Origin of the sequence: Janibacter limosus NBRC 16128 (assembly GCF_001570985.1) — a bacterium.
In the GTDB taxonomy this organism is placed as follows: Bacteria; Actinomycetota; Actinomycetes; order Actinomycetales; family Dermatophilaceae; genus Janibacter; species Janibacter limosus.
This window is the reverse complement of record NZ_BCSS01000008.1, coordinates 1-103,815: the sequence shown is the minus strand read 5'-3', so window position 1 is coordinate 103,815 and position 103,815 is coordinate 1. Positions and strand designations below refer to the sequence as shown.

Annotated in this window: 109 protein-coding genes and 4 tRNA genes; 24 read left to right on the top strand and 89 right to left on the bottom strand. The window is 69.4% G+C overall.

The features are described from left to right. Positions 1 to 1,202, top strand: a 1,202-nt coding sequence (locus tag JLI01S_RS04770) for a CPBP family intramembrane glutamic endopeptidase (protein WP_068260765.1), incomplete at its 5' end; no start/stop codon positions are given. A 143-nt stretch (positions 1,203 to 1,345) separates the two neighbouring features. Next, positions 1,346 to 2,299: a hypothetical protein gene (locus JLI01S_RS04765; RefSeq protein WP_068260763.1), complete on the top strand. Its 954-nt coding sequence runs from the start codon at positions 1,346 to 1,348 to the stop codon at positions 2,297 to 2,299. A 104-nt stretch (positions 2,300 to 2,403) separates the two neighbouring features. Here JLI01S_RS04765 and meaB read toward each other — a convergent pair whose 3' ends face one another. The 28 genes from meaB to JLI01S_RS04625 all read right to left on the bottom strand — a co-directional run bounded on the left by meaB (position 2,404) and on the right by JLI01S_RS04625 (position 21,604). After that, positions 2,404 to 3,405, bottom strand: coding sequence for a methylmalonyl Co-A mutase-associated GTPase MeaB (gene meaB, locus JLI01S_RS04760; protein WP_068260760.1), 1,002 nt, complete (start codon positions 3,403 to 3,405; stop codon positions 2,404 to 2,406). Beyond that, the gene (scpA, locus tag JLI01S_RS04755) at positions 3,398 to 5,608 is read right to left on the bottom strand and encodes a methylmalonyl-CoA mutase (RefSeq protein WP_068260759.1); all 2,211 of its coding nucleotides are present in this window, start codon (positions 5,606 to 5,608) and stop codon (positions 3,398 to 3,400) included. Before scpA ends, meaB begins: the two co-directional genes overlap by 8 nt. Beyond that, positions 5,605 to 7,458 carry a methylmalonyl-CoA mutase family protein gene (locus tag JLI01S_RS04750; RefSeq protein WP_245634525.1) on the bottom strand — a complete coding sequence of 618 codons (1,854 nt, stop codon included), beginning with the start codon at positions 7,456 to 7,458 and terminating at the stop codon, positions 5,605 to 5,607. Before JLI01S_RS04750 ends, scpA begins: the two co-directional genes overlap by 4 nt. 145 nt (positions 7,459 to 7,603) lie before the next feature. Then, on the bottom strand, positions 7,604 to 8,452 hold the full coding sequence (map, locus tag JLI01S_RS04745; protein WP_084349202.1) for a type I methionyl aminopeptidase: 849 nt from the start codon (positions 8,450 to 8,452) through the stop codon (positions 7,604 to 7,606). Positions 8,453 to 8,455: 3 nt separating this feature from the next. Next, a complete protein-coding gene (locus JLI01S_RS04740) occupies positions 8,456 to 9,019 on the bottom strand; it encodes an adenylate kinase (protein WP_068260758.1) in 564 nt (187 codons plus the stop codon). Beyond that, positions 9,019 to 10,341, bottom strand: a complete 1,323-nt coding sequence (secY, locus tag JLI01S_RS04735) for a preprotein translocase subunit SecY (RefSeq protein WP_068260753.1) — start codon at positions 10,339 to 10,341, stop codon at positions 9,019 to 9,021. Before secY ends, JLI01S_RS04740 begins: the two co-directional genes overlap by 1 nt. 200 nt (positions 10,342 to 10,541) lie before the next feature. Continuing rightward, a complete protein-coding gene (rplO, locus tag JLI01S_RS04730; RefSeq protein WP_068260750.1) occupies positions 10,542 to 11,021 on the bottom strand; it encodes a 50S ribosomal protein L15 in 480 nt (159 codons plus the stop codon). Continuing rightward, positions 11,014 to 11,205, bottom strand: a complete 192-nt coding sequence (rpmD, locus tag JLI01S_RS04725; protein WP_068260746.1) for a 50S ribosomal protein L30 — start codon at positions 11,203 to 11,205, stop codon at positions 11,014 to 11,016. Before rpmD ends, rplO begins: the two co-directional genes overlap by 8 nt. Continuing rightward, on the bottom strand, positions 11,205 to 11,873 hold the full coding sequence (gene rpsE, locus JLI01S_RS04720; RefSeq protein WP_068260742.1) for a 30S ribosomal protein S5: 669 nt from the start codon (positions 11,871 to 11,873) through the stop codon (positions 11,205 to 11,207). Before rpsE ends, rpmD begins: the two co-directional genes overlap by 1 nt. 34 nt (positions 11,874 to 11,907) lie before the next feature. Further along, positions 11,908 to 12,282 carry a 50S ribosomal protein L18 gene (rplR, locus tag JLI01S_RS04715; RefSeq protein ID WP_068260736.1) on the bottom strand — a complete coding sequence of 125 codons (375 nt, stop codon included), beginning with the start codon at positions 12,280 to 12,282 and terminating at the stop codon, positions 11,908 to 11,910. Positions 12,283 to 12,285: 3 nt separating this feature from the next. Then, on the bottom strand, positions 12,286 to 12,822 hold the full coding sequence (gene rplF / locus JLI01S_RS04710) for a 50S ribosomal protein L6 (RefSeq protein WP_068260734.1): 537 nt from the start codon (positions 12,820 to 12,822) through the stop codon (positions 12,286 to 12,288). Positions 12,823 to 12,834: 12 nt separating this feature from the next. Then, on the bottom strand, positions 12,835 to 13,233 hold the full coding sequence (gene rpsH, locus JLI01S_RS04705; protein ID WP_055996576.1) for a 30S ribosomal protein S8: 399 nt from the start codon (positions 13,231 to 13,233) through the stop codon (positions 12,835 to 12,837). 70 nt (positions 13,234 to 13,303) lie between these two features. Next, positions 13,304 to 13,489 (bottom strand): type Z 30S ribosomal protein S14, encoded by a 186-nt coding sequence (locus tag JLI01S_RS04700; protein WP_007924699.1) that lies wholly within the window; start codon positions 13,487 to 13,489, stop codon positions 13,304 to 13,306. Between the two features lies 1 nt (position 13,490). Further along, positions 13,491 to 14,066, bottom strand: a complete 576-nt coding sequence (rplE, locus tag JLI01S_RS04695) for a 50S ribosomal protein L5 (RefSeq protein ID WP_068260731.1) — start codon at positions 14,064 to 14,066, stop codon at positions 13,491 to 13,493. Between the two features lies 1 nt (position 14,067). After that, positions 14,068 to 14,406: a 50S ribosomal protein L24 gene (gene rplX, locus JLI01S_RS04690; protein ID WP_068260728.1), complete on the bottom strand. Its 339-nt coding sequence runs from the start codon at positions 14,404 to 14,406 to the stop codon at positions 14,068 to 14,070. 2 nt (positions 14,407 to 14,408) lie between these two features. Beyond that, positions 14,409 to 14,777 (bottom strand): 50S ribosomal protein L14, encoded by a 369-nt coding sequence (gene rplN, locus JLI01S_RS04685; protein ID WP_055996586.1) that lies wholly within the window; start codon positions 14,775 to 14,777, stop codon positions 14,409 to 14,411. 108 nt (positions 14,778 to 14,885) lie between these two features. After that, on the bottom strand, positions 14,886 to 15,170 hold the full coding sequence (gene rpsQ, locus JLI01S_RS04680) for a 30S ribosomal protein S17 (RefSeq protein ID WP_068260725.1): 285 nt from the start codon (positions 15,168 to 15,170) through the stop codon (positions 14,886 to 14,888). After that, positions 15,167 to 15,394 carry a 50S ribosomal protein L29 gene (rpmC, locus tag JLI01S_RS04675; RefSeq protein ID WP_068260722.1) on the bottom strand — a complete coding sequence of 76 codons (228 nt, stop codon included), beginning with the start codon at positions 15,392 to 15,394 and terminating at the stop codon, positions 15,167 to 15,169. Before rpmC ends, rpsQ begins: the two co-directional genes overlap by 4 nt. Continuing rightward, positions 15,394 to 15,813, bottom strand: a complete 420-nt coding sequence (gene rplP, locus JLI01S_RS04670) for a 50S ribosomal protein L16 (protein WP_068260719.1) — start codon at positions 15,811 to 15,813, stop codon at positions 15,394 to 15,396. Before rplP ends, rpmC begins: the two co-directional genes overlap by 1 nt. A 1-nt stretch (position 15,814) precedes the next feature. After that, the gene (gene rpsC, locus JLI01S_RS04665; RefSeq protein WP_068260715.1) at positions 15,815 to 16,639 is read right to left on the bottom strand and encodes a 30S ribosomal protein S3; all 825 of its coding nucleotides are present in this window, start codon (positions 16,637 to 16,639) and stop codon (positions 15,815 to 15,817) included. Then, positions 16,639 to 17,016 (bottom strand): 50S ribosomal protein L22, encoded by a 378-nt coding sequence (gene rplV / locus JLI01S_RS04660; protein ID WP_068260809.1) that lies wholly within the window; start codon positions 17,014 to 17,016, stop codon positions 16,639 to 16,641. Before rplV ends, rpsC begins: the two co-directional genes overlap by 1 nt. Before the next feature lie 32 nt (positions 17,017 to 17,048). Continuing rightward, positions 17,049 to 17,330: a 30S ribosomal protein S19 gene (gene rpsS / locus JLI01S_RS04655; protein WP_055996601.1), complete on the bottom strand. Its 282-nt coding sequence runs from the start codon at positions 17,328 to 17,330 to the stop codon at positions 17,049 to 17,051. A 14-nt stretch (positions 17,331 to 17,344) separates the two neighbouring features. Further along, positions 17,345 to 18,181 carry a 50S ribosomal protein L2 gene (gene rplB / locus JLI01S_RS04650; RefSeq protein WP_068260706.1) on the bottom strand — a complete coding sequence of 279 codons (837 nt, stop codon included), beginning with the start codon at positions 18,179 to 18,181 and terminating at the stop codon, positions 17,345 to 17,347. 22 nt (positions 18,182 to 18,203) lie between these two features. Further along, positions 18,204 to 18,506, bottom strand: a complete 303-nt coding sequence (gene rplW, locus JLI01S_RS04645) for a 50S ribosomal protein L23 (RefSeq protein ID WP_068260701.1) — start codon at positions 18,504 to 18,506, stop codon at positions 18,204 to 18,206. Beyond that, positions 18,503 to 19,153 (bottom strand): 50S ribosomal protein L4, encoded by a 651-nt coding sequence (gene rplD, locus JLI01S_RS04640; RefSeq protein ID WP_068260697.1) that lies wholly within the window; start codon positions 19,151 to 19,153, stop codon positions 18,503 to 18,505. The genes rplW and rplD overlap by 4 nt, the downstream gene beginning before the upstream one ends. 1 nt (position 19,154) lies before the next feature. Next, the gene (rplC, locus tag JLI01S_RS04635) at positions 19,155 to 19,811 is read right to left on the bottom strand and encodes a 50S ribosomal protein L3 (RefSeq protein WP_068260689.1); all 657 of its coding nucleotides are present in this window, start codon (positions 19,809 to 19,811) and stop codon (positions 19,155 to 19,157) included. Positions 19,812 to 19,822: 11 nt separating this feature from the next. After that, the gene (gene rpsJ, locus JLI01S_RS04630; protein ID WP_007924661.1) at positions 19,823 to 20,131 is read right to left on the bottom strand and encodes a 30S ribosomal protein S10; all 309 of its coding nucleotides are present in this window, start codon (positions 20,129 to 20,131) and stop codon (positions 19,823 to 19,825) included. 375 nt (positions 20,132 to 20,506) lie between these two features. Then, a complete protein-coding gene (locus JLI01S_RS04625; RefSeq protein WP_068260685.1) occupies positions 20,507 to 21,604 on the bottom strand; it encodes a YihY/virulence factor BrkB family protein in 1,098 nt (365 codons plus the stop codon). 102 nt (positions 21,605 to 21,706) lie between these two features. On the opposite strand from JLI01S_RS04625, the gene JLI01S_RS04620 reads away from it, so the two are divergent. From JLI01S_RS04620 to JLI01S_RS04605, 4 genes are read left to right on the top strand one after another with little or no spacing between them, the layout of a single operon-like run. Continuing rightward, entirely contained in the window at positions 21,707 to 22,669 is a 963-nt protein-coding gene (locus JLI01S_RS04620) for an ABC transporter ATP-binding protein (protein WP_084349200.1), read from the top strand. Next, on the top strand, positions 22,669 to 23,565 hold the full coding sequence (locus tag JLI01S_RS04615) for an ABC transporter permease (RefSeq protein ID WP_068260682.1): 897 nt from the start codon (positions 22,669 to 22,671) through the stop codon (positions 23,563 to 23,565). Before JLI01S_RS04620 ends, JLI01S_RS04615 begins: the two co-directional genes overlap by 1 nt. Continuing rightward, positions 23,562 to 24,476, top strand: coding sequence for an ABC transporter ATP-binding protein (locus tag JLI01S_RS04610; RefSeq protein WP_068260679.1), 915 nt, complete (start codon positions 23,562 to 23,564; stop codon positions 24,474 to 24,476). The genes JLI01S_RS04615 and JLI01S_RS04610 overlap by 4 nt, the downstream gene beginning before the upstream one ends. Continuing rightward, entirely contained in the window at positions 24,473 to 25,186 is a 714-nt protein-coding gene (locus JLI01S_RS04605) for an ABC transporter permease (protein WP_068260674.1), read from the top strand. The genes JLI01S_RS04610 and JLI01S_RS04605 overlap by 4 nt, the downstream gene beginning before the upstream one ends. Positions 25,187 to 25,248: 62 nt before the next feature. Here JLI01S_RS04605 and JLI01S_RS04600 read toward each other — a convergent pair whose 3' ends face one another. Together JLI01S_RS04600 and JLI01S_RS04590 are read right to left on the bottom strand one after the other, a co-directional pair. Further along, positions 25,249 to 25,494 (bottom strand): hypothetical protein, encoded by a 246-nt coding sequence (locus JLI01S_RS04600; protein ID WP_068260671.1) that lies wholly within the window; start codon positions 25,492 to 25,494, stop codon positions 25,249 to 25,251. A gap of 571 nt (positions 25,495 to 26,065) precedes the next feature. Next, complete coding sequence (locus JLI01S_RS04590; RefSeq protein ID WP_157074827.1) at positions 26,066 to 26,533, bottom strand: hypothetical protein; 468 nt, start codon at positions 26,531 to 26,533, stop codon at positions 26,066 to 26,068. A 16-nt stretch (positions 26,534 to 26,549) separates the two neighbouring features. On the opposite strand from JLI01S_RS04590, the gene JLI01S_RS04585 reads away from it, so the two are divergent. Then, positions 26,550 to 27,212 carry a helix-turn-helix transcriptional regulator gene (locus tag JLI01S_RS04585; RefSeq protein WP_068260662.1) on the top strand — a complete coding sequence of 221 codons (663 nt, stop codon included), beginning with the start codon at positions 26,550 to 26,552 and terminating at the stop codon, positions 27,210 to 27,212. A 153-nt stretch (positions 27,213 to 27,365) separates the two neighbouring features. Here the strand turns inward: JLI01S_RS04585 and tuf are convergent, their stop codons facing one another. From tuf to rpoB, 9 genes are all read right to left on the bottom strand, one after another. Beyond that, a complete protein-coding gene (gene tuf, locus JLI01S_RS04580; RefSeq protein WP_068260659.1) occupies positions 27,366 to 28,562 on the bottom strand; it encodes an elongation factor Tu in 1,197 nt (398 codons plus the stop codon). A gap of 110 nt (positions 28,563 to 28,672) precedes the next feature. Beyond that, a complete protein-coding gene (gene fusA / locus JLI01S_RS04575; RefSeq protein WP_068260656.1) occupies positions 28,673 to 30,796 on the bottom strand; it encodes an elongation factor G in 2,124 nt (707 codons plus the stop codon). A gap of 89 nt (positions 30,797 to 30,885) precedes the next feature. Further along, a complete protein-coding gene (gene rpsG, locus JLI01S_RS04570; protein ID WP_055996635.1) occupies positions 30,886 to 31,356 on the bottom strand; it encodes a 30S ribosomal protein S7 in 471 nt (156 codons plus the stop codon). After that, entirely contained in the window at positions 31,356 to 31,730 is a 375-nt protein-coding gene (gene rpsL / locus JLI01S_RS04565; protein WP_007930014.1) for a 30S ribosomal protein S12, read from the bottom strand. Before rpsL ends, rpsG begins: the two co-directional genes overlap by 1 nt. Before the next feature lie 289 nt (positions 31,731 to 32,019). After that, positions 32,020 to 32,550, bottom strand: a complete 531-nt coding sequence (locus tag JLI01S_RS04560; protein ID WP_068260653.1) for a GNAT family N-acetyltransferase — start codon at positions 32,548 to 32,550, stop codon at positions 32,020 to 32,022. Then, positions 32,550 to 32,831 (bottom strand): hypothetical protein, encoded by a 282-nt coding sequence (locus JLI01S_RS04555; RefSeq protein WP_068260647.1) that lies wholly within the window; start codon positions 32,829 to 32,831, stop codon positions 32,550 to 32,552. The genes JLI01S_RS04560 and JLI01S_RS04555 overlap by 1 nt, the downstream gene beginning before the upstream one ends. Before the next feature lie 94 nt (positions 32,832 to 32,925). After that, entirely contained in the window at positions 32,926 to 33,201 is a 276-nt protein-coding gene (locus tag JLI01S_RS04550; protein ID WP_055996642.1) for an HU family DNA-binding protein, read from the bottom strand. A gap of 277 nt (positions 33,202 to 33,478) precedes the next feature. After that, on the bottom strand, positions 33,479 to 37,357 hold the full coding sequence (locus JLI01S_RS04545; protein WP_068260644.1) for a DNA-directed RNA polymerase subunit beta': 3,879 nt from the start codon (positions 37,355 to 37,357) through the stop codon (positions 33,479 to 33,481). Positions 37,358 to 37,499: 142 nt separating this feature from the next. Beyond that, on the bottom strand, positions 37,500 to 40,982 hold the full coding sequence (gene rpoB, locus JLI01S_RS04540) for a DNA-directed RNA polymerase subunit beta (protein ID WP_068260642.1): 3,483 nt from the start codon (positions 40,980 to 40,982) through the stop codon (positions 37,500 to 37,502). A 358-nt stretch (positions 40,983 to 41,340) separates the two neighbouring features. On the opposite strand from rpoB, the gene JLI01S_RS04535 reads away from it, so the two are divergent. After that, positions 41,341 to 42,597: a phospholipase D-like domain-containing protein gene (locus JLI01S_RS04535; protein ID WP_068260640.1), complete on the top strand. Its 1,257-nt coding sequence runs from the start codon at positions 41,341 to 41,343 to the stop codon at positions 42,595 to 42,597. A gap of 124 nt (positions 42,598 to 42,721) precedes the next feature. On the opposite strand, the gene rplL is transcribed toward JLI01S_RS04535, so the two are convergent. The 7 genes from rplL to JLI01S_RS04500 all read right to left on the bottom strand — a co-directional run bounded on the left by rplL (position 42,722) and on the right by JLI01S_RS04500 (position 46,756). Beyond that, positions 42,722 to 43,108, bottom strand: a complete 387-nt coding sequence (gene rplL / locus JLI01S_RS04530; RefSeq protein WP_068260638.1) for a 50S ribosomal protein L7/L12 — start codon at positions 43,106 to 43,108, stop codon at positions 42,722 to 42,724. A gap of 71 nt (positions 43,109 to 43,179) precedes the next feature. Further along, the gene (rplJ, locus tag JLI01S_RS04525) at positions 43,180 to 43,791 is read right to left on the bottom strand and encodes a 50S ribosomal protein L10 (protein WP_068260635.1); all 612 of its coding nucleotides are present in this window, start codon (positions 43,789 to 43,791) and stop codon (positions 43,180 to 43,182) included. Between the two features lie 292 nt (positions 43,792 to 44,083). Further along, complete coding sequence (gene rplA / locus JLI01S_RS04520) at positions 44,084 to 44,827, bottom strand: 50S ribosomal protein L1 (RefSeq protein ID WP_068260633.1); 744 nt, start codon at positions 44,825 to 44,827, stop codon at positions 44,084 to 44,086. Positions 44,828 to 44,900: 73 nt separating this feature from the next. Next, the gene (gene rplK / locus JLI01S_RS04515; RefSeq protein WP_068260630.1) at positions 44,901 to 45,338 is read right to left on the bottom strand and encodes a 50S ribosomal protein L11; all 438 of its coding nucleotides are present in this window, start codon (positions 45,336 to 45,338) and stop codon (positions 44,901 to 44,903) included. An 88-nt stretch (positions 45,339 to 45,426) separates the two neighbouring features. Beyond that, a complete protein-coding gene (gene nusG / locus JLI01S_RS04510) occupies positions 45,427 to 46,302 on the bottom strand; it encodes a transcription termination/antitermination protein NusG (RefSeq protein WP_068260627.1) in 876 nt (291 codons plus the stop codon). A 70-nt stretch (positions 46,303 to 46,372) separates the two neighbouring features. Further along, entirely contained in the window at positions 46,373 to 46,630 is a 258-nt protein-coding gene (gene secE, locus JLI01S_RS04505) for a preprotein translocase subunit SecE (RefSeq protein WP_084349199.1), read from the bottom strand. 53 nt (positions 46,631 to 46,683) lie between these two features. Beyond that, positions 46,684 to 46,756: transfer RNA gene (locus JLI01S_RS04500), tRNA-Trp, on the bottom strand. Positions 46,757 to 46,912: 156 nt separating this feature from the next. Between JLI01S_RS04500 and JLI01S_RS04495 the strand changes: the two genes are divergently transcribed. From JLI01S_RS04495 to JLI01S_RS04480, 4 genes are all read left to right on the top strand, one after another. After that, the gene (locus tag JLI01S_RS04495; protein WP_068260625.1) at positions 46,913 to 48,217 is read left to right on the top strand and encodes an aspartate aminotransferase type Ic; all 1,305 of its coding nucleotides are present in this window, start codon (positions 46,913 to 46,915) and stop codon (positions 48,215 to 48,217) included. Positions 48,218 to 48,219: 2 nt separating this feature from the next. After that, positions 48,220 to 48,732, top strand: coding sequence for a DUF5709 domain-containing protein (locus tag JLI01S_RS04490; protein WP_157074826.1), 513 nt, complete (start codon positions 48,220 to 48,222; stop codon positions 48,730 to 48,732). Further along, the gene (locus JLI01S_RS04485; RefSeq protein WP_084349197.1) at positions 48,729 to 49,772 is read left to right on the top strand and encodes an adenosine deaminase; all 1,044 of its coding nucleotides are present in this window, start codon (positions 48,729 to 48,731) and stop codon (positions 49,770 to 49,772) included. Before JLI01S_RS04490 ends, JLI01S_RS04485 begins: the two co-directional genes overlap by 4 nt. A gap of 144 nt (positions 49,773 to 49,916) precedes the next feature. Then, a complete protein-coding gene (locus JLI01S_RS04480; RefSeq protein ID WP_245634524.1) occupies positions 49,917 to 51,413 on the top strand; it encodes a S8 family peptidase in 1,497 nt (498 codons plus the stop codon). Positions 51,414 to 51,484: 71 nt separating this feature from the next. Here JLI01S_RS04480 and JLI01S_RS04475 read toward each other — a convergent pair whose 3' ends face one another. The 8 genes from JLI01S_RS04475 to JLI01S_RS04440 all read right to left on the bottom strand — a co-directional run bounded on the left by JLI01S_RS04475 (position 51,485) and on the right by JLI01S_RS04440 (position 55,174). Continuing rightward, the gene (locus tag JLI01S_RS04475) at positions 51,485 to 52,558 is read right to left on the bottom strand and encodes a UDP-N-acetylmuramate dehydrogenase (protein ID WP_068260612.1); all 1,074 of its coding nucleotides are present in this window, start codon (positions 52,556 to 52,558) and stop codon (positions 51,485 to 51,487) included. Next, complete coding sequence (locus tag JLI01S_RS04470) at positions 52,558 to 52,992, bottom strand: MaoC family dehydratase (RefSeq protein ID WP_068260610.1); 435 nt, start codon at positions 52,990 to 52,992, stop codon at positions 52,558 to 52,560. The genes JLI01S_RS04475 and JLI01S_RS04470 overlap by 1 nt, the downstream gene beginning before the upstream one ends. Before the next feature lie 2 nt (positions 52,993 to 52,994). Further along, complete coding sequence (locus JLI01S_RS04465; RefSeq protein ID WP_068260607.1) at positions 52,995 to 53,441, bottom strand: FAS1-like dehydratase domain-containing protein; 447 nt, start codon at positions 53,439 to 53,441, stop codon at positions 52,995 to 52,997. Between the two features lie 85 nt (positions 53,442 to 53,526). Next, positions 53,527 to 53,697, bottom strand: coding sequence for a 50S ribosomal protein L33 (gene rpmG, locus JLI01S_RS04460; RefSeq protein ID WP_055996690.1), 171 nt, complete (start codon positions 53,695 to 53,697; stop codon positions 53,527 to 53,529). A 171-nt stretch (positions 53,698 to 53,868) separates the two neighbouring features. Then, positions 53,869 to 53,942, bottom strand: a tRNA-Met gene (locus tag JLI01S_RS04455). Between the two features lie 37 nt (positions 53,943 to 53,979). Further along, positions 53,980 to 54,052 (bottom strand) — tRNA-Thr (locus tag JLI01S_RS04450). A gap of 68 nt (positions 54,053 to 54,120) precedes the next feature. After that, positions 54,121 to 54,558: an acyl-CoA thioesterase gene (locus JLI01S_RS04445; RefSeq protein ID WP_068260606.1), complete on the bottom strand. Its 438-nt coding sequence runs from the start codon at positions 54,556 to 54,558 to the stop codon at positions 54,121 to 54,123. 1 nt (position 54,559) lies between these two features. Next, the gene (locus JLI01S_RS04440) at positions 54,560 to 55,174 is read right to left on the bottom strand and encodes a DNA-3-methyladenine glycosylase I (protein ID WP_068260795.1); all 615 of its coding nucleotides are present in this window, start codon (positions 55,172 to 55,174) and stop codon (positions 54,560 to 54,562) included. A gap of 39 nt (positions 55,175 to 55,213) precedes the next feature. Here JLI01S_RS04440 and JLI01S_RS04435 point away from each other — a divergent pair, with 39 nt between their 5' ends. Next, on the top strand, positions 55,214 to 55,966 hold the full coding sequence (locus JLI01S_RS04435; RefSeq protein ID WP_218005460.1) for a ParA family protein: 753 nt from the start codon (positions 55,214 to 55,216) through the stop codon (positions 55,964 to 55,966). Here the strand turns inward: JLI01S_RS04435 and JLI01S_RS04430 are convergent, their stop codons facing one another. After that, the gene (locus JLI01S_RS04430; RefSeq protein WP_068260603.1) at positions 55,967 to 56,437 is read right to left on the bottom strand and encodes a hypothetical protein; all 471 of its coding nucleotides are present in this window, start codon (positions 56,435 to 56,437) and stop codon (positions 55,967 to 55,969) included. Between the two features lie 86 nt (positions 56,438 to 56,523). Beyond that, positions 56,524 to 56,609 (bottom strand) — tRNA-Tyr (locus JLI01S_RS04425). 80 nt (positions 56,610 to 56,689) lie between these two features. Between JLI01S_RS04425 and JLI01S_RS04420 the strand changes: the two genes are divergently transcribed. Continuing rightward, positions 56,690 to 57,184, top strand: coding sequence for a YajQ family cyclic di-GMP-binding protein (locus JLI01S_RS04420; RefSeq protein WP_068260600.1), 495 nt, complete (start codon positions 56,690 to 56,692; stop codon positions 57,182 to 57,184). Between the two features lie 65 nt (positions 57,185 to 57,249). Here JLI01S_RS04420 and JLI01S_RS04415 read toward each other — a convergent pair whose 3' ends face one another. The 10 genes from JLI01S_RS04415 to fabG all read right to left on the bottom strand — a co-directional run bounded on the left by JLI01S_RS04415 (position 57,250) and on the right by fabG (position 71,417). Next, a complete protein-coding gene (locus JLI01S_RS04415; RefSeq protein ID WP_068260598.1) occupies positions 57,250 to 58,596 on the bottom strand; it encodes an MFS transporter in 1,347 nt (448 codons plus the stop codon). Positions 58,597 to 58,686: 90 nt separating this feature from the next. Beyond that, entirely contained in the window at positions 58,687 to 60,363 is a 1,677-nt protein-coding gene (locus JLI01S_RS04410; RefSeq protein ID WP_068260595.1) for an AMP-binding protein, read from the bottom strand. Positions 60,364 to 60,380: 17 nt separating this feature from the next. Next, complete coding sequence (locus JLI01S_RS04405) at positions 60,381 to 63,566, bottom strand: carboxyl transferase domain-containing protein (protein ID WP_218005459.1); 3,186 nt, start codon at positions 63,564 to 63,566, stop codon at positions 60,381 to 60,383. A gap of 33 nt (positions 63,567 to 63,599) precedes the next feature. Further along, positions 63,600 to 64,796 carry an acetyl-CoA C-acyltransferase gene (locus JLI01S_RS04400; RefSeq protein WP_068260587.1) on the bottom strand — a complete coding sequence of 399 codons (1,197 nt, stop codon included), beginning with the start codon at positions 64,794 to 64,796 and terminating at the stop codon, positions 63,600 to 63,602. 55 nt (positions 64,797 to 64,851) lie between these two features. Continuing rightward, positions 64,852 to 65,922, bottom strand: a complete 1,071-nt coding sequence (locus JLI01S_RS04395; protein WP_068260584.1) for an acyl-CoA dehydrogenase family protein — start codon at positions 65,920 to 65,922, stop codon at positions 64,852 to 64,854. Next, complete coding sequence (locus JLI01S_RS04390; RefSeq protein WP_068260582.1) at positions 65,919 to 67,088, bottom strand: acyl-CoA dehydrogenase family protein; 1,170 nt, start codon at positions 67,086 to 67,088, stop codon at positions 65,919 to 65,921. Before JLI01S_RS04390 ends, JLI01S_RS04395 begins: the two co-directional genes overlap by 4 nt. Further along, positions 67,081 to 68,298: an acyl-CoA dehydrogenase family protein gene (locus JLI01S_RS04385; protein WP_068260580.1), complete on the bottom strand. Its 1,218-nt coding sequence runs from the start codon at positions 68,296 to 68,298 to the stop codon at positions 67,081 to 67,083. The genes JLI01S_RS04390 and JLI01S_RS04385 overlap by 8 nt, the downstream gene beginning before the upstream one ends. Positions 68,299 to 68,314: 16 nt before the next feature. Then, a complete protein-coding gene (locus tag JLI01S_RS04380; protein ID WP_068260576.1) occupies positions 68,315 to 69,841 on the bottom strand; it encodes a class I adenylate-forming enzyme family protein in 1,527 nt (508 codons plus the stop codon). Beyond that, on the bottom strand, positions 69,841 to 70,656 hold the full coding sequence (locus tag JLI01S_RS04375) for an SDR family oxidoreductase (protein ID WP_245634523.1): 816 nt from the start codon (positions 70,654 to 70,656) through the stop codon (positions 69,841 to 69,843). Before JLI01S_RS04375 ends, JLI01S_RS04380 begins: the two co-directional genes overlap by 1 nt. Beyond that, positions 70,656 to 71,417 carry a 3-oxoacyl-ACP reductase FabG gene (gene fabG, locus JLI01S_RS04370; RefSeq protein WP_068260573.1) on the bottom strand — a complete coding sequence of 254 codons (762 nt, stop codon included), beginning with the start codon at positions 71,415 to 71,417 and terminating at the stop codon, positions 70,656 to 70,658. Before fabG ends, JLI01S_RS04375 begins: the two co-directional genes overlap by 1 nt. A gap of 108 nt (positions 71,418 to 71,525) precedes the next feature. On the opposite strand from fabG, the gene JLI01S_RS04365 reads away from it, so the two are divergent. After that, entirely contained in the window at positions 71,526 to 71,996 is a 471-nt protein-coding gene (locus JLI01S_RS04365) for a MaoC family dehydratase (RefSeq protein WP_068260570.1), read from the top strand. 68 nt (positions 71,997 to 72,064) lie between these two features. On the opposite strand, the gene JLI01S_RS04360 is transcribed toward JLI01S_RS04365, so the two are convergent. Genes JLI01S_RS04360 through JLI01S_RS04350 form a run of 3 tightly spaced genes read right to left on the bottom strand, consistent with a single transcriptional unit; the run spans position 72,065 to position 74,539 of the window. Next, positions 72,065 to 72,568, bottom strand: a complete 504-nt coding sequence (locus tag JLI01S_RS04360) for a thioesterase family protein (RefSeq protein WP_068260567.1) — start codon at positions 72,566 to 72,568, stop codon at positions 72,065 to 72,067. Then, positions 72,565 to 73,518, bottom strand: a complete 954-nt coding sequence (locus tag JLI01S_RS04355) for an NADPH:quinone oxidoreductase family protein (RefSeq protein ID WP_068260564.1) — start codon at positions 73,516 to 73,518, stop codon at positions 72,565 to 72,567. Before JLI01S_RS04355 ends, JLI01S_RS04360 begins: the two co-directional genes overlap by 4 nt. A 19-nt stretch (positions 73,519 to 73,537) precedes the next feature. Next, positions 73,538 to 74,539, bottom strand: coding sequence for an NADP-dependent oxidoreductase (locus tag JLI01S_RS04350; protein WP_068260561.1), 1,002 nt, complete (start codon positions 74,537 to 74,539; stop codon positions 73,538 to 73,540). Between the two features lie 130 nt (positions 74,540 to 74,669). On the opposite strand from JLI01S_RS04350, the gene JLI01S_RS04345 reads away from it, so the two are divergent. Further along, positions 74,670 to 75,455: an SDR family oxidoreductase gene (locus JLI01S_RS04345; protein WP_068260558.1), complete on the top strand. Its 786-nt coding sequence runs from the start codon at positions 74,670 to 74,672 to the stop codon at positions 75,453 to 75,455. A 76-nt stretch (positions 75,456 to 75,531) separates the two neighbouring features. On the opposite strand, the gene JLI01S_RS04340 is transcribed toward JLI01S_RS04345, so the two are convergent. The 4 genes from JLI01S_RS04340 to JLI01S_RS04325 are packed head-to-tail and all read right to left on the bottom strand — an operon-like array spanning position 75,532 to position 79,173. Then, on the bottom strand, positions 75,532 to 76,212 hold the full coding sequence (locus JLI01S_RS04340) for a TetR/AcrR family transcriptional regulator (RefSeq protein WP_245634522.1): 681 nt from the start codon (positions 76,210 to 76,212) through the stop codon (positions 75,532 to 75,534). 10 nt (positions 76,213 to 76,222) lie between these two features. Next, positions 76,223 to 77,239 (bottom strand): phosphotransferase family protein, encoded by a 1,017-nt coding sequence (locus JLI01S_RS04335; RefSeq protein ID WP_218005458.1) that lies wholly within the window; start codon positions 77,237 to 77,239, stop codon positions 76,223 to 76,225. Beyond that, positions 77,236 to 78,456: an acyl-CoA dehydrogenase family protein gene (locus tag JLI01S_RS04330; RefSeq protein WP_068260552.1), complete on the bottom strand. Its 1,221-nt coding sequence runs from the start codon at positions 78,454 to 78,456 to the stop codon at positions 77,236 to 77,238. The genes JLI01S_RS04335 and JLI01S_RS04330 overlap by 4 nt, the downstream gene beginning before the upstream one ends. Before the next feature lie 39 nt (positions 78,457 to 78,495). Beyond that, positions 78,496 to 79,173: an HAD family hydrolase gene (locus JLI01S_RS04325; RefSeq protein WP_068260550.1), complete on the bottom strand. Its 678-nt coding sequence runs from the start codon at positions 79,171 to 79,173 to the stop codon at positions 78,496 to 78,498. Positions 79,174 to 79,281: 108 nt separating this feature from the next. Here JLI01S_RS04325 and JLI01S_RS04320 point away from each other — a divergent pair, with 108 nt between their 5' ends. From JLI01S_RS04320 to JLI01S_RS04310, 3 genes are read left to right on the top strand one after another with little or no spacing between them, the layout of a single operon-like run. Beyond that, complete coding sequence (locus JLI01S_RS04320) at positions 79,282 to 80,625, top strand: MFS transporter (protein WP_245634521.1); 1,344 nt, start codon at positions 79,282 to 79,284, stop codon at positions 80,623 to 80,625. Further along, a complete protein-coding gene (locus JLI01S_RS04315) occupies positions 80,622 to 81,431 on the top strand; it encodes an enoyl-CoA hydratase-related protein (RefSeq protein ID WP_068260543.1) in 810 nt (269 codons plus the stop codon). The genes JLI01S_RS04320 and JLI01S_RS04315 overlap by 4 nt, the downstream gene beginning before the upstream one ends. Positions 81,432 to 81,463: 32 nt before the next feature. Further along, the gene (locus tag JLI01S_RS04310; RefSeq protein ID WP_068260540.1) at positions 81,464 to 82,054 is read left to right on the top strand and encodes a dienelactone hydrolase family protein; all 591 of its coding nucleotides are present in this window, start codon (positions 81,464 to 81,466) and stop codon (positions 82,052 to 82,054) included. A gap of 19 nt (positions 82,055 to 82,073) precedes the next feature. On the opposite strand, the gene JLI01S_RS04305 is transcribed toward JLI01S_RS04310, so the two are convergent. From JLI01S_RS04305 to JLI01S_RS04290, 4 genes are all read right to left on the bottom strand, one after another. Further along, positions 82,074 to 83,036, bottom strand: coding sequence for a phosphotriesterase family protein (locus JLI01S_RS04305; RefSeq protein WP_157074824.1), 963 nt, complete (start codon positions 83,034 to 83,036; stop codon positions 82,074 to 82,076). Between the two features lie 160 nt (positions 83,037 to 83,196). Then, positions 83,197 to 83,790, bottom strand: coding sequence for a methylated-DNA--[protein]-cysteine S-methyltransferase (locus JLI01S_RS04300; RefSeq protein ID WP_068260534.1), 594 nt, complete (start codon positions 83,788 to 83,790; stop codon positions 83,197 to 83,199). Then, entirely contained in the window at positions 83,787 to 84,293 is a 507-nt protein-coding gene (locus JLI01S_RS04295) for an RNA polymerase sigma factor (RefSeq protein ID WP_157074823.1), read from the bottom strand. Before JLI01S_RS04295 ends, JLI01S_RS04300 begins: the two co-directional genes overlap by 4 nt. Beyond that, positions 84,265 to 84,789, bottom strand: a complete 525-nt coding sequence (locus tag JLI01S_RS04290; protein WP_068260772.1) for a methylated-DNA--[protein]-cysteine S-methyltransferase — start codon at positions 84,787 to 84,789, stop codon at positions 84,265 to 84,267. Before JLI01S_RS04290 ends, JLI01S_RS04295 begins: the two co-directional genes overlap by 29 nt. 65 nt (positions 84,790 to 84,854) lie before the next feature. Here JLI01S_RS04290 and JLI01S_RS04285 point away from each other — a divergent pair, with 65 nt between their 5' ends. Further along, a complete protein-coding gene (locus tag JLI01S_RS04285) occupies positions 84,855 to 85,850 on the top strand; it encodes an NADPH:quinone oxidoreductase family protein (RefSeq protein WP_157074822.1) in 996 nt (331 codons plus the stop codon). A gap of 18 nt (positions 85,851 to 85,868) precedes the next feature. Here JLI01S_RS04285 and pepN read toward each other — a convergent pair whose 3' ends face one another. Next, complete coding sequence (gene pepN, locus JLI01S_RS04280) at positions 85,869 to 88,346, bottom strand: aminopeptidase N (protein ID WP_245634520.1); 2,478 nt, start codon at positions 88,344 to 88,346, stop codon at positions 85,869 to 85,871. A gap of 98 nt (positions 88,347 to 88,444) precedes the next feature. Here pepN and JLI01S_RS04275 point away from each other — a divergent pair, with 98 nt between their 5' ends. The 3 genes from JLI01S_RS04275 to JLI01S_RS04265 all read left to right on the top strand — a co-directional run bounded on the left by JLI01S_RS04275 (position 88,445) and on the right by JLI01S_RS04265 (position 92,642). Next, entirely contained in the window at positions 88,445 to 89,692 is a 1,248-nt protein-coding gene (locus tag JLI01S_RS04275) for a PucR family transcriptional regulator (protein ID WP_068260525.1), read from the top strand. A 138-nt stretch (positions 89,693 to 89,830) separates the two neighbouring features. Next, the gene (locus JLI01S_RS04270) at positions 89,831 to 92,155 is read left to right on the top strand and encodes a molybdopterin cofactor-binding domain-containing protein (RefSeq protein ID WP_068260523.1); all 2,325 of its coding nucleotides are present in this window, start codon (positions 89,831 to 89,833) and stop codon (positions 92,153 to 92,155) included. Between the two features lie 10 nt (positions 92,156 to 92,165). Then, the gene (locus JLI01S_RS04265) at positions 92,166 to 92,642 is read left to right on the top strand and encodes a (2Fe-2S)-binding protein (RefSeq protein ID WP_068260521.1); all 477 of its coding nucleotides are present in this window, start codon (positions 92,166 to 92,168) and stop codon (positions 92,640 to 92,642) included. 19 nt (positions 92,643 to 92,661) lie between these two features. Here the strand turns inward: JLI01S_RS04265 and htpX are convergent, their stop codons facing one another. From htpX to JLI01S_RS04210, 11 genes are read right to left on the bottom strand one after another with little or no spacing between them, the layout of a single operon-like run. Continuing rightward, the gene (gene htpX, locus JLI01S_RS04260) at positions 92,662 to 93,513 is read right to left on the bottom strand and encodes a zinc metalloprotease HtpX (protein ID WP_068260518.1); all 852 of its coding nucleotides are present in this window, start codon (positions 93,511 to 93,513) and stop codon (positions 92,662 to 92,664) included. Between the two features lie 23 nt (positions 93,514 to 93,536). After that, positions 93,537 to 95,045 carry a proton-conducting transporter transmembrane domain-containing protein gene (locus JLI01S_RS04255; protein ID WP_068260515.1) on the bottom strand — a complete coding sequence of 503 codons (1,509 nt, stop codon included), beginning with the start codon at positions 95,043 to 95,045 and terminating at the stop codon, positions 93,537 to 93,539. Further along, positions 95,042 to 96,520, bottom strand: coding sequence for a complex I subunit 4 family protein (locus JLI01S_RS04250; RefSeq protein WP_068260512.1), 1,479 nt, complete (start codon positions 96,518 to 96,520; stop codon positions 95,042 to 95,044). The genes JLI01S_RS04255 and JLI01S_RS04250 overlap by 4 nt, the downstream gene beginning before the upstream one ends. Then, positions 96,517 to 98,361, bottom strand: coding sequence for an NADH-quinone oxidoreductase subunit 5 family protein (locus JLI01S_RS04245; RefSeq protein ID WP_068260509.1), 1,845 nt, complete (start codon positions 98,359 to 98,361; stop codon positions 96,517 to 96,519). Before JLI01S_RS04245 ends, JLI01S_RS04250 begins: the two co-directional genes overlap by 4 nt. Next, positions 98,361 to 98,660, bottom strand: a complete 300-nt coding sequence (nuoK, locus tag JLI01S_RS04240) for an NADH-quinone oxidoreductase subunit NuoK (protein ID WP_068260504.1) — start codon at positions 98,658 to 98,660, stop codon at positions 98,361 to 98,363. The genes JLI01S_RS04245 and nuoK overlap by 1 nt, the downstream gene beginning before the upstream one ends. Further along, the gene (locus JLI01S_RS04235; protein WP_068260501.1) at positions 98,657 to 99,166 is read right to left on the bottom strand and encodes an NADH-quinone oxidoreductase subunit J family protein; all 510 of its coding nucleotides are present in this window, start codon (positions 99,164 to 99,166) and stop codon (positions 98,657 to 98,659) included. The genes nuoK and JLI01S_RS04235 overlap by 4 nt, the downstream gene beginning before the upstream one ends. After that, positions 99,163 to 99,696: a 4Fe-4S binding protein gene (locus JLI01S_RS04230; protein ID WP_068260498.1), complete on the bottom strand. Its 534-nt coding sequence runs from the start codon at positions 99,694 to 99,696 to the stop codon at positions 99,163 to 99,165. The genes JLI01S_RS04235 and JLI01S_RS04230 overlap by 4 nt, the downstream gene beginning before the upstream one ends. Then, positions 99,693 to 100,649 (bottom strand): NADH-quinone oxidoreductase subunit NuoH, encoded by a 957-nt coding sequence (gene nuoH / locus JLI01S_RS04225; protein WP_068260495.1) that lies wholly within the window; start codon positions 100,647 to 100,649, stop codon positions 99,693 to 99,695. Before nuoH ends, JLI01S_RS04230 begins: the two co-directional genes overlap by 4 nt. Further along, on the bottom strand, positions 100,646 to 101,176 hold the full coding sequence (locus tag JLI01S_RS04220) for an NADH-quinone oxidoreductase subunit C (RefSeq protein ID WP_068260493.1): 531 nt from the start codon (positions 101,174 to 101,176) through the stop codon (positions 100,646 to 100,648). The genes nuoH and JLI01S_RS04220 overlap by 4 nt, the downstream gene beginning before the upstream one ends. Before the next feature lies 1 nt (position 101,177). Continuing rightward, positions 101,178 to 101,759 carry an NADH-quinone oxidoreductase subunit B gene (locus JLI01S_RS04215; protein WP_068260490.1) on the bottom strand — a complete coding sequence of 194 codons (582 nt, stop codon included), beginning with the start codon at positions 101,757 to 101,759 and terminating at the stop codon, positions 101,178 to 101,180. A gap of 13 nt (positions 101,760 to 101,772) precedes the next feature. Beyond that, positions 101,773 to 102,129: an NADH-quinone oxidoreductase subunit A gene (locus JLI01S_RS04210; protein ID WP_068260487.1), complete on the bottom strand. Its 357-nt coding sequence runs from the start codon at positions 102,127 to 102,129 to the stop codon at positions 101,773 to 101,775. 130 nt (positions 102,130 to 102,259) lie between these two features. On the opposite strand from JLI01S_RS04210, the gene JLI01S_RS04205 reads away from it, so the two are divergent. Next, positions 102,260 to 103,765: a M20/M25/M40 family metallo-hydrolase gene (locus tag JLI01S_RS04205; RefSeq protein WP_068260767.1), complete on the top strand. Its 1,506-nt coding sequence runs from the start codon at positions 102,260 to 102,262 to the stop codon at positions 103,763 to 103,765. Positions 103,766 to 103,815: the final 50 nt, after the last annotated feature.

The window sequence follows — 103,815 nt, the reverse complement described above, 5'->3', positions numbered from 1 at the left end:
ACGACGCCGGAGGCGCCCGCCCCGCCGCCGACTTCCTCAGCGCGCCCGGCACCACCTGGACGACGCAGGACCCGACCGGCGCGGGCGGTGCCACCACGATCCGGTCGGGGGGCTCCCCCTTCGCCGTCCTGTCGGTGCTGCCGCTGGCCGCCGAGGCCGGCATCCACCCGGTGGCCGTGGGTCTCGTCGAAGCGGCCCGCCGCCACGCGCAGGCCCGGCATGCCCCGGCCGGTGTGATGACGACGGCGGGGACGACGACGTTTGCCCCCTTCGCCGACGACGTGCCGCGGAGCTACCTGCACCAGATGCGCACCACGCACTACCGCTGGTGGCGACCGCTGCTGGCGCTGGCGGCAGGGCTCGGCACCTTCCTGGCCATCTCGATCGTCCTCAGCATCCTGTGGCTCGTGCTCGACCCGTCGATGCTCGAGACCACCGACGCCGCCGAGGTCGATCCGGTCGCACCGGTGACGATGCTCATCGGCAACCTCATGCTCGCCGGCCTCATCCCCGCCGCTCTCGTGGCCACCCGGGTCGGGCACTGGCGACCGATGGGCAAGATCTGGTCCGTCGCGGGGCGCATCCGATGGCGCTGGCTCGGGCGGGCCACGCTCGTGACGACCGTCCTCTGGGGCGCCTACCTCGCGGCTGCCTGGGTCCTCTCCGGCGAGCAGCCCTCGGCCCGGCCGGACCACTGGGGCTGGCTGCTCCTCATCACCGTGCTCACCACTCCCCTGCAGGCCGCCGGCGAGGAGGTCGCCTTCCGTGGCGGGCTCATGCAGGGAGTCGGTGCGTGGATCAAGCGTCCCGTCCTCGCGCTCGTCGTGAGCACCGTGCTGTCGGCCGCCACCTTCGCCCTGGCACACACCTCGCTCGACCCCTGGGTGCTGTTCGACCTCGCGGGCATGGCCGCCGCCTGCTGCTACCTCACCTGGCGCACCGGCGGGCTCGAGGCAGCGATCGTCCTGCACGTCGTCAACAACATGGTCATCGTCATCGGGCTGACCGTGCTCGGCGGGATCCAGGACGCCTACGTCACCGAGCAGACGACGAGCACCGCTGACACGGCCGGCCTGAGCGTCGTCGCCACGGCGATCATGACGGCGATCCTGCTGTGGCTCGCCCGCCGCAGCGGCATCGCACCAAAGAAGTTCGGGGCGCCCGCCACCAACGAGATCGCGTCGTCCCCGACGCATCCGTGAGCAGGTCTGGTCACCGTCGCGCGATGGCTCTATGATCCGATCGACCGGCACCGAGGTCTGACCCCAGACGCTCCTCTCGAGACCCGGCATCTCACTCAGCCCGGCGCGGCACCAGCCCGCCCTGCATCCTCGGAGTCATCACCGTGCGTCGTATCCTCAGCGCCCTCTGCCTGTCCACGGCCCTCGGCCTGACCGCGGCACTCCCCGCACACGCCGCCGACGCGCCCGTCACCCCGAGCGCTCCCACCGTCGTCGACGAGTGCGGGCTCGGCCAGGACCGGGTGACCATCCCCGACATCGCCGGAGTGCAGTACCTCGTCGAGATCGACGGCACCGTCGTGCAGCTGACCGCCGGCGACTACGCCGGCGTCGCCTTCTGGCCGGAGGACGCGATGAGCGAGGAGGAGCTCGACGAACTCGTCTTCGGCGACGCGCAGGGCGTGACGCTGCCCGACGCCTCTGCCACGATCACCGCCGAGGCGGTCGATGGCGCCGTCCTCGCCGAAGGGGCCACCACGAGCTTCGACGTCGCGCTCTCGTCGACCCCGTGCGCCCCCGAGCACGCGGCCGTCACGGCCGTGGCCGACTGCGGCACCGTGACCTTCAGCAACCCGGCCGGCAACCCCGAGGTGCTCGTCCTGTGGGGCGACGCCGACAGCGACGAGGACTACAGCGAGTTGGTGCTGGCACCCGGCGCCTCGCGCACGGTGCGCACCGACGCTGAGGAGGTCGACTGGTTCGCCGTCGAGGAGGAGGCCTGGACCGAGGAGGACTGGGAGGACGAGGAGTGGGCCACCTCGCTCGGCTCCGCGGCCACGCCGGACTACGTCGCCACCGAGGACGACCGTCTGGTGCTGCAGGAGGTCGCCGAGTTCTTCGACGTACTGCTCGCCGCGGACCTGGGTGGCGGGCTCCTCGAGCTGCCCGCCGACTGCCCCGCACCCGAGGACACGACGCCCGACGAGGACACCCCCGAGATCCCCGCGGTCGTCCAGACGGACGGCGTCGCGCAGCACTCCCCCGCCGCTCCCCTGGCGCTCGGTGGGCTCACCGCCCTCGCGGCGCTGATGATGCTGCGCCCCCGCCGCCAGCACTGACACGCGCCCCCTTCGCCCGGTCTGCACCTGGGTGACGACATGCCCGCCTGGGTGACCCCTGACGGTCATCCGGGCGGGCATGTCATGACTCAGGCGACGGGTGGTCAGTCGACCGATCGCTCGGCGAGGTCCGCGGAGAAGGCCTCGATGATCCGTGCGGCGCCGTCGACGGCGCTGACCTCACCCGAACGCACGCCGGGCGTCAGCCCACCGAGCAGCTCCCGCACACGCGGCGAGCGCCGCACGGCGTCGCGCAGCTCGGCGTCGACCATCGCCCACATCCACTCACGCTGCTGCTCGGCCCGGCGGCCGTGCAGCGAGCCCTGTTCCTCGAGCCACGCGCGGTGCTCGAGGACCGCGGCCCACACGTCGTCCAGGCCGTCACCGGTGTAGGCGCTGCAGGTGAGGACCGGGGGACGTCGGGCGTCGGGGTCGGAGTTCATCAGCCGCATCGCGCCCGAGAGCTCCCGTGCTGCCACGCGAGCGTCGCCCGCGTGCTCACCATCAGCCTTGTTGACCGCGATGACATCGGCCATCTCGAGGATGCCGCGCTTGATCCCCTGCAGCTGGTCGCCACCACGGGCGAGCGCGAGCAGCAGGAAGGTGTCGACCATCTCGGCGACGGCGACCTCGGACTGACCGACACCGACCGTCTCGACGAGCACGACGTCGTAGCCGGCAGCCTCCAGGACGAGCATGCCCTCACGGGTCGCGCGGGCGACCCCGCCGAGGTGCGCGCCCGACGGCGAGGGACGCACGAAGGCATCCTCGCTGGCCGTCAGCGCTGCCATGCGGGTGCGGTCACCGAGGACCGACCCGCCGGTGCGTGAGCTGCTCGGGTCCACCGCGACGACGGCCACCCGGTGACCGCGCTCGATCAGCCGCGTGCCGAGGGCGTCGATGAAGGTCGACTTGCCGGCCCCCGGGATGCCCGAGATGCCGACGCGCAGCCCGTGGCCGGTGTCCGGCGCGATGAGCGCGAGCAGCTCGCGAGCCCGCTCCCGGTGGTCCGGGCGCGAGGACTCGACGAGCGTGATCGCGCGGGCGATGTGTGCCCGCGAGCGATCACGGATCCCCTGTGCGAGGTCGGCGACCGACTCAGCCATCGGAGCCGGCAGCCCGCTCCCGCAGGCGGTCGACGAGGCCCCCGGCCGCCGTGGCGATGACGGTGCCGGGCGGGTAGATGTCGTCCGCACCCGCGGCGCGCAGCTCCTCGAAGTCCTGGTCCGGGATGACCCCGCCCACGACGATCATGAGGTCCTCGCGCCCGAGGGCGTCGAGCTCGGCCCGCAGCGCCGGCACGAGGCTCAGGTGACCCGCGGCGAGGGAGGAGACGCCCACGACGTGGACATCGCCCTCGACGGCCTGTCGGGCGACCTCGCCGGGGGTCTGGAAGAGCGGACCCACGTCGACGTCGAAGCCGAGGTCGGCAAAGGCGGTCGCGATGACCTTTTGCCCACGGTCGTGCCCGTCCTGGCCCATCTTGGCCACGAGGATGCGCGGTCGGCGCCCCTCGGCCTGCTCGAAGTCCTCGACCTTGGCCAGGACCTCGTCCACGGCCCCGCCCTTGCCTGCCTCGTCCCGGTACACACCAGAGATCGTACGGATCTGTGCGGTGTAGCGGCCGTAGACCTCCTCGAGCGCCGAGGAGATCTCACCGACCGTCGCCTTGGCCCGGCCGGCGTCGATCGCGAGCGCGAGGAGGTTGGTCTCCATGGAGCCACCCTCGGCCCGGGCCGCCTCGGTGAGGGCTGCGAGGGCCGCGCGGACCTCCCCTTCGTCCCGCTCGGACCGCAGTCGCTCCAGCTGGGCGATCTGCGAGGCGCGGACTGCGGCATTGTCGACCTTGAGGATCTCGATGGCCTCGTCGACCGTGCTCTCGGTGACCGGGTAGGTGTTGACCCCGATGACGGGCTGCTGACCGGAGTCGATGCGCGCTTGGGTACGCGCGGCCGCCTCCTCGATGCGCATCTTGGGGATGCCGGCCTCGATGGCCTTGGCCATGCCGCCGGCCTTCTCGACCTCGTCGATGTGGGCCCAAGCGCGCTGCGCGAGGTCGTGGGTCAGTCGCTCGACATAGGCGCTGCCGCCCCACGGGTCGATGACGCGCGTCGTGCCCGACTCCTGCTGCAGCACCAGCTGGGTGTTGCGGGCGATGCGGGCGGAGAAGTCGGTCGGCAGCGCGATGGCCTCGTCGAGGGCATTGGTGTGCAGGCTCTGCGTGTGCCCCTGGGTCGAGGCCATCGCCTCGATGCAGGTGCGCGAGACGTTGTTGTAGACGTCCTGCGCGGTCAGCGACCAGCCCGAGGTCTGCGAGTGCGTCCGCAGGGAGAGCGACTTGGGGTTCTCCGGCTCGAAGTTTTCCTTCACCAGGCGGGCCCACAGCAGGCGCGCGGCGCGCAGCTTGGCGACCTCCATGTAGAAGTTCATGCCGATCGCCCAGAAGAAGGACAGGCGCGGCGCGAAGGAGTCGACGTCCATGCCGGCCTCCTTGCCGGCCCGGATGTACTCGATGCCATCGGCGAGGGTGTACGCGAGCTCGAGGTCCTGCGTCGCCCCGGCCTCCTGCATGTGATAGCCGGAGATCGAGATGGAGTTGAAGCGCGGCATCCGCTGGCTGGTGAAGGCGAAGATATCGGAGATGATCCGCATCGACGGGGTCGGCGGATAGATGTAGGTGTTGCGGACCATGAACTCCTTGAGGATGTCGTTCTGGATGGTTCCGCTCAGCTGCTCCGGGCTCACCCCCTGCTCCTCGGCCGCGACGACGTAGAGGGCGAGGATCGGCAGGACCGCGCCGTTCATGGTCATCGACACGCTCATGCGGTCCAGCGGGATGCCCCCGAAGAGCGTGCGCATGTCGTAGATCGAGTCGATGGCGACACCGGCCATGCCGACGTCGCCGGAGACGCGCGGGTGGTCACTGTCGTAGCCACGGTGGGTCGCCAGGTCGAAGGCGACCGAGAGGCCCTTCTGCCCGGCCGCGAGGTTGCGCCGGTAGAAGGCGTTGGACTCCTCTGCGGTGGAGAAGCCCGCGTACTGACGGATCGTCCACGGCTGGTTGACGTACATGGTCGGGTACGGACCACGCAGGAAGGGAGCCGTCCCGGGGGCCGTCTCGAGGAAGTCCAGGCCCGAGGTGTCGGCCTCGGTGTAGACCGGCGCGACATCGATGCCTTCGGGCGTCTGCCACCCGTCGGCCGCGCCGGGGGTGGCCTCGAGGGCCTCCTGCCAGAGGTCGGCCCCGTCGGCGGAGGGAGCGCCCTCGCCGAGGTCGACCGTGTCGAAGGTGGGGATCTGCGTGCTCATGCCCGGGCTCCTGCCTGCTGTGCACCAAGGGTGGTGAGGAGGTCGTCGAGGAAGGTGACGATGTCCATGCCGTCGCGGACCTCTCCGTCGACAGCGGTGTCGCCGAGCTCCTTACCGGAGCCGGCGACGAGGATGCGCTCCACGCCCGCTGCACGAAGGGAGGAGACGCTCGCCTCGGCGAGGGCCTCGTACCCCTTGGGCGAGGAGGCGATGATCGCGACCGGGCCGCTCTGCGCGGGGATCGAGTCGGCATCCGTGACCTCGACGACGTCGGGCCGGATGCCAGCGACACCCAGGAGGTTGATGACGAAGCCCAACCGGGCAGTGTGCTCGCGGGCCGGGCCGAGGGCCAGGACGGGGACGCTGATGTCCCCGGCAGCGGTCCGCTCGCGCAGCGCCTCGAAGACCTCAGAGTCACGACGACGCGGGAGCCCCTCGCCGGGTAGCTCCACCCGTGCGGTCCGCTCCAGCAGCTCCTCCCCCGCGAGCGGGAAGGTCGACGTGCCGGTGATGGGCTGGACGCGAGTGGCCAGGGCGGCGTCGCGCTCGGCGCGAGTTGCCGCCAAGCGCTCGGCGATCACACCGGACGCCAGCCCGGCGGCGGCTCCGCCGGCAGCGTCGAGCTCGCCGAACCAGGCCCAAGCGGCACGCGCCAGCTGGTCGGTGAGCGACTCGACATAGGCCGACCCGCCGGCCGGGTCCGCGACCCGGGCGACATTCGACTCGGAGGCGAGCAACGACTGGGTGTTGCGGGCGACCCTGCGGGAGAACGCAGTCGGCAGGCCCAGCGCGTGGTCGTAGGGCAGCACGGTGATCGCGTCGGCGCCACCGGCGGCCGCGGCGAAGCAGGCGATCGTGTCGCGCAGCAGGTTGACCCACGGGTCGGTGCGCGTCTGCATGCGAGCCGAGGTCACGGCGTGGATCCACGCACCCCGGTCGGCCTCGGGCACGTCGAGCACCTCGCCGACCCGGGCCCAGGTGCGGCGCAGCGCACGCAGCTTGGCGATCGTGGCGAACTGGTCCGCCGTCGCAGCGACACGGAAGTCGATCCGGCGGAAGGACTCGGCCGGCTCGATGCCCGCCTGCGACAGGTGGCGCACGTAGTCCAGCGCGGTGGCCAGGGCCAGCGCGATCTCGTCCTGGTCACTCGCCCCGGCATCGTGGTGCACTCGCGCGTCGACGGTGATCGCCCGCACGCCGGTGAAGCGGTCACGACAGGTGGCGACGGCATCGGCGAGTGCGGTGAGGTCCGGCGTCCCGCCGCGCACGGCGACCTGGCCGATGGGGTCGTGCCCGAGGCTGCCGCGGACGACGCCCGCGTCGACCCCCTTCGCCTCCCACGCAGCGACGAGCGCCGCCGCGGCTGCGGGCTGGTCGTCGAGGGAGCTGACGACGACCGGAGCCAGGTCGACCTGGACATCGGTGAGGACGTCGGCGATGTCTGCTGCGGCGATGCCGTCGGCGCCGACGTGCAGCCAGACCGAGCTGACGCCACGCTCGAGGTCGTCGAGGACCGCCTTGCGGCTGACGGCCGCGTCCGGGTCGTCGTGGAGCTGACGCAGATCCCACGGCAGGTCCGGGTTGCGCGGGCCGCGGCCACGGGTGAAGGGCATCGCGCCCGGCAGACCGAGCGCCGTGCCCGGCTGCGGCCAGTAGATCGGGTCGATGTCGACGCCCCCGGGCAGGTGGCTGGTCAGGGCCTCACGAGCACCCTCCGCGTCGACCTTGCGGCCCTCGGGCCGGGACTTGTTGACCACACCAGCGGCCAGCTCGGCCCACTCGTCCGGGCTCGTCCGCGGGAATCCCGCGGCCAGCCCCATGGTCTCGTGCTCTGCAGGGGGAAGGGTCATCCTCGTAGCGCTCCTCATCGACCCGGACGTCGACGCGCGGCCGACGGCATGACTGACTTCGCACCCTACCGATCAGGGTCGCCGCAGCGAGGGGCTGTCCAACGTCGCGTGCACCACAGTGGGCGGACGATGCCGTACGGGCGGCTCAGTCCAGGGGGCCGAAGGTGGCGCCGCGGGCCGTGAGCTCGGCCTCGCCGCCGTCCAGCGCGGTCAGCACCCAGATGCCCCGCTCGGTGATGGCGACCGAGTGCTCCCAGTGCGCCGCCGGCCGGCCGTCGTCGGTGACGACGGTCCAGTCGTCCTCGAGGACGTGGTTGGCCTGGTCACCAAGTGTCACCATCGGCTCGATCGCGAGGGTCGCACCGACCGGGGTCTGCGGCACGCGCCCGCGGACGCGGTAGTTGGGGACATTGGGCGGCAGGTGCATGTGCTCGCCGATGCCGTGGCCGGTGTAGTCCTCGACGATGCCGTAGGCCACCCCGTCCGCACGGCCGTCGGCGCGGATCGAGTCCTCGACCGCGCCACCGATGTCGTTGAGGTCGCCTCCGGGACGAAGGGCGGCCAGACCGGCCCAGAGCGAACGGCGGGTGATCTCCGACAGTCGGGCGGCAGCCGGGTCACCGGCAGCGTCGCCACCGACGACGAGGGTGATGGCGGCATCGCCGTTCCACCCGTCGACCTCGGCGCCGCAGTCGATGCTCAGCAGGTCACCCTCGCGCAGCACCCGCTCCCCCGGGATCCCGTGGACGATCTCGTCGTCGACGGAGGTGCACAGGGTGTGGCTGTATCCGGGCACGAGCTGGAAGTTGGGGATGCCTCCGCCGCTGCGGATGAAGTCCTCCGCCAGGGCATCCAGCTGCCCGGTCGTCATGCCCGCACGCACCTGCGTGCGCAGCATGTCGAGAGTGCGGCCGACGAGCAGGCCCGCCACGCGCATCGCCCGGAGCTGGTCCGGGGTGCGCGCGCGGACCCGCTCGCGACCGAAGAGCGACACGGGTCAGGCGCCCAGCGCGGCGACGATCCGCTCGGCGACCTCGTCGACCTCGCCCTCGCCGTCCACCGTGACGAGCAGGTTGCGCTCGGCGTAGGCATCCGACAGCGGCTTGGTCTCGCGGTGGTAGATGGCCATCCGCTCGCGGATGACCTCCTCGGTGTCATCGGCGCGACCCTCGAGCTCGGCGCGCTTGAGCAGACGCTGCACGACGACCTCGTCGTCGACGACGAGCTCCAGCACCTTGTCGATCGAGTGGTCGCTCTTGGCGAGCATCGCGTCCAGCGCGGTGACCTGCGCGGTCGTGCGCGGGTACCCGTCGAGCAGGAAGCCGGGAGCGGCGTCGTCCTCGTCGAGCCGGGACTCGACGATCGCGTTGGTGATGTCGTCGGAGACGTACCCGCCGGAGGCGAGGATCTCCTTGACCTGGAGCCCGAGCTCCGTCTCATTTTTGATGTTGGCGCGGAAGATGTCGCCGGTGGAGACCGCAGGGATGCCGTAGTGGTCGGCGATCCGGGTGGCCTGGGTGCCCTTGCCGGCCCCGGGGGGGCCCAAGATGATGAGACGCATCAGCGGAGGAATCCTTCGTAGTGGCGTTGCTGGAGCTGGGACTCGATCTGCTTCACCGTCTCCAGACCGACGCCCACCATGATGAGGATAGACGCACCGCCGAAGGGGAAGTCCTGGTTGGCCCCGATCCACACAAAAGCGATGAGCGGGATCAACGAGATCAGAGCGAGGTAGATGGCTCCCGGCACGGTGATGCGGGTGAGCACGTACTGGAGGTACTCGGCCGTGGGTCGCCCGGCGCGGATACCGGGGATGAATCCCCCGTACTTCTTCATGTTGTCAGCGACCTCCGTGGGGTTGAAGGTGATCGAGACGTAGAAGAAGGTGAAGAAGAGGATCATCGCGGTGAAGACCGCCATGTAGATGGGGTGGTCACCCCGCACGAGATAGGTGTTGATCCAGTCCACCCAGGCCGGGTTGTTGCCCGCGGGGTCGGACTGGAACTGCGCCAGCATCTGCGGAAGAGCGAGCATCGAGCTGGCGAAGATGATCGGGATCACGTTGGCCATGTTGACCTTGATCGGGATGTACGTCGACGTCCCGCCGTACATCTGCCGGCCGACCATCTTCTTGGCATATTGCACCGGGATGCGGCGCTGGCTCTGCTCGACGAAGACGACCGCCGCGATGATGACGAAGCCGATCGCGATGACGAGGAAGAAGAGGTCCCAGCGTCCGTCGCGCTGCTGGATGGCCCACAACGAGCTGGGGAAGGTGGCGGTGATCGAGGTGAAGATCAACAGCGACATGCCGTTGCCGACGCCCTTGTCCGTCACGAGCTCACCGAGCCACATGATCAGGCCGGTACCGGCCGTCATGGTCAGGACCATCAGGACGATGGAGAACATCGACTCGCGGTAGAGGATCGGCCCGCACTCGGCGTTGTTGAACAGCGCCGCGGGGTTGCGGGCGAAGGTGATGAAGGTGGCGGACTGGAGGACGGCCAGGGCGATCGTCAGGTAGCGCGTGTACTGCGTCATCTTGGCCTGGCCGGTCTGCCCCTCCTTCTTCAATGCCTCGAAGCGAGGGATGACGACCGTGAGGAGCTGCACGATGATGCTCGCCGTGATGTACGGCATGATCCCGAGCGCAAAGATCGACAGCTGCAGGAGGGCGCCACCACTGAAGAGGTTGGCCATCCCGAGGAAGTTGTTACCGCCGTCCTGGCGTGCCCCCGCGATGCAGTCCTGGACCGCGCTGTAGTTCACATTCGGCGTCGGCACGTGGGAGCCGAGGCGGAAGAGCACGATGATGCCCAGCGTGAAGAGCAGCTTGCGCCGCAGATCGGGCGTCTTGAACGCCCGGATGAAGACGGAGAGCACGTGGGTTCCTCCAGGACGGTGCCGGGGTGCAGATGTGAGCTGCGGGCAGGAGCCGCCGACTGGCGGCACAACCTGACCGACGATACCTGCCGCAACCATGAAGTCGCGACGTGACCCGCGTCCCCCTCACGGACAACGGGTCCGAAGACGCCTCGAGGCCGCCCCGCGAACGGGGCGGCCTCGAGGAGATGACCGAAGGGTCAGCGAGCAGAGATGCTGCCGCCAGCCGCTTCGACCTTGTCCTTGGCGCTCGCGGAGAAGGCATCGACCGTGAGGTCGACCTTCACCGTGATCTCGCCGGAACCGAGGACCTTGACCGGGTGACCGTCACGGACGGCACCCTTGGCCACGAGCTCCTCGACACCCACAGCGCCACCCTCGGGGAAGAGGGAGGAGATGCGGTCGAGGTTCACGACCTGGTACTGGGTCTTGAACGGGTTCTTGAAGCCGCGGAGCTTGGGCAGACGCATGTGCAGCGGCGTCTGACCACCCTCGAAGCGCTCCGGCACCTGGTACCGGGCCTTGGTGCCCTTGGTACCGCGACCAGCGGTCTTGCCCTTGGAGCCCTCACCGCGACCCACACGGGTCTTCGCGGTCTTGGCACCCGGGGCGGGACGCAGGTGGTGCACCTTCAGAGCGTGGGTCTGCTCCTCGTTGGTGTTGGCCTTGGAGTCAGCCATGATCAGTAACCTCCTCGACGGTCACCAGGTGGCGAACCGTCTGGACCATGCCGCGGATCTCCGGGCGGTCCTCCTTGACGACAACGTCGCCGATGCGCTTCAGACCGAGGCTGCGCAGCGTGTCCCGCTGGTTCTGCTTGCCGCCGATCTCGGAACGGGTCTGGGTGACCTTGAGTCGAGCCATCACGCACCCGCCTTTGCCTTCTCGGCGGCCTCGGCGCGACCAGCAGCCTGGGCGCGCAGCATGGCTGCCGGAGCGACCTGGTCCAGAGGCAGACCGCGGCGAGCCGCAACCTGCTCCGGACGCTCGAGACCCTGGAGGGCCGCGACTGCCGCGTGGACGATGTTGATCGCGTTGTCCGAGCCGAGGCTCTTGGACAGCACGTCGTGGATACCGGCGCACTCGAGCACGGCGCGGACCGGACCACCGGCGATGACACCGGTACCCGGGGATGCCGGACGGAGCATGACGACGCCAGCAGCGGCCTCACCCTGGATGGGGTGCGGGATCGTGCCCTGGATGCGTGGGACGACGAAGAAGTTCTTCTTCGCCTCCTCGACACCCTTGGCGATCGCCGCGGGCACCTCCTTGGCCTTGCCGTAACCGACACCCACGGTGCCGTCCCCGTCACCGACGACGACCAGGGCGGTGAAGCTGAAGCGACGACCACCCTTGACGACCTTGGAGACGCGGTTGATGGTCACGACGCGCTCGACGAACTGAGTCTCGTTGCGGTCGCGGCCACCGTCACGACGGTCGCGGCCACCGCCACGGTTGTCACGACGGTCGTTGCTGGAGCGCTCGTTGGTGCCTGCGGCGGCACCGGCGCCTCGACGCTGGGGTCCGGGCATCAGATGTTCCTCTTCTCGACGTTCTGGGCCTGCATCACAGGGTCAGACCCCCTTCGCGAGCGCCGTCCGCGATGGCGGCGACGCGACCGTGGTACCGGTTGCCTCCACGGTCGAAGACGACCGCCTCGACACCGCTGGCCTTGGCTCGCTCGGCGACGAGCTCACCGACCTTCTTGGCCCGGTCAGTCTTGTCGCCCTCGAGGGCACGCACGTCGGCCTCCATGGTCGACGCCGACGCGACAGTCTTGCCGACGGTGTCGTCGACGACCTGGACGAAGACGTGGCGGCTGCTCCGGCTCACGACCAGACGGGGCCGCACCGCGGTCCCGCTGACCTTCTTGCGAAGACGCAGGTGGCGACGGCCGCGAGCGGCGCTCTTGCCCTTGGCACGCTTGATGATCTTGGCCATGGCTTACTTACCAGCCTTTCCGACCTTGCGACGGATCTGCTCGCCCTCGTACCGGACACCCTTGCCCTTGTACGGGTCGGGCCGGCGGAGCTTGCGGATGTTGGCAGCGGTCTCGCCGACGAGCTGCTTGTCGATGCCGGACACGCTCAGGCGGGTCGGGTTCTCGACGTTGAAGCTGATCCCCTCGGGGGCCTCCACCACGACGGGGTGGCTGTACCCGAGAGCGAACTCCAGGGAGCCGCCCTTGTTCTGCACGCGGTAACCGGTGCCGTGGATCTCGAGCTTCTTTTCGTAGCCCTCGGTGACACCGACGACCATGTTGTTGATCAGGCTGCGGGTCAGGCCGTGGAGCGAGCGCGACTCACGCGCGTCGTCCTGGCGCGAGACCTCGACGCCGTCCTCGGTCTTGGCGACCGAGATCGCGTCGGTCACGATGACCTGCAGCTCGCCCTTGGGGCCCTTGACCTTGACGGTCTGGCCCTCGATGGCGATGTCGACACCGCTGGGGATGGCGACCGGGAGTCGTCCAATACGCGACATGTCTGCTTCCCCTTACCAGACGTAGGCGAGGACTTCCCCACCCACACCCTTGGTTGCGGCCTGCCGGTCGGTCAGGAGGCCAGAGGACGTGGAGATGATCGCCACGCCGAGGCCGCCGAGAACCTTCGGAAGGTTGGTGGACTTCGCGTACACGCGCAGACCGGGCTTGGACACCCGGCGCACGCCCGCGATGGAACGCTCACGGTTGGGGCCGTACTTGAGGTTGATCGTCAGCGTCTGGCCAACGGTCGCCTCTGCGACCTCCCACCCCGCGATGAAACCCTCCGCCTGGAGGATGTCCGCGATGTGCGACTTGAGCTTGGAGTACGGCATGGAGACCTCGTCGTGGTGCGCCGAGTTGGCGTTCCGGACGCGGGTCAGCATGTCCGCAATCGGGTCGGTCATGGTCATGGGCTCTGCCTGCCCCTTCTCACCGCGGTTTCCATCAGGACCTTCGGTGTCGTGGTGTTGAAAAAGGTGGTTACCAGCTGGACTTGGTCACGCCGGGGAGCTCGCCACGGTGGGCCATCTCGCGAAGGCACACACGGCACAGGCCGAACTTGCGGTAGACCGAGTGCGGCCGGCCGCAGCGCTGGCACCGCGTGTAACCGCGGACCTTGAACTTCGGCTTCTTGTTCGCCTTGTTGATCAGGGCGGTCTTCGCCATGTCAGTTCTCCTTGAAGGGGAAGCCCAGCTGCTTGAGCAGCGCGCGGCCCTCGTCGTCGTTCGTCGCGGTCGTGACCACGGTGATGTCCATGCCTCGGACGCGATCGATCTTGTCCTGGTCGATCTCGTGGAACATCGACTGCTCGTTCAGACCGAAGGTGTAGTTGCCGTTGCCGTCGAACTGCTTCGGGCTCAGGCCGCGGAAGTCACGGATGCGGGGCAGCGCGACCGACGTGAGCCGGTCGAGGAACTCCCACATCCGCGCGTTGCGCAGGGTGACGTGGCAGCCGATCGGCATGCCCTCACGCAGCTTGAACTGCGCGATGGACTTACGAGCCTTGGTCACCTGCGGCTTCTGACCCGTGATGGCGGTCAGGTCGCGGATGGCGCCTTCGATCAGCTTGCTGTCCTTGGCGGCGTCACCGACGCCCATGTTGACGACGACCTTGACGACGCGGGGAACCTGCATCGTGTTGGCGAAGGCGAACTGCTCCTGGAGAGCGGGGACGACCTCGTCGGCGTACTTGGCCTTGAGGCGCGGGGCCTCGACGGCGGGGGTCTCGATGGTCTCAGTCACTTCAGAGGTCCTTGCCCGAGCGGCCCGCGACGCGGGTGCGGCTCGCCTTGGTGCGACCGTCACGCTCGACGGTCTCGACACGGGTCCGGATGCGGGTCGGCTTGTTGTCCTCCGGGTCGACGACGGCCACGTTGCTCACGTGGATCGGCGCCTCGGAGACGACCAGGCCACCGGCCTGACCGCCGAAACCGGCCTTGGTGTGGCGGGTGACCCGCTGGACACCCTCGACCACGACGCGCTGAGTCTCGGTGTTGACAGAGATGACCTTGCCCTGCAGGCCCTTGTCCTTGCCGGACAGGACCTGGACGAGGTCGCCCTTCTTGATCTTGAGCTTTGCCATGATCAGATCACCTCCGGTGCGAGCGAGACGATCTTCATGAACTTCTTGTCGCGAAGCTCGCGACCGACCGGGCCGAAGATGCGGGTCCCGCGAGGCTCGCCGTCAGCCTTGAGGATGACGGCAGCGTTCTCGTCGAACTTGATGTAGGAACCGTCGTTGCGACGGCGCTCCTTCTTGGTGCGAACGATGACTGCCTTGACGACGTCACCCTTCTTGACATTGCCACCGGGGATGGCGTCCTTGACGGTGGCGACGATCGTGTCGCCGACGCCGGCGTACCGGCGGCCGGAGCCGCCGAGCACACGGATGCACAGGATCTCCTTGGCACCGGTGTTGTCGGCGACGCGCAGTCGCGACTCCTGCTGGATCACTTCTCACTCCTGTCGTCGTGCTGGTTCTCGCTCAGGGCGAGCCTGGCCGAACTGATGTGGTCTACGCGGGCGAAGGGGGCATGCGCCCCCTTCGCTCCGGGGTGGGCCTTACTTGGCCTTTTCGAGGATCTCGACGATGCGCCAGCGCTTGCTGGCAGACAACGGTCGGGTCTCCATGATGAGGACGTGGTCACCGATACCGGCGGCGTTGTCCTCGTCGTGCGCCTTGACCTTGGAGGTCTTGCGGATGACCTTGCCGTACAGCGCGTGCTTGACGCGGTCCTCGACCTCGACGACAACAGTCTTGTCCATCTTGTCGCTGACGACGTAGCCGCGGCGCGACTTGCGGTCGTTACGGGTGGTCACGGTGTCTTCCTTCACGTTCTCGCTCACTTGGACTCCCCGATCCCGAGCTCGCGCTCGCGCATCTCGGTGTAGATCCGGGCGATGTCCTTGCGGACCGCACGGAGGCGGCCGTGGTTCTCGAGCTGACCGGTGGCCGACTGGAACCGGAGGTTGAACAGCTCCTCCTTGCCCTTGCGCAGCTCGTCGACCAGACGCTCGTCGGTCAACTCACGCAGCTCGACCGGAGTCAGGTCCTTGGATCCGACTGCCATCAGTTGCCACCACCCTCACGCACGACGAAGCGGCACTTCATCGGCAGCTTGTGCATCGCCAGGCGCATGGCCTCGCGAGCGGTCTCCTCGTCCACGCCGGAGATCTCGAACATGATCCGGCCGGGCTTGACGTTGGCGACCCACCACTCGGGCGAGCCCTTACCGGAACCCATGCGGGTCTCAGCCGGCTTCTTGGTGAGCGGACGGTCCGGGTAGATGTTGATCCAGACCTTTCCGCCACGCTTCATGAAGCGCGTCATCGCGATACGAGCGGCCTCGATCTGGCGGTTGGTGACGTAGGCCGGCGAGAGTGCCTGGAGGCCGTAGTCACCGAAGGAGACGGCGGTGCCGCCCTTGGCCATGCCGGAACGCTTCGGGTGGTGCTGCTTGCGGTGCTTGACCCGTCGGGGGATCAACATCTCAGGACTCTCCCTCGGTCTTGGCCGGCGCCTCGACAGCAGGAGCCTCCGCAGCGGGGGCCCCGGCCTGAGCCGGAGCCTCGCTGCGGTCGCCACCACGACGGGCGCGGGCGGGACGGTCGTCGCGGTCGCGACGGGGGCCACGGCCGCGGGGGGCTGCGGTCGCCTGCTGGGCCGCGAACTCCTTCTCGGTCATGTCGCCCTTGTAGATCCAGACCTTGACGCCGATGCGGCCGAAGGTCGTGCGGGCCTCGTAGAAGCCGTAGTCGATGTTCGCCCGGAGGGTGTGCAGCGGCACGCGACCCTCGCGGTAGAACTCGGAGCGGGACATCTCGGCACCACCGAGGCGCCCGGAGCACTGGATCCGGATGCCCTTGGCACCGGCGCGAAGGGAGGACTGCATCCCCTTGCGCATGGCGCGACGGAAGGTGACACGAGCAGCGAGCTGCTCGGCGATGCCCTGGGCGACCAGCTGAGCCTCGATCTCGGGGTTCTTGACCTCGAGGATGTTCAGCTGCACCTGCTTGCCCGTGAGCTTCTCGAGCTCGCCGCGGATGCGGTCGGCCTCGGCGCCACGGCGACCGATGACGATCCCGGGACGTGCGGTGTGGATGTCCACACGCACGCGGTCACGGGTCCGCTCGATCTCGACGCGTGCGATACCGGCGCGCTCCATGCCCGTGGACATGAGCTTGCGGATCGCGACGTCTTCCTTGACGTAGTCGCGGTAGCGCTGACCCTCCTTGTTGGAGTCGGCGAACCAGCGGCTCTTGTGGTCGGTGGTGATGCCCAGACGGAAGCCGTGCGGGTTGATTTTCTGACCCATCAGCGGGTCCCTCCCTTCGCGGCCTTCTCAGGCTTGCTCGTCACGAGGACGGTGATGTGGCTGGTGCGCTTGTTGATCCGGCCGGCGCGGCCCTGGGCCCGCGGACGGAAACGCTTCATCGTCGGACCCTCGTCGACGAATGCCGTGGAGATGACGAGATTGCGCTCGTCAAAGGGCTCCCCGGCCTCATCGGCCTTGACCCGCAGGTTGGCGATGGCGCTCTGCACGACCTTCAGGACCGGCTCAGCCGCCCCCTGGGGTGCGAACTGCAGAGTCGCGATCGCGGTCTGCGTGTCCTTGCCACGAACCATGTTGACGACACGACGCGCCTTCTGCGGCGTGACGCGCAGGTTGCGCGCCGAGGCGCGAGCCGACAGCGTCTCCTGCTCGGTGATCTCGGTTGCAGGCATCAGCGACGACGTCCCTTCTTGTCGTCCTTCACGTGACCGCGGAAGGTGCGGGTCGGTGCGAACTCGCCGAACTTGTGGCCGACCATCGCCTCGGTGACGAACACCGGGACGTGCTTGCGACCGTCGTGGACGGCGAAGGTGTGGCCGAGCATGTCCGGTGAAACCACCGAACGACGCGACCAGGTCTTGATGACGTTCTTGGTGCCCGCTTCGTTCTGGACGTCGACCTTCTTCTGAAGGTGGTCGTCGATGAAGGGGCCCTTCTTCAAACTACGAGGCATGTCAAAGGCTCCTATCAGCGCTTCTTGCCGGTGCGGCGGCGACGGACGATGAGCTTGTCGCTCGCCTTACCGGGACGCCGGGTACGACCCTCGGGCTGGCCCCAGGGCGAGACGGGGTGACGGCCACCGGAAGTCCGGCCCTCGCCACCACCGTGCGGGTGGTCGACCGGGTTCATGACGACACCACGGACGGTCGGGCGCTTGCCCTTCCAGCGCATACGGCCGGCCTTACCCCAGTTGATGTTCGACTGCTCGGCGTTGCCGACCTCACCGACGGTGGCGCGGCAGCGCACGTCGACGCGACGGACCTCACCGGAGGGCATGCGCAGCGTGGCGTAGGGACCCTCCTTGGCGAGCAGCTGGATGCTGGCACCCGCGGAACGGGCCATCTTGGCGCCTCCACCCGGACGAAGCTCCACAGCGTGGATCGTCGTGCCGTTGGGGATGTTGCGCAGCGGCAGGTTGTTACCCACCTTGATGTCAGCGGACGGGCCGTTCTCGATCACGGTGCCCTGCGCCAGCTTGTTCGGCGCCAGGATGTAGCGCTTCTCGCCGTCGGCGTAGTGCAGGAGTGCGATGCGGGCGGTGCGGTTGGGGTCGTACTCGATGTGAGCGACCTTGGCCGGGATGCCGTCCTTGTCGTGGCGACGGAAGTCGATGACGCGGTAGGCACGCTTGTGGCCACCACCGATGTGACGGGTGGTGATGCGACCGGTGGAGTTGCGGCCACCGGACTTGCTCAGCGGGCGGACCAGCGACTTCTCAGGCGTGGAGCGCGTGACCTCGACGAAGTCGGCGACAGAACTGCCGCGACGACCCGGGGTTGTCGGCTTGTACTTACGGATACCCATTGGTTCTTCCTTGTCCTCTCCGTCAGCCCTGGCCGCCGAAGATGTCGATCGTGCCCTCGCGGAGAGAGACGATCGCGCGCTTCGTGTCCTTGCGCTTACCGGTGCCGAACCGCGTGCGTCGGGTCTTGCCGACACGGTTCATGGTGTGCACGGAGTCAACCTTGACGCCGAAGACCTGCTCGACCGCGATCTTGATCTCGGTCTTGTTGGCGCGCGGGTCGACGATGAAGGTGTACTTGCCCTCGTCGAGAAGGCCGTAGGACTTCTCCGACACGACGGGACGGATCAGGATGTCGCGCGGGTCCTTGAGCTCGGACGCAGTCACTTGCTGGCCTCCTCGGTCTTGGGCGCGGGCCCGGCGAGGAATGCCTCGAGAGCCGCCTGGGTGAAGACGATGTCGTCTGAGCACAGAACGTCGTACGTGTTGAGCTGGTCGGCAGCGAGCACGTGCACGTCGGCGAGGTTACGCACCGACTTCCACGCGGACTCGTTGTCACGCTCGATCACGACGAGCACGTTCTTGCGCTCGCTGATCCCACCGAGGACGGTGGCGACGTTCTTGGTCGAGGGGGTGTCGCCCTCGACGAGTGCGGTCAGCACGTGGATGCGGCCGTGGCGCGCCCGGTCGGAGAGAGCACCGCGCAGGGCGGCTGCCTTCATCTTCTTGGGGGTGCGCTGGGCGTAGTCGCGCGGCTGCGGGCCGTGGACGATGCCACCGCCAGCGAACTGCGGCGCACGGGTCGAGCCCTGACGGGCGCGGCCGGTGCCCTTCTGGCGGTACGGCTTGCGGCCACCGCCACGCACGTCGGCGCGGGTCTTGGTCGAGTGCGTGCCCTGCCGCGCTGCGGCGAGCTGGGCGACGACGACCTGGTGGATCAGCGGAACGTTGACTGCCACGTCGAAGATCTCGGCGGGCAGCTCCACGCTGCCGGAGGCAGTTCCTGCAGGGCTGAGGATGTCGATGGTCGGCACGTCAGGCTCCCTTCACCGCGGAGCGGACGAGGACGACGCCGCCGCGGGGGCCGGGAACGGCACCCTTGACGAGCAGAAGGCCCCTGTCAGCGTCGACCGCGTGGATCGTGAGGTTCTGGGTGGTCTGGCGCACGCCGCCCATGCGGCCGGCCATGCGCATCCCCTTGAAGACGCGACCCGGGGTGGCGCAGCCACCGATCGAGCCGGGCTTGCGGTGGTTGCGGTGGGCACCGTGGGAGGCGCTCACGCCATGGAAGCCGTGACGCTTCATGACGCCGGCGAAGCCCTTGCCCTTGGTGGTGCCGGTGACGTCGATCTCCTGTCCGCCTTCGAACAGGTCGACCGTCACCTCCTGGCCCAAGGAGTACTCGGAGGCGTCCGCGGTGCGGAGCTCGACGAGGTGGCGACGCGGGGTGGCACCGGCCTTGGCGAAGTGGCCGCCCGTGGGCTGGTTCACCTTGCGGGGGTCGATGGCGCCGTAGGCGATCTGCACGGCGGCGTACCCATCGGTCTCGACATTGCGGACCTGGGTGACGACGCACGGGCCAGCCTGGATGACGGTGACCGGGACGAGGCGGTTCTCCGCGTCCCAGACCTGCGTCATGCCGAGCTTTTCGCCGAGAACGCCCTTGACGGTCTTGGTGGCAGTTGTAGTCATCTCGATGCGCCTCAGAGCTTGATCTCGATGTTGACGTCAGCCGGGAGGTCGAGACGCATCAGCGAGTCGACGGCCTTGGGCGTCGGGTCGATGATGTCGATGAGGCGCTTGTGGGTGCGCATCTCGAAGTGCTCGCGGCTGTCCTTGTACTTGTGCGGCGACCGGATGACGCAGAACACGTTCTTCTCCGTAGGCAGCGGCACTGGGCCGACCACCGTCGCGCCGGCACGGGTCACGGTGTCGACGATCTTTCGCGCCGAGTTGTCGATGACCTCATGGTCATACGACTTCAACCGGATGCGGATCTTCTGTCCCGCCATCTGTGTGTCCGTCTCTCTCTCGCCGTCTTGCCTGGTCTGTGTCGAGTGCCTGGCCTCCGACCCACGCGGTCGGGTGTGTCGCACCCGCTCCGCGGCCCAACGGCACGCCATATGGCTAGCCGTCGGTCTGGTCGTCAACCCGGATCAACCGGATCGTGCTCTTGGTTCCGATGTGTCGCCCCGCTCGAAGCGGTTCGGTGCGTTGTCATCGGGAAGGCAGAAACGCGAGCAACCGGGGCAAAACCGATCGTCGCGTCACCGCTCAACAAGCAACCTGGATAGTGTGCCAGAGGCCAGCGCCCCAGGCCAAATCGGGGCGGGCGGTGCGTGACACTGCGCGCGAAGGGGGGCTCCCCCTTCGTCCTCGGCCTGCCGTCAGTCGTCGCGGTCGGCGAGCTCTGCCGTGGACCTGCCCTGGTCCTGCAGCCCCTTGATCCGCAGGGAGCGGGCCTCTTCCCGGACCTCTTCCTGCGCCTCGGCGGCGGCATCGGACTTCGTCGTGTCGCGCAGCGGGAGCAGCAGCTCCTCCTCTGCGGCCATACCGGCCTGCAGCTGACGCGAGCGCTCGATCTCGGAGTCGACCTCCGCGCCCAGCAGCAGCACGTTGTTGAGGATCCACAGCCACAGGAGGAAGACGATGACGCCGGCGAGCGAGCCGTAGGTCTTGTTGTACGAGCTGAAGTTGGAGACGTAGAAGCCGAAGGCCACCGAGGCGAGGATCGCCACGAGGATCGCCACGGCAGCGCCGGGCGTCAGCCACCGGAACTTCGGTTGGCGCACATTGGGTGTCGCCCAGTAGAGCAGGCCGACCATGAAGATGACGACGACCAGGATGACCGGCCACTTGGCGAGGTTCCACGTCATCACGGCGGCGTCGCCGAGCCCGATCGCATCACCGATGGCACGCGCCAGCTCGCCGCTGACGGCGACCGACAAGATGATGGCCGCGGCCAGGACCAGCAGGACCGCGGTGACGATCAGCTGCATCGGGCGCAGCTTGATGAAGCCGCGCCCCTCGGGCACCTCGTAGATCTTGTTGAGGGCCCGCCCGAAGGCACCGACGTAGCCGGACGCGGACCACAGGGCACCCGCCAGACCGACGACGAGACCCAACCCCGCGGCCGGCGAGTTGACCATCTGGTCGAGCGGGCCCTCCAGGGTCGAGCCGACACTGCCCGTGCCGAGCTGGTCGAGCACATCGAGGATCGTCGACTTGGTCGTCTCGGGCTCCCCCACCAGCCCGAGGATGGAGACGAGGGCCAGCATCGCGGGGAAGATCGACAGTACGGAGAAGTAGGTGAGCGCCGCTGCGAGGTCCGTGCAGCCGTCCGCGCTGAACTCCTTGATCGCCCGCTTGAAGGCGAAGGTCCAGTTGCGCTTCTTCAGCTCACGAAGGGAGGGCTTGGCGCTCTCGTCGAGCCCCTCGGAGTCCTCGGGGAGTGCGTCCGTCTCGGTCGTCTCGTCGATGGCCATGTGTCGTGGCGTCTCCGTGGTCGGGTGCGGCGGGCAGCTCAACACTATGACAGCGCGCCTAGGGTGTGGCGCAGGAACGTCTGCACAACGCGAGGAGGGGACATGACCGGGGACCACAGCGTGGTCGAGACCAACCGCCTGACCAAGCAGTACCCGGGGGTGACCGCCTTGGACGCTCTCTCGCTGGAGATCCGTCCGGGCATCACCGGCGTGGTCGGCGTCAACGGCGCCGGCAAGTCGACGCTCATCAAGATCCTCCTCGGGCTGCTGCCTCCCACCTCCGGGTCGGTGCGCGTCCTCGGGATGGACCCCCAGGAGTCAGCGCGGGACATCCGCGCCCTCGTCGGGTACATGCCCGAGCACGACTGCCTGCCGGCCGATGTCACGGCCGCCGACTTCGTCCTGCACATGGCGACGATGTCCGGCCTGCCGCGCCAAGCCAGTCGCGAGCGCGCCTCCGACGTCCTGCGCCATGTCGGCCTCGACGAGGAGCGCCACCGGGCCATGGGCGGGTACTCGACCGGCATGAAGCAGCGCGCCAAGCTGGCCCAGGCGCTCGTGCACGACCCGGCGCTCGTCTTCCTCGACGAGCCGACGAGCGGGCTGGACCCGCGCGCCCGGGACGACATGCTGGAGCTCATCGCCCGCGTGCACGCGGACTTCGGGATCTCGGTGATCGTGACGAGCCACCTGCTGGGCGAGCTCGAGCGGACGGCCGACCGCATCGTGGTCCTGGACAGCGGACGTCTCCTGCGCGCCTCGTCCACCTCAGACCTGACCCAGACCACGGGCACCGTCCTCGTCGAGGTGCTCGGCCCGGCCGGCAGCGACCGCCTCCTCGGGCAGGCGCTGCTCGACCGGGGCATCAGCGCCTGGCCGGTCGGCAGCGACACCGAGGTGCAGGTGGACGGACCCGAGGTCCTGGACGTCATCCGCGATGTCGCTGTCGACCTCGACCTCGGGCTGGTGCGGCTGCAGGAGCGTCGCCACACCCTCGACGAGGTCTTCCTCCCGCCCCCTTCGTCATCCCCTGCGCTCGCCGCCCACCCAGGAGGCCACCCCTGATGACCACGCCACCTCGTGGTGTCATCCACGACCTGGGCTACCGGCGCTTCGGCGGGCGGCGCCTCGACGACGGCGCGATCACGCGCGAGCTCTACCGCAACTCCGTGGCTCAGGCCTTCGGCATCGGCCGCTCGGGCAAGGCCAAGATCATGCCGTGGCTGATCATCACCTTCATGGCCGTGCCAGCCATCGTCATGGGGGCGCTCAGCATCCAGGCCGCCCAGGTACCCGCGATGGACGCTCCGTCCAACTACTTCAGTTACCCGTACTGGACCCAGTTGCTCATCACGATCTTCGTCGCGACCCAGGCTCCTGTCCTCTTCGCGCGGGACCTGCGATACCGCACGATCGTCCTCTACTTCGCCCGGCCGGTCTCGCGCACGAGGTTCGTGCTCACGCGGCTCGCCGCGCTGGCGACAGCGATCTTCCTGGTGATCATCGTGCCGATGCTCGTGTGGTTCGCCTGCGCGCTCTCGACGGGTGTCGACAGCGGCATGCACGCCCAACGCTTCGGAGCGGCACTCGTCGGCGTCGCCGTCCTCTCCCTCGTGCTCGCGGCGCTGGGCGGGCTCGTCTCCACCCTGGCCACCAAGTCCGGTCTCGCCCTCGCGGCGATCATCGTCGTGCTCATGGTCCCCTCCGCGATGATCACCATGGCGCTGGCGATCACGACCGAGCTCGCGCGCGACGGTCTCGGCGCGCTGGTCGCCTCGGCACATCCCTTCACCGCCGTCGCCCAGCTCGTCTCCGGGGTCTTCGGTGGTCCTGCGGTCAACCCCACGATCCCCGAGCCCGAGGGATGGCTCATCGGCCTCGCCGTCGCCGTCTGCATCGCGTGGGTGGTCCTGCCCACTCTGGCTCTCGTGGCCCGGATGCGATCGGTGGCCTCGCTGTGAGCACGCTGCGTCTGGACTCGGTCTCCCGCTGGTACGGCAATGTCGTCGCGGTCAACGACGTGACGATGGAGATCGGGCAGGGCATCACCGGCCTCCTCGGCCCCAACGGCGCCGGCAAGTCGACCGTCCTGTCGATCATGGCGGGCCTGCTCTCGCCGTCGGCGGGCACCGCGACACTGGACGGGCACCCCCTTCGGCAGGACACCGCGGTGTACCGGCAGATCGGCCTCGTCCCCGTGCAGGAGTCGGTCTACGACTTCCTCACCGCGCGGCAGTTCGTCCGGCTCAACGCCGACCTGCACAAGCTCCCGTCCGCGCGCGCCGCGACCGACCACGCACTCCAGCTCGTCGATCTCGTCGACGCCGCCGACCGCCGGGTCTCGACCTTCAGCAAGGGCATGCGGCAGCGGGTCAAGATGGCCTCGGCGCTGGTGCACGACCCGCAGGTGCTGCTGCTCGACGAGCCCTTCAACGGCATGGACCCCATCCAGCGGCACTCGATGGCCACCCTCCTGGCGGACTACGGCGCGCAGGGTCGCACCATCGTCTTCAGCTCGCACATCCTCGAGGAGGTCGAGTCCTTGGCGGGACAGATCGAGGTCATCGTCTCCGGCCGCCATGCGGCCTCCGGTGACCGGACGGCCATCCGCCGATTGATGACCGACCGACCCAACCAGTACCGCATCCGCAGCAGCGACAACCGACGTCTGGCATCGGCCCTCATGGCCCGGGCCTCGGTCCGGGGCGTGCGGCTGCACGGCGACCGGTTCCTCGAGCTCGAGGCCGACGACTTCGGCTCCTTCGTCCGTGTCGTGCCCCGAGTGGCCAAGGAACACGACATCCGCATCCTCGAGCTGACCCCGACGGACGAGTCGCTCGAGAGCATCTTTGGATACCTGGTGAACCGATGAACTCCGCGATCATCCGACTGGCCATGCGCTCGCTGCTCGGGCGCTCCCGGGTCCTCGTCCTCCTCGCCATGGCCGCCGCGCTGCTGGCGCTGGCGCTGCTCCTCCGTCTGGCGCCCACGGGTCCCCTCGACCCGGCTGGCGGGCCGTTGAACCTCGTGCGCACCTTTGGTATCGGCGTCGTCATCCCGGTCGTCACCCTCATCGGGACCACGACACTGATCACCTCGGAGATCGACGACGGGTCGATCATCTATCTGCTGAGCAAGCCGGTCCCCCGCTGGGTGATCGTCGCGAGCAAGATGCTCGTCATCCTCGCGAGCTCGATGGTCTTCGCGGTACTGCCCATGGCGCTGGCCGCGCTGATCATGGTCGGCACCGACGGCGGTCTGTGGTGGGGCGCGCTGCTCGGTGGCACGGTCTCCGCGGCGGCGTACACGGGGGCCTTCACGCTGCTGGCGATCATGGTCAAGCGCAGCGTCACCGGCTGCCTGCTCTACTGGCTGGTCTGGGAGGCCCTGCTCACGAGCGTCCTCAAGCCGGCGCAGTACCTGTCGGCCCGAGCCTTCGGCGGGAGTGTCACGCACGAGGCGATGGGCCTGGATGCGCATCCCGCTGCGTGGTTCGCGGTGGTCGCAGCGGTGCTGGTGCTCGTCGCAGGCGCTGTGGTTGCCGGTCGGCGGTTGGCACGGACGACGATCTCGGAGGTGTGAGGCGGGACGACGAACGCGCCCACCGTCCGCGAGGGACGATGGGCGCGTGGTCGATTACAGGATCAGCTAGGTCGGCAAACGGAGAGGACCCCGCCAATAAGGTTGGCTGTGAGGTTCATGGTTGCGCTCTTGTCGTCCACCCCGAGCGTGATCGAGCCGAGGACGGTCACGTTGATGCCGGGAGGGAAGGCATTGATCACGACGGACTTGCCGGGTGCGATCGGGTTCTGCAGAGCCACTGTGCCACCGGTGCTGTACAGCACACCAACGTTGGCCAGATCCGGGCCCAACAGGTTGATGCTCGCCAAGCCCGTCCGTCGTCACGGTCACCGGAGTGTCGGCCGGCACGGTGCAGGTCGCGTTCGTGGGGTTTGTGAGCCGGAATTTCGGCGGCTGACCAAGGAGCGTAATCCCCGAGCAGTTGTCGACCGTGACCACAAGGGTCGAAGCCCCAGGCGCACAGGCGTCTCCCGGCGAGGCGGCGAGGCTCGGAGCGGCGGCGGCGACCGAGACGGCGGGGACGGCCCAGGCAGCGCCCTTCGCGATGGAGCGGCGGGACGGGCCCGAGGTGGTGAGGTCCTTCGACACGAGGCAGTTCCTTCTGCGGACAGGCGCTGAGTCTGAGCACCGAGCTCTGTCGCGTCGGCGCGATGGTCGGGTCCTCCCCGGTGGCGGGTTCCCTGTCGACCCCCGCCACGAGCGACCTTAGAGTTCGCTGAACAGATCCAGACCAAATGCCTGCAAAAGGACTAGGCGATGGTGACCATCTCAGTCGATCCACCCGCGCACGGTGAGCGCCCGCAGCAGGCCGTCCCGCGTCGCCGTCCCTCGGTGGCCGGCCTTGGCCCGGATGTTGGCGATGTGCACCTTGAGTGTCCGCTAGCTGATCCCGAGCTGCGCCGCGACCTTGGCCCGTGTCCGGTCCGCCCAGAGCACGAGGTAGGCCTGCGCCACCTGTCGCTCCCGCGGTGTCAGCGTGACCGTCGGCGCCGCTCCCGCCGACCACGTGGGCCGTTGGCCCTCCTGCACGCGACGGACCACCGCCGCCAGCTCCTGCGGCGAGTCGAGACCGGTGACGTAGGCCGAGGCCCCCGCATCCCGCAGTGCCGCGACCCGGGGAACCGGCAGGGTCCCGCCCCACACCACGGTCGGCCGGCCCTCCCTTCGCCTCCCGGTGAGCAGCCGCAGGTCCTCGCCCGCCACCAGCTCCGCGACGAGGACGCCGGGCACTCCCCACGGGTCCCCGGCGACCTCGGCGGCGATCTCGTGATCCGTCAGCACGGACACCACCGCGTCGGCGTGCAGACGCCACCGTGACCACACGGAGACCACGGACGGCAGGGGCATGGGACCATCGTGCCCGATGCTCACTCAACCGCGTCTGGACCTCGTGCACACCTCCCCCGTGGTGGCCACGGCGCTGGGGCGCGCGCTAAGGGAAGGGCCCTGGCCGGTACACGTCACGACGAGCGTCCACTCGTGGACCGACTTCCAGCGGGAGTGGGACTTCGCCGGGGACATCGTCGTCCTCGACGCCCTGCTGGACGACCACGTGCCGCTCCCCCTCAAGGTCCGTGCGCTCACGCGCCTCGGCTCCCACACCGTCGTCCTCGGGCCCGGGCGCGCCACCCCGGCCGCACGCCGCTCGGGGACCGAGGGCGCCGTGGCCTGGATCGAGCCGACGACGGGCCTCGTCGACACCGCGGAGGCCATCCGCCAGATCGTCCTGAGGAACCCACCACCGGACACACGCATCGAGCCCGCCCACCCACCTGTCGCCCGCCTGACCGACCGTGAGCTGCAGGTCCTGGCTCTGTACGTGAGCGCCCGCGGCCACTCACCTGCCCACCTGGGCCGCGTCCTCGCGCTGCGCACCGAGACCATCCGCAGCCACCTCGAGCGGGGCCGCGCCCACTACCGGGCGGCAGGTGTCCCCACCAACAACCGGGCTGCCCTGCGCAATGCCCTCGTCGCGGACGGCTGGGCGCCGGACCCGCAGATGTGGATTGACGCCGGGCGCCCCTGACCCTCCCTTCGAGACGCTTGCTGCCCTTCGAGACGGCGCTGGCGCGCCTCCTCAGGGAACGGGTGACGCAGGCGCGCCGGGCACGACGCAGGGCCCGCCTCCCCTGATGGGGAGACGGGCCCTGCGTGGATGCTGACCGAGGTCAGCCCAGGATCACTTGATGATCTTGGTGACGCGACCGGCGCCGACGGTGCGGCCACCCTCGCGGATGTTGAACTTCAGGCCCTCTTCCATGGCGATCGGCTGGATGAGCTCGACCTTCATGTCGGTGTTGTCGCCGGGCATGACCATCTCGGTGCCCTCGGGCAGCGTGACGACGCCGGTGACGTCCGTGGTGCGGAAGTAGAACTGCGGACGGTAGGAGTCGTAGAACGGCGTGTGACGGCCACCCTCCTCCTTCGACAGGATGTAGACCTGCGCGTCGAACTCGGTGTGCGGGGTGATCGAGCCCGGCTTGCAGATGACCTGCCCGCGCTCGACGTCCTCGCGCTTGGTGCCACGCAGGAGCAGGCCGACGTTTTCGCCAGCGCGACCCTCGTCGAGCAGCTTGCGGAACATCTCGATGCCGGTGACGGTGGTCTTGGTCGCCGGACCCTCGTGGATGCCGACGATCTCGACGTCCTCGTTGACGTTCAGGATGCCGCGCTCGATACGACCGGTGACGACGGTTCCACGACCGGTGATCGTGAAGACGTCCTCAACGGGCATCATGAACGGCTTGTCCAGGTCGCGCTCGGGCTCGGGGATGTAGGAGTCCACAGCCGTCATGAGCTCCATGATCGACTCGCCCCACGTGGCGTCGCCCTCGAGCGCCTTGAGCGCCGAGACCTTGACGACCGGGACGTCGTCGCCCGGGAACTCGTAGGAGGACAGCAGCTCGCGGACCTCCATCTCGACGAGCTCCAGGATCTCCTCGTCGTCCACCATGTCGGCCTTGTTGAGGGCAACGACGATGTAGGGGACGCCGACCTGGCGGGCCAGGAGCACGTGCTCCTTGGTCTGCGGCATCGGGCCGTCGGTGGCGGCGACCACGAGGATCGCGCCGTCCATCTGGGCCGCACCGGTGATCATGTTCTTCACGTAGTCAGCGTGACCGGGGCAGTCGACGTGCGCGTAGTGACGCGACTCCGTCTGGTACTCGATGTGCGAGATCGAGATCGTGATCCCGCGCTGCTTCTCCTCGGGAGCCTTGTCGATCGTGTCGAACGCCGAAGCCTCGTTGAGGTCGGGGAGCTTGTCGTGCAGTACGCGGGAGATCGCGGCCGTCAGCGTCGTCTTGCCATGGTCGATGTGACCGATGGTGCCGATGTTGACGTGCGGCTTGCTCCGCTCGAACTTTGCCTTCGCCACTGTGTGTCCTCCTCAGGACGTCTTCTCGAATACGCCTTATCCCGGCAGGGTGGCGTCGATTTTGGGGTTGTTGGGATGTTCCGTGTCGGGACCGACGGTAATGCTACCGGTCACTCGCCCCGGGTCTTCTTGATGATCTCCTCGGCGACTGCCTTGGGGACCTCTGCGTAGGAGTCGAACTCCATGGAGTAGTTGGCACGACCCTGGGTCTTCGACCGCAGGTCGCCGACGTAGCCGAACATCTCGGACAGCGGGACGAGGCCGGTGACGACCTTGGCTCCGCTGACGTCCTCCATGGACTGGATCTGGCCACGGCGCGAGTTGATGTCGCCGATGACGTCACCCATGTAGTCCTCAGGGGTGCGCACCTCGACCTTCATCATCGGCTCCATGAGCACCGGGTCAGCCTTGCGGGCGGCCTCCTTGAAGGCCATCGACCCAGCGATCTTGAATGCCATCTCCGAGGAGTCGACATCGTGGTAGGCACCATCGATGAGGGTCGCCTTGACACCCACGACGGGGTAGCCAGCGAGGACGCCGAACTGCATGGCGTCCTGGATGCCGGTGTCGACACTCGGGATGTACTCACGCGGGATGCGACCACCGGTGACGGCGTTCTTGAACTCGTAGAGCTCGCCATCGCTGTCCTCGGTCGTCTCCAGGGGCTCGAAGGTGATCTGCACCTTGGCGAACTGACCCGAACCACCGGTCTGCTTCTTGTGCGTGTAGTCGTGCTTGACGACGGCCTTGCGGATCGTCTCGCGGTAGGCCACCTGCGGCTTGCCGATGTTGGCCTCGACCTTGAACTCGCGCTTCATCCGGTCGACGAAGACATCGAGGTGCAGCTCGCCCATGCCGGCGATGATGGTCTGACCGGTCTCCTCGTCGAGGGAGACCTGGAAGGTCGGGTCCTCGGCGACGAGACGCTGGATGGCGCCACCCAACTTTTCCTGGTCACCCTTGGTCTTGGGCTCGATGGCCACCTGGATGACCGGGGCGGGGAAGGACATCGACTCGAGGATGACCTGGTTGTTGATGTCGCACAGGGTGTCACCCGTGGTGGTCTCCTTGAGACCGATCACCGCGTAGATGTGGCCGGCCATGGCCTCACCGACGGGGTTCTCCTTGTTGGCGTGCATCTGGAAGAGCTTGCCGATGCGCTCCTTCTTGCCCTTGGTCGAGTTCATGACCTGCGTGCCCGGGTCGAGACGACCCGAGTAGACGCGGATGAAGGTCAGCGTCCCGAAGAAGGGGTGCGATGCGATCTTGAACGCCAGCGCCGAGAAGGGCTCCTCGGTGCTCGGCTTGCGCAGCACGACCTCGTCCTCCTTGCCCGGGGCGTGGCCCTCCATGGCAGCGACGTCGAGGGGGCTGGGCAGGTAGTCGCGCACCGCGTCGAGCACGGGCTGGACGCCACGGTTCTTGAAGGCAGAACCACAGAAGATCGGGTAGAGCTCCGAGTTGACCGTGAGCTTGCGGATGCCCGCCTTGATCTCGTCGTTGGTCAGCTCCTCGCCACCGAGGTACTTCTCCATGAGCTCGTCGTCGGACTCGGCGACGCGCTCGATGATGGCGTTGCGGTACTCGACCGCCTTGGCCTGCAGGTCCTCGGGGATCTCGTGGGTCTCGTAGGAGGCGCCCAGGGTGACGTCACCCTTGGAGTCGCCGGGCCACACGAGCGCCTTCATCTGGATGAGGTCGACGACCCCGACGAAGTCGTTCTCGGCACCGATGGGCAGCTGCATGACGAGCGGCTCCGCACCGAGGCGGTCCTTGATCGTCTGCACGGTGAAGTAGAAGTCGGCACCGAGCTTGTCCATCTTGTTGACGAAGGCGATGCGGGGGACGTCGTACTTGTCCGCCTGGCGCCAGACCGTCTCGGACTGGGGCTCGACGCCCTCCTTGCCGTCGAAGACGGCGACGGCACCGTCGAGGACGCGCAGGGAGCGCTCGACCTCGACCGTGAAGTCGACGTGGCCAGGGGTGTCGATGATGTTGATCTGGGTGTCATCCCAGAAGGAGGTGACCGCGGCGGACGTGATCGTGATGCCGCGCTCCTTCTCCTGCTCCATCCAGTCGGTGGTGGAGGCGCCGTCGTGCGTCTCCCCCAGCTTGTGGTTGACGCCGGTGTAGAAAAGGATGCGCTCAGTCGTCGTCGTCTTGCCGGCGTCGATGTGCGCCATGATGCCGATGTTGCGGACCTTGGTCAGGTCCGTCAGGACGTCCTGTGCCACTCGTTATCTCATCTCGCTCGTTGCGGTCGTGTCTGCCCGGATGGGGCGATGGTGGTCGGGGCCGACATGGAGCCGGCCCCGACCTGCTGTCACCAGCGGTAGTGCGCGAAGGCCTTGTTGGACTCGGCCATCTTGTGCGTGTCCTCGCGACGCTTGACCGCGGCACCCAGGCCGTTGCTCGCGTCGAGGATCTCGTTCATCAGGCGCTCGGTCATCGTCTTTTCGCGACGCTGACGCGAGTAGCCCACGAGCCAGCGCAACGACAGGGTCGTGGCGCGGCCGGGCTTGACCTCGATCGGGACCTGGTAGGTCGCACCACCGACGCGGCGGGACTTGACCTCCAGGGACGGACGGACATTGTCCAGGGCGCGCTTGAGCGTCTGGACGGGGTCGGTGCCGGTCTTCTCGCGGACGCCCTCGAGGGCGTCGTACACGATGGCCTCGGCGATGGACTTCTTGCCATCGAGGAGGATCTTGTTGACCAGCTGGGTCACCAGCGGGGACTGGTAGACCGGGTCGATGACGAGAGGCCGCTTCGGGGCGGGACCCTTGCGAGGCATTACTTCTTCTCCTTCTTGGCGCCGTAACGGCTGCGGGCCTGCTGACGACCCTTGACACCCTGGGTGTCGAGGGACCCGCGGACGATCTTGTAACGGACGCCGGGGAGGTCCTTCACACGGCCACCGCGCACGAGCACGATCGAGTGCTCCTGCAGGTTGTGACCGACGCCCGGGATGTAGGCGGTGACCTCGATGCCGCTCGTCAGGCGCACGCGGGCGACCTTACGAAGGGCGGAGTTCGGCTTCTTGGGGGTGGTGGTGTACACACGCGTGCACACTCCACGGCGCTGCGGCGAGCCCTTGAGGGCAGGCGTGGCGGCCTTGGACGGCTTGTCCTGCCGGCCCTTGCGCACCAGCTGGTTGATGGTAGGCAACCTGTGTCTCCGTACGTAGGTGATGTTGTCTGCACCCGACGGGCGAACCCGTCCGATACTCCTTGGATGCCACCTGCGACCCCCGCACTCGGGCGTGTCGCTGATGGTGCTCTCCCCTGCACTCCCCTACGCGGTCCATGTGGACCACGCCAGGGCGCCCGGCGAGAGGTACGAGGCAGATCATCACTGACCCTCCTCGATGCGCGTCACGGCACAGCCGTGCCACGCACGCTGATCAACGATACCGGCGCGCCCCGCGGCGTCACAAATCGAAACCCCCATGCCCCCGTCAGGCGAGGCGGTCGAAGGCCGCGGCGTAGCGGAATGCGCCGGCCATCTCGGGCCGCCAGGCCCGCAGCGTCAGCGCCTGGAAGTGCGTGTCCTCCCACGCCCCCGGGGAGCCGATGCCGAGGCCGGACGCCGGGACGAACCCGAAGAACCCGTAGTACTCCGGATCACCGAGGAGCACGATGGCCGGCTCGGCGATGCGGTCTGCGCTGGCGACGACAGCCATGACCAAGGCCGCCCCGATCCCCTGCTGCTGGTGGTCCGGCCGCACCCCGATCGGTCCGAGCCCGACCGAGGACGCGTCATCGATGCTCGCGCGGCTGCAGACGACGTGACCGACGATCTCGTTCTCCAGCTCGGCGACGAAGGTCAGCTCGTCGATGATCGATCCATCGGCACGCAGGCCGCGCAGCAGCTCGCGCTCCACGGACTCCCGCCGTCCCTGCGGGACCCCGAAGGCCGCGTCGTGCAGCATCTCGGTCGCAGCCGAGTCCGCAGCGCTCTCGCGCCGGATGATGAGGTCGTCGCGCATCAGTACCTGTCCGTGATCCAGTGGCTGTTGCCAGTGAGGAATGCCAAGAGGTAGAAGCCCGCAAAGAGCAGCAGGACGACCGTCACGATCGTCGCGTCACTGCGCGAGCGCCGGGTGAAGACCACGACAGCCGCCCCCGCGAGCACCAGGCCGAGCAGCTTGGTGATCCCGCCCGGCTTGAGGATCAGCACCAGCGCGCCGACGGCGAGCACCGCGCCCAGCCCCCAACGAGCCGCGGTGGCGCGCACCGACATCGGCTGGTCCTGCTGCTCCCCGGTCATGGCTGCATCCTCTCTCATCATCACCACCCGGGCACACACGAAGGGGGCCGGTCACCATGACGGTGAACCGGCCCCCTTCGAACGATGTGGGCGATCAGCCCTTGGCGGCGGCCTTGAGGGCGCTACCGGCAGAGAGCTTGGCGGCGTAGCCACCGGGGATCGTCATCTCGGCACCGGTCTGCGGGTTGCGGCCCTTGCGCTCGGCACGCTCGACGCGCTCGAGGCTGAAGAAACCGGGGACGGTGACCTTTTCGCCCTTCGCGACGTTCTCGGACAGGACCGCCTGGAGGGCGGTGATGACCTCGGAAGCCGCAGACGCGGACACGCCGGCCTTCTCGGCGACGGCGCTGGCGAGCTCAGACTTGTTCATGTGGGATCTCCATCTGTGAAGTTCGTAGGTCGAACAAGGCCAATCAACCACGAACACCGGGCTGTCGTCGACTTGAACACCGGCGTGTTTCCCTTGATTTTCCGGCGATCTTGAGGAATACACCCTCAGATCGACCACATCCGTCACGTTGGCACCACCCATCAGAGCCGCGACATGACGAAGGGGGGTTCCACCGCGATCGCGGTGGAACCCCCCTTCGAGACGCTTGCTGCACAAGCTCCTCAGGACAGCGCCCTTCGCTCGTGAGCGAGTCGGCTCAGACGTCCAGGTCGAGGTCGTCGAGGCGGATGGCCTCGCCGGACCCCGGACCGAAGACCGGGTACGCGTACTCGTCGTAGTTGGGCAGCGAGTACATCGCGGCCTTGGCTTCCTCGGTGGGCTCGACATCCACGTTGTTGTAGCGGGGCAGGCCCGTACCAGCGGGGATGAGCTTTCCGAGGATGACGTTTTCCTTCAGACCCAGCAGCGGGTCCGAGCGACCCTCCATCGCGGCCTCGGTGAGGACGCGAGTCGTCTCCTGGAAGGAGGCGGCGGAGAGCCAGGAGTCCGTGGCCAGCGAGGCCTTGGTGATCCCCATCAGCTCCGGACGACCCGAGGCCGGGCGACCGCCCTCGGACACGACGCGACGGTTCTCGATCTCGAAGCGGGCGCGCTCAGCGAGCATGCCCGGCAGGAGACCGGTGTCGCCGGCCTCGAGGATCGTGATCCGGCGCAACATCTGCCGGACGATGATCTCGATGTGCTTGTCGTGGATCGACACACCCTGCTGGCGGTAGACCTTCTGCACCTCGTCCACGAGGTGCTTCTGGGCGTGACGCGGGCCGAGGATGCGCAGGACCTGCTTGGGGTCGATGGCGCCCTGGACCAGCTGGGTACCGACGGTGACGCGCTCGCCGTCCTCGATGAGCAGGCGCGAACGCTTGCTCACGGGGTAGGCGTGCTCCTCGCCGTCGCGGTCAGCGACGAGCAGGAGGCGGCGACCCTTGTCGGTCTCCTCGATCGTGACGCGGCCATCGGCCTCGGCGATCGGAGCGACACCCTTGGGGGTACGCGCCTCGAAGAGCTCGACGACACGCGGCAGCCCCTGCGTGATGTCGTCACCGGCCACACCACCGGTGTGGAAGGTACGCATGGTCAGCTGGGTACCGGGCTCACCGATCGACTGGGCCGCGACGATGCCGACGGCCTCGCCGATGTCGACGAGCTGACCGGTGGCCAGGCTGCGCCCGTAGCACTTGGCGCAGGTGCCGACCTTGGACTCACAGGTGAGCACCGAGCGGATCTTCACCTCGTCGACACCGGCCTGGTACAGCCGGTCGATGACGACGTCACCGAGGTCGGAGCCGGCCTCGGCCAGGACCACGCCCTCGTGCTCGACCGCGGCCGCGACGCACCGGGCGTAGACGGTGAACTCGACCTCGTCGTGGAGACGACGGGTCCCCGTCAGCTCGTCGTGCTGCGCGATCGGCATGGTCAGGCCACGCTCGGTCCCGCAGTCCTCCTCGCGGACGATGACGTCCTGGGAAACGTCGACGAGACGACGGGTCAGGTAGCCCGAGTCAGCGGTACGCAGAGCGGTGTCGGCCAGACCCTTGCGCGCACCGTGCGTCGAGATGAAGAACTCGACGACGGAGAGACCCTCACGGAAGTTCGTACGGATCGGGCGGGGGATGATCTCGCCCTTCGGGTTGGCCATGAGGCCACGCATACCGGCGATCTGACGCAGCTGGAACCAGTTACCACGAGCACCCGAGCTGACCATCCGGTAGATGGGGTTGTCCTTCGGGAAGTTCTCCTGCATCTCTGCAGAGACCTCGTTGGTGGCCTGGGTCCAGATCTCGATCTGCTCCTGACGACGCTCGTCGTCAGTGATCAGACCGCGCTCGTACTGCTTCTGGACCTTGGTCGCCTTCTCCTCGTAGATCGCGAGGATCTCCGGCTTGCGGGGAGGCGTGACGACATCGGACAGCGCGACCGTGGTGCCGGAGCGGGAGGCCCAGTGGAAGCCGGCCTCCTTGAGCGCATCCAGGGACGCCGCGACCTGCACCTTGGTGTACCGCTCGGCGAGGTCGTTGACGATCGTCGACAGACGCTTGCGGTCGACCGACTCGTTGACGAAGGGGTAGTCCTCCGGCAGCGTCTCGTTGAAGAGCGCGCGACCGAGGGTGGTGTCCGCCGTCCAGGCGGCGACCCGGCCCTGCTCGTCGGTCTCGGCACCCTCGGGCAGCTGGCCACCCGTGGGGACGACATCGTGCAGGCGGACCTTGATCGGCGTACCGATCTTGATCGCGCCGGCGTCGTAGGCCATGCGGGCCTCGTCGGACGACGAGAAGGCACGTGGGTGCTCGGTCTCCAGAGCCACCTCGGAGGTGAGGTGGAAGAGCCCGATGATCATGTCCTGGGTCGGCATGGTGACGGGGCGACCGTCGGCCGGCTTCAGGATGTTGTTGCTCGAGAGCATCAGGATCCGGGCCTCGGCCTGGGCCTCCGCGCTCAGCGGGAGGTGCACGGCCATCTGGTCACCGTCGAAGTCCGCGTTGAAGGCGGTGCACACGAGCGGGTGGATCTGGATGGCCTTGCCCTCGATGAGCTGCGGCTCGAAGGCCTGGATGCCCAGTCGGTGCAGCGTGGGCGCACGGTTGAGCAGGACCGGGTGCTCGGTGATGACCTCTTCGAGGACATCCCAGACCACGGAACGGTGCCGCTCGACCATGCGCTTGGCCGACTTGATGTTCTGGGCGTGGTCGAGGTCGACGAGCCGCTTCATGACGAAGGGCTTGAAGAGCTCGAGCGCCATGGCCTTGGGCAGACCACACTGGTGCAGCTTCAGCTGCGGGCCGACGACGATGACCGAACGGCCGGAGTAGTCGACGCGCTTGCCGAGGAGGTTCTGACGGAACCGACCCTGCTTGCCCTTGAGCATGTCGGACAGGGACTTCAGCGGACGGTTGCCCGGTCCGGTGACCGCACGACCACGACGACCGTTGTCGAAGAGGTTGTCGACGGCCTCCTGCAGCATCCGCTTCTCGTTGTTGACGATGATCTCGGGGGCGCCGAGGTCGAGCAGTCGCTTGAGACGGTTGTTGCGGTTGATGACCCGGCGGTACAGGTCGTTCAGGTCGGAGGTGGCGAAACGGCCACCGTCGAGTTGAACCATCGGGCGCAGGTCCGGCGGGATGACCGGGACAGCGTCCAGGACCATGCCCGCGGGCTTGTTGTCCGTGGTGAGGAAGGCAGTGACGACCTTGAGGCGCTTGAGCGCACGGGTCTTCTTCTGACCCTTGCCGGTCGCGATGATCTCGCGCAGCTTCTCGGACTCGGCCTGCAGGTCGAAGGTCTCCAGACGCTTCTGGATCGCCGCGGCACCCATGCCACCCTCGAAGTACAGACCGAAGCGGTCACGCATCTCGCGGTAGAGGACCTCGTCGCCCTCGAGGTCCTGGACCTTGAGGTTCTTGAAGCGGTCCCAGACCTGCGACAGCCGCTCGACCTGCTGGTCGGCACGCTTGCGGATCTGGTTCATCTCGCGCTCGGCAGAGTCACGCACCTTGCGCTTGGCGTCGGACTTGGCGCCCTCGGCCTCCAGCTCGGCGATGTCCTTCTCGAGCTTCTGCGCCCGGGTCTCGACATCCGCGTCGCGGCGGTTCTCGAGCTCCTTCTTCTCGGCATCGATCTGGGCCTCGAGCGAGGGCAGGTCGGTGTGACGCTGGTCCACGTCGACGCTCGTGATCATGTAGGCCGCGAAGTAGATGACCTTCTCGAGGTCCTTCGGTGCCAGGTCGAGCAGGTACCCCAGGCGTGACGGGACGCCCTTGAAGTACCAGATGTGGGTGACGGGAGCGGCGAGCTCGATGTGGCCCATGCGCTCACGGCGCACACCGGCGCGAGTGACCTCGACGCCGCAGCGCTCGCAGATGATGCCCTTGAAGCGGACCCGCTTGTACTTGCCGCAGGAGCACTCCCAGTCCCGGGTCGGGCCGAAGATCCGCTCGCAGAAGAGGCCCTCCTTCTCGGGCTTCAGAGTGCGGTAGTTGATGGTTTCGGGCTTCTTTACCTCGCCGTGGCTCCAATTGCGGATGTCTTCCGCGGAGGCCAGGCCGATGCGCAACTCGTCGAAGAAGTTGACGTCCAGCACGATGTGCTTCCTTCTCTCGTTCTCGAGGATGACTCGATAAGTTCTGTTGCCCTTGCGGTGGCGGTGTGCCAGCCACGCGGGCTATGGGGAGGAGCGGACCGGGGTCCCGCGGATGGAGTGCGTCCGCGGGACCCCCGGACCGTTAGACCTCCTCGACGCTGCTCGGCTCCCGCCGGGACAGGTCGATGCCGAGCTCTTCTGCCGCGCGGAAGACATCGTCCTCGCTGTCGCGCATCTCGATGGTGCCGCCCTCGGAGTTGAGGACCTCCACGTTGAGGCAGAGGGACTGCATCTCCTTGATGAGCACCTTGAAGGACTCCGGGATCCCGGGCTCCGGGATGTTGTCACCCTTGACGATGGCCTCGTAGACCTTGACGCGACCGGTCACGTCGTCGGACTTGATCGTCAGCAGCTCCTGGAGCGCGTAGGAGGCGCCGTAGGCCTCGAGGGCCCACACCTCCATCTCGCCGAAGCGCTGACCACCGAACTGGGCCTTACCACCGAGCGGCTGCTGGGTGATCATCGAGTACGGACCCGTGCTGCGCGCGTGGATCTTGTCGTCCACGAGGTGGTGCAGCTTCAGGATGTACATGTAGCCGACGGACACCGGGGCCGGGTACGGGTCACCGGTGCGGCCGTCGAACAGGTTGGCCTTGCCGGAACGGTCGATCAGGCGGACGCCGTCACGAGTGGGGGTCGTCGAGTCCAGCAGACCGGCGATCTCGTGCTCGTCGGCACCGTCGAAGACGGGGCTGGCGACACGGGTGTCGGCCGGAGCCTCACGCGCATCCTGCGGGATCATCGACGCCCAGTCCGGGTTGCCGTCGATCTTCCAGCCTCGGCTGGCGGCCCACCCCAGGTGCAGCTCCATGATCTGACCGATGTTCATACGGCCGGGGACACCGAGCGGGTTGAGCACGACGTCGACCGGCGTGCCGTCCTCGAGGAAGGGCATGTCCTCGACCGGGAGGATCTTGGAGATGACGCCCTTGTTGCCGTGGCGGCCAGCGAGCTTGTCACCGTCGGTGATCTTGCGCTTGTTGGCCACGTAGACGCGGACGAGCTGGTTGACGCCCGGGGGCAGCTCATCGCCCTCGTCCTTGTCGAAGACCTTGACGCCGATGACCGTGCCGGTCTCGCCGTGGGGGACCTTCATGGACGTGTCGCGGACCTCGCGCGCCTTTTCGCCGAAGATGGCGCGCAGCAGGCGCTCCTCCGGGGTCAGCTCGGTCTCACCCTTGGGCGTGACCTTGCCGACGAGCAGGTCGCCGTCGCGGACCTCGGCACCGATGCGGATGATGCCCCGCTCGTCGAGGTCGGCGAGGACCTCCTCGGAGACGTTGGGGATGTCCCGCGTGATCTCCTCCGGGCCGAGCTTGGTGTCGCGGGCGTCGACCTCGTGCTCCTCGATGTGGATCGAGGAGAGGACGTCGTCCTGCACCAGACGCTGGCTGAGGATGATCGCGTCCTCGTAGTTGTAGCCCTCCCAGGGCATGAACGCGACGAGCAGGTTGCGACCCAGCGCCATCTCGCCACCGTCGGTGGCGGGACCATCGGCAATGAGCTGACCGACCTCGACACGGTCTCCCTCGGAGACCATGACGCGCTGGTTGTAGCTGTTGCCCTGGTTGGACCGGGAGAACTTCATCATCTTGTAGGTCTTGCTGCCGCCCTCGTCCTGGGTGACGGTGACCAGCTCAGCAGAGACCTCGGTGACGACGCCGGCCTTTTCGGCGCGAACCACGTCACCGGAATCGAGCGCGGCGCGGTGCTCCATGCCGGTGCCCACGTAGGGCGCCTCGGCCTGGACCAGCGGGACGGCCTGACGCTGCATGTTGGCGCCCATGAGCGCACGGTTTGCGTCGTCGTGCTCGAGGAAGGGGATCATCGCGGTCGCGGCGGAGACCATCTGGCGCGGCGACACGTCCATGAAGTCGACGTCCTCAGCGGGGATCTGGTCGACCTCGCCACCCTTGGTGCGGGCGAGGACGCGCTCCTCGGCGAAGTTGCCGTCGTCGAGCAGGACGGCGTTGGCCTGGGCGACCACGACCTTGTCCTCCTCGTCCGCGGAGATGTAGACGATGTCGTCAGTGACGCGACCGTCGACCACCTTGCGGTACGGGGTCTCGATGAAGCCGAAGGGGTTGATCCGCCCGTAGGACGCCAGCGAACCGATCAGACCGATGTTGGGACCCTCAGGGGTCTCGATCGGACACATGCGGCCGTAGTGCGACGGGTGGACGTCACGGACCTCCATCTGCGCGCGGTCACGGGAGATACCACCCGGGCCCAGCGCGTTGAGGCGACGCTTGTGCGTCAGCCCCGACAGGGGGTTGTTCTGGTCCATGAACTGCGACAGCTGGCTGGTGCCGAAGAACTCCTTGATGGAGGCGACGACCGGCCGGATGTTGATCAGGGTCTGCGGCGTGATGGCCTCGACGTCCTGGGTCGTCATCCGCTCGCGGACGACGCGCTCCATGCGCGAGAGGCCGGTGCGGACCTGGTTCTGGATGAGCTCGCCGACACTGCGCACCCGGCGGTTGCCGAAGTGGTCGATGTCGTCGGTCTCGACCGGCACCTCGAAGGGCTCGCCGTCACGCACACCCGGCAGGGTGGCCTGGTCGGCGTGCAGCGCCACGAGGTACTTGAGGGTGGCGACGATGTCCTCGAGCGTGAGCACGGAGGAGCTGAGCTCGGCCTCGAGGCCCAGCTTGCGGTTGATCTTGTACCGACCGACCTTGGCCAGGTCGTACCGCTTGGGGTTGAAGTAGAGGTTGTCGAGCAGGTTCTGCGCGGCCTCACGGGTCGGCGGCTCGCCGGGGCGCAGCTTGCGGTAGATGTCCAGCAGCGCAGCGTCCTGGTCCTCGACCGTGTCCTTCTCGAGGGTGGCGCGCATGGAGTCGAACTCGCCGAACTCCTCGAGGATCTCGGCGGTCGTCATGCCCAGCGCCTTGAGCAGCACGGTGACCGACTGCTTGCGCTTGCGGTCGACGCGCACGCCGACGAGGTCACGCTTGTCGACCTCGAACTCGAGCCATGCACCACGGCTGGGGATGATCTTGGTCGAGTAGATGTCCTTGTCGGACGTCTTGTCCGCGGAGCGCTCGAAGTACACGCCCGGGCTGCGGACGAGCTGCGAGACGACGACGCGCTCGGTGCCGTTGATGATGAAGGTGCCGCGCTCGGTCATGAGCGGGAAGTCACCCATGAAGACCGTCTGGCTCTTGATCTCGCCGGTCTCGGCGTTCATGAACTCGGCCGTGACGAACAAGGGTGCGGAGTAGGTCTGGTCCCGCTCCTTGCACTCGTCGACGGAGTACTTGGGCTCTTCGAAGCGGCTCTCCCTGAAGGAGAGGCTCATCGAGCCGGAGAAGTCCTCGATCGGGGAGATCTCCTCGAAGATCTCCTCCAGTCCAGGACGCTCGGGGACGTCACGTCGACCGGCATCCAGAGCAGCGGCAACGCGCTCCTGCCACTTCTCGTTTCCGAGGAGCCAGTCAAAGCTCTCGGTCTGCAAGGCCAGGAGGTCGGGGACCTCCAGAGGCTCGCGGATCTTCGCGAAGGACAGACGGCCAGAAGCCGTCCGTGCGGTGGACATCGGGGAAGCGGTGCGCGAGGCAGCCAAGGATGGATCCTTCCACGGGCCTTGAGGGTCGGGCGGCGCTGCGGGGCTCCCGGTCGCACTCCGTCAGGCACTCAACACACCTCGGCACTGAGGGGATTCGAGCGGTCAGACGGAGTCACGGCAGGACTAAGGCAGCGCAAAGCGACAGCATAGTGGCAGAGACACACGCGTGTCCAACCCGGTCGGGCCAGCGGCGCGACGGTGGTCAACAGCGCTGCGTCCACGGAGGTGGCGGCGCCGGATCATTCGACGCCATGAGGATGGATCACGAGAGGAGCGACGTCAAGGTGCTGACTCGGCGGGTCGCAACACGGTCCCGCATCTGTGCGCCCCCTTCGCCCGCCTCTAGGGTGGGCCCATGGAGATCCGTGCCGCCCGTCGCCGCCGTCGCCGTCGCGGTGCCCGTCGCGTGGTGCGTCGGGCCGCAGCAGGCGTCCTGGCCACCCAGCTGGCCACTGTCGCAGGGCTGCTCATCTTCGACAGCGCGAGGCGCAAGGACCGTCCGGACCGGGAGTTCCCGCACCGCCACGGCGACCCCGTCACGGTCGACGGCGGTGAGGTGCGCATCTACACCTTCGGCGAGCACCTCTTCGAGGACATGATCGCCGACATCGAGTCGGCGCAGAATCGCATCTTCTTCGAGACCTACATCTGGAAGGACGATGCCGTCGGACGACGCTTCCGGCAGGCTCTGATCGATGCCCACGAGCGCGGCGTGGAGGTGTACATCGTCTTCGACACCTTCGCCAACCTCGTCGTCCCCAAGGACTTCTACGCGGGTCTCCCGACGGGCATCCACGTCAAGCGCCATCCGCTCATCACCGGTGGGACGAAGTTCCTCTTCCCGAGCCACTGGGGTCGCAACCACCGCAAGCTGCTCGTCACCGACCGCACGGCCGCCTACCTGGGCGGGTACAACATCGGCCAGGACTACGCCAACCGCTGGCGAGACACCCACGCGCGCTACAGCGGCGACATGGTCGTCGAGCTGGAAAACACCTTTGTCGACTACTGGAACCACTACGGGGGCAGCCCAGCACTCCCCCAGCCACCCCGGCGCACGTGGAGCCACAACATGCGAGTGCACCGCAACCTGCCGGCCGACATGGTCTACCCGATCCGCAACATGTACCTCGAGGCGATCGACCGCGCGGACACCCGGGTCTGGCTGACCACCGCCTACCTCATCCCCGACGATGCCTTCGTCCGCGGCCTCGTGCAGGCCGCCGAGCGTGGGGTCGACGTGCGCCTGATCGTCCCCCACTTCAGCAACCACATCATCGCCGACTGGCTCAGCCGCACCCTCTACGAGCGCCTGCTCAAGGGCGGCGTGCGCCTCCTGCGCTTCGAGAACGCGATGGTCCACGCCAAGACCGCCACCATCGACGGCGTCTGGTCGACGATCGGCACGGCCAACATCGACCGGCTGAGCCTCGCGGGCAACTACGAGGTCAACATGGAGATCCTCGATCCCGACGTGGCACGGCGGATGGAGGAGATCTTCAACCTCGACTCCGGCAACTGCACCGAGCTGACCCTCGACGAGTGGACGCGTCGGCCACTGGTTGCGCGAGTGTCCGAGGGCGTCCTCTCCCCCTGGCGGCCGCTGCTGTAGTCGTCTCGAGACGATCGCTGCGCGACCTCCTCGACGAGCGATGGCAGACAGACCAAGGGCGGGTCGCACCGTGAGGTGCGACCCGCCCTTCGGCAGATCAGTGCCCGTCAGAGACGGGCGAAGATCACTTGAGCTCGACGGAGGCGCCGGCGCCCTCGAGGGCCTCCTTGGCCTTCGTGGCAGCGTCCTTGTCGACCTTCTCGAGGACGGGCTTGGGGGCGCCGTCAACGAGGTCCTTGGCCTCCTTGAGACCGAGGCTCGTGAGCGCGCGGACCTCCTTGATGACCTGGATCTTCTTGTCGCCAGCGGCGGTCAGGATGACGTCGAACTCGTCCTGCTCCTCCTCGGCGGCGGCCTCGCCACCAGCGGCGGCGGGGGCACCCGCGACGGCGACCGGGGCCGCGGCGGTGACCTCGAAGGTCTCCTCGAACTGCTTCACGAACTCGGAGAGCTCGATGAGGGTCATTTCCTTGAAGGCCTCAAGGAGCTCGTCGGTGCTGAGCTTCGCCATGATGGGCGTCCTTTCTGCGAACGTTTGTGCCGTGAGTGGCGTGTGTGTACTGCGGTCCGAGGCGGGTTGCCTCAGGCCTCGTCGCCACCCTCGGGGGTGGACTCGGTCGACTCGGTCTCCGCAGCAGCGGGGGCCTCGTCGGGGGCGTCGGTCGCAACCGGGCCCTGCTCCTCGACCTTCGCGCGCAGTGCGTCGATGACCCGAGCGGTCTGCGACAACGGCGCGTTGAAGAGGTATGCGGCCTGGGTGAGCTGAGCCTTCATGGCCCCAGCAAGCTTGCCCAGGAGAACCTCGCGCGACTCAAGCTTCGCGAGCTTCTCGATGTCCTCCGGCGTGAGCGGGTTCCCGTCCAGGATCCCGCCCTTGATCACCAGGAGGGGGTGGTCCTTGGCGAAGTCACGCAGACCCTTCGCAGCCTCGACGGGGTCGCCCTCGACGAAGGCGATCGCGTTGGGGCCGACGAGCTGGCCCTCGAAGGCGGACTCGACGCCCGCCTCCTTGGCAGCGCGCTCGGTCAGCGTGTTCTTCACCACGGAGTAGGTGGCGTTGCCACGGAGCTTGCTTCGCAGCTCTCCGAGCTGCGCCACGGTCAGACCGCGGTACTCCGTGATGACGGCCGCGGTCGACGTGCGGAACTTGTCCGCCATGTCGGCAATAGCGGCGTCCTTCTCGGCGTTCGCCATGCGGGCCTCCCTTCTCGTGTGGTGCCACCGGGGCCCGAGACGAAAAAAGGAGCCCCGCGCAGGCACGGAACTCCAAGAGGCACTCCACGAGGGAGGCATCGGTGTCAGTGTCCTGCGCTGGTCGCCCGCTTCGCGGAACCTTCAGTCACCTCTGCGAGCAGCGATGACAACCGGCGGTCAATGGTCGTTGGTCAGCGTACGGCAGCAGTGCCGTGCCCACCAAATCGTGGATGACGAAGGGGGCTGCCTCCCTGTGCGGGAAGCAGCCCCCTGCGTTCAGGCGATCGTCAGATCACGCGCCGGAGGGAACCTCGTCGACGGCCACCGGAGCGGTCTCCTCGAGCAGGTTCTTCACCCGCGAGCTGTCGAGCTGGATACCCGGGCCCATGGTCGTGCTCAGCACGGCCTTGGTGATGTAGCGCCCCTTGGAGGCGGAGGGCTTGAGGCGGAGGATCTCCTCGAGCGCGCTCTGGTAGTTCTCGACCAGCTTGGTCTCGTCGAAGCTCGCCTTGCCGATGATGAAGTGCAGGTTGGCGTGCTTGTCGTTGCGGAACTCGATCTTGCCGCCCTTGATGTCCGTGACGGCCTTGGCCGTGTCCATCGTGACGGTGCCGGTCTTGGGGTTGGGCATGAGACCACGCGGGCCGAGGACCTTGCCGAGACGACCGACCTTGCCCATGAGGTCCGGGGTGGCGACGACGGCGTCGAAGTCCATCCAGCCGCCCTGGATCTTCTCGAGCATGTCGTCCGAGCCCACGTAGTCGGCACCGGCCTCACGGGCAGCGTCGGCCTTGTCGCCGTTGGCGAAGACAAGGACACGGGCGGTCTTGCCCGTGCCGTGCGGCAGGTTGACCGTGCCGCGGACCATCTGGTCGGCCTTGCGGGGGTCGATGCCGAGACGGAAGACGACCTCGACGGTCTCGTCGTAGGACTTCTTGGCGCTGTCCTTGGCGAGGCGGATCGCCTCGAGGGGGGCGTAGGCCAGGTCCTGGTCGATCTTCTCTGCCGCGGCGCGGTAGCTCTTGCTGCGCTTCATGTGCTGCTCCTTGGTGGTGGTGGAGATGTGGTGCGGGCCAGCGCTGGCCCTCCCACGGGTGGTGCGTCGGGTATCAGATACCCGGGGTCTCGATACCCATCTGACGGGCGGTGCCGGCGATGATCTTCATCGCGGCATCGATGTCGTGGGCGTTGAGGTCAGGCATCTTGGTCTCGGCGATCTCGCGGACCTGGTCCTTGGTCAGCGAGGCGACCTTGACCTTGTGCGGCTCGCCCGAGGCCTTCTTGACTCCGGCGGCCTTCTTGATGAGCTCAGCGGCCGGCGGGGTCTTGGTGATGAAGGTGAACGAGCGGTCTTCGTAGACCGTGATCTCGACCGGCACGACGTTGCCGCGCATGTCCGCCGTGGCGTCGTTGTACGCCTTGACGAACTCCATGATGTTGACGCCGTGCTGACCGAGGGCCGGGCCGACGGGCGGGGCCGGGGTGGCGGCACCTGCCTGGATCTGGAGCTTGATGTAGCCGGAGATCTTCTTGCTCTTGGGGGGCATGCGGTGTTCCTACTTCCTTGTTGGTGGGCCGACGCCGTGGGCGATGACCCGGTTGCATGAGGTGCCGCCGATCGGCGGCACCGGACCATCAGATCTTGGCGACCTGGTGGAAGCCGAGCTCGACCGGGGTCTCCCGGCCGAAGATGGAGACGAGGACCTTGAGCTTCTGGCTCTCCGGGATGATCTCGGAGATCGAGGCGGGCATCGTCTCGAAGGGGCCCTCCATGACCGTGACGGACTCGCCGATCTCGAAGTCGACGTCCATCGTGGCGGCGGACGAGCCGCCACCCTGGGCGGGGGCGCCGGAGGCAGTGGTGGCGGCCGGCTTGTCGAGGTCGGCCGGCTTGATCATCGTGAAGACCTCGTCGAGGCTCAGCGGCACCGGGTCGTGGGCGTTGCCGACGAAGCCGGTGACACCCGGCGTGTGGCGCACCGCGCCCCAGGACTCGTCCGTGAGGTCCATGCGCACGAGGACATATCCGGGCATGCGCGGCTGCTTGCGCACCTTCTTCTGACCGGCCTTGATCTCGGTGACCTCGTCGATCGTGACGGCCACCTCGAAGATGTAGTCCTCCATGTCGAGGTTGGCGACACGGGTCTCGAGGTTGTGCTTCACACGGTTTTCGTACCCCGCGTAGGTGTGGATGACGTACCAGTCGCCGAACTTGGAGGCGAGGTCGTCCTTGAAGGCCTGGACCGGGTCCTCGGCCTCCTCTGGCACGACATCGCCGTCCTCGTCGGTGCCGGCGTCGACATCGGCATCCGCTGCGAGGACCTCTTCGTCGGCGGCCTGCTCAGCAGCAGCCTCCTCGAGGGCCTCGTCGGCGGCGCGCGCGTCGTCGACCTCCTGGGCGGAAGGGAGGTCGGCCGGCGGCTGTGCCGCGCGCTCGGCCTGCTCGGCGGCGACGACGCTCGAGGTGCCCTCATTTTCCTGGGGCTCGGGGGTCTGGGCCTGCTCGGACATGACCTGGTTCCTCACTTCGACTACTACGACGGCGCAGGTGCGCGCCCGGACTGCGGTTGTGGTGGCGGCGTCAGCCGCCGAACACCCAGAGCACGACGCGGGTGAACACGGCGTCCAAGCCAGACACGATGAGCATCATCACGGCCACGAAGACGATGACGACGAGCGTGTAGTTGATCAGCTCGGACCGCGTCGGCCGGACGACCTTGCGGAGCTCGTCCAGCACCTGGGCCAGGAAGAGACCGATCGACCCGAAGAAACGAGAGATCGGATTGCCGCCCTTGGGGCCGCGCCGCGCGTTGGTCGGCTGCGCTCCGAGCTGGCTCACGTCATCTCTTCTCATCCGGGATCACCTAGCTGCGCAACGGATGTCGTGCAACGCAGGGCAGGAGGGACTCGAACCCCCAACCGCCGGTTTTGGAGACCGGTGCTCTACCAATTGAGCCACTGCCCTTCGGGAAGCCCTGGTTGGGGCGACTTCCCGAGTCAACTTCGTCCTTCATCTCTGCATGCGGGCATGACGGAGAGTCTGGTCGAAGTCAACCGAGGAACAACTCTACGTCACGGAGGGCACACACCGCGAACCAGGCGAAGGTGGAAGACTGACCCCGTGACTTCGACGAACGCCGCTCGCCCTCTGTCCGACCTCAGCACGCAGGAGCTCGCTGCTCTTGCGACGTCCCAGCGCGAGGCCCACGCGGCCCAGGCCGCCAAGGGCATCACGCTCGATGTCACGCGTGGCAAGCCCAGCGCCGCCCAGCTCGACCTGGCTGACGAGATGCTCTCACTGCCCTCCGCGACCACGGACCGCGCCGGCACCGATGTCCGCAACTACGGCGGACTCTCCGGGTTGGCCGAGCTGCGCGAGATCTTCGCCGAGCTGCTCTGGGTCGAGCCCGACCAGATCGTCGCGGGCGGCAACTCCTCGCTGACGATGATGCGCGATGTCCTCGTCGACCTGCTGCTCTTCGGCGCGATCGACTCCCCCCGCCCGTGGGCGAAGGAGGACAAGGTCACCTTCATCTGCCCGGTCCCCGGGTACGACCGTCACTTCGGGCTCCTGGAGGACCTCGGGATCCAGATGATCACCGTCCCCATGACCGATGAGGGCCCTGACGCCGAGGAGATCGCCCACCTCGCCGCGTCCGACCCGTCGATCAAGGGCATGTGGGTCGTCCCGACCTACGCCAACCCGACCGGCTCCGTCGTCACCCAGGAGGTCGCCAGCCGTCTGGCCGCGATGGAGACTGCGGCTCCCGACTTCAAGATCTTCTGGGACAACGCCTACGCGGTCCACCACCTCACCGAGGACGAGACCAAGAGCGCGGACATCATCAGCCTCGCCTCCGGCGCCGGCCACCCGCACCGCGCGATCATGTTCGCCTCGACCTCCAAGATCACCTGGGCGGGCGCCGGCGTCGCCTTCCTGGCCTCCTCCGTCGAGCAGGTCGCCTGGTACCTGGAGCACCTCGGCAAGGGCTCGATCGGCCCGGACAAGGTCAACCAGCTGCGTCACGTGGAGTTCTTCGGCGACGCCGAGGGCGTGCGTGCCCACATGCGCCGCCACGCGGAGATCATCGCCCCCAAGTTCGCCGAGGTGGACCGGGTGCTCACCGAGCGCCTGGGCGGTCTCGGCGTCGCGACGTGGAACCGCCCGACAGGCGGCTACTTCGTCAACCTCGATGTCCTGCCCGGCACCGCCTCGCGCGTCGTCGCCCTGGCCAAGGAGGCCGGCCTGTCCCTCACCCCGGCCGGCGCCTCCTTCCCGCACGGCGATGACCCGCAGGACACCAACATCCGACTGGCCCCGACCATGCCGCCGATGTCCGAGCTCACCGAGGCCATGGAGACGGTCGCCACGTGCGTCCTGATCGCCGCGGCCGAGCAGCTGGGCGCAAACCCCACCAAGGAGTGACCATGACCGAGCGCGAAGACCTCGACACCGACCTGACCAGCTACAGCCTCGACGACGAGGACCAGCTGCAACCCGGAGACAGCCTCATGGGCGACGGGCGCGGGGACGAGGACGCGCTCGACGCGGGGTACTCCCCACCGGACTCCGCCAGGGGGTCCTACGCGCATGGCGTCACCGCTGCCGAGCAGCAGGTCAACGAGACCATCGACGAGCGCCTCAAGCAGGAGGAGCCGGACACCTCCTGGGAGGAGGAGCAGGGCCGCCGCGGTGCCGACCAGGTCGGCGGGGACGACCCTGACGCGATCTCCGCAGAAGACGACTGGCTCGGTGACAGCGAGGTCGGCGATGCTCGAGCCGGCCGGCTCGTGAGCCCCGACGAGGGCAGCCACGAGGACCGCGACGACCAGGCCTGGGGCCGCGATGTCGGCGTCGACGGAGGCGCGGCGTCCGCCGAGGAGGCCGCCGTGCACATCATCGGCAGCGAGCGGGACGATGAGGCAGGAGACTCCGCCTGAGCACCACCGGCCGGGACCTGCGGGACCTCCCCAAGGCCCACCTCCACCTGCACTTCACGGGGTCCATGCGGGTGGAGACCGTACGAGACATGGCCGCCGGCCACGGGATGCGGCTGCCCGACTCCCTTCGCTCCGGGTATCCCCCGCAGCTGTCCGCTGCGGACGAGCGGGGGTGGTTTCGCTTCCAACGCCTCTACGACGCCGCACGGCACTGCGTGCGCGGAGAGGCCGACATGCGCCGGATCGTGCGCGAGGCCGCGCTGGACGACGGCGCCGAGGGGTCGCGCTGGCTGGAGATCCAGGTCGACCCGACGTCGTACGCCCCCTTCGTCGGTGGGATCACGCCCGCCATGGAGATCGTCCTCGACGAGGCGCGCTCGGTGAACTCGACCGCCGACGAGACGGGCTCGGCGCGGGTCGGCGTCCTGATGGCGGCCAGCCGCATCCGCCACCCCCTGGAGGCACGCACCCTCGCCCGGCTCGCGGCGCAGTACGCGGTCCCCGACGGCGTGGTGGGCTTCGGGCTGTCCAACGACGAGCGAAGGGGGGACACCCCGGACTTCGCACCCGCCTTCCGCATCGCGGAGCGGGCCGGACTGGCCCTCGTGCCCCACGCCGGAGAGCTCCTCGGCCCCGAGTCCGTGGCCGAGACCCTCGCGACGCTCCGTCCCGACCGCCTCGGGCACGGGGTGCGCAGCACCGAGGACCCACGCGTGCTCGCTGCCATCGTCGAGGCCGGCGTGGCCCTCGAGGTGTGTCCGGGCTCCAATGTCTCGCTCGGCGTCTACCACGAGGCACCGGAGGTTCCCCTGCGAGCCCTCGTCTCGGCCGGCGCGACGATCGCGCTCGGCGCCGACGACCCCCTGCTCTTCGACTCACGCCTGCTCGACCAGTACGAGACCGCGCGCACCGTCCACGGCCTGGACGACCAGGAGATCGCCGAGCTGGCCCGCGGCTCCTTCCGGGCGAGCCGGGCACCGCGCGAGGTCATCGACGCGGCGATGACTGACATCGACACGTGGTTGGCCGCCCCCGCCTGACCGGACCATCCGGCATGTGAGGGGCAAGACCGCAGGATGTGTGGCGTTCGCACTGCAGGTCGACGATCCTTCTGCCATCATCGGGCCAACGCGCGCGGAACACCCGCTCTCGCGTCACCCTGACACAGGCACGAAGGAGTGCACATGACCACCCGCATGAGGCCACGCACAGCCCGTCTCGCGGCCACCGCCGCGATCCTCGGACTCGGCGTGATGGGCGCCCAGTCAGCCACCGGAGCAACCCAGGACGAGCCGGCGTCGACCCCGGTGCCGATCTCGACCCCCGACGGACAGATCTCCAGCTATGTCATCAACACCAAGGCCGCCAACCCGGGTCAGGTCCGCAAGGCCGAAAAGGCGGTGACGTCCGCCGGCGGCGTCGTCATCCAGTCCTGGCCGCAGATCGGGGTCGTCGTCGCCCACTCGACGCAGGCCGACTTCCGCACCGCCGTGGTCTCGTCCGCCAACAACGCCATCGAGTCCGTCGGCCCGACCCGCTCCGTCGCGGTCAGCGAGGGCACGCCCGAGGGCGTCCAGGCTCCCTGGGGTCCGGGCAAGGGCCAGCTGAAGGCCTCCGCCACCAAGAAGGGCGACATCTCCGAGGGCACCGCGGCCACCACGACCGACCCGCGCGAGGGCGAGCAGTGGGACATGCAGATGATCAACGTGCCGCAGGCGCACGCGATCACCACCGGCTCCCCTGATGTCACGGTCGGCGTGCTCGACTCCGGCATCGACCCCGACCACCCGGACCTGGCCAACCAGATCGACCGGTCCACGTCGGTCGGCTGCACCAACGCCGGACGACCCGCAACCGGCGAGGACGCGTGGGCCCCGACGACGAGCGACCACGGCACCCACGTCGCCGGCACGATCGGCGCCGAACGCAATGGCGTCGGCATCGTCGGCATCGCGCCCGGGGTCAAGATGGCCTCGGTCAAGGTGGTCAACGACGACGGGTTCATCTACCCCGAGTACGCGGTCTGCGGCTTCATGGAGGCCGGCCTCAAGGGCATGGACGTCACCAACAACAGCTACTACGTCGACCCCTTCGAGTTCTGGTGCGGCGACCAGCCGGAGCAGGCTCCCGCCATGGAGGCCGTGCGTCGTGCCGTCGAGTGGTCGACCGACCAGGGCGCCGTGCACGTCGCCGCGGCTGGCAACAGCTCCTACGACCTGTCGGACAAGACGACCAACGACTCCAGTCCCAATGACGCCGCGGTGCAGACCGACCGGGTCATCAACAGCTCGTGCAAGGACATCCCGACGGAGCTCGACGGCGTCGTGACCGTGTCCTCGATCGACCGCCAGGGCAAGCTGTCGTACTTCTCCAACCGCGGTCTCGGCTCGATCGACGTCGCTGCCCCCGGCAGCTCGATCCTGTCGACCATCACCCGCGACAACGGGTGGGGCACCAAGAGCGGAACCTCGATGGCGTCCCCGCACGTCGCCGGCGTCGCGGCCCTGATGAAGTCGGCGCACCCGACGTGGGGTCCGGACAAGATCGTCAGCGAGCTGCGGGCGCAGGCCACGGACACCCCGTGCTCGACGACCCTCATGGGCGCACCGTGCGTCGGCAGCCCTCAGGAGAACTCCTACTACGGCGACGGCATCGTCGACGCCTACGCGGCGGTCCGCTGACCGGCGCACACACATGACGAGGGCCACGGTCGATGTCGACCGTGGCCCTCGTCATGTCAGCAGGACGCCAGCTACAGGGAGTGCCCGACGAAGACGGGCTCGTTGACGAGGGTGACGCCGAAGGCCTCACGCACCCCGTCACGCACCTCCCGGGCGAGCTCGGCGACATCGGCGGCCGTGGCACCGCCACGGTTGGTGATCGCGAGCGTGTGCTTGGTCGACAGTGCGACCGGACCGGGCATGCGGTGCCCCTTGCCGAAGCCTGCCTTGTCGATGAGCCAGGCGGCACTCGTCTTGGACTGCCCCTCGCCCGCAGCGAAGACCGGCGGCACGGGCCCGTCCGGCCCGAGACGCTGGGTGGCCCGCTCCACGAGTGCATCCATCTGCGACGTGGGCAGGATCGGGTTGGTGAAGAAGGAGCCGCAGCTCCACGTGTCGTGGTCGCTCGCGTCGAGCACCATGCCGCGGTTGCCGCGCTGCACGAGGACGGCCTCGCGCGCCGCGGCGAGCGGGACCCGCTCCCCCTGCTCGACGTCCAGCTGCCGCGCGAGGTCCGCGTAGGCCACGGGGGCGGACAGCCCGCCGAGACCCAGCTCGAAGGTCACCTCGAGCACGACGTACCGGTCGCTCTGCTTGAAGACCGAGTGCCGATAGGTGAACCCGCACTGCGCGTTGTCGAAGGTGACCTGCCGCTGCTCCTGGCGGTCCCAGGCGAGCACCCGGGTGATGGTCTGCGCGACCTCCTGCCCGTAGGCGCCCACGTTCTGCACCGGGGTGGCCCCGGCCAGCCCGGGGATCCCGGACAGCGCCTCGATGCCCGACCAGCCCTCGGCGACGGCTCGGGCCACGACCTCGTCCCAGACCTCGCCCGCAGCGACGGTCACGACGACGTGCTCGTCGTCCCGGGACTCGACGCGCAGACCCTGCGTCGCGATGCGCACGACCGTGCCGCGGAACCCGTCATCAGCGATGACCAGGTTGGACCCGCCGGACACGAGCAGAAGGGGGGTCCCCGCCTCGTCCGCCGCACGGACCGCGGCCACGACCTCGTCCGTCGTCACGGCCGTCACGAGCGTGTCGGCGGGGCCTCCGACGCGCATGGTCGTGAGCGGCGCCAGAGGGGCGCCGTGCTCGCTCAGCGCCATCAGTCGAGCTGGACGACGGCGCGGCAGCGGCCCAGGACCTTGTCGCCACCGCAGGTCACAGTCAGCTCCACGGTCGCCTGTCTGGTCTCGGGGTCGGTCTTGGTGACCTTGCCCGCGACGTCGAGCACGGCGCCTCCGTCGTGCGGGACGACGACCGGCTTGGTGAAGCGGGTCCCGTAGTCGATGACCCGGCCTGCGTCACCGACCCAGTCGGTGACGACCTGGACGGCGGAGCCCATCGTCCACATGCCGTGGGCGATGACGTCCGGCAGGCCGACGGCCTGCGCGGTGCGCTCGTCCCAGTGGATGACATTGCGGTCGCCGGAGGCGCCCGCGTAGTGCACGAGGTGGGCCCGGGTGACCGGGATCGAGCGCTCGGGGAGGGACTCCCCTTCGCTCACCTGCGAAAACTGACGCACGGTCTGATCGCTCATGCTCACTCCCCTCCTCGGACGACGATCGTCGACAGGCTCGTCGCCACCGGCTGGTCCTGGGCGTCGATGATCTCGCTGCGCATGGTCACCATCTGGTGGCCGCCGGCCGCGCGGATCGTGTCGATGTGCAGGACACCCCGCAGCTCGTCCCCGGCCACGATCGGCCGGTGGTGGGCGAAGCGCTGCTCCCCATGGACCACACGGGTGTAGTCGACGCCGGCATCGGGGTCAGCGACGAACTGTGCGTCGGTGCGCTGGCCCGGGATCACCGCAAAGGTCGGCGGTGCGACCAGGTCGGCGTATCCAGCGGTGCGGGCTGCCTCGACGTCGTGGTGGATCGGGTCGGTGGCGCCCACCGCGGCGGCGAAGTCGCGGATGTGCTCACGCCCGACATCGAAGGGAGGGGTCGGGTCATAGCTGCGCCCCTGGAAGTCCTCGTTCACGGCCATGGGGCCAGTGTAGGCAGGCGCGACGACGACGCGGCCGCCGAGCAGGTGCTCGGCGGCCGCGTCGGGGTGGTACGGGGTGCTGGACTCAGCGGGTCTCGCGGTGCGGGGTGTGCGCGCGGCACCGGTTGCAGAACTTCGCGAGCTCGATGCGGTCCGGGGTGTTGCGGCGGTTCTTCTTGGTGATGTAGTTCCGCTCCTTGCACTCCGTGCACGCCAGGGTGATCTTGGGGCGGACGTCGGCGCTCTTGGATGCCACGGTAAGAACCTGCTCTCAGACACTTCGGGTGGTACTCGCCTGCGCCGGTCTGCGCTGGGCGGGAGGTGCGTGTGGTGCTGCAGCCCTGTGGGCACAACACGGCGACGCACAAGAATAGTCCACGGGGCGCCTCCACCGGAAATCGGCGGCTCGACACTCCGAGGCACTGCGTAGCGGGAGCGGGACTCGATCCCGCGACCTCACGATTATGAGTCGTGCGCTCTAACCAGCTGAGCTACCCCGCCATGACGGACGACCCACGCCAGGCGCCGGTCGAACGAGAGCCCCCTGTCGGAATCGAACCGACGACCTTTTCCTTACCATGGAAACGCTCTGCCGACTGAGCTAAGGGGGCGGGTCTGCCGGGCGCCTTGCGGCGGTCCGGTGAACACCTCGGGAGAGATTACACGGCAGATGGCCCGGTCATGAAATCGGGGTGGTGACGAGCGCTTCGAGACTGCCCCGGAGGCTCTCCGGGACCGCCGACGGTCGCCGCGTCACGGCGTCGACGAAGACATGCGCCGAGGTCGCGAGCGCCACCAGCGCACCGTCGCTGGCGCGCACGAGGGCGCACTCCCAGCGCACGCTCGACCGGCCGACGGACAGGGCGCGCAGTCCGACCTCGAAGGTGTCCGGGTAGGACATCTCGGCCAGGTAGCGGCACCCGGTCTCGGGGATGAGGTTGATCGTGTCGCCGCCCTGGGCGACGTCGAAGCCGTGCACCTTGAACCAGTTGTTGATCGTCGTGTCCATCACCGAGTAGTGCACGGCGTTGTTGACGTGACCGAACTGGTCGTTGTCGCTCCATCGGGTGGGGACGGTGACCCAGTGCGGGTACAGGTCGCGGTCGAGGGTGCTCATGTCAGACATCCTCCACCGGCAGACCGTCGCCGCGCCACACGCCCGATGAGCCGCGGCGGTGGCTGTCGAGCAGATGGGTGTCGACGATGCCCACCGCCTCCATGAGCGCGAAGGCCGTGGTGGGACCGACGAAGGCGAAGCCGCGCCGCTTGAGCTCCTTGGCCAGCGCCCTGGACTCGTCGGAGGTCGTGGGCACCTCGGCGAAGGTCCGCGGCATCGGCGTGCGCGCCGGACGGAAGGACCAGATGAGGTCCGGTAGGCCCCCTTCGGCGCGAAGGGAGATCGTGGCGCCGGCGTTGCGGATCGTCGCCTCGACCTTGGCCCGGTTGCGCACGATCCCGACGTCGTCCATGAGGCGGGCCACGTCCTGCTCCCCGTAGGCCGCGACCCGGTCGGGGTCGAATCCGTCGAAGGCCGCCCGGAAGTTCTCCCGCTTGCGCAAGATGGTCGCCCACGAGAGCCCCGACTGGAAGGCCTCGAGGCTGAGCCGCTCGAAGAGCCCACGCTCGTCGCGTACGGGCAGGCCCCACTCGGTGTCGTAGTACTCCTGCATCAACGGGTCGCTGGCGGCCCACTGCGGCCGGGCCAACCCGTCGTCTCCCACGATGACGTCCATGCCCGCATCGTGCCCCACTGCGACGGGACAGGTGAAAGCATGGCGGTCATGAAGATCATCGCCTCGTACAGCATCAAGGGTGGCGTCGGCAAGACCACCGCCGCAGCCAACCTCGCCTGGCTCGCCGCGAACGAGGGACGACGCGTCCTGCTGTGGGATCTCGATCCGCAGGGCGGCGCCACGTGGCTCTTCAAGGTCAAGCCCAAGGTGAAGGGGGGCGGCGAGGCGCTGGTGGCCGGCAAGCTCGACATGGCTGATGCGATCCGGTCGAGCGACTTCGACAACCTCGACGTGCTGCCCTCCGACTTCTCCTACCGCAACCTCGACCTGCTGCTCGACGCGGAGAAGAAGCCCACCCGCACGCTCAGCCAGCTGCTCGACGGACTGTCCAAGAAGTACGACCTCGTGATCCTCGACTGCGCCCCGAGCGTGTCCCTCGTGTCCGAGAGCATCGTCCGCGCGGCCGACCTCGTGCTCGCCCCGGTCATGCCCTCTCCCCTGTCGATCCGCACCCTTGACCAGCTGCGCGAGTTCATCAAGGACACCAAGGGCAAGTCGCCGAAGCTGCTCGCCTTCCTGTCGATGGTCGACCGCCGGCGGCGCCTCCACAAGGAGCTCCTCGAGGAACTTCCGGGCTCGCGGGCCGATGTCGCCACGACGGCCATCCCGGCGGCGAGCGCGGTCGAGCAGATGGGCGTGCACCGCGCCCCGATCGTCCAGTGGCAACCGCGCAGTGCGGCTGCCCAGGCCTACGAGGAGCTGTGGCGAGAGGCGCTCAAGCGGCTGAAGTGATCACAGCCCGTGGGCTCGGGGAGCACTGCGGATCGCCTCGTCGGGACCAATCCGGTCATCGGCCAGGTCGAGCACGATCGAGATCGCCCCGTTGGCCAACCCCACCGCGAGCCGCGGACGGCCGAAGGCCGCATCCGCCCACCTCTCGAACCGTCGTTGGGTGCGCAGCCCGACCTCGCTCACCCCAGCGGTGAGCGCGAAGGTCGCCACGCCGAGCGCAGCGGCAGCGATCGGGGATCGCTCGCCCTCGGCCTGGTCCAGGCGCTGCCCGTCCTCCCGATCCGTCAGGGGCACGATGCCCGCGGCGGCCAGGCCGGCAACAGCCCCGAGGCCGGCAGCCACGACCAGTCCCATCCGGCGCATGGCCACCGGGTGACGCTCGGCGCTCATCGCCGCCCCGATGAGACCCGTTGCCGTCGCACGGGCGAGGACCCCGGCGATGTGGACGGGTGAGGTGCCCTGGTCACTCATGACTTCCCCTTCGTCGTGGTCCTGTCAGGGTGGACAACGCAGCGAGCCCCGGGCCGGGTTCCCGGCTCGGGGCTCGCTGTGCACTGTGGTGGCAGGTGAAGGATTCGAACCTTCGTAGGGATAACCCGACGGATTTACAGTCCGTTTCCATTGGCCGCTCGGACAACCTGCCGTGTGCGTCTGGAAGGATAGCAAGTTGATCCCCCTCCAACGCAATTCCGGCACCAACTTCCACGAAGGAGCCCGCAGGACATGGCCAACAGCAGCTTCGACATCGTCAGCAAGGTCGACCGTCAGGAGGTCGACAACGCGCTCAACCAGACCTCCAAGGAGGTCTCCCAGCGCTACGACTTCAAGGGCGTGGGCGCCTCCATCGAGTGGAGCGGCGACAACGTCGTCATCAAGGCCAACAGCGCCGACCGCGTCCTGGCGGTCGTCGACGTCTTCGAGTCCAAGCTGATCCGTCGTGGCGTGTCGCTGAAGAGCATCGACTTCGGCGACAAGGAGCCGCAGGCCTCCGGCAAGGAGTACGTCCTCTCCGGCCCCACCAAGGAGGGCATCGACCAGGACAACGCGAAGAAGATCTCCAAGATCATCCGCGACGAGGGCCCCAAGGGGATCAAGCCGCAGATCCAGGGCGACGAGCTGCGCGTCACCGGCAAGTCGCGCGACGAGCTCCAGGAGATCATCGCGCTGCTCAAGGGCAAGGATCTGGACGTGGCGCTGCAGTTCACCAACTATCGCTGAGGCACCCCGAAGCCGGCCGTGACGACCCTGTGGTCGTCACGGCCGGCTTCTTCGTCGGTCCTGCCTCAGCGGGCGCCGACGGATGCGGCCTCGGGCTCCTCGGCCGGCAGCTCACTGTCGTGACGCGCCAGCAGGCGTCCCAGCAGCGGGACGAGGACCAGACCGAGCGCTGTGGCGGCCACGAGGACCCACAGGCCGGACGAGGGCGAGCCGGTGGCCTTCTCCGTGAGGCCGAAGGCGTAGGGCCCGACAAAAGCGCCCGTGAGGCCGATCGTGTTGACGAAGGCGAGGCCGGCGGCGGCCGCGACCCCACCGAGCCGGGCCATGAGGACCGACCAGTAGAGCGGCTGCACCCCGACGACGAAGAGCATCGTGGCGCTGAGGATGATCATCTTGGCCACCGGGTTGCCGACGGAGATGAAGGCCAGGGCGAAGACGATCGCCGCAGCGGTCGTGATGCCGATGAGGCGGACCTCGGAGCCGGGGCTGCGCTTGAGCAGGCGCGGGAAGAGCAGCACACCGATGACGGCACCGATGCCGACGACACCGGAGATCAGTCCGATCATGAAGCTGTCCGTCACGTCCATCGCCTCGACGATCGACGGGACGAAGAAGATGACGCCGTAGGTCGCGATCTGGTTCATGAAGTAGATCGCGGCGATGGTCAGCAGGAAGGGCTTGGACATCGCGTTGCGGATGATCGCGCCGGGCCGCGCCTCCTCGGGCTCCTCACCCACGGCGCGCAGCATCAGCTCTCGTGCTTCCTCCGGCTCGAGCCACGACGCCTTGGCCGGCGAGTTGGGCAGCGCGAAGAAGATGAAGATGCCGAGCAGGACCGTGGGGATGCCCTCGATGACGAAGAGCCACTGCCAGCCGTGGAGTCCGCCGATCCCGTCCATCTTCATCAGGGCGCCACCGATGGGGTTGGCGACGATGAAGGCGACCGAGGACGCGGTGAGGATGAGGCCCACGGCGGTGGCCCGGTCCTTCTGCGCGAACCAGGTGGTGATGAGGTACATGATCCCCGGGTACAGGCCCGCCTCGGCAGCACCGAGCAGGAGGCGCAGGACGTAGAAGATCGCAGGGCTGGAGATGAACATCATCGCCATGGTGATCAGGCCCCAGGTGACCGCGATGCGGCTGATCCACACCTTGGCCCCGATCCGGTGGAGCAGCAGGTTGCTCGGCACCTCGAGGACGGCGTAGGTGATGAAGAACAGCCCCGCCCCCAGCCCGTAGGCCGCGGCGTCGATGCCCGCGTCCACCTCGAGGGAGTTCTTGGCCAGCCCGACATTGGTCCGGTCGACGAAGGCCATGAAGTAGGCCGCCATGAGGATGGGCATCAGGCGCAGGAAGGCCTTTTTGGTGGCCCTCGCATGCACCTGGTCCGACGTCGTTGTCGGTGAAGTCATCTGTGATCTCCTGTACTTGAAGGCTAATTCGGGTTCATGTTGTGGGGGTGTGGTTTCCCCTGTCAAGGACCACCCGGTGCTACTGGACGGTCACTCGCGGGAGACGACGACCTGCTGTGCGCGCTCGAGCAGCTCCGGCTTGCGGATCTTGCCCGTGTCGGTGAGCGGGAAGGCCGCGACCACCTCGACGAGCGGGACCTTGTAGCCGGCCATCTGACCGCGTGCCCACTCCTCGAGCTCTCCCGCGGTGGGGGTGGCGTGCGCCACCAGGCTGACGAAGGCGACCGGCCGCTGGCCCGCGGCCTCGTCGTCGGCGGGCACCACGGCGACCGACTCGACCTCGGGGTGCGCGGCGAGCATCATCTCCACCTCTGCGGGGAAGACGCTCATGCCCTTGACCTTGATCATGTCCTTGCTGCGGGCCAGGTAGTGCAGGCACCCGTCCTCGTCGAGGTAGCCGGTGTCGCCGGTGTGCAACCACCCGTCACGCAGCTGCTGTGCCGACGCCTGCGGGTTGCCCCAGTAGCCGGTCATGATCGACGGGCTGCGCAGGAGGATCTCCCCCGCGTCGCCCAGGGCCATCGGCTCCGCGGTGACGGGGTCGACGACGATCACGTCCGTGCCGGGGACGGGCAGCCCGCAGAAGACCGGCTCGGTCAGCAGGTCATGGTCTCCCTCGTGGAAGCCGTACGGGACGACGTCGACCGTATGACTCTCGGTCATGCCGTAGGAGCCCTCACGCAGGACGGAGCCCGCCCCGACCGTGTCCGACCACTGCCGGCGCACCTGCGGCGTGAGCTTGCGGATGAAGGACATCGTCATGGGCGCGGTGAAGCAGGAGAGGTCGCGATCGGCCACGCCCGGCACCTGCAGGATGTCGAGATAGCTCTCCACCGTGGCCGCGGTCGTCGTCACGCGATGACGCTCGACGAGGTCGACGACGGTGGCCGCATCCCACCGCTCGAGCAGCACCGTGGTCCCGCCCATCACGAGCGGGATGAGGATGCCCAGGTCCTCCCCCGCGATCCAGAACACCGGGATGAAGCACAGCGAGACGATCCGCGTCCCGTCGAAGCCGTTGGCCCCGGCCGCACTCACCGCCGTGTAGACCATGTGCCGCTGGGTGTGCTCGCAGCCCTTGGGCAGGCCCGTCGTGCCGCCGGTGTAGTTCAGCGCCGCAAGCGCATCGAGGTCGGCGGCGGCCTCGAGCAGCGGTGGCGCGCCCTCCGTGTCGGACCAGCGCACGATGTCGATGCCGGCCACTGAGGGAAGGGGGTCACCCTCACCTGCGAGGACGACGACGGTACGCACCCCGGTCTCGACAGCGGCCTCGCAGAGGCGTTGCGCCAGAGCCGCGCTCGTGACGACGATGCTCGCGCCGGAGTCACCCAGCTCGTGGACCAGCTCGGCGTGCTGGAACATCGGGTTGACCGGGACGTGCACGCACCCGGCCCGCAGGGTGCCGAGGAAGGCGATGACGAACTCGGGGACATTGCCCAGGTGGACGCCGACGCACTCGCCGGGGGCCACCCCCTTCGCGCGGAGCCACCCGGCCCACCGGGCGTGGCGGTCGGCCAGCTCCCGGTAGTCGGTGACGATGTCGTCGTGGACCACGGCCGGCCGGTCGGGCTGCCGCTGCGCCCAGGCGTCGACGTACTCGGGGACGGTGAGGTCACCCAGGGGGTGGACGACGTCACGGGGCGTGCCGGCGGGCCGGACCCGCTCCTGCCGCTCCCGGAGGTCCTGCAGGTGCTGCGTGTAGTCCATGCGCGCGCTCCTTTGCGTCACCAGGTGTCGATGTAGCGGGCAGTGCCCACGGTCGGGATGGCGCTCGCCATCGCCGTGAGGATCCACCGGCGCGTGTCGACCGGGTCGATCACGTCGTCGAGCTCGACGACCGCCGCGGCGTTGACCGCACGGCCGCGCTCGTACAGGTCGTCCAGCAGCCGCCGTTCCAGCTCACGTCGCTCGCTCGGGTCGGCGACCGCCTCGAGCTCGCGGCGGAAGCCGAGACGGACCGCGCCCTCGAGCCCCATGCCGCCGACCTCGCCCGTCGGCCAGGCCAGCGTCGCCGCCGGGCGGTGGAAGCTGCCGGCGGCCATCGCCTGTGCGCCCAGCCCGTAGGCCTTGCGCAGGACGACGGTCACCATCGGCACCCGCAGGTGCGCCCCGATGACGAAGAGCCGCGCGAAGTGACGCACGGTCGCCGTGCGCTCGTGCTCCGGACCGACCATGAAGCCCGGTGTGTCGCACAGGGACACGACCGGTAGACCGTGCGCGTCGCAGAGCTGGAGGAAACGCGCCAACTTGTCGGCAGCAGGGGTGTCGATGGCTCCGCCGAGGTGTCGCGGGTTGTTGGCGACCAGCCCCATCGGACGGCCTTCGATGCGCACCAGCGCGGTGACGACTCCCGGAGCGAAGCCGGCCCGCAGCTCCAGGACCGAGCCCTCGTCGGCGAGGGTGTCGATCGCGGCGTGGATGTCATAGGCGCGCACCCGGTTCTCCGGGACGACGTGGCGCAGTGCCCGCTGGTCGGGCTGCGTCCACTCCTCGTGCGCACCCTGGAAGTAGCCGAGGTAGCGCTTGGCCACCGCGACCGCCTCGGCCTCGTCCTCGACGACCACGTCGACGACGCCGTTGGCGCCCTGCACCTCGATGGGGCCGACCTCCTCGGGAGCGAAGACCCCCAGTCCACCGCCTTCGATCATCGCCGGGCCGCCCATGCCGATCGTCGAGTCGCGGGTGGCGATGATGACATCGCAGCAGCCCAGCAGCGCGGCATTGCCGGCGAAGCAGCGCCCGGCCGCGATGCCGACGGTCGGGACGAGCCCGCTCAGTCGCCCCATCGTCGCGAAGGTCGGCACGTCCAGGCCGCTGGCGACCGTCGTGTCGGTGTCGCCGGGGCGACCTCCGCCCCCTTCGGCGAAGAGGACGACGGGCAGACGTTGCCTCTCGGCGATCTCGAGGAGGCGGTCGGTCTTCTTGTGGTTGAGATAGCCCTGGGTCCCGGCGAGGACGGTGTAGTCGTAGGACAGCACTGCGCAGCGGGAGTCCTGCGTGGGTGCGGAGCTGATCCGGCCGATGCCCGTGACGATGCCGTCGGCCGGGGTGTTGGCGATGAGGTCCTCCTCGCTGCGGCGGGCGCGCTGGGCCGCGACCGCGAAGCCGCCGTACTCGACGAAGCTGTCCGCGTCCACGAGGTCGGCGATGTTTTCCCGCGCGGTCCGCTGACCGCGAGCGTGGCGCTTGGCCACGGCCTCGGTGCGCGCTGCGTCCATGCGCCGGTCGCGTCGCTCGAGCACCCGGGTGAGATCGGGTCGATCGGCATCGAGGTCCGGTCCGTCGTCGAGCGTGCCGGCACTCGACTGGTCGGACGAAGGGAGCACCCGCACCAGCAGGTCTCCGGGCGCGGTCGTCGCACCCGCACGAGCACGGACGTCGCTGATGACGCCCGTGACCGGCGCGGGCACGAGGTGCTCCATCTTCATCGCCTCGACGACGACCACGGGCGTCCCGGCCGTGACCTCCTGGCCCTGCTCGACGAGGACGGAGATGACCGTGCCGGCCATCTCCGCGACGACCTCGCCATCGAGGCCCTCACCGGTGTCGGCTCCCCGGGCGATGTCCGCTCTCCCGAGCCACTGGGTGGTGACGTCCCACGCGGCGACGTCCTCGTGCTCGAGCAGCGCTCGCAGGATCGGGAGGTTGGTCTCGACTCCCGCGATGGTGCACTCGGCGGCCGCTTGCCGCGCCTTGCCGAGGGCAGCGGTCAGGCCGCTGTGGCTGTGGGTGATCACCTTGGCCACGAGCGAGTCGAAGGCGCCGTCGACGCGGGCGCCCTCGACGAGGTGGGTGTCGACCCGCACGCCCGGCCCCGTGGGCAGGGACAGGCCGGAGACGACGCCGTGGGCCGGAAGGGACTCGCCGGTGCTCCCGATGCGCTCGGCAGCCACCCGCAGCTCGACCGCGGCGCCGGTGACACGTGGCGGCACGGCCAGACCGAGGTCGGCGAGGCTCCCGCCGGCCGCCAGCTGCAGCTGCGCGAGGACGAGGTCGACGCCGGTGACCATCTCGGTCACCGGGTGCTCGACCTGCAGGCGCGGGTTGACCTCGATGAACCACCACCGGGTCGGGTCGTCTGCGTCGACCAGGAACTCGACGGTGGCCAGGCCGCGGTAGCCGCGACCGGCGATCAGTCGCACCGCTGCAGCGTGCAGGTCCGCGCGCACCTCCTCGGGCAGGTCGGGCGCGGGGGCGACCTCGACGACCTTTTGGAAGCGGCGCTGGAGGGTGCAGTCGCGCTCCCCCAGGTGGGTGACCTCCCCTGCGCCGTCGGCAGCGATCTGGACCTCGATGTGGCGGGCGCGCTCCACGTAGAGCTCGGCGAAGAGTTCGCCGGAGCCGAAGCTGCGCTCGGCCTCGGAGCGGGCACGCTCCCAGGCCTCGGCGAGCGACTCACCGGCCGACACGGCACGCATGCCGCGGCCACCACCGCCGGCGGCGGCCTTGATCATCACGCCCGCCGGGTGCTGCTCCCGGGCGAAGGCCTCGGCCCGGTCCCGGGTGACGCCGACCGGGGTGGCGGGCAGGACCGGGACACCGGCCTGCTCCGCCACCTCGCGGGCGCTGCCCTTGTCGCCGAAGAGCTCGAGCAGCGAGGCGTCCGGCCCGACGAAGGTCACGCCGGCCTCGGCGCAGGCCCGGGCGAGTACCGGGCTCTCGCTGAGGAACCCGTACCCCGGGTGCAGCATCGTGCACCCGTGGTCCCTCGCGCCCTCGACGAGGGAGGCGGCGTCGAGGTAGGCCGCCGCCCCCTCACCGGGGAGCACATGGACGCCGGTCGCCAGTCGGGCGGCCAACGAGTCGACCTCGGCCCGGGTCACGGCCACGACGACCTCGAGACCTGCCTCCTTCGCCGCCCGGACGATCCGGACAGCGATCTCTCCACGGTTGGCGACGAAGACGCTCACGTGCAGCTCCTTGAGGATGGTGGGTGGTGACGGTCAGAAGATCTCGAAGAGACCTGCAGCGCCCATGCCACCACCGACGCACATCGTCACGACGCCGTAGCGCGCGCCACGACGCTTGCCCTCGATGAGGACGTGGCCGGCCATGCGTGCACCGCTCATGCCGTACGGGTGGCCGATGGAGATCGCGCCACCGTTGACGTTGAACTTCTCCGGGTCGATGCCGAGGGTGTCGCGGCAGTAGAGGGCCTGGACGGCGAAGGCCTCGTTGAGCTCCCACAGACCGATGTCGTCGACGCTCAACCCGTGCTGCGCGAGCAGCTTCGGGACGGCGAAGACCGGGCCGATGCCCATCTCGTCCGGCTCGCAGCCGGCGACGGCCATCCCGCGGAAGGCACCCAGCGGGGTGAGCCCGCGGCGGGACGCCTCGGAGGCCTCCATGACGACGGCGGCGGAGGCGGCGTCGGACAGCTGTGAGGCATTGCCCGCGGTGATCGAGAAGCCCTCGGTGCCGTCCTTGGCGAGGACCGGGTTGAGTCGCTGCAGGTCCGCGAGCACGGTGCCGGGACGGTTGCCCTCGTCCTTGGTCAGCGTCACCTCCTGCGAGCCGACCTCACCGGTCGCCTTGTCCTTGGTGAGCATGGTCGTGGTGAGCGGGACGATCTCGTCGTCGAAGGCTCCAGCCTCCTGGGCGGCCGCCGTGCGACGCTGCGACTCGAGTGCGTACTCGTCCTGGCGCTCGCGGGAGATGCCGTACCGCTGCGCCACGACCTCGGCGGTCTCGAGCATCGACATGTACGTCGCGGGGACGTGCTCGACGAGCCACGGGTCCTGCGAGCGGTAGGTGTTCATGTGCTCGTTCTGCACCAACGAGATCGAGTCGACGCCACCACCGACGGCGACGTCCTGGCCGTCGAAGATCACCTGCTTGGAGGCGGTGGCGATGGCCATCAGACCGCTCGCGCACTGACGGTCGACGGACATCCCGGCGACGGTGACGGGCAGCCCGGCCCGCAGCGCGGCCTGGCGACCGATGTTCATCGCGGTCGAGCCCTGCTGCATGGCGGCGCCGATGACGACGTCCTCGATCTGGCCGCCCTCGACGCCGGAGCGCTCGACGGCGTGCCGCACGGCGTGGCCGATGAGCTCCTGGGCCTGGGTGTCGTTGAAGGCGCCGCGGTAGGCGCGGCCGATCGGGGTGCGAGCGGTGGAGACGATGACTGCTTCACGCATGGTCACTCCTGTGGGTGAGAGAGGTCGGACGAAGGGGGTGGATCGAGTCGATCACTCAGCTGGCCGGGAGGTCCACCAGCACGGCGAGGTCGCTGCGGTGCCGGTCGGGCGTGCCGAGGGCCAGCTGGTCGGACTTGGCCCGCTTGAGGCGGGTGTGCACGAGGGCCTCCCAGGTCATGCCGATGCCGCCGTGCAGCTGCAGGGCCTCCTCCGCGGCGCGGACGGCCGCGTCGGAGCAGAAGGCCTGGGCCACGGCCTGCGAGACCTGCTGGTCGGGGTCGTCGTCGGCGAGCGTGCCGGCGGCCTGTCGGGCCGCCGCCTGGGCGCTCACGAGCAGCAGGTAGAGGTCGGCCAGGCGGTGCTTGATCGCCTGGAAGGAGCCGATCGGGCGGGCGAACTGCACCCGCGTCTTGGCGTACTCCACGGTCGTCTCGAGGCACCACTGCGCCAGACCGAGCTGCTCGGAGGCGAGCAGTGCCGCGCCAGCGGCCAGGGCAGCGTCGACGGCCACCTCGGCGCGCGTCCCGGACGCGACCTCGCTCCCCTGGCCGGTCACCGTCACGCGGGCGAGCGGACGGGTCATGTCGAGCGAGGTGATCGCTTCCACCTCCACGTCACCGCGGTCATACGCGCGCAGGGAGGGCACGCCCCCTTCGCCCGTGGTGGGGACCAGGAAGAGGTCCGCGTCGAGGGCGCCGGCGACCGGCTCCGTGCTCCCCGACACCGCCGACCAGGCACCCCGACGGGCGGTCCAGGGCAGCACGAGGACAGCGGTGCGCTCGCCCGAGGCGAGCGCCGGCAGGTGCTGCTCGTCGCCCGCCTCGAGCAGGGCGGTCGTCGCGATGACGGCGCTGGTGAGGAAGGGCACGGGTGCGACCGCACGGCCGAGCTCCTCCAGGACAACGGCTGCCTCACGCGGGCCGGCCTCGACGCCGCCGAGGGACTCGGGGACGAGCAGGCCGGCGAGGCCGAGCTGCCCGGCGAGCGCCTGCCAGAGCGCGCCCACATCGGTGTCCGGCTCGTCGTAGAGGCGAGCAGGCAGACCCTCGTCGAGGGAACGCTGCAGGGTGGACCGCACGCTGGAGCGCAAGGACTCCTCGACGTCGGTGTAGAGAAGATCGGTCATCGCGGCACGTCCTTGAAGGGGATGCCCTTGTCAGGGCGGTGGTCCGGGGGCAGGCCGAGCACGCGCTCGGCGACGATGTTGCGCATGATCTCGCTGGTACCACCCTCGATGGAGTTGCCCTTGGCGCGCAGGTAGCGGAAGCCGGGGCCGTGGCCGAGGAAGGAGCCGCCCTCGGGCCGCACCATGGTCCAGTCGTGGTAGGTCAGGCCCTCCTCGGGCGCGAGCTCGAGGGCGAACCCGGTGACCTGCTGGGCCTGCTGGGCGAAGGCCAGCTTCATCGCCGAGCTCTCGGGCCCGGGCTGGCCGGCCTCGAGACCCTGGCGCAGGCGCTCGCCGGCGAGGCGGGTCACCTCGGTCTCGACCCACCACTGCATGAGCTCGGTGTGGTTGCCGGGCGTGCGCACGGAGGGGTCCGTGCGCCAACGCTCGGTGACCAGGCCGATCTGGCCGGCCTCGCGGTCGTTGCCGGCGCTGATCGCGACCCGCTCGTTGTTGAGTGTCGTCGTGGCGACCTTCCACCCCTCGCCGATGGCACCCACGCGGTTGCGGTCGTGGACGCGCACCCCGGTGAGGAAGACCTCGTTGAACTCGGCCTCACCCGTGATCTGACGAAGGGGGCGGACCTCGATCCCCGGATCGGTCATGTCGACGAGGAAGTAGGTCAGGCCCGCGTGCTTGGGGACCGAGGTGTCGGTGCGGGCCACGAGGATGGCGAAGTCGGCGTTGTGCGCGCCGGAGGTCCACACCTTTTGCCCGTCGACGACCCACTCGTCGCCGTCGGGGACCGCACGGGTCGCGACGGCAGCCAGGTCGGACCCGGCACCGGGCTCGCTGAAGAGCTGGCACCAGATCTCCGTGCAGGCGAACAGGGGTCGCAGGTAGCGCTCCTGCAGCTCCTGCGAGCCGAAGGCCAGGATCGTCGGCGCGGCCATGCCCAGGCCGATGCTGTTGCGGCCGAAGTCCGGTCGCGGTGCGCCCGCCGCATCCAGCAGCGCGTCGACCTCGAGCTGGCGGCCGCGGGAGATGCCCAGGCCCCCCTTGCCCTCGGGGAAGTGCACCCATGCCAGGCCGGCGTCGTACTGGGCGCCGAGGAAGTCCGCGGCGTCGCTCGTTCGGGGGTCGTGGCTCGCGAGGAGCTCCTCGACCCGCTGCTTCAGGTCAGACATGTGCGGTCATCCTCCGGATCTCGTGGCGGGCGAGGGCGTTCTTGTGCACCTCGTCGGGGCCGTCGGCGAAGCGCAGGGTGCGCACCTGGGCGTACCACTCGGCGACCGGGAAGTCCTGGCTGAGGCCGCCGGCGCCGTGCACCTGGACGGCCTTGTCGAGGATCCACTCGACGGTGGCCGGCGCGGCGATCTTGATCGCCTGGATCTCCGTGTGGGCGCCCTTGTTGCCGACCGTGTCCATCAGCCAAGCGGCCTTGAAGGTGAGCAGCCGCAGCTGCTCGATCCGCACGCGCGACTCCGCGATCCAGTCACGGATCACGCCCTGCTCCGACAGGGGCTTGCCGAAGGCGACCCGGCTGGCGGCGCGCTCGACCATCAGCTCCAGGGAACGCTCGGCGATGCCGATCAGGCGCATGCAGTGGTGGATCCGGCCGGGACCGAGCCGGGCCTGGGCGATGGCGAAGCCGCTGCCCTCCTCACCGATGAGGTTGCTCACCGGGACCCGCACGTCGGTGAAGTCGATCTCGGCGTGGCCGCCGTGGTCGCGGTCGTCGTACCCGAAGACCTTCATCCCGCGACGCACGTCCACACCGGGAGCGTCCCGCGGCACGAGGATCATCGACTGCTGCTTGTGACGGTCCGCCGTGGGGTCCGTCTTGCCCATGAGGATGAGCACCTTGGCGTTGGGGTTCATCGCGCCGGAGATGTACCACTTGCGGCCGTTGATGACGTACTCGTCGCCGTCGCGCACGATCGAGGTCTCGATGTTGGTCGCGTCGGAGCTGGCCACCCGAGGCTCGGTCATGGCGAAGGCCGAGCGGATCTCGCCGGCGAGCAGGGGCGTGAGCCACTGCTCCTTCTGCTCGTCGGTGCCGAACATGTTCAGCACCTCCATGTTGCCGGTGTCCGGCGCGGCACAGTTGGTCACCACGGGGGCGATGTGCAGGCTGCGCCCGAGGATCTCGCACAGCGGTGCGTACTGCAGGTTGGTCAGGCCGGCGCCGTCCTCGCCGGGGAGGAAGAGGTTCCACAGCCCCTGGCTGCGGGCGGCCTCCTTGGCCGGCTCGATGATCGGCGGCGGCGACCAGCGGTCGGGGGCCGCGTCGATCTGCTCCTGGAATGCCGCCTCGATGGGGTAGACGTGCTCGTCCATGAAGGCGGTCAGCTGCTCTTGCAGCTCGGTGGTCCTGGCGTCCAGCGTGAAGTCCACGGGTCGCTCCCTTCGCTCAGGTGGTGGGGGTGGTGGCCCGGGCGGGCCGCTCACCGGTGGTCGCGATGTCCCCGCGGTCGATGGCCCGCTTGAGGATCTTGCCGGTGGCGCCCTTGGGCAACGCCTCCACCAGCTGGTAGATCCGCGGGACCTTGTAGGCCGCGACCCGCTCCTCGAGCCAGATGCGCAGCTCGGTGGGGTCGATGCTCCGGCCCGGCTGCGGCGTGATGACCGCAGCGATCTCCTCGCCGAGACGCTCGTCGGGCACCCCGATGACGGCCGCCTCGAGGATGTCCGGGTGCCCGTAGAGCACCTCCTCGACCTCCCGCGGGTAGACGTTGTACCCGCCTCGGATCACGAGGTCCTTCTTGCGGTCGACGATCCACAGGTCACCGTCATCGTCCATCCGGCCGATGTCGCCGGTGAGGAACCAGTCGCCGTGGCGTACCGCAGCGGTGGCCTCGGGCTTGTTCCAGTACTCGCGCATGACGACCGGACCACGGATCGCGACCTCGCCGACCTCGCCCGGAGGCAGCTGGCTGCCGTGCTCGTCGAAGATGGCGAGCGCGCAGCCGTCGACGGCCCGCCCGACACTCATCTCCTTGCGCGGGTGGATCGCCCGGTTGACGGTCGCCGCGCCGGTCGTCTCGCTCAGCCCGTAGCCATCGAGGACGACCGCGCCAAAGCGCTCCTGGAAGGCCTTGCCGACCTCGAGGGGCAGCGCGGCACCGCCGGAGCAGGCCAGGCGCAGGTGCGACAGGTCCTCCGCCGTCAGGTCCGTCTCGGCGTGGAGCATGGCATTCCACATCGTCGGCACGCCGGCGAGCGAGGTCAGCTCCTGGTCCGCCGCCAGCTGCAGCAGCCCCGCGGGGTCGAAGGGCCGCTGCAAGGTCATGCCGCCGCCGAAGGTGAAGGTCGTGAACATGACCGAGGCCTGGCCGAAGACGTGGAAGAGGGGAAGGGCGGTGCCCATGTGGTCCTCGCCCGTCACCTCCAGCGCCTCGGCGTAGGCCGCACCGCAGGACAGCAGGTTGCCGTGCGTGAGGACGGCTCCCTTGGGGGCGCCGGTCGTCCCGGAGGTGTAGAGCAGCACGGCGGCATCGTCGGCGGTCACGTCGGCGAGGCCGATGCCCTCGTCGGAGGAGCGCACGCAGCCGGGCTCGAGCACCCACAGCGCGATGCCTGCCGCGGACGCCGTCCCCGCCACGGGGCCGTCGTCCTCGTGCCAGCCGATCGCGAAGGTGCAACCGGCGTCGTCGACGAAGTGGGTCAGCTCGCGCTGGGTGCACAGCGGGTTGACGGTGACGGCGGTCGCGCCGATGGCGAGCAGCGCGTGATAGGTGAGGACGAACTCCGCGCACGTCGGGACGACCATGAGGACCCGGTCCCCGGGACGCACCCCCCGCTCGGTGAGCTCCTCGATGGCGCCCCGGACGCCGGCGCGCAGCTGCGCGAAGGTCCACGAACGCTCTCCGTCGCGCACGGCGATGGCGTCGGGCGTCCGGTCGGCCCAGGTCCAGATCAGGCTGGCTCCGTTCGTCATCAGACCTCTCCCATCAGGTGTCGCTGGTAGCGCTGCATGCCGTGGATCCACCGGTCGTGGTCTGCGGCCTTGCGCCGCATGAACTCGCGCACGTCGGCGTGCGGAGTGATGAGGAAGGTGCCCTCCGCGACCGAGGCAAGCACCTGGTCAGCGACCTCCCGGGGGGTCAGCACCTCGCCCGCGCCGGTCACGGCAGCGGCGGCGACCTTGCCCCCGGTGCCACCACCGGAGGTCATCCCCGACCGGAGCATCTCCGTGTCGACACCCATGGGACACAGGCAGCTGACGCCGATGCCGTCGTCGCCATAGGTCACGGCGAGCCACTCGGCGAAGCCGACGGCCGCATGCTTGGTCATCGAGTAGGTGGCCGAGCCGATCTGCGTGAGCAGGCCTGCGGCAGAGGCGGTGGTCACGAAGTATCCCGAGCCGCGCTGGACCCACTGCGGCACGAGCGCCCGGGCGGCGCGCACATGGGCCAGGACGTTGATGTCGATCGCCTGCTGCCACTGCTCATCGGTGGCGGACATGCCCAGCCCGTCCCCGATGCCGGCGTTGGCGAAGAAGAGGTCGACGGGACCGAAGCTCACCTGCGCCGTCGCGATCATCCGCGCGATGACGTCCTCGCTCGAGGCGTCACCGGCGACGGCGACCGCCCCGATGCGCTCGGCCGTCGCGGCCAGCCGTGCCTCGTCGATGTCAGAGATGACGACGTGGGCGCCCCCGTCGACGAGGGCCTCGGCGAGCGCTGCCCCGATGCCACCGGCGGCACCGGTGACGATCGCAACCTTGTCCTTGATCTGCATCGCGGTGCCCATCAGTCGCACGGCCCGCCGGCGACGTAGAGGACCTGTCCGGTGGTGAAGCCGGCGCCCTCGCTGACGAAGAAGGAGACGGCGTGGGCGATGTCCTCGGGCCGACCGGTGCGGGCGACGGGCGCCTGCTCGCGGGCCATCTTCTTCAGCTCCTCGAAGTCGATGCCGATGCGCTCCGCGGTCTCCTGGGTCATCTCGGTCTCGATGAAGCCCGGGGCGATCGCGTTGGCCGTGACGCCGAACTTGCCCAGCTCGATCGCCAGGGTCTTGGTCAGGCCCTGCATGCCGGCCTTGGCCGCCGAGTAGTTGACCTGGCCGCGGTTGCCCTGGGCCGAGGTGGAGGAGAGGTTGACGATGCGGCCGTGACGCTCCTGCGTCATGTAGGCCTGGCAGGCCTTGGTCATGAGGAAGGCACCACGCAGGTGCACCGCCATGACCGAGTCCCAGTCCTCCACGCTCATCTTGAAGATGAGGTTGTCGCGGATGATGCCGGCGTTGTTGACCAGCACCGTCGGTGCGCCGAGCTCGTCGGCGATGCGCTGGACCGCTGCCTCCACCTGCTCCGGGTCGGAGACATCGGCGCCGACGGCCAGTGCCCGGCCCCCCTCCTGGGTGATCGACTCGACGACGGGCACGCAGGCCGACTCGTCGAGGTCGAGGACGGCGACGGCCATCCCGTCTGCGGCCAGTCGGCGGGCGACACCGGCGCCGATGCCTCGGGCTGCACCGGTGACGACGGCGACGCGTTGCTGGTCTGTGGTCATGTGAGAGCTCCTGTGATCTCGGCTGCCTGACGCCTCGAAACATACTTGAACCCGGCTTCAAGTTCAACTACGGTCAAGGGGACCTGTTCGTGATCGAAGGAGCTCACCATGACCCAGACCACCCAGCACCGCCCAGCGTCCGTGCAAGACCTCAAGGACCTCGTCGGCGTCGAGATCGGCCCCACCGAGTGGCACGTCGTCGACCAGGCCAAGATCGACGCCTTCGCCGAGCTCACCGGCGATCACCAGTGGATCCACGTCAACCCCGCGAAGGCAGCCGACTCCCCCTTCGGCTCGACGATCGCGCACGGCCTCTACAGCCTCTCGCGCACGCCGGCCTTCCTCGAGGAGCTGATGGCCTTCGACGGCTTCGCCCACAGCCTCAACTACGGCTACGACAAGGTGCGCTTCATCCACCCGCTGCCCGTGGGCTCGCGCATCCGTCTGCGGGCCGAGCTGACCAAGGTGGAGGAGACCGCTCCCGGCCAGGTCAACGTCGTGACGAAGCTGACCGTCGAGGCCGACGGCATCGACAAGCCGATCCTCGTCGCGGAGTCGATCGGCCGCTTCAGCGCCTGAGAACCCCTCGACGCACTCGGGCCCATGACCTCCGCGAGGTCATGGGCCCGAGTCGTGGGCGCGCCGGGTCAGCGGCGCACTCCCATGCTGCCGGCAAGCGGCAGGCTCCACGGCAGGGCCCGGTGGACGGCGATCTCGGCGTCGACGCGCTGCGCGAGCCCCTCGGGGAAGGCAGCGGCGCGGCGGGTGACGAGGTCGACGTGCCCCTCGAGGACCTCGAGGGTGTTGGCGACCGTTGCGGTGTCATGGTTGACGATCACCGAGATGCCGTGGAACACCTTGTTGCCGCGGTCCAGCCAGCGCACGTGGGCGGAGATCTCCTGACCGATGCGCACCTCGTCGTAGAAGCGGAAGTGCTGCTCCATGCTGAAGACACCGCACCTGCTGCGCTCGCGGTAGTCGTCGTCGAGACCGATCTGCTGCAGCGCCGTCTCGGAGGCGGCGAGGTGGAAGGCGTAGAAGTGCGCGACGTTGACGTGGCCGTTCTCGTCCTCCCACTCCGGGCCGGCGACGGCACGGCGGGACTCGGGGACCTGAGTGATCTCCTCGATCGAGGGCAGCGCCGGGCTCATGGCACCAGCACGACCTTGCCGGTCACCGTCCGACCCTCCAGGGAGGCCAGGGCCGCGGCCGCGCCCTCGAGCCGGTGGGTCTCCCCGACGACGGGACGCAGGGCGCCGCTGCGCAGGTGCGGGAGCATCGCGTCCCACTCCTTGCCCACGTGTCCCGGACGGGACATCGCGTAGGCGCCCCAGCCGACTCCGACGACGGAGACATTGTTGAGCAGCAGGCGGTTGACCTTGACCTGCGGGATCTCGCCGGCCGTGAAGCCGATGACGAGCAGTCGTCCGTGCTCCTTGAGGCTGCGCAGGGAGTCGGTGAAGCGGTCGCCGCCGACCGGGTCGACGACGATGTCCACACTGGCCTTGCCGACCGCGTCGAGGAAGCCGTCGGCCATGACGACCTCGTCCGCCCCTGCGGCCCGGGCGATCTCCCCCTTCGCCTCGGTGGAGACGACCCCGATGACCTTGCTCGCCCCGAAGGCCTTGGCCATCTGGATGGCCGCGGTCCCGATGCCGCCGGCCGCACCGTGGACGAGGACGGTCTCCCCCTCGGCCAGGCCACCACGCTCGACGAGCGCGAAGTAGACCGTCGCGTAGTTGAAGGTGAAGGACGCCGCCTCCTCGAAGGAGACCTCGTCGGGCAGGGCGAAGGTCAGGTCGGGACGGGCCAGCGCCTTCTCGGCGAAGCCTCCGAGCAGGGTCAGCGCCGCCACGCGGTCACCGACGGACAGCCCGCTGCCCTCGGGGGCAGCCGAGACGACCCCGGCGACCTCGGCCCCGGGGACGAAGGGGAGGTCCGGCTTCATCTGGTAGAGCCCCCGGGTCTGCAGCAGCTCGGGGAAGGCCACACCGGCCGCCTTGACGTCGATCGTCACGAGCTTGTCGTTGCTGGGGTCGGGCAGGTCGACGACCTCGACGGCCTCGGGTCCGTCGAGGGTGGAGATGTGGATGGCGCGCATGGTGGTTCCCTTCGGTGGATCAGAGCTGGAGGAGGAGCTTGCCGGTGTTGACCCCGTCGAAGAGGCCGAGCAGGGCCTCGGGGAAGGCGGCGACGCCGCCGTCGAGGACGGTCTCCGTCGCGACGAAGCGGCCGTCGCGGATCAGGTCGCCGATGCCGGAGATCGCCTCGCCGTAGCGGTCCTCGTAGTCCATGACGACGAAGCCCTGCATGCTCGCGCGGAAGACGAGCAGCGCCATGTAGCGGCGCGGGCCCTCGGCGAGGGTCTCGTCGTTGTAGGTCGAGATGGCACCGCAGATGGCGATCCGGGCGCCGTGCGCGAGATTGGCCAGGGCCGCGTCGAGCGACTCGCCACCGACATTGTCGAAGTAGACGTCCACGCCATCGGGCGCGGCCGCGCGCACCTGCTTGAGCAGGTTTCCCTCTCGGCGGTCGATGACCTCGTCGAGCCCGAGCTCGCGCAGCCAGTCCACCTTGTCCGGGCCACCGGCGATGCCGATGACCCGACACCCCTTGGCCTTGGCCAGCTGGGCGACGGTGCTGCCGACGGCGCCGGCCGCGGCGGAGACGAGCACGGTGTCACCCGGCTTCGCTCGAGCCACGTCCTCGAGACCGAACCACGCGGTCATGCCGGGCATGCCGAGCGCGCCCAGCCAGGTGCTCATCGGGGCGAGGTCGAGGTCGAGGTGAGCCACTCCCTTCCCGCTGGAGATGGCGTACTCGCGCACGCCGAAGGTCCCACTGACGACATCGCCGACGGCGAAGTCGTCGTGCTGCGAGGCGATGACCGTCCCGGCACCGAAGGCACGCATGACCGCGCCGATCTTCACGGGCGGCAGGTAGGAGCGCACGTCGTTGAGCCAGCCGCGCATGGCGGGGTCGAGCGAGATCTGCTGCATCTCGACGAGGAACTCCCCCGGCCCGGGCTCGGGCACCTCGCTCGTGGCGAGCTCCCAGGTGCTCTCGTCGGGGCGGCCGTGCGGACGGGCGGCGAGGCGGATCTCCTGCGAGGTCCGGGTCATGGGGTGCTCCTGTGGTCGAGTCGGCGGTGACGTGGCCACCATCCCACAACGTGAATCCACATTCAACTACTCTTGAACCCTGATTCAAGTACGGCTACGGTCGTCTCACACTCCCGAGCGAAGGACCACCATGGACATCCCTGCACTCTTTTCCCTCGACGCCCGCGTCGCCCTCGTCACCGGCGGTTCCCGCGGCATCGGTCGGATGATCACCGAGGGGCTGCTCAGCCAGGGCGCGACGGTCTACATCACCGCGCGCAAGGAGGAGGCCTGCCGGGCGACGGCCGCTGAGCTGACGGAGCAGTTCGGCGAGGGCCGCTGTGTCGCCCTGCCCGGCGATGTCTCGACGACCGCCGGCATCACGGCCCTGCTCGAAGCCTTCGGCGAGCACGAGAGCCACCTCGACATCCTCGTCAACAACGCCGGCGCGGCATGGGGCGAAGCCTTCGACACCTTCCCCGAGAGCGGCTGGGACAAGGTCATGGACCTCAACGTCAAGGCGCCCTTCTTCCTCACCCAGGCCGCCAAGGGCCTGCTGCTCGCCGGGCACCAGCGCAGCGGCCACCTGGCCAAGGTCATCAACATCGCGTCCATCGACGGGCTCTCCCTCAACCCGATGGAGACGTACTCGTATCACGCGAGCAAGGCAGGCGTGGTGCACCTGACCAAGCGGATGGCGGTCACGCTCGCCCCCGAGGGCATCATCGTCAGCGCGATCGCGCCCGGCGCCTTCGCCTCCAATATGAACAAGGAGGCGCGCGACCACGGGGACGAGATCTCCGGCAGCATCCCGTCCGGACGCATCGGTCGCTCCGAGGACATGGCTGCCGCGGCGATCTATCTCGCCTCGGACGCCGGCGACTACGTCGTCGGCAGCACCCTCACCGTCGACGGTGGGGTCACCATCGCCCGGTGACCTCGGTCGAGCATGACGCAGGGGGTGCCACCGGTCGGTGGCACCCCCTGCGTCGTGCTGGCTCGTCGCGCTCGGCTCAGTCCGCGCGCAGCTCCGGTTGCGTGAGCCCGAGCGCATTGGTCCACATGCGGGTGGCCGCGTCGACGAGCTCGTCGACGGGTGCGAGGAGGAACTCGTGGACGAAGGCGTCCTGCGCCAGGCGCGAGACCATGCCGGACAGCGCCATCGCCGCCGTCGTCGCGTCGACGCCACGGTCCGCCAACCCGCGGGCCTGCAGCTCGGCGATCGCCTTGGCATTGCGCATGACGAAAGCATTGGCCCTGGCCTGCCGCAGGGCGCGGATCTTGGGGTCGACGGTCGCGACCTGCAGGAGGAGCTGGTTGAGCCGGGCATTGCGCCGGTAGGCCTCGAAGTAGGCGCGGTTGCTCGCCGTGATGATCGCAACCGGGTCGTCCGATGCCTCCATGCGGCTGGTCCCGGGGTGGAGCATCTCGCTCTGTGCCTGGTGCAGGACGGCGGCGAAGACCTCGTCCTTGCTGTCGAACCACGTGTAGAAGCTGCCGATCGAGCACTTGGCCTCTGCCGCGATGTCGACGAGGCGTGAGTCGACGAAGCCATCCCGCTCGAAGATCGTGCGGGCGGCGGCGATGAGCGCCTCCCGGGTGCGCTTGCCGCGCGCCGTCTGCGGCTGGGTGCCGAGGTGCTCGGCGTCGACGAGATCGGGGACCTCCGTGGTGGTGTCTGCGTCGCTGGCCATGCCGGACATGCTAATGCGCGTCGTCCAGCACGACGTGCGCACACGCGACGAGCTCGTCCACGGCCTCCGCGGGGATCGCGCCCACCGCCGTGAGGTTGCGCGGGTCGTCGAGCTGACGACGGCGCACTCCCTCGAGGATGATCGCGAGCTTCCACAGCCCCAACCCGTGCCAGAAGGGCACGGCCGTGACATCGCGACCGGCCACCTGCGCATAGTGCTCGACGAGCTCGTCGCGGGTGGCGAAGCCTTCGACCGTCGAGGCATCGAAGCGCATGCTCGGCGGATCGCCCGCCTGGGGCCAGTACGCCAACAGGGTCCCGAGATCGGCGAGCGGGTCGCCGAGGGTGGCCAGCTCCCAGTCGAGGATCGCCCGCACCTGCGCGTCGTCCGGGTCGACGATGACATTGCGCAGGTGGCTGTCGCCGTGGACGAGGCTGATCTCGCCCGGCGCCGGCGCGCGCTCCTGCAGCCGGTCGGTCAGTCGCTCCAGGTCGGGCAGCTCCCGCGTGCGGGAGAGCTCCCACTGCCCCGCCCAGCGGCGCAGCTGCCGCGCGGCATAGGGCTTGTGGCTCGCCAGGTCGTGCAGACCGACCCGCTCGAGGTCGACGGCATGGATGCGGGTGAGGGTGTCCGTGAGGGAGAGCCCGACGGCATGGCGGGCTGGCGGGGCGAGGCCCTCCGCGTCGCTCCGGTCATCGAGCACGAGCCCGTCGACGAAGGAGACGACGAGGACCGGCTGGTCGGCGACTGCCGGGTCCTCGCACAGCCCGTGGACGACGGGAAGGGGGACATCGCTCGACTGGAGCGCCGAGAGGATCCGGTGCTCCCGTGCGACATCGTGCGCCGACGCGAGCAGCTCCCCCATCGGGGGGCGCCGCAGGACCAGGCGCACCCCCTTCGCATCCGTGGCGAGGTAGGTGAGGTTGGACTGCCCCAACCCCACCCGCTCGTAGGTCAACGGCGGTTCGACGTCGACCCGCGCGCTGATCCACGCCGTCATCGCCGTCGTGTCGACGCCCTCGATCACTTCTTGCCCCACTCCGGGCTGCGGCGGCGGTACTCGCGCCGGGCGATCGTCATCTTGTGCACCTCGTCGGGGCCATCGGCCAGACGAAGGGTCCGCATGTGGGCGTACCACATGGCCAGCGGGAAGTCGTCACTCACGCCACCTCCGCCGTGCACCTGGATGGCCCGGTCGAGGACCTTCAGGGCCATCTGCGGTGCGGCCACCTTGATCGCGGCGATCTCGGTGCGGGCGACCTTGTTGCCCACGGTGTCCATCATGTGCGCGGCCTTGAGGGTGAGCAGTCGGACCATCTCGATCTCGATGCGGGCCTCGGCGACCCAGTCCATGATGTTGGACCGGTTGGCCACGGGCTCACCGAAGGTGATCCTGGACTGGGCGCGGTCGATCATCAGGTCCAGGGCGCGTTCGGCCACACCGATGGCGCGCATGCAGTGGTGGATGCGGCCCGGCCCGAGGCGGGCCTGGCTGATCATGAAGCCGTCGCCCTCACCGGCGAGCAGGGCCTCGCGCGGCACGCGCACGTTGTCGAAGACGACCTCGGCGTGACCCTCACGGTCCATGTAGCCGAAGACCGGCAGGCCACGCACGATCGTGACGCCCGGGGCGTCGATCGGGACGACCATCATCGACTGCTGGCGGTGCGTCGGGGCGTCCGGGTCGGTCTTGCCCATGACGATCATGACCTTGCAGTTCTGGTGCAGGGCATTGGAGGTCCACCACTTGCGGCCGTTGATGACGTACTCGTCACCGTCGCGCTCCATGCGCGTCTCGACATTGGTCGCGTCCGAGCTGGCGACCGCCGGCTCGGTCATGGCGAAGGCCGAGGCCATCTCGCCGGCGAGCAAGGGCTTGAGGTACTTCTCCTTGTGCTCCTCGGTGCCGAAGAGGGTCAGCACCTCCATGTTGCCGGTGTCGGGCGCATTGCAGTTGATCGCCTCGGGAGCGATCTCGATGCTGCGTCCGGTGATCTCGGCGAGGTGGGCGTACTCGAGGTTGGTCAGGCCCGGCCCCCACTCGGTGTGCGGGTGGAAGAGGTTCCACAGGCCCTGGCTGCGCGCCTCCGCCTTGAGGTCCTCGAGCACCTGCGGGTGGTGGTTGGCGTTGCCGGAGGCGCGCATCTGCTCGCGGTAGACGCTCTCCGCGGGGTAGACGTGCTCGTCCATGAAGGTGAGCAGGCGGTCGCGGTAGTCCTGGCCGCGTTCACTGAGTTCGAACATCGTGGTGATCCTTTGGCTCGTGGTGTGGTCGACGACCGGTCAGCGGGTGGCGCCGGTCGGGGTGGGAAGGGAGAGGGCCTCGCGGACACGAGGGATGGACTCGGCAGCGGTGCGGTGGAGGATGCCGCGGATCCCGAGGCGCGCGGCGCCGACGAGGTTGTGCTCGAGGTCATCGACGAGCACGCAGTGCTCGGGCTCGACGCCGAGTCGTCGGCAGGCGATGCGGTAGATCTCGCGGGAGGGCTTGCGTATGCCGACCTGCCCCGAGATGACCGTGACGTCGAAGAGCTCGTCGAGGTCGACCCGGGCGTAGCAGTCGCGACCCAACGAGTTGGAGACGAGCGCGACGGGGACACCCGCGGCACGTGCCTGCCGGACGAGGTCGATCATCGGCTCGTCCAGGTCCATGTGCGTGGCCAGGCCGGCCAGCAGGCCCCGGGGCTCGATCCGGCCACCGGCCTCGACGAGCGCGGCCGCGAAGGCATCCTCGAAGCCCTCGTCGTCGAGCCGGCCGACCTCGTGCTCGGACAGCGCCACACGCGCCCCCTCATGGGTGGCGAGCACGCGCAGCGCGTCGTCGGGCCCGAGTCCGGCGTCGGCGCCGAGCGCCCGGAAGGCAGCGCCGATCGGGGCCGTGAGCACTCCCCCGAAGTCGATGAGCAGCGCCTGCGCCGGGCGCGCGTCGACCGGGGTCGGATCGGGTGACATCGTCGTCATGGGGGCACTCCTTGTGGTCTTCGGCCTCACCATAGGTATACTTGAACTTAGATTCAGATTCAAGTCTGTGACGACGATGTCCGAGGAGCCACCATCTCCAGCGCCGCCTTGCCACCCCCACCGCACCGCGGGGCCCTCGCGAGCGCCATCGCCGTGCTCTTCGGCATCACCGGCCTGGGGAGTGCAGCGGTCGCCGTCGCCCTCCCCGCCCTCGCCCAGGACCTCGAGCTGACGACCGGCCGCGCCGCGCTCGTCGTCAGCTGCTACTCCCTCGCGCTCGCGGTCGGCAGTGCGGTCTTCGGCCGCCTCGGTGACATGTTCGGCATCCGCCTGCCCCTGCTCATCGGCATGTCCGTCATGGTCACCGCAGCCTGCGCCGGTGCGCTCGTGGACTCCCTTCCCGCGCTCATCCTCACGCGGACCCTGCAGGGCGTGGGGGCAGCGGCGGTGCCGGCCCTGACGCTCGCCGCCATCCAGGCCCTCTTCGCCGGTGACGGCCGAGCCCGGGCCCTGGCCACGTACTCCGGCGTCGGGGCCACGATCAATGCTCTCGGGCCCGTCGCAGGGGCCCTGCTCGTCGACCCCTTCGGGTGGCGGCCCGTCGTGGCCATCCCGGTCTTCACCCTCCTCGTGGTCCCCCTCGTCTGGCGCGACCTGCCGACCCACCGTCAGCCCGGAGCGACGCTCGACCCCGTCGGCGCCCTGCTCGTGGCCGGCGCCGCCACCGGTGCCGTCCTGTCCCTGCAGGTGGCGACGCTCGGCGGCACCACCGCGCTCGTCGGCCTCCTCCTGCTGCTGGCGAGCGCTCCGGCGGCCGTCCTGCGCGTGCGCCGTCGACCGCACGGTGTCATCCCGGCAGCACTCGTGCGCGACCGCACCGTGCGGCTCAGTCTGCTGACTGCCGCGAGCCTGCCGTCCGCGTGGTTCGGGATGCTCGTGGCCGTGCCCACCGTCCTCATCGCCCACGGCTGGTCGGGCACCCAGGTCGGGCTGCTGCTCCTGCCATGCGCCGCCCTGGGGGTCGTCGCCCCCCGCATCACGGGCCCTGCACTCATCCGCTTCGGCACCACCCGCAGCCAGCTGCTCGCCACGACGGGAGTCACCAGCGCGGTGGTCCTCGCAGCGATCGGCTCGGCCCTGGTCAACCCCGGAGCGCTCATCGCCGCGACCCTGCTGCTCATGCTCTCCTTCGGCCTCGGGCAGCCGGCGATGACGGCGCTCGTCGCCGACTCCGTCCCCGTGCACACCCGCGGTGGAGCGCTCGGCCTGCTCACCCTCGTCTTCCTCCTCGGGGGCAGCCTCGGGGCCGCCACCGTCGGGGGCCTCGGGGACGCCATCGGGTTCCCCCGCGCCCTCCTCGTCCTGGCGGCCCTCCCCGCAGTGGCTGCACTCGCCTTCGCCCGTCCGATCTCGACCCACCGACCCGACCCCCAACCCCAGGAGATCTCGTGACCGACACCGACCACGTCCTGTACGACCTCACCGATGGCATCGCCACCATCACCCTCAACCGACCCGACCGGCGCAATGCGATGTCGGTCCCGATGATCGAGCGGCTCGGCGAGCTCCTCGCGCAGACCGACGAGGACCCGGCAGTGCGTGTCCTGGTGCTCACCGGCGCCGGTCGTGCCTTCTGCGCCGGCGGCGATGTCCAGCAGTTCGACGCCGACGGGGGCGAAGGGGGCGGCGCCACCGAGGTCGACCCGGCTGCCGTGGCCGAGCAGCTGCGCCACCAGGAGCTGACCGTCGGCCGCCTCCACGCCTTCACCAAGCCGACGATCGCCGCCCTCCCGGGCGCTGCTGCCGGCGCGGGCCTGGGCCTCGCCCTCGCCACCGACCTGCGCATCGGCACACCGCGCACCGTCGTCGCGACGGCCTTTGCCACGGTCGCCCTCTCCGGAGACTTCGGCGTGGCCTGGCTGCTGGACCGACTCGTCGGACCGGCACGCGCCCGTGAGCTGATGCTGCTCAACCCGCGCCTCGACGGGCAGGCCTGTCTGGACCTCGGCCTGCTCACCCGGCTCGTGCCCGAGGACGAGCTCGAGGAGGGCACCCGCACGCTGGCGACCCAGCTCGCCGACGGCCCCGGCCTCGCGCTGGCCAACATCAAGCGCAACCTGCGCGAGGCCCCTCACCAGACGCTGTCGCAGTCGATGGCCGCCGAGGTACCCCGGCACAAGGCCTGCGGCCTGACGGGCGACCACGTCGAGGCCGCGCGCGCCTTCGTCGAGAAGCGTCCCCCGGTCTTCGCCCGCTGACGGATGTCGGTGCCCGGGCCTAGGTTGGGGACATGGCCCAGGTACTGCTCTTCCCCTCCGTCCTCGGTGTGCGTCAGGGCGTCACCGACCTCGCCGACGCACTTGCCGCGGCCGGCCACGGCGTGACCACGCTCGACCCGTACGACGGCGAGACCTTCGACGACTACGCGAGCGGCATGGCCGCCACCAAGTCGGTCGGCGACGAGGCGCTGCACGCCCAGGCACTGGCCGCGGCGCAGGGGCTCGCCGCCCCCTTCGTCGCCGTCGGCTTCTCGGTCGGCGGGGCCACCGCCCAGTGGGTCGCGGCGCAGTGCCCCGACACGGTCCGCGGGGTCGTCATGGTCGGTGGGGGCGTCCCGATGCGCTTCCTCGAGGCGACGTGGCCGCCCGGGGTCCCGGGGCAGGTCCACGTCACGTCGGAGGACCCCTTCCACGAGGAGGACCGGCAGTTCGACGACGAGGTGCAGGACGACGTGGAGCACGCCGGGGGCGAGTTCACCTTCGTCGAGTACCAGGGCGCGGGGCACCTCTTCACCGACCCGACACTGCGCGCCGAGTACCAGCCGGAGGAGGCACGCATCTTCACCCGACGCGTCCTCGAGTTCGTCGCGACGGTGGGCTGACCCACCGCTCGACGGCTGACTACCCCTCGAAGTACCTGCGCGGGTTCTTCACGAGCATCGTGTCGATGTCCTCCTGCGTGGCGCCGCCCTCGAGCAGGGCGGGCAGGACGTCCTCGCTGATGTGCCGATAGTTCCACCGCGGCACGACCTGGCGCTTGGCCTCGGGGTCGAACCAGTCGATGAAGCACGACGCGTCGTGAGCGAGCACCATCCGCTCGGCGTAGCCCCGGCGCAGCAGCTCCAGCACCGTCGCGACCCGGTCCTCGAAGGGCAGCAGCACATCGAGCCCGAAGCGGTCCATCCCCAGGTAGGACCCGGCATCGGCAACCTCGCACAGGTAGTCGACGTCCGTCGTGTCTCCGCTGTGCCCGATGACCACCTTGGCCAGGTCGGCACCCTCCTCCGCCAGGACCCGCTGCGCCACGAGGCCCGAGCCGGTGTGCGGGTTGGTGTGCACGGTGATCGGGGCGCCGCTCTGGGCGCTGGCCGCGCCGACCGCACGCATCGCCCGCTCGACGCCCGCCGTCAGGCCTTGCTCCTCGATCGCGCACTTGAGGAAGCCCGCGCGGACACCGGTGTCGGCGATGCCCTCGGTGAGGTCCTTGAGGAAGAGCTCGGTGAGCGGCTCGGGCACGTCGAAGAGCAGACCCGGGCCCGTGTAGTGGAACTGGAAGGGGATCTCGTTGTAGGTGTACAAGCCGGTCGCGACGACGATGTTGACGCCGACCTGCTCGGCCACGCGCTGCACCCGCGGCAGGTAGCGGCCCAGGCCCAGGACGGTGGGGTCGAGGATCGTGTTGATGCCCAGGTCCGGCAGCGGCGCGAGCTCGGCGACCGCCTCGGCGACCTTGGCGTCCTCGTCCCAGTCGCCCTGGAAGTTCTGCCGGTACTCCTCCCCGAGGACGAAGATGTGCTCGTGGGCGAGCACTGCACCCAGGTCTGCGGAGTCGACGCTCCCGGTCACGGTCGGTACAGCCACCACGGCACACTCTCCTTCGAGTCGGTCCTCGGAGCCTAGAGTCATCTGAACCCCAGTTCAAGTGACGATCTGGGGGTCTCGGGGATGACGGACCACAAGGAGCCCGGTGTACCGACGCGCGCCGGACAGCCCATCGAGCCCGGTCGGACCTGAGGATCGCTGGTCATGGACCGACCGTACGTCCCGCCTCTGTCCCTTCGAGTCGCAGCAGGGTCCGCTTGGCGTCGAGGCCTCCGAGATAGCCCCCGGCTCCCCCGTCGCTGCGCACGACCCGGTGGCAGGGCAGGAGGAGGGGCACGGGGTTGTTGGCGCAGGCGCTGCCCACGGCCCGAACCGCCCGCGGTCGGCCGGTGAGGGCCGCCAGCTCGGCATAGGACGCGGTGTCCCCGTAAGCGATCCGCGGCAGGGCGGTGACGACCTCGCGCCGGTATCCGGTGAGCAGGCGCAGGTCGATCGGGACCGTGATCTCCCGGAGGTGTCCGGCGAAGTACTCGTCGAGCTCGCGAGCGGCCTCGTCCAGCCGACGCGGCGCACTCAACACCCTCGGGCTGACCCGATCAGCGAGGTCGGCCAGGACGGCATCGTGGCCTTCGCTGGCGAAGGCCACCCGCAGGACGCCCCGCTCGGTCGCGGCGAGGAGAAGTGCGCCGAGCGGCGAGTCGACGACGCGGTAGGCGATGTCCAGCAGCCCGGCATCGTCGGCACGGGCGGCCAGGCCAGCACGCAGGCGCGCGAGTTCACCAGTCTCAGTGGTCATCGGATCTCCTTCTCTCGCAGGGACTTCAACCCATCACTGGCCGCTCGACGGGCGGCTGCCTCGGTGCCACCGACGAGGTCGATGATCTGCGCATAGGACAGCCCGCCCAGATATCGGTAGGTGATGACCTGACGCTGTTTGCCCGGCAGTGCGGCGACGTGACGCCACACCCCTTCGTCGTCGCTCTCGGCTCCCTGCGCCACCACCTCCGGCAGGTCGGCGACCGGGTCGGTGCGCCGACGGGCCCGCAACCGATGGATGTCGATGCACTTGCGGCGAGCCACGGTCACCAGCCAGGCCGTCACGTCGAGGTCCGTCGGCAGGTCCGGCCAGGCCGACAGCGCGGCGAGGAAGGTCTCGCTCCACGCGTCGTCGACGTCCGCTGCGTCGACCATCGCCCGGCAGACGGACAGCACCCGCGGGCCGTGCTCCTGCACGACCTGCTCGAAGGGAGGCAGGCTCACGCGGGACTCCTCAGAAGAGGGCACCGCGGTCCTCGGCATCCGGCTCCTCCAGCGACAGCAACGCACGCTTGCGGTCGAGCCCACCGGCGTAGCCCGTGATCGACCCGTCGGCCCCGATCACGCGGTGGCACGGGACGATGATCGACACCGGGTTGGCCCCGACCGCCCGACCCACGGCCTGGGCCGCGCCCCCGGTCTCGCGCGCGAGGTCGCCGTAGCTGACCGTCTGCCCGTACGGGATCCGCTCGAGCACCTCCCAGATGCGCCGGTGGTGCTCGCCCCCGCGCAGCTCGTAGGGGATGTCGAAGTCCGTCCTCGTCCCGTCGAGGTACTCCCGGAGCTGCTGCGCCAGCGCGACGAGGACCGGCTCGGCCGTGACCTCGACCTCGGGCCCGTGCTCGGCCCCGTCGGGGAGGGTCCAGTGGCCGGGGAAGTACAGGCCGACCAGGACGCTGCCGTCGCCCGACTGCGCCTCGTCGAGCACGGCCACGAGCTCACCGAGCCGGGTCGGGAGCAGGGCGTGGCGGGTCGTCATGATGTCGATCATGTCCCATGGACGCACCGCGACCCGGATGTGTGAGGTCGATAGTCTCGCGACCCATGAGCATCCGTGCATGGCAGGTCCAGCAGCTCGGCGATGCCGCCGACGTCCTCACCCTCGTCGACACCAAGGCGCCGCGTCCCGGCCCCGGTCAGGTGCGGGTGCGGGTGCGCGCGACCGGGGTCAACTTCGCCGACACCCTCATGTGCCGCGGCGAGTACCAGGTCCGGCCGGAACCCCCCTTCGTCCCCGGGCTGGAGGTCTGCGGTGACGTCCTCGAGGTCGGCGCCGAGGTCACCCACGTGGCTGTCGGGGACCGGGTCCTCGGCGGGACCACGGTGCCGCACGGAGGCTACGCGAGCGAGTGCCTCATGGACGGGGCCAGCACCTTCCCCGCACCCGCGGGCCTTGACGACGCCGCGTGCGCCGCGCTGATGATCAGCTACCAGACCGGGTGGTTCGGACTGCACCGACGAGCCGCACTGCGCGAAGGGGAGCACCTCCTCGTCCACGCCGCTTCCGGTGGCGTGGGGTCGGCTGCCGTCCAGCTCGGCAAGGCCGCGGGAGCGCACGTCATCGGCGTCGTGGGTGGTGCCGACAAGGTCGACATCGCGCGTGGGCTCGGTTGCGATGTCGTCATCGACCGGCGCGAGCAGGACGTCATCGGAGTCGTCAAGGAGGTCACCGGCGGCCACGGCGCCGATGTCGTCTACGACCCGGTGGGCGGACCGTCGTACGCGGCGAGCACCAAGTGCATCGCCTTCGAGGGACGGATCATCGTCGTCGGCTTCGCCAGCGGCCGCGTCCCCGAGCCGCGGCTCAACCACGCGATGGTCAAGAACTACTCGATCCTCGGTCTGCACTGGGGCCTGTACCAGCAGCACGACCCGGCCTCGGTCGTCGCAGCCCACGCCGAGCTGGTCCGCCTCGCTGACGCCGGGCAGGTCGCGCCCCTCGTCGCGGAGACCTACCCCTTCGAGGAGACCCCGGCCGCGCTCGCCCGCCTCGCGAGCGGGTCGAGCACGGGCCGGATCGTCGTCACCGCATCTGCTTAGGCAGATGCGAGCGAGGGGTCAGCCGGCCGGCGGGTAGGCCCGGCGGGAGGCCAGTGCCTCCTCGAGCTCGGACTGCTGGTCGACCATCGAGCGCCGCACACCCTGCTGAAGGTCTCCGGCGAGCGCAGCGCGCGAGAGAGCGAGCGTCCCCTCGCTGACGAAGCGCGAGGGATAGCTCATCGACGCCACCCGTGAGAGGGCGTCCTCGCCGAGCCACGCCGTCATCGGCGGGATGTCGGTGAAGTAGCGCGCGACATAGGGCTCGACGAGCGAGAGGTCCTGCGGCCCCCAGAAGCCGGCAGCGATCGCGATGAGCTCGTAGTTGCTTCGCTCACGGTTGGTCGTCAGGTCCGCCCACGCAGCGGCCTTGGCCTCTGCGGTCGGGATCGCGGCCCGCGCGGTGAGTGCACCGAGCTGGCCACTCATCGTCTGGTCCCGGGCGAGGGCCTCGTCGATCTCGGCGGCACCGATGAGCCCGCGCCGGGTCAGCTGCCCCAGGAGGATCCAGCGGAAGTCGGCGTCGCCCTCCAGGCCCGCCGGCAGGTCGCGCCCCTGCGACCACGGGAGGAGCCGGCCGTCGACGTCATCGGTCGTGCGGGCGATGAGGCGAGCTGCGTGCAGCGCCATGGAGGAGCCCGGCTCGGCGCTCGCGAGGACCTGCTCGCCGACGCCCGCCATGCGGGCCCGCGCGGCGTCCTGCTCGCGCTCGGCCAGGAGCACCCGGATGACGCGGCCGGTCAGGTGCATGCCCGCCCGCGAGAAGATCGAGTCATTGGTCTCGGTCGGCAGAGCCGCCTCGCCGAGGTCGACGAGGAGCCGCGGGTCGACGTGGGCGAGGGCGACGCCGTCACGCAGACCGACCCAGATCACGGCCCGGGCCTGCGCATCGGTCAGGCGCGCCAGCTCGGTGGGCAGCGCCGCCAAGGAGGGCCCGTCGAGGAGTGGGGTGGCCCAGGTGAGGTCCCCCGCGTTGGGCAGGACGAGGGCCGCGTCGAGGTCAAGCCCCTCCACCTGCTCGCGGTCGGTGGCGAGGGTGAGCGCGCTGCGCGAGGTCTCCACACCGTCGGTGTAGGTCGCGATGTCGAAGGCGTGCGGCCGGTCGGCGGGGTAGTCAGCAGGCGCCTGACGGGTCACGCTCCCGGCCCGATCGACCGCGATGGTGTCGACCCCGGCGGTGAGCAGCCAGGCCTGGCTCCAGTCCGCCAGCTCCATGCCGCTGGCACTCTCCATCGCGCCGAGGAAGTCGGCCAGCGTGCCGTTGCCGAAGGAGTGGTCGCCCAGGTACTGACGGATACCGGCGAGGAAGGCCTCGTCACCGATGAACTCGATGAGCTGGCGGATGACCGCGGCGCCCTTGGCGTAGGAGATGCCGTCGAAGTTGGCCAGCGCCGACTTGGCGTCCGGTGCGGGCGACCCGGCGACGGGGTGGGTGGACGGCGCCCGCTCGGCGCCATATCCCCAGGACTTGCGCGACATCGTCGAGTCGACCCAGGCCTCGGTGTACTCCGTGGCCTCGACGAGACACCGGTGGGCCATGTACTCGGCGAAGGACTCGTTGAGCCACAGGTCATCCCACCACTGCGGGCTGACGAGGTCGCCGAACCACATGTGGGCCATCTCGTGGCTGATCGTGTTGGCCCGGGTGAGTAGCTCGTCGCGACCGACGGCCCCGCGGAAGAGGTAGGAGTCGCGGAGGACGACGCATCCCGGGTTTTCCATCGCACCGGCGTTGAACTCGGGGACGAAGACCTGGTCGTAGTCGTCGAAGGGGTACCGGATGCCGAAGATCGAGTGGAAGTAGTCGAAGCTGCGCTTGGTCACCTCGAGCATCTCGGGCGCGTGCTCCTGCAGCTGGTCGACGATCGAGCGCCGGGCCCACATGCCGAGCTTGATCCCGTCGTGCTCGTCGGTCACGGATACGTAGGGGCCGGCACACAGCGCGACGAAGTAGGTCGAGAGCGGCTTGGTCTCGGCCAGGTGCCACACAGCCCCGTCACCGATGGCGCCCGAGCCGTTGCCGATGACCTGCCAGTCGGCAGGTGCCTTGACGCTGAAGGCGTACGGGGCCTTGACGTCCGGCTGGTCGATGCAGGCGAAGACCGCCGGTGCGGCATCGAGGAAGAGGTGGCTGAAGACGTAGTCCTCGCCGTCCGCCGGGTCCGTCGCGCGGTGCAGCCCCTCGCCGTCATGGCTGTAGGCCATCGTCGCCTCGACCTCGACGACGTGCTCGCCGGCGGTCACGGACAGCGGCAACCTCCCTTCGGCCAGGAGGGCCACGTCGAGGTCGACGCCGTCGAGGCTCGCTCGGTGCAGCTCGCTCGGCTTGACGTCGACGAAGGTGTCGCCGTCTGCCGTCGCGGTCATGTGGATACGGGTCAGGGAGTGGAAGGTCTCGCGTCCACGGTCGAGGTCGAGCTCGACATCCATCCGGGTCACGGACAGCAGGTCGGCGCGGGCAATGGCTTCGTCACGGGTGAGGGAGGACACAACCGTCATCCTGTCACCGTCAGTCCGCAGGAGAGCGACGGGACTGGGCCGGTCGTGGCCCTAGACTGACTGGCTGCGACGAAGACGACGCGCAGGATGGAGGCGGCATGAGCGCAGGACCGAGCGACCCGCCCGTGCGCGAGCCCGGGCTGCTGGCCCTCCTGCTCGTGCGCGCCCGCGCCCAGCGGGTGGAGCCGATCACGCAACGACTCGTCGCCTCGATCGCTCGGGAGAACAACGCCTACGACGCGACCGGAGTCGTGCCCGACGAGGACCTCTGGCGGTCCTGCTACGACAATGTCGAGCGTGTGCTCGAGATGCTCGTGCTGTCCGTGCAGCCCGATGGAAGCCTCTCCTCGGTCGATGACCTCGACGTGCTCCTCGACGCGGCCCGTGCGACCGGCGGACGCCGCGCCGAGCAGGGGTTGCCGCTCGACGACGTCCTGCGGTCCTACCGGATCGGCGGCCGGCTCATCTGGGAAGACCTCGTCGCTCAGGCCGATCCCCCGCTCGACCCGGAGAGCTTCCTCAACCTCGGCGTCTGGTTGTGGTCCAGCGTCGACACGTCGTCCGCGGAGGTCGCCCGCGCCTATCGACACACCGAGCAACATCTGCTGCGCGCCGACACCCAGCGGATGGCGGCGTTGTGGGAGGGCCTGCTCAGCGGTCGGGCACGGGAGGAGGCCTTCGCGCAGGAGGCCTCACGGTCGATGGACCTACCGGCCCACGCACCCCTCCTGCTCGTGCTGCTGCGCCGCACGACTCCCGAGGACGCTGCTGACGTCCTGGTTGACGTCGTCACGGAGCACCACCTCCTCACCGCATGGCAGACCCGTGCCGATGGTGACGTCGTCGGCATCCTCGCCCTCCCCGACGAGGCCAGCCACCATCGGGTGGTCGCCGCGCTCGTCGACGTGGCAGAGAGCACCGGACTGTGTGGCGGCGTGTCGGGGCGCTGCGGCGGGCTGGCCGAGGTGGACGAGGCCTTCGAGCAGGCACGGATGGCGGCGGCCGGTCTCGACCGTGGGACGGGCCTGCGATCGCATGACGACCGGCTCGTCCCGGCCCTGCTCCTCAGCTCTCCCCACATCTCCCGGCAGCTCGTCGACCACTGGCTCGGCCCCCTCCTCGCCCTGCCCGAGGCCGAGTGCGCGGAGCTGCTCGACACGCTCTATGCGTGGGTGGCCGCCGGCGGCTCGACCAGCCGTGCCGCCACAGTGATCCCGTGCCACCGCAACACCGTCCTCAACCGACTGGTCCGGGTCTCGGCGATCACCCGGCAGCACCTGCTGGACGGACCACCGCCGACAGGTCTGGCACTTGCGCTGCAGGCCTACGCGGCCGGCTTGAGCTGACCGACCCGACCGACACGCCCTCTGTGCGTGCTGCACAACCGCGCGCACGCGAGCGTGGGCAAACTCGCATTGCGAGAGTGGTCCGCCGGACGGTCGAATGTACGTGTCCTGACAACGCCGTCGACCCCGGAGCTGACGATGACCGACACGCACCACACCGAGCACCTCGACTCCCGCTCTGGTCTGAGCCGACGGACCTTCATGGGCTACGTCATCGCCGGGGCCACCCTCGCGACGGGCGCCGAGATGACTGTGGGTACCGAGACGGCCGAGGCAGTCATCCCGACGGTGCCCGGTCCGGCGGAGATCCTCGACCTCAACGACCTGCTCACCCTGGCCGCAGCGCCCACCGCCAACCTCATCACGGTCAAGATCGGCACCGACGGCCGCGCCTCCTTCGCCCTCCCCCGGGCCGAGGTCGGGCAGGGGATCGTCACCTCGACGACGATGATCATCGCCGAGGAGCTCGACCTGCCCTTCGACAAGATCGATGTCACCCTCGCCAAGGCCCGCCCGGAGCTGATGTTCAACCAGCTGACCGGCGGCTCCAACACGACGATCTCGACCTACACCCCGATCCGGGTGGCGGCCGCCCTGGCCAAGCAGCAGCTGCTCAAGGCGGCGTCCACCGTGCTCGGCGACACCGTGGACGCCTTGGTCGCCAAGGCCGGCGTCATCACCGGGCCCACCGGCCAGAGCGTCACCTACGGCGAGCTCGCCGCCAAGGCCTCCGTCGCCGACACCGTCCGTGCGCAGGTCACCCTCAAGACCCGCTCGGAGCACACCGTCATCGGCACCCCGCGGGGCCGCACCGACGCGCTCGATGCCGTGACGGGCAAGAAGAAGTTCGCCATGGACCTCGACATGCCCGACGCGCTGCCGACGATGGTCGCTCGTCCGCCGACCCACAACGGCACGCCGGTCCGGCTGAAGAACGAGGCCGCGGTGCTCGACCTGCCAGGGGTCACCCACGTCGCCAAGATCCCGACCGGCATCGCGGTGCGGGCCAGGACCTTCGGCCAGTGCATCGACGCCATCCGCGAGATGGACATCGAGTGGGCAGGGGGCACGCTCGCCGGCGAGTCCGACGCGACGATCCTGGCCAAGGTCAAGAAGGCCGAGCTGCCCATGGTCGTGCCCAAGGTGCCGCTGCTGACCCAGCAGGTCGACGCCGAGTTCACCTTCCGCTTCCGCAGCAACTCCTCCCTCGAGCCCAACTGCGCCATCGCTGACGTGCGCTCCGGCACTGCCGAGATCTGGGGCTCGATGAAGTCCCCGGTCGTCGCCCAGGAGGAGATCGCGCTCGAGCTCGGGCTGCCCATCCCCAAGGTCACCGTGCACGTGACCCAGGGCGGTGGCTCCTTCGGCCGCAAGCTCTTCCACGACGCCGCGCTGGAGGCCGCCCGGATCTCCAAGGCCATGGGCAAGCCGGTCCGCCTCATGTGGCACCGGGTCGACGAGCCCCGCCAGGGGCGCCTGCACCCCATGGCCACCTCACGCGTGCGCGCCACCCACCTGCTCGGCGAGGTGCTCACCTTCGAGCAGCGGCACACCAGCGTCCAGACCGACTTCGGTCACGGCTTGGGCGAGATCATCACCTCCCAGGCCGCGAAGCTGCCGGTGGCGGGCAACCTCACCTTCGCCCAGACGATCTTCACGCTGACCCAAGAGGTCCCGTACAACTTCGGGGTCGTCACCCAGCTGCTCAGCGAGACCGACGACCGCTTCAACACCGGCAGCATGCGCAACATCTACTCACCCGACGTGCGCACCGCCAACGAGCTGGTCGTCGACGAGCTCGCCCGCAAGATGCGCAAGGACCCGGTCGCCTTCCGCCGCAAGTTCCTCCGCAGCACGGCGGCTCGGGACGCGCTCGACAAGGTCGCCGAGATGGGCGACTGGGGACGCTCGCTCCCCCGCGGTGTGGCGCAGGGGGTGGCGATCCACAAGGAGTACAAGGGCGTCACCGCCTGCCTCGTGGAGATCGACGCCCGCCCCGAGACTGTGGGTCGCAACGTGCGCAACGGCGTGACCGGGCCGCGCGTGACCAAGGCCTTCTTCGCCGTCGACGCCGGCCTGGTCATCAACCCCACGGGGCTGGAGGCGCAGATGCTCGGTGGGGTCATGGACGGCATCGCGCTCGCCCTGACCTCGAGCTGCCACTTCGAGGAGGGGCACTTCCTCGAGGCCAGCTGGGACAACTACTTCTACACCCGCCAGTGGAATGTCCCCCCGGAGATCACCGTCGAGATCATGCCCTCGACCTCCGGTCAGCCCGGTGGCGCCGGTGAGGCCGGTGTCGCCGCGAGCTTCGCCGCCATCGCCTGCGCCTACGCGCGGGCCACGGGCACGATGCCCAAGGAGTTCCCCATCAACCACGCCGACGAGCTCGCCTTCGAGCCCAAGCCCTTCACCCCGTCGGTGGTCCAGTCGCCGACCGACGGCCTCGACCACACCTACTGAGGAGCACGCCATGCCCAGTCACACCTTTGTCCTCAATGGCGAAAAGGTCACCGTCGACGTCGAGCCCGGCGTGCGCATCCTCTGGGTGCTGCGCGACGTCCTCGGCGTCACCGGCCCCAAGTACGGGTGCGGGATCAATGTCTGCAAGGCCTGCACGTCGCACATCAACGGCAAGGCCTTCAACCCCTGCTCCGTGCCGGTGAGCGAGCTGTCTCCCGATGACGAGATCACCACCATCGAGGGTCTGGCCGACACGGCCGACGGCGACCTGCACCCGATGCAGGAGGCCTGGATCGAGCATGACGTCGCCCAGTGCGGCTACTGCCAGCCCGGCCAGATCATGGCGGCGGTCGCCCTGGTCAACAAGGTCAAGGCGGAGGGACGGGCCATCGCCGAGTCCGACCTCGACGGCATCCGCAACCTCTGCCGGTGCGGGACCTATCCGCGCATCCGGCAGGCGATCCGCACGGGCGAGCAGCACATGTGACGACGGGCCCGCGCCGGCCTCAGTGCAGGCGCGGGCCTCCGGCCATCCCCTCGAGGCGGGCAATGCGCTCGGCCATCGGTGGGTGGGTGGAAAAGAACGTGGAGACATCGCGCGCCCTGAAGGGGTTCGCGATCATCATGTGGCTGGCGTTCTGCAGCTCCGGCGTGGGCTCGAGCGGCGCGTTCTGCACACCTGTCTCGAGCTTGCGCAGCGCCGAGGCGAGGGCCAGCGGGTCACCGGTGAGCGAGGCCCCGTCCTCGTCCGCGTCGTACTCCCGGGTGCGCGAGATCGCCATCTGGATGACCATCGCGGCGACGGGGGCCAGGAGCGCCACTGCGATGGCGGCGATGGGATTGCGGTCACGGCCGCCGAACCACAGGCCGATCGAGGCCACCGACGAGATGATGCCGGCGATCGCGCCTGCGACGGACCCAGTGAGGATGTCCCGGTTGTAGACGTGCATGAGCTCGTGCCCGAGCACGCCGCGCAGCTCCCGCTCGTCGAGGAGCTGCAGGATGCCCTCGGTGCAGCACACTGCAGCGTGCTCCGGATTGCGCCCGGTGGCAAAGGCATTGGGCGCCGCCGTCGGCGAGACGAAGAGCTTGGGCATCGGCTGGTGTGCGCGCTGGCTCAGCTCCTGCACGATCCGGTACATCTGCGGGAACTGCTGCGGGTCGGCCGGCACGGCGCGCATCGCCTTGATCGCCAGCTTGTCGGAGTTCCAGTAGGTGTACGCGGTCATGCCGACGCCGAAGAGACCGAAGATCCACATGAACATGCTGCCGCCGAGGGCGTAACCGACGAGGAGCAGCAATGTGAAGATCGCTCCGAAGAGCGCCGCGGTCTTCAGCCCGTTGAAGTGGTTGTGCATGCCTCGTCCAACGCCGGGAGGACTCAGGTCGTTCCCGTGCCGAGCAGGATCACGGGCACGAGCGTCGCGGCGAGCAGGACGAGGCCGGCCACGACCGCCAGTCGGGTGGCGGTCGGGTCGACGTCCTCCGGCGCCCGCTGGTCGTCGGCGGGCAGGAGCAGCAGGGCCACCCAGCGCAGATAGGCAGCGAAGCCGATGACGACCGCGACGACAGCCGCCAGGACGACCCACCAGAGGCCCTGGTCCACGAGCGGCCGCAGGACGACGAACTTGGCGAGCAGACCAGCGACACCCGGGGGCAGCCCGGCAAAGGTCAGCAGGGCCAGGCCGAGGACGGCCGCGTGGAGGGGGTGACGCCGCAGCAGTCCCCGATCGTCCTCGAGCAGGCGAGGTCCGTCGGTCGACAGCGACGCCACGACGGAGAGGGCAGCGACGACCGCGACGACGTAGACGGCGAGGTACCCGACGGCGGCATCGACGTCACCGGCGACGAGCGGCGCGACCACCCAGCCACCTTGGGTGACACCGGACCAGGCGATCAGCCGAAGGGGGTCCCTCGCCCGCAGCGCGAGGACGGCACCGATGAGCATGGAGACCACGGCCAGGACCGAGAGGGCAGGCTGCACCGCAGCGTGCACGCTCACCGACCCGCGCACGACGGCGACCATGCCGCCGAGCGCTGCCACGGTCGACACGCTCGCCAGGAGCATGGCCACCTCGGCGCCGGCCCGCGGGTAGGTCGTCGGCGCCCAGGCGTGGAAGGGGACGAGTGAGAGCTTGAAGGCGACCGCCGCGACGAGCATGACGATCCCGAGCGTCAGGACGGCCCGCAGAGCGCTCTCCTGTCCAGCGGCCCATGACGCGACGCCTCCCAGACGCATGCTGCCGGTGGCGCTCATCCAGAGCCCGGCACCGACGACGGCGATCGCGAAGGAGGTGATGGAGGTGGTGATCAGGTTGAGCGCACCACTGTCGCGGGCACCACCGCGCATCACGGCGAGCGCCACGACGGGCAGGGTCGCGAGCTCCAGCCCGACGAGCCAGGTCCCGAGGTCGTGGGCCACGGCGACGGCCGCGGCCCCGGTGACGGTGGCGAGGAGCAGGGCGACCTCGACGCCGGGGTCGGCGACCGGTCGGCCACCCGGGCCTGCTGGGCTCTCGGACGGGCTGCCGCGACGCCGGGCGAGGAGGACGAGGACGGCCGCGCCGGCGGCTGCAGCCAGCGCCTGGAGCAGTGCACCGGACGCGGTGACGCGCAGGAGGCAGTCGCTGGCGACCATCCCGGGCGCGTCGGTGACGGCCATGGCCGGGTCCCCCGTCAGGCACAGCGTGGAGACCTCACCGCCGCCGTGCGCACGCACACGCAGCAGGACGGCGCACACCACCGCGGCCAGGAGGGCCACGGCACCGACTGCGGGTGCGGGCAGCCGTCGTCGCGGCGCGATGGCGTCGACGGCCAGGGCCGCGACCGCACCGATCGCGGGGGCGAGGACGGGTGCTGCGACGAGGAGATCGATCGTGGGTGCACTCATCGGGTCACCACTCCCACCAGGGCGGGGTCGGTGACGGCGAGGAGCAGCCCGGGCACGACCCCGAGCACGAGGACGGCGAGCGCGAGGAGGCCACCTGCGAGGAGGTCGACGCGGGCCAGCTCTGGGGACGGCGCATCCTCGCCACCGTTGTGCCCTTCGCCCAGCCAGACGAGCCGGGCCACGCGCAGCGAGTACCCCGCAGCGAGTGCAGCCCCGACGGCCGCGACGACGGCACAGGCGACGAAGAGCGTCTCGGGTCGGCCCTGCGCAGGGGAGAGCGCGGCGATGATGGCGGTGAACTCGCCCCAGAAGCCGGCGAGCCCCGGGAGGCCCAGGCCGGCGGCGAGGCCGACGAGCAGGAGGAGCCCGGTGCGCGGGGCCACCTCGCGCAGTGCGGCCCTCGGTGTCGTGAGGTCGTCGTCGCCCCACTGGTGCTTCAGGCCGCCGACGACGAGGAAGAGAAGCGCGGAGATGACGCCGTGGGCGATGTTGGCGTAGAGAGCGGCCGCGACCCCGGTGTCCGACCCGGTGGCCAGGGCCAGCGCGATGAAGCCCATGTGGGCGATGGACGACCAGGCGATCAGGCGCTTGAGGTCGCGCTCGACGAGGCAGACGAGCCCGCCCCAGATGATGCCGATGCTGCCGCAGACGGCGAGCACGGGCGCGATCTGGGCGAAGCCGTCGGGCACGGTCGCCAGGGGCAGGCGCACGAGACCGTAGGTGCCCATCTTGAGCAGGACTGCCGCCAGGAGCATCGAACCAGCGGTGGGCGCAGTGGTGTGGGCGAGCGGCAGCCAGGAATGCAGCGGCCACACGGGCACCTTGACCGCGAGACCGAGGGTGAGCAGGACGGCGATGGTCACCTGGACCCCGGTGCCGAGCCCCTCCCCCCGAGCCGTCGCCAGCGCGCCGAGGTCCGCCGTCCCGGCGCGGGTGACGAGCAGCAGCACCCCGAGGAGCATCAAGGTCGAGCCGAAGCCGGTGTAGAGGACGAAGCGGGCGCCGGCCTCCCGACGCGCCTCGGGGTCGCGGTCGTCGCCGAAGCGGGTGATGAGCACCCACATCGGGATGAGCACGAGCTCGAAGGCCACGACGAAGAGCAGGGCGTCACGAGCGGCGAAGGTCGCGATGGCTCCGGCGAGGGTGAGCAGGAGGCACCCGGCGAAGGTCGCCTCGCTCCCGCCACGTGGGCGCTCCCCCCAGGTGGTCAGGGTGGCCGCGGCGGTGATGGCAGCGGCGAGGACTGCGAGGGGTCCGCTGATGCCGTCGAGGCCCAGGTGGATGCGCAGTCCCAGTGTGGGTAGCCACGGGATGTCGACGACTGCGTGGCTGCTCCAGGCGATGACGACGAGGACCAGGGTGGCCAGGGCACCGACCAGGCCGGCACGGGAGGCGGTCCTGCCGGACAGCTCGGTGCCTCCACCGAGCAGAACCGTCCCGACGAGGAGCGGCAGGACGCAGGCGAGGGCGATCACGTTGCCCCCAGGAGGACGACGGCCGTGACGAGCCCGACCGCGAGCAGGCCGCCCCCGAGGAGAGCGAGGCCGGACGCGGGGCGCGAGCGACGGTGTGCCACCGTCCCGGCGTCCCCGATCCCGAGCACGCCCCATGCCGCGGCGCGGACGTAGGTGTCGACGACCTCACGGTCGAGGAAGGCCACGAGGCGGGCCAGCGCGATGAACGGCCGGACGACGACGGCCTGCTGGACGGCGCCGATCCCGAGACCGGCTCCGACGGCCCGACCGACGCGCCCCTCGACGAGGCGGCCCTGGATCCTGGTGTGGTGGAGGGCGTACCCGATCGCGACGCCGACCAGGACGAGGGCGAGGACGAGCGCGAAGAGACCGAGCGGCACGTGGCCTGCGTCCGGCAACCGTCCGCCGAGAGCCAGGCCACCGATGATGCTGGCGACGGCGAGCACGACGAGGATCCCGCTCACCGCGACCGGCATGACTGCCCGCGAGCGCACCCGATGGTCCCCTCCGAGGACGACCACGAGCAGGGCCCGGGTGGCGTAGGCAGCGGTGAGCACCGCGGTGACGAGCAGCGACCCGAGGACGAGGTGCGCCACCGGCCCACGCGCTCCGATGTCGTCGCCGACCGCAGCGATGACGTGCTCCTTGGTCAGCCCGCCAAGGACGAGGGGCAGTCCGGCGAGGGAGACCAGACCGGCACCCCAGGCCACCAGGGCCACCGGGTGCGAGCGGCCGCTGCCGACGAGTGCGGAGGCGGCCGTGGACCCGCGGGTCACGGCGAGCCAGCCGACGGTGAGGAAGAGCAGCGCCTTGAAGATCGCGTGGCCGTAGAGGTGTCCGAGGGCTGCTCCGGCGGTCGGGCCCGCGCCGGCCGCGGCGAGCGGCGCCAGCATGACCCCGATCTGGCTGATCGTCGACCAGGCCAGCAGACGTTTGAGGTCGGGCTCGACGAGGGCACACAGTGCGGCGAGCACCATCGTGGCGGCGACGGACAGCCCGAGCAGGGCACGTGCGGGGTCGGCACGCAGCAGCAACGGCAGGAGCTGGGTGAGCACGACGGTCCCGGCGGCGACCATGGTCGCGGCGTGGATGAGCGCGGACGCCGGGGTCGGGCCCTCCATGGCCTCGAGCAGCCAGTGGTGGAAGGGCAGCTGCGCGGACTTGCCCAGGACACCGATGACGATGAGCACGAGGGCGGTGGAGCGCGTGGCCGGCTCGGCGACGGCCGAGGTCCAGTGCGCGATGACCTCGGCACGACCGGTGGTCCCGGCGCCGGCGATGAGCACGGCGACGCCCAGGAGCAGTCCGATGTCCGCGATCCGGGTGACGATGAAGGCGGCATGGCCCGCCCGTCGCGGCGCCTCCCGGCGCGACCAGTGCCCGATGAGCAGGTACGAGCACCAGCCCATGACCTCCCAGCCGACGACCGTGAGGATGAGATCGGTCGACAGGACCACGAGGAGCATGGCCGCGGCAAAGAGGGCGATCGTCGCGTGGAAGACCCCGCGCCGGTCGTCATCGGCGAGGTACCAGGCCGAGTAGGTCTGCACCAGGACGGTGACGAGGACGACGACCAGGGCCAGGAAGGCGCTGGTCGTCGACAGCGCCAGCGTGAGCGGCAGGTCGATGCCTCCGAGCGTGGCACCCGGCCCGGTCCCCAGCCCCTCGGCGAAGGGGGCTCCGCGCGCCCCCGCCGGTGCGCCGGCCAGCGCGACGACAGACAGGACGAGGGTGGCGGTGCCGCCCAGCACGGCGACGAAGGCGGCGAGCGAGCCCCGGCGCGCGATACCGAGGGTGAGCGCCGCGGTCAGGCACGGCACTGCAAGGAGCGCCCAGGCCATCAGCCGGCGTCCTGCGTGAGGTCGATGTGCCCCTGGCGGCGATAGGCGGCGACGATGACGGCCAGCGCGATGACGACCTCGGCGGCCGCGATGGTGATGACGAAGAGGGTGAGCACCTGCCCCGACCAGGACGGGTCGCGACCGAGCGCACCGGCCGTGACGAGCAGCAGACCGCCACCACCGAGGACCAGCTCGGCACCGATGAGCATCAGCACCGCGTTGCGGCGAGCGAGGATCCCATAGAGCCCGAGGCCGATGAGCAGGCTGGCCAGCAGGTAGGGCCCGGCGGTGTGGATCATCGCGTCCCCTCCTGCGAGGTCGTCAGCCCGGCGACCGCGAAGGCGCCGACGAGTGCGGCGAGCAGCAGGAGCGAGAGCAGCTCGAAGGGCCACACCCAGGTGGAAAAGATCTGCCGGGCCAGCTCCTCGCTCCCACCGGGGCGCAGTGGGGTGCGCGCAGCGGTCGGCAGGAGCACGGCCGCGACGAGCCCGCCCGTGCCGGCTCCCACGCACGCGGCGAGCACCCGGTGGGCGGGGCCCGTGGTGTGCTCGGCACGTGGTCCGATGGGGGCCCGGGTGAGCATGAGCGCGACGATGACGAGCACGACGACGGCGCCGACGTAGACGAGCACCTGGACGAGGGCGACGAGCTCGGCACCGAGGACGAGATGGCAGCCGGCGAGACCGAGCAGCGTGACGACGAGCCAGAGCGCGGAGTGCACCACGTGGCGCGTGGTGACGGCGAGCGCGGCGGCGGCCGCGGTGATCAGGCCGGTGGTGGCGAAGGCGAGGTCCAGTCCCGTCATCGACGCCCTCCGGCGCGTCCAGCCCGGGCCGGCTTGCTGGCCGCGGTCACCTCGGGCGCCTCCGCTGCCGCGGGGTCGAGCTCCGGTGGGGCGGGGACGTCGGCGACCCACTGGCCCAGACGGTCCTTCTCGTGGAGGAGGTCGCGGATGTCGGTCTCGGCGTACTCGAACTGCGGGCTCCAGAAGAGCGCGTCGAAGGGGCAGACCTCGACGCAGATGCCGCAGTACATGCACAACGAGTAGTCGATGGCGAAGCGGTCGAGGACATTGCGCTGGCGGGCACGGCCGCCTTCCTTGGTCGGCGGGACCTCTTCCTTGTGCGAGTCGATGTGGATGCACCAGTCGGGGCACTCACGGGCGCAGAGCATGCACGAGGTGCAGTTGCTCTCGACGAGGGCGATGACTCCGCGGGAGCGGGCCGGCAGCTCCGGCGCGACATCGGGGTACTCGGCCGTGTGGGTCGGGCTCATCATCTGGCGCGCGGTCGTCGCCATGCCCTTGACGAGGCCGGGGATGAAGTCCTTGCTCATGTCGTCACCACCACTCCGATCGCCGTGAGCGCGAGCTGGGCGAGGGCCAGCGGCACCAGGACGGTCCAGGCCAGACGCTGCAGCTGGTCCTCACGCATCCGCGGCCACGAGACCCGGATCCAGATGATGAGCAGCACGATCAGCGACCCCTTGGCCAGGGTCCACAGCCACCCGAGCTGGTCGGCGAAGGGCCCCTGCCAGCCGCCGAGCCAGAGGATGCCGAAGAGCAGGCCCATGACGACCATGCCCGCGTACTCGGCAAGCATGAAGAAGGCGAAGCGCAGGCCCGTGTACTCGGTCCAGGGACCCATGACGACCTCGCTGTCGGCGATCGGCGCATCGAAGGGGACCCGCTGCAGCTCGGCGGTGGCCGCGATGAGGAAGACGATCGCCCCGGGCAGCTGCCACACGAGCCACCACGGGGACCACGCCTCGACGACCCCGGCGAGGGACAGCGTGCCGGCCGCCATCGCGACCGAGGCGACGGACAGCACGAGCGGCAGCTCGTAGGCGAGCAGCTGCGCGGCAGAACGCATCCCGCCGACGAGCGCGTACTTGTTGGCGCTCGCCCAGCCGGCCATGAGCGTGCCGAGCACCCCCACCCCGATGACGGCCAGCACGAGCAGCACGCTGCCCGGCACCTCCGCCGCGGCCAGGCCGGGGTGGATCGGCAGCAGCGCGATGGCGATGACGTACGGGATCAGCGCGACGGCCGGGGCGAGGCGAAAGACGGAGCGGTCGGCCGCAGCGGGAGTGATGTCCTCCTTCTGCACGAACTTCACCCCGTCGGCGACGAGCTGGGCCCACCCGTGGAAGCCACCGGCGTACATCGGACCGAGCCGGCCCTGCATGTGCGCCATGACCTTGTGCTCGGCCTGCCCCGCGACGAGCGGCAGCACGAGCACCGCCGCGAGCGCGGCGAGGGAGCGGAGGGAGATCTCGAGCAGGCTCATGGCTCCCGCGGCCCCCACTCCGGGCCGGGTACGCCGGGTGCCGCGACGCGGCGTCGGCTCGGTGACTTGGTCGAGTGCCCTTCGCCGGGCTCCTTGCCGCCGGGCCAGGGGCGGGTGGCGCGGGCGGCGAGGACGAAGGACTTGCGCAGCGGTGTCCCCTCGAAGCCGTCGGGCAGCAGGAGCGGACGCAACCCGAGCCCGGTCCCGTCGACGAACCCCGTGAAGTCCTGACCGAACATCTCGTGGGTCTCCCGCTCGTGCCAGGCCGCTCCGGCGAAGACGCCCGTGACGCTGTGCAGGCTCTCCCCCAGGGGCACCCGCGTGCGCATCAGGAGCGTGCGCTGGTCCCGCTCCGGGGTCGGGACGGGGTCGATCAGGTGACAGACGATGTCGAGGCCCGGTGCGTCCTCGCGGTCGCTCTCGTCGACGGCGCTCAGCCAGTCGAAGTGGGTGAAGCCGGCGTCGTGGGCGGCGCGCACGGCGCGCAGCCATTCTGGTGGGGAGACGGTGCGGTCCTCCTGGGTCACGTCACTCCCCCTTCGTCGGACGCCGCAGGAGCCCGCGGCGCACCTCACCGGCGCCGGCGGTCCGGTGCCCGGCGTAGCGCGCCCGCAGCGTCTCGGTCGAGATCGACTCCGCGGCGATGTGGTCCTGCAGCGTGAGGATCCCGTGGAGGAGCGCTTCCGGGCGCGGCGGGCACCCGGGGACGTAGACGTCGACGGGGACGAGCTGGTCGACCCCCTTGGTCACCGAGTAGCTGTCCCAGTAGGGGCCACCGGAGTTGGAGCAGGCACCGAAGGAGATGACGTACTTGGGCTCGGGCATCTGGTCGTAGAGCCGCCGGATCGCCGGTGCCATCTTGTCCGTGACCGTGCCCGAGACGACCATGAGGTCCGCCTGTCGCGGGCCGGGGGCGAAGGGGATGACCCCGAGCCGGATGAAGTCGTGCCGGGCCATGGACGCGGCGATGAACTCGATGGCGCAGCAGGCGAGGCCGAAGTTGAAGACCCACAGCGAGTAGCGCCGACCCCAGTTGAGGACGATCTTCATCGGCTGGGGGGCATGTGCACCCACGGGCCCCACACGCGGCATCGGCAGGTCGGTGGTCATCGCTCCCCGTCCATCAGGTCCACCGCAGCAGGCCACGGCGCAGGGCGTGGACGAGGCCGAGCAGGACGACGCCGATGAAGATCGCGACCTCGAGCAGGCTCACGAGCCCCAGGTCCGTGCGCAGCACGAGTGCCCACGGGAAGAGGTAGACCGCGTCGACCGCGAAGACGACGTAGAGGAAGGCGTAGGCGAGGTAGCGCACCTGGGTCTGCGCCCAGTCGCGCCCGACCGGATCGACACCCGACTCATAGGTCGTCAGCTTGGCCCGGGTCGGCGCCGCGGGCGCGATCAGGCGCCGCGCGGTGTAGGCGGCCACGACGAGGAGCACGCCCACGACGAGCGTGCCGGCGACGACGAGGTAACCATCCACGCTCGGCACCCTATCCGCGCGTCGGCCTCGTCGAGCGGTTCGCGCTGCGGACCTGCCGGTAAACCCCTACTCTCAGGTGCCATCGACCGGGCAATGGGGCCCGGTGGATGACCCATCGGAGGAAGACATCGTGCGATCACGTACCGCAGCCGCCACCGCGGCAGCCGCCACCGCGGCCCTGGCGATCACCACCCTCGCCACCGGTCCCGCCCAGGCGAAGAACCCGAACAACTCGAAGAAGATGACGCAGGCCGTCACGGTCGAGAACGTCCACGGACACCTCGAGGCCTTCCAGGCCATCGCGGACGCCAACGACGGCAACCGCGGCGCCGGCACGTCCGGCTACGAGGCCAGCGCCCAGTACGTCGAGGCGACGCTGCGCGACGCCGGCTACACGACGCAGCGGCAGGACTTCTCCTTCGTCTACGAGGAGGTGCACGAGTCCAGCCTCACCGAGGTCTCCCCCGAGGCCCGCACGGTCGACGGCATCCCGATGTCCTACAGCCAGCCCACCCCCGTCGAGGGCGTCACCGCCGAGCTGGCCGCCCCGACGACCGCCATCGGCTGCACCACCGGTGACTACGCCGGCGCCGACGTCGCCGGCAAGATCGCGCTCGTCAGTCGCGGCGAGTGCTCCTTCGGCGAGAAGGCGATCGCCGCCAAGGCCGCCGGTGCCGACGCCGTCATCATCTACAACAACACGACGGGCGCCCTCAACGGCACGCTCGGCGGCGTCGAGCCCGACAGCGCCCCCGCCAGCGGTGTCACCCAGGAGGAGGGCCAGGCCCTGCTCGCCAAGATGGCCGCCGGCCCGGTGACGATGAAGCTCGTCCTCACCAAGACGATGGAGGAGCGCCAGACCTTCAACATCATCGCCGAGACCGACGCCGGACGTGACGACAACGTCGTCATGCTCGGCGCGCACCTCGACAGCGTGGGCGACGGCCCCGGCATCAACGACAACGGCTCCGGGAGCGCCGGCATCCTCGAGACGGCCGTCCAGCTGGCCAAGGTCAACAAGCTCAACAACAAGGTGCGCTTCGCCTTCTGGGGCGCGGAGGAGCTCGGCCTGCTCGGCTCCGACCACTACGTTGCCGACCTGCAGGACAACGACCCGGCCGCCCTGGACGACATCGCGACCTACCTCAACTTCGACATGATCGGCTCGCCCAACCACATCATCGGTGTGTACGACGCGGACGAGTCGACCTACGAGGCTCCGGTCGAGGTCCCCGAGGGGTCGGCCGCCACCGAAAAGGTCTTCACCGACTACTTCGACAGCACCAACCAGCCCTGGGTCGACACGGAGTTCTCCGGACGGAGCGACTACTCGGCCTTCATCGCGGCGGGTGTCCCCGCATCGGGCCTCTTCACCGGCGCCGACGGGACCAAGACCCCCGAGGAGGTCGAGAAGTTCGGCGGCGAGGCCGGGATCATCTACGACCCGAACTACCACACCCCCGCTGACGACATCACCAACATCAACATGGAGGCGCTCGACATCATGAGCGACGCCATCGCCCACTCGACGATCACGCTCGCCCAGTCGACGCAGGACATCAACGGCAAGACCAGCCGTGGCAAGTCGGGCAAGCCCGGCCCGACCGTCCTGCCCGACGGCGTCGAGGCGGCCTGACCGCACCACCCCGCCGGGTCGAAGGGGGGGATGTCCCCCCTTCGACCCGG

Coding starts and splice junctions, on each gene's coding strand:
- JLI01S_RS04355 (WP_068260564.1), bottom strand. CDS start 73,518: ATGCGCGCCATCCACATCTCCACCCTCGACGGACCCGAGGCCGTCGAG.
- JLI01S_RS04410 (WP_068260595.1), bottom strand. CDS start 60,363: ATGGACTACACGCAGCACCTGCAGGACCTCCGGGAGCGGCAGGAGCGG.
- rpsH (WP_055996576.1), bottom strand. CDS start 13,233: ATGACCATGACCGACCCGATTGCGGACATGCTGACCCGCGTCCGGAAC.
- nuoH (WP_068260495.1), bottom strand. CDS start 100,649: ATGAGCCTGCTCGAGATCTCCCTCCGCTCCCTCGCCGCGCTCGCGGCG.
- JLI01S_RS04465 (WP_068260607.1), bottom strand. CDS start 53,441: ATGGCCGTGAACGAGGACTTCCAGGGGCGCAGCTATGACCCGACCCCT.
- rpsG (WP_055996635.1), bottom strand. CDS start 31,356: ATGCCTCGCAAGGGTCCCGCCCCGAAGCGGCCTCTCGTCATCGACCCG.
- rpsE (WP_068260742.1), bottom strand. CDS start 11,873: ATGCCCGGACCCCAGCGTCGAGGCGCCGGTGCCGCCGCAGGCACCAAC.
- JLI01S_RS04605 (WP_068260674.1), top strand. CDS start 24,473: ATGAACTCCGCGATCATCCGACTGGCCATGCGCTCGCTGCTCGGGCGC.
- meaB (WP_068260760.1), bottom strand. CDS start 3,405: ATGGCTGAGTCGGTCGCCGACCTCGCACAGGGGATCCGTGATCGCTCG.
- JLI01S_RS04420 (WP_068260600.1), top strand. CDS start 56,690: ATGGCCAACAGCAGCTTCGACATCGTCAGCAAGGTCGACCGTCAGGAG.
- JLI01S_RS04585 (WP_068260662.1), top strand. CDS start 26,550: ATGCTCACTCAACCGCGTCTGGACCTCGTGCACACCTCCCCCGTGGTG.
- JLI01S_RS04215 (WP_068260490.1), bottom strand. CDS start 101,759: ATGACCACCGACCTGCCGATGCCGCGTGTGGGGCCCGTGGGTGCACAT.
- JLI01S_RS04390 (WP_068260582.1), bottom strand. CDS start 67,088: ATGTCTGACCTGAAGCAGCGGGTCGAGGAGCTCCTCGCGAGCCACGAC.
- JLI01S_RS04230 (WP_068260498.1), bottom strand. CDS start 99,696: ATGAGCAAGGACTTCATCCCCGGCCTCGTCAAGGGCATGGCGACGACC.
- JLI01S_RS04330 (WP_068260552.1), bottom strand. CDS start 78,456: ATGTTCGAACTCAGTGAACGCGGCCAGGACTACCGCGACCGCCTGCTC.
- rplF (WP_068260734.1), bottom strand. CDS start 12,822: ATGTCGCGTATTGGACGACTCCCGGTCGCCATCCCCAGCGGTGTCGAC.
- rplB (WP_068260706.1), bottom strand. CDS start 18,181: ATGGGTATCCGTAAGTACAAGCCGACAACCCCGGGTCGTCGCGGCAGT.
- JLI01S_RS04360 (WP_068260567.1), bottom strand. CDS start 72,568: ATGAGCCCGGCGCTGCCCTCGATCGAGGAGATCACTCAGGTCCCCGAG.
- fabG (WP_068260573.1), bottom strand. CDS start 71,417: ATGACCACAGACCAGCAACGCGTCGCCGTCGTCACCGGTGCAGCCCGA.
- JLI01S_RS04415 (WP_068260598.1), bottom strand. CDS start 58,596: ATGACTTCACCGACAACGACGTCGGACCAGGTGCATGCGAGGGCCACC.
- rplJ (WP_068260635.1), bottom strand. CDS start 43,791: ATGGCGAACGCCGAGAAGGACGCCGCTATTGCCGACATGGCGGACAAG.
- JLI01S_RS04235 (WP_068260501.1), bottom strand. CDS start 99,166: ATGACGGGACTGGACCTCGCCTTCGCCACCACCGGCCTGATCACCGCG.
- JLI01S_RS04325 (WP_068260550.1), bottom strand. CDS start 79,173: ATGACGACGATGTCACCCGATCCGACCCCGGTCGACGCGCGCCCGGCG.
- JLI01S_RS04300 (WP_068260534.1), bottom strand. CDS start 83,790: ATGACCACTGAGACTGGTGAACTCGCGCGCCTGCGTGCTGGCCTGGCC.
- JLI01S_RS04365 (WP_068260570.1), top strand. CDS start 71,526: ATGACCCAGACCACCCAGCACCGCCCAGCGTCCGTGCAAGACCTCAAG.
- JLI01S_RS04380 (WP_068260576.1), bottom strand. CDS start 69,841: ATGACGAACGGAGCCAGCCTGATCTGGACCTGGGCCGACCGGACGCCC.
- rpsS (WP_055996601.1), bottom strand. CDS start 17,330: ATGCCTCGTAGTTTGAAGAAGGGCCCCTTCATCGACGACCACCTTCAG.
- JLI01S_RS04310 (WP_068260540.1), top strand. CDS start 81,464: ATGGCCCAGGTACTGCTCTTCCCCTCCGTCCTCGGTGTGCGTCAGGGC.
- JLI01S_RS04700 (WP_007924699.1), bottom strand. CDS start 13,489: ATGGCGAAGACCGCCCTGATCAACAAGGCGAACAAGAAGCCGAAGTTC.
- JLI01S_RS04625 (WP_068260685.1), bottom strand. CDS start 21,604: ATGGCCATCGACGAGACGACCGAGACGGACGCACTCCCCGAGGACTCC.
- JLI01S_RS04270 (WP_068260523.1), top strand. CDS start 89,831: ATGACCGACACGCACCACACCGAGCACCTCGACTCCCGCTCTGGTCTG.
- nuoK (WP_068260504.1), bottom strand. CDS start 98,660: ATGATCCACACCGCCGGGCCCTACCTGCTGGCCAGCCTGCTCATCGGC.
- JLI01S_RS04480 (WP_245634524.1), top strand. CDS start 49,917: ATGACCACCCGCATGAGGCCACGCACAGCCCGTCTCGCGGCCACCGCC.
- JLI01S_RS04345 (WP_068260558.1), top strand. CDS start 74,670: ATGGACATCCCTGCACTCTTTTCCCTCGACGCCCGCGTCGCCCTCGTC.
- rpmD (WP_068260746.1), bottom strand. CDS start 11,205: ATGGCTCGACTCAAGGTCACCCAGACCCGTTCCGAGATCGGCGGCAAG.
- JLI01S_RS04285 (WP_157074822.1), top strand. CDS start 84,855: ATGAGCATCCGTGCATGGCAGGTCCAGCAGCTCGGCGATGCCGCCGAC.
- rpsC (WP_068260715.1), bottom strand. CDS start 16,639: ATGGGTCAGAAAATCAACCCGCACGGCTTCCGTCTGGGCATCACCACC.
- JLI01S_RS04255 (WP_068260515.1), bottom strand. CDS start 95,045: ATGAGTGCACCCACGATCGATCTCCTCGTCGCAGCACCCGTCCTCGCC.
- JLI01S_RS04560 (WP_068260653.1), bottom strand. CDS start 32,550: ATGCGCGACGACCTCATCATCCGGCGCGAGAGCGCTGCGGACTCGGCT.
- nusG (WP_068260627.1), bottom strand. CDS start 46,302: ATGTCCGAGCAGGCCCAGACCCCCGAGCCCCAGGAAAATGAGGGCACC.
- JLI01S_RS04470 (WP_068260610.1), bottom strand. CDS start 52,992: ATGAGCGATCAGACCGTGCGTCAGTTTTCGCAGGTGAGCGAAGGGGAG.
- JLI01S_RS04615 (WP_068260682.1), top strand. CDS start 22,669: ATGACCACGCCACCTCGTGGTGTCATCCACGACCTGGGCTACCGGCGC.
- rplO (WP_068260750.1), bottom strand. CDS start 11,021: ATGGCTGACTCCAAGGCCAACACCAACGAGGAGCAGACCCACGCTCTG.
- rpmC (WP_068260722.1), bottom strand. CDS start 15,394: ATGGCAGTCGGATCCAAGGACCTGACTCCGGTCGAGCTGCGTGAGTTG.
- rplC (WP_068260689.1), bottom strand. CDS start 19,811: ATGACTACAACTGCCACCAAGACCGTCAAGGGCGTTCTCGGCGAAAAG.
- JLI01S_RS04375 (WP_245634523.1), bottom strand. CDS start 70,656: ATGGGCACCGCGATGCAGATCAAGGACAAGGTTGCGATCGTCACCGGT.
- JLI01S_RS04620 (WP_084349200.1), top strand. CDS start 21,707: ATGACCGGGGACCACAGCGTGGTCGAGACCAACCGCCTGACCAAGCAG.
- JLI01S_RS04490 (WP_157074826.1), top strand. CDS start 48,220: ATGACCGAGCGCGAAGACCTCGACACCGACCTGACCAGCTACAGCCTC.
- JLI01S_RS04435 (WP_218005460.1), top strand. CDS start 55,214: ATGGCGGTCATGAAGATCATCGCCTCGTACAGCATCAAGGGTGGCGTC.
- JLI01S_RS04445 (WP_068260606.1), bottom strand. CDS start 54,558: ATGAGCACCCTCGACCGCGACCTGTACCCGCACTGGGTCACCGTCCCC.
- rplL (WP_068260638.1), bottom strand. CDS start 43,108: ATGGCGAAGCTCAGCACCGACGAGCTCCTTGAGGCCTTCAAGGAAATG.
- JLI01S_RS04740 (WP_068260758.1), bottom strand. CDS start 9,019: ATGCGTCTCATCATCTTGGGCCCCCCCGGGGCCGGCAAGGGCACCCAG.
- rplP (WP_068260719.1), bottom strand. CDS start 15,813: ATGTTGATCCCCCGACGGGTCAAGCACCGCAAGCAGCACCACCCGAAG.
- rplR (WP_068260736.1), bottom strand. CDS start 12,282: ATGGCCAAGATCATCAAGCGTGCCAAGGGCAAGAGCGCCGCTCGCGGC.
- JLI01S_RS04440 (WP_068260795.1), bottom strand. CDS start 55,174: ATGGACGTCATCGTGGGAGACGACGGGTTGGCCCGGCCGCAGTGGGCC.
- rpsJ (WP_007924661.1), bottom strand. CDS start 20,131: ATGGCGGGACAGAAGATCCGCATCCGGTTGAAGTCGTATGACCATGAG.
- JLI01S_RS04555 (WP_068260647.1), bottom strand. CDS start 32,831: ATGACCGGGGAGCAGCAGGACCAGCCGATGTCGGTGCGCGCCACCGCG.
- pepN (WP_245634520.1), bottom strand. CDS start 88,346: ATGACGGTTGTGTCCTCCCTCACCCGTGACGAAGCCATTGCCCGCGCC.
- JLI01S_RS04475 (WP_068260612.1), bottom strand. CDS start 52,558: ATGGCGCTGAGCGAGCACGGCGCCCCTCTGGCGCCGCTCACGACCATG.
- JLI01S_RS04430 (WP_068260603.1), bottom strand. CDS start 56,437: ATGAGTGACCAGGGCACCTCACCCGTCCACATCGCCGGGGTCCTCGCC.
- JLI01S_RS04535 (WP_068260640.1), top strand. CDS start 41,341: ATGGAGATCCGTGCCGCCCGTCGCCGCCGTCGCCGTCGCGGTGCCCGT.
- JLI01S_RS04350 (WP_068260561.1), bottom strand. CDS start 74,539: ATGACCCGGACCTCGCAGGAGATCCGCCTCGCCGCCCGTCCGCACGGC.
- JLI01S_RS04750 (WP_245634525.1), bottom strand. CDS start 7,458: ATGACCCTTCCCCCTGCAGAGCACGAGACCATGGGGCTGGCCGCGGGA.
- rplX (WP_068260728.1), bottom strand. CDS start 14,406: ATGGCAAAGCTCAAGATCAAGAAGGGCGACCTCGTCCAGGTCCTGTCC.
- JLI01S_RS04400 (WP_068260587.1), bottom strand. CDS start 64,796: ATGCGTGAAGCAGTCATCGTCTCCACCGCTCGCACCCCGATCGGCCGC.
- scpA (WP_068260759.1), bottom strand. CDS start 5,608: ATGAGCACGCAGATCCCCACCTTCGACACGGTCGACCTCGGCGAGGGC.
- htpX (WP_068260518.1), bottom strand. CDS start 93,513: ATGCACAACCACTTCAACGGGCTGAAGACCGCGGCGCTCTTCGGAGCG.
- JLI01S_RS04550 (WP_055996642.1), bottom strand. CDS start 33,201: ATGAACAAGTCTGAGCTCGCCAGCGCCGTCGCCGAGAAGGCCGGCGTG.
- JLI01S_RS04590 (WP_157074827.1), bottom strand. CDS start 26,533: ATGCCCCTGCCGTCCGTGGTCTCCGTGTGGTCACGGTGGCGTCTGCAC.
- rplA (WP_068260633.1), bottom strand. CDS start 44,827: ATGAAGCGCAGCAAGAGCTACCGCGCCGCGGCAGAGAAGATCGACCAG.
- rplK (WP_068260630.1), bottom strand. CDS start 45,338: ATGCCCCCCAAGAGCAAGAAGATCTCCGGCTACATCAAGCTCCAGATC.
- JLI01S_RS04340 (WP_245634522.1), bottom strand. CDS start 76,212: ATGGCCAGCGACGCAGACACCACCACGGAGGTCCCCGATCTCGTCGAC.
- JLI01S_RS04295 (WP_157074823.1), bottom strand. CDS start 84,293: ATGCCGAGGACCGCGGTGCCCTCTTCTGAGGAGTCCCGCGTGAGCCTG.
- JLI01S_RS04265 (WP_068260521.1), top strand. CDS start 92,166: ATGCCCAGTCACACCTTTGTCCTCAATGGCGAAAAGGTCACCGTCGAC.
- JLI01S_RS04245 (WP_068260509.1), bottom strand. CDS start 98,361: ATGGCCTGGGCGCTCCTTGCAGTGCCGTGCCTGACCGCGGCGCTCACC.
- JLI01S_RS04275 (WP_068260525.1), top strand. CDS start 88,445: ATGAGCGCAGGACCGAGCGACCCGCCCGTGCGCGAGCCCGGGCTGCTG.
- JLI01S_RS04395 (WP_068260584.1), bottom strand. CDS start 65,922: ATGACCGATCTTCTCTACACCGACGTCGAGGAGTCCTTGCGCTCCAGC.
- JLI01S_RS04290 (WP_068260772.1), bottom strand. CDS start 84,789: ATGACGACCCGCCACGCCCTGCTCCCGACCCGGCTCGGTGAGCTCGTG.